The organism is Anaerotardibacter muris, from assembly GCF_943192915.1.
GTDB lineage: Bacteria > Actinomycetota > Coriobacteriia > Coriobacteriales > Eggerthellaceae > Anaerotardibacter > Anaerotardibacter muris.
Genome location: NZ_CALPCD010000009.1, coordinates 1 through 81,827, shown reverse-complemented (window position 1 = coordinate 81,827; position 81,827 = coordinate 1). Strand labels below are relative to the sequence as shown.

Annotated in this window: 67 protein-coding genes; 30 read left to right on the top strand and 37 right to left on the bottom strand. The window is 53.8% G+C overall.

Annotation, left to right across the window (positions count from 1 at the left end; genetic code table 11):
• Nucleotides 1-60 precede the first annotated feature (60 nt).
• The 3 genes from NFR25_RS07345 (at nucleotide 61) to NFR25_RS07335 (ending at nucleotide 2,653) form a co-directional block, all read left to right on the top strand.
• Nucleotides 61-504: a cupin domain-containing protein gene (locus NFR25_RS07345; RefSeq protein WP_251198602.1), complete on the top strand. Its 444-nt coding sequence runs from the start codon at nucleotides 61-63 to the stop codon at nucleotides 502-504.
• A gap of 157 nt (nucleotides 505-661) precedes the next feature.
• Nucleotides 662-1,813, top strand: coding sequence for a cation diffusion facilitator family transporter (locus tag NFR25_RS07340; protein WP_251198601.1), 1,152 nt, complete (start codon nucleotides 662-664; stop codon nucleotides 1,811-1,813).
• 18 nt (nucleotides 1,814-1,831) lie between these two features.
• Nucleotides 1,832-2,653, top strand: coding sequence for an alpha/beta fold hydrolase (locus NFR25_RS07335; protein WP_251198600.1), 822 nt, complete (start codon nucleotides 1,832-1,834; stop codon nucleotides 2,651-2,653).
• Nucleotides 2,654-2,723: 70 nt separating this feature from the next.
• Here NFR25_RS07335 and NFR25_RS07330 read toward each other — a convergent pair whose 3' ends face one another.
• Nucleotides 2,724-3,179, bottom strand: a complete 456-nt coding sequence (locus NFR25_RS07330; protein ID WP_251198599.1) for a MerR family transcriptional regulator — start codon at nucleotides 3,177-3,179, stop codon at nucleotides 2,724-2,726.
• A 446-nt stretch (nucleotides 3,180-3,625) separates the two neighbouring features.
• The gene (locus NFR25_RS07325) at nucleotides 3,626-5,131 is read right to left on the bottom strand and encodes an alanine/glycine:cation symporter family protein (RefSeq protein ID WP_251198598.1); all 1,506 of its coding nucleotides are present in this window, start codon (nucleotides 5,129-5,131) and stop codon (nucleotides 3,626-3,628) included.
• 322 nt (nucleotides 5,132-5,453) lie between these two features.
• Between NFR25_RS07325 and NFR25_RS07320 the strand changes: the two genes are divergently transcribed.
• A complete protein-coding gene (locus NFR25_RS07320; RefSeq protein WP_251198597.1) occupies nucleotides 5,454-6,119 on the top strand; it encodes an HAD family hydrolase in 666 nt (221 codons plus the stop codon).
• A 6-nt stretch (nucleotides 6,120-6,125) separates the two neighbouring features.
• Entirely contained in the window at nucleotides 6,126-7,325 is a 1,200-nt protein-coding gene (locus NFR25_RS07315; protein ID WP_251198596.1) for an MFS transporter, read from the top strand.
• A gap of 40 nt (nucleotides 7,326-7,365) precedes the next feature.
• On the opposite strand, the gene NFR25_RS07310 is transcribed toward NFR25_RS07315, so the two are convergent.
• Together NFR25_RS07310 and NFR25_RS07305 are read right to left on the bottom strand one after the other, a co-directional pair.
• On the bottom strand, nucleotides 7,366-8,508 hold the full coding sequence (locus tag NFR25_RS07310; protein ID WP_251198595.1) for an aldo/keto reductase: 1,143 nt from the start codon (nucleotides 8,506-8,508) through the stop codon (nucleotides 7,366-7,368).
• Nucleotides 8,509-8,556: 48 nt separating this feature from the next.
• Complete coding sequence (locus NFR25_RS07305; protein ID WP_251198594.1) at nucleotides 8,557-9,405, bottom strand: aldo/keto reductase; 849 nt, start codon at nucleotides 9,403-9,405, stop codon at nucleotides 8,557-8,559.
• 107 nt (nucleotides 9,406-9,512) lie between these two features.
• Between NFR25_RS07305 and NFR25_RS07300 the strand changes: the two genes are divergently transcribed.
• On the top strand, nucleotides 9,513-10,355 hold the full coding sequence (locus NFR25_RS07300; RefSeq protein WP_251198593.1) for a LysR family transcriptional regulator: 843 nt from the start codon (nucleotides 9,513-9,515) through the stop codon (nucleotides 10,353-10,355).
• 107 nt (nucleotides 10,356-10,462) lie between these two features.
• Here the strand turns inward: NFR25_RS07300 and NFR25_RS07295 are convergent, their stop codons facing one another.
• The gene (locus NFR25_RS07295) at nucleotides 10,463-11,062 is read right to left on the bottom strand and encodes a DUF6652 family protein (RefSeq protein ID WP_251198592.1); all 600 of its coding nucleotides are present in this window, start codon (nucleotides 11,060-11,062) and stop codon (nucleotides 10,463-10,465) included.
• A 222-nt stretch (nucleotides 11,063-11,284) separates the two neighbouring features.
• Here NFR25_RS07295 and NFR25_RS07290 point away from each other — a divergent pair, with 222 nt between their 5' ends.
• From NFR25_RS07290 to NFR25_RS07275, 4 genes are all read left to right on the top strand, one after another.
• Nucleotides 11,285-12,568 carry an MFS transporter gene (locus NFR25_RS07290; RefSeq protein ID WP_251198591.1) on the top strand — a complete coding sequence of 428 codons (1,284 nt, stop codon included), beginning with the start codon at nucleotides 11,285-11,287 and terminating at the stop codon, nucleotides 12,566-12,568.
• Nucleotides 12,549-13,175 carry a flavodoxin family protein gene (locus tag NFR25_RS07285; RefSeq protein ID WP_251198590.1) on the top strand — a complete coding sequence of 209 codons (627 nt, stop codon included), beginning with the start codon at nucleotides 12,549-12,551 and terminating at the stop codon, nucleotides 13,173-13,175. Before NFR25_RS07290 ends, NFR25_RS07285 begins: the two co-directional genes overlap by 20 nt.
• Before the next feature lie 246 nt (nucleotides 13,176-13,421).
• Nucleotides 13,422-14,438: a helix-turn-helix transcriptional regulator gene (locus tag NFR25_RS07280; RefSeq protein ID WP_251198589.1), complete on the top strand. Its 1,017-nt coding sequence runs from the start codon at nucleotides 13,422-13,424 to the stop codon at nucleotides 14,436-14,438.
• Nucleotides 14,439-14,534: 96 nt separating this feature from the next.
• Nucleotides 14,535-17,273, top strand: a complete 2,739-nt coding sequence (locus NFR25_RS07275; protein WP_251198588.1) for an LTA synthase family protein — start codon at nucleotides 14,535-14,537, stop codon at nucleotides 17,271-17,273.
• 123 nt (nucleotides 17,274-17,396) lie between these two features.
• Here NFR25_RS07275 and NFR25_RS07270 read toward each other — a convergent pair whose 3' ends face one another.
• Nucleotides 17,397-19,328 (bottom strand): MFS transporter, encoded by a 1,932-nt coding sequence (locus tag NFR25_RS07270; protein ID WP_251198587.1) that lies wholly within the window; start codon nucleotides 19,326-19,328, stop codon nucleotides 17,397-17,399.
• Nucleotides 19,329-19,795: 467 nt separating this feature from the next.
• Here NFR25_RS07270 and NFR25_RS07265 point away from each other — a divergent pair, with 467 nt between their 5' ends.
• Together NFR25_RS07265 and NFR25_RS07260 are read left to right on the top strand one after the other, a co-directional pair.
• Complete coding sequence (locus tag NFR25_RS07265; protein ID WP_251198586.1) at nucleotides 19,796-20,353, top strand: YagU family protein; 558 nt, start codon at nucleotides 19,796-19,798, stop codon at nucleotides 20,351-20,353.
• Nucleotides 20,354-20,486: 133 nt separating this feature from the next.
• Nucleotides 20,487-21,290 carry an alpha/beta fold hydrolase gene (locus NFR25_RS07260; RefSeq protein ID WP_251198585.1) on the top strand — a complete coding sequence of 268 codons (804 nt, stop codon included), beginning with the start codon at nucleotides 20,487-20,489 and terminating at the stop codon, nucleotides 21,288-21,290.
• A 28-nt stretch (nucleotides 21,291-21,318) separates the two neighbouring features.
• Here the strand turns inward: NFR25_RS07260 and NFR25_RS07255 are convergent, their stop codons facing one another.
• Genes NFR25_RS07255 through NFR25_RS07245 form a run of 3 tightly spaced genes read right to left on the bottom strand, consistent with a single transcriptional unit; the run spans nucleotide 21,319 to nucleotide 26,503 of the window.
• Nucleotides 21,319-22,320 carry a TIGR00341 family protein gene (locus NFR25_RS07255; protein WP_251198584.1) on the bottom strand — a complete coding sequence of 334 codons (1,002 nt, stop codon included), beginning with the start codon at nucleotides 22,318-22,320 and terminating at the stop codon, nucleotides 21,319-21,321.
• Nucleotides 22,321-22,332: 12 nt separating this feature from the next.
• Nucleotides 22,333-23,583 (bottom strand): ABC transporter substrate-binding protein, encoded by a 1,251-nt coding sequence (locus tag NFR25_RS07250; RefSeq protein ID WP_251198583.1) that lies wholly within the window; start codon nucleotides 23,581-23,583, stop codon nucleotides 22,333-22,335.
• Nucleotides 23,567-26,503: a PAS domain-containing hybrid sensor histidine kinase/response regulator gene (locus NFR25_RS07245; protein WP_251198582.1), complete on the bottom strand. Its 2,937-nt coding sequence runs from the start codon at nucleotides 26,501-26,503 to the stop codon at nucleotides 23,567-23,569. The genes NFR25_RS07250 and NFR25_RS07245 overlap by 17 nt, the downstream gene beginning before the upstream one ends.
• A gap of 291 nt (nucleotides 26,504-26,794) precedes the next feature.
• On the opposite strand from NFR25_RS07245, the gene NFR25_RS07240 reads away from it, so the two are divergent.
• Entirely contained in the window at nucleotides 26,795-27,673 is an 879-nt protein-coding gene (locus tag NFR25_RS07240; RefSeq protein WP_251198581.1) for an EamA family transporter, read from the top strand.
• A 165-nt stretch (nucleotides 27,674-27,838) separates the two neighbouring features.
• Nucleotides 27,839-28,873, top strand: coding sequence for a DNA alkylation repair protein (locus tag NFR25_RS07235; RefSeq protein WP_251198580.1), 1,035 nt, complete (start codon nucleotides 27,839-27,841; stop codon nucleotides 28,871-28,873).
• A 41-nt stretch (nucleotides 28,874-28,914) separates the two neighbouring features.
• On the opposite strand, the gene NFR25_RS07230 is transcribed toward NFR25_RS07235, so the two are convergent.
• From NFR25_RS07230 to NFR25_RS07220, 3 genes are all read right to left on the bottom strand, one after another.
• Nucleotides 28,915-29,631 carry an ABC-2 transporter permease gene (locus NFR25_RS07230; RefSeq protein ID WP_251198579.1) on the bottom strand — a complete coding sequence of 239 codons (717 nt, stop codon included), beginning with the start codon at nucleotides 29,629-29,631 and terminating at the stop codon, nucleotides 28,915-28,917.
• Complete coding sequence (locus NFR25_RS07225; protein WP_251198578.1) at nucleotides 29,628-30,563, bottom strand: ABC transporter ATP-binding protein; 936 nt, start codon at nucleotides 30,561-30,563, stop codon at nucleotides 29,628-29,630. The genes NFR25_RS07230 and NFR25_RS07225 overlap by 4 nt, the downstream gene beginning before the upstream one ends.
• A gap of 149 nt (nucleotides 30,564-30,712) precedes the next feature.
• The gene (locus tag NFR25_RS07220) at nucleotides 30,713-31,081 is read right to left on the bottom strand and encodes a GntR family transcriptional regulator (protein ID WP_251198577.1); all 369 of its coding nucleotides are present in this window, start codon (nucleotides 31,079-31,081) and stop codon (nucleotides 30,713-30,715) included.
• Nucleotides 31,082-31,259: 178 nt separating this feature from the next.
• On the opposite strand from NFR25_RS07220, the gene NFR25_RS07215 reads away from it, so the two are divergent.
• From NFR25_RS07215 to NFR25_RS07195, 5 genes are all read left to right on the top strand, one after another.
• On the top strand, nucleotides 31,260-31,583 hold the full coding sequence (locus tag NFR25_RS07215) for a TfoX/Sxy family protein (RefSeq protein ID WP_251198576.1): 324 nt from the start codon (nucleotides 31,260-31,262) through the stop codon (nucleotides 31,581-31,583).
• A 434-nt stretch (nucleotides 31,584-32,017) separates the two neighbouring features.
• A complete protein-coding gene (locus tag NFR25_RS07210) occupies nucleotides 32,018-32,485 on the top strand; it encodes a type II TA system antitoxin MqsA family protein (RefSeq protein WP_251198575.1) in 468 nt (155 codons plus the stop codon).
• 120 nt (nucleotides 32,486-32,605) lie between these two features.
• Nucleotides 32,606-35,263, top strand: coding sequence for a tetratricopeptide repeat protein (locus NFR25_RS07205; protein ID WP_251198574.1), 2,658 nt, complete (start codon nucleotides 32,606-32,608; stop codon nucleotides 35,261-35,263).
• Nucleotides 35,260-35,862, top strand: coding sequence for an LOG family protein (locus NFR25_RS07200; RefSeq protein ID WP_251198573.1), 603 nt, complete (start codon nucleotides 35,260-35,262; stop codon nucleotides 35,860-35,862). The genes NFR25_RS07205 and NFR25_RS07200 overlap by 4 nt, the downstream gene beginning before the upstream one ends.
• Before the next feature lie 43 nt (nucleotides 35,863-35,905).
• Entirely contained in the window at nucleotides 35,906-36,406 is a 501-nt protein-coding gene (locus NFR25_RS07195) for a pyridoxamine 5'-phosphate oxidase family protein (RefSeq protein WP_251198572.1), read from the top strand.
• A gap of 92 nt (nucleotides 36,407-36,498) precedes the next feature.
• On the opposite strand, the gene cysK is transcribed toward NFR25_RS07195, so the two are convergent.
• Entirely contained in the window at nucleotides 36,499-37,428 is a 930-nt protein-coding gene (gene cysK, locus NFR25_RS07190; protein WP_251198571.1) for a cysteine synthase A, read from the bottom strand.
• 136 nt (nucleotides 37,429-37,564) lie between these two features.
• Nucleotides 37,565-38,515: a gamma-glutamyl-gamma-aminobutyrate hydrolase family protein gene (locus tag NFR25_RS07185; protein WP_251198570.1), complete on the bottom strand. Its 951-nt coding sequence runs from the start codon at nucleotides 38,513-38,515 to the stop codon at nucleotides 37,565-37,567.
• Nucleotides 38,516-38,709: 194 nt separating this feature from the next.
• On the opposite strand from NFR25_RS07185, the gene NFR25_RS07180 reads away from it, so the two are divergent.
• The 3 genes from NFR25_RS07180 (at nucleotide 38,710) to NFR25_RS07170 (ending at nucleotide 42,271) form a co-directional block, all read left to right on the top strand.
• Entirely contained in the window at nucleotides 38,710-39,141 is a 432-nt protein-coding gene (locus NFR25_RS07180) for an RrF2 family transcriptional regulator (protein WP_251198569.1), read from the top strand.
• 237 nt (nucleotides 39,142-39,378) lie between these two features.
• Nucleotides 39,379-40,668, top strand: coding sequence for a dicarboxylate/amino acid:cation symporter (locus NFR25_RS07175; RefSeq protein WP_251198568.1), 1,290 nt, complete (start codon nucleotides 39,379-39,381; stop codon nucleotides 40,666-40,668).
• Nucleotides 40,669-40,813: 145 nt separating this feature from the next.
• Nucleotides 40,814-42,271: an alanine/glycine:cation symporter family protein gene (locus tag NFR25_RS07170; RefSeq protein WP_251198567.1), complete on the top strand. Its 1,458-nt coding sequence runs from the start codon at nucleotides 40,814-40,816 to the stop codon at nucleotides 42,269-42,271.
• Between the two features lie 173 nt (nucleotides 42,272-42,444).
• Here NFR25_RS07170 and NFR25_RS07165 read toward each other — a convergent pair whose 3' ends face one another.
• From NFR25_RS07165 to NFR25_RS07150, 5 genes are all read right to left on the bottom strand, one after another.
• Entirely contained in the window at nucleotides 42,445-44,493 is a 2,049-nt protein-coding gene (locus tag NFR25_RS07165; RefSeq protein WP_251198566.1) for an FtsX-like permease family protein, read from the bottom strand.
• Nucleotides 44,483-45,301, bottom strand: coding sequence for an ABC transporter ATP-binding protein (locus tag NFR25_RS07160; RefSeq protein ID WP_251198565.1), 819 nt, complete (start codon nucleotides 45,299-45,301; stop codon nucleotides 44,483-44,485). Before NFR25_RS07160 ends, NFR25_RS07165 begins: the two co-directional genes overlap by 11 nt.
• Before the next feature lie 4 nt (nucleotides 45,302-45,305).
• A complete protein-coding gene (locus NFR25_RS07420; RefSeq protein WP_275556949.1) occupies nucleotides 45,306-45,431 on the bottom strand; it encodes a hypothetical protein in 126 nt (41 codons plus the stop codon).
• Between the two features lie 86 nt (nucleotides 45,432-45,517).
• Nucleotides 45,518-46,642, bottom strand: a complete 1,125-nt coding sequence (locus tag NFR25_RS07155) for a sensor histidine kinase (RefSeq protein WP_251198603.1) — start codon at nucleotides 46,640-46,642, stop codon at nucleotides 45,518-45,520.
• The gene (locus NFR25_RS07150; protein ID WP_251198564.1) at nucleotides 46,642-47,322 is read right to left on the bottom strand and encodes a response regulator transcription factor; all 681 of its coding nucleotides are present in this window, start codon (nucleotides 47,320-47,322) and stop codon (nucleotides 46,642-46,644) included. Before NFR25_RS07150 ends, NFR25_RS07155 begins: the two co-directional genes overlap by 1 nt.
• A gap of 371 nt (nucleotides 47,323-47,693) precedes the next feature.
• On the opposite strand from NFR25_RS07150, the gene NFR25_RS07145 reads away from it, so the two are divergent.
• Together NFR25_RS07145 and NFR25_RS07140 are read left to right on the top strand one after the other, a co-directional pair.
• Nucleotides 47,694-48,866, top strand: a complete 1,173-nt coding sequence (locus tag NFR25_RS07145) for an ATP-binding protein (RefSeq protein ID WP_251198563.1) — start codon at nucleotides 47,694-47,696, stop codon at nucleotides 48,864-48,866.
• A 34-nt stretch (nucleotides 48,867-48,900) separates the two neighbouring features.
• Nucleotides 48,901-50,388, top strand: a complete 1,488-nt coding sequence (locus NFR25_RS07140; protein WP_251198562.1) for an AlbA family DNA-binding domain-containing protein — start codon at nucleotides 48,901-48,903, stop codon at nucleotides 50,386-50,388.
• A gap of 40 nt (nucleotides 50,389-50,428) precedes the next feature.
• Here NFR25_RS07140 and NFR25_RS07135 read toward each other — a convergent pair whose 3' ends face one another.
• From NFR25_RS07135 to NFR25_RS07125, 3 genes are read right to left on the bottom strand one after another with little or no spacing between them, the layout of a single operon-like run.
• A complete protein-coding gene (locus tag NFR25_RS07135) occupies nucleotides 50,429-51,553 on the bottom strand; it encodes a GmrSD restriction endonuclease domain-containing protein (RefSeq protein WP_251198561.1) in 1,125 nt (374 codons plus the stop codon).
• A gap of 3 nt (nucleotides 51,554-51,556) precedes the next feature.
• The gene (locus NFR25_RS07130) at nucleotides 51,557-52,666 is read right to left on the bottom strand and encodes an adenine-specific methyltransferase EcoRI family protein (protein WP_251198560.1); all 1,110 of its coding nucleotides are present in this window, start codon (nucleotides 52,664-52,666) and stop codon (nucleotides 51,557-51,559) included.
• A 29-nt stretch (nucleotides 52,667-52,695) separates the two neighbouring features.
• Nucleotides 52,696-53,193 (bottom strand): DUF6680 family protein, encoded by a 498-nt coding sequence (locus tag NFR25_RS07125; RefSeq protein ID WP_251198559.1) that lies wholly within the window; start codon nucleotides 53,191-53,193, stop codon nucleotides 52,696-52,698.
• Nucleotides 53,194-53,360: 167 nt separating this feature from the next.
• Between NFR25_RS07125 and fic the strand changes: the two genes are divergently transcribed.
• Together fic and NFR25_RS07115 are read left to right on the top strand one after the other, a co-directional pair.
• The gene (gene fic, locus NFR25_RS07120) at nucleotides 53,361-53,963 is read left to right on the top strand and encodes a protein adenylyltransferase Fic (protein ID WP_251198558.1); all 603 of its coding nucleotides are present in this window, start codon (nucleotides 53,361-53,363) and stop codon (nucleotides 53,961-53,963) included.
• 12 nt (nucleotides 53,964-53,975) lie between these two features.
• The gene (locus tag NFR25_RS07115) at nucleotides 53,976-54,860 is read left to right on the top strand and encodes a methionyl aminopeptidase (RefSeq protein ID WP_251198557.1); all 885 of its coding nucleotides are present in this window, start codon (nucleotides 53,976-53,978) and stop codon (nucleotides 54,858-54,860) included.
• A 203-nt stretch (nucleotides 54,861-55,063) separates the two neighbouring features.
• On the opposite strand, the gene bsh is transcribed toward NFR25_RS07115, so the two are convergent.
• The 7 genes from bsh to NFR25_RS07080 form a co-directional block, all read right to left on the bottom strand.
• Nucleotides 55,064-56,014: a choloylglycine hydrolase gene (bsh, locus tag NFR25_RS07110; protein WP_251198556.1), complete on the bottom strand. Its 951-nt coding sequence runs from the start codon at nucleotides 56,012-56,014 to the stop codon at nucleotides 55,064-55,066.
• Between the two features lie 219 nt (nucleotides 56,015-56,233).
• The gene (locus tag NFR25_RS07105; RefSeq protein WP_251198555.1) at nucleotides 56,234-57,745 is read right to left on the bottom strand and encodes a hypothetical protein; all 1,512 of its coding nucleotides are present in this window, start codon (nucleotides 57,743-57,745) and stop codon (nucleotides 56,234-56,236) included.
• A 47-nt stretch (nucleotides 57,746-57,792) separates the two neighbouring features.
• A complete protein-coding gene (gene menC, locus NFR25_RS07100) occupies nucleotides 57,793-60,510 on the bottom strand; it encodes an o-succinylbenzoate synthase (RefSeq protein WP_251198554.1) in 2,718 nt (905 codons plus the stop codon).
• A 112-nt stretch (nucleotides 60,511-60,622) separates the two neighbouring features.
• The gene (gene menB / locus NFR25_RS07095) at nucleotides 60,623-61,462 is read right to left on the bottom strand and encodes a 1,4-dihydroxy-2-naphthoyl-CoA synthase (protein ID WP_251198553.1); all 840 of its coding nucleotides are present in this window, start codon (nucleotides 61,460-61,462) and stop codon (nucleotides 60,623-60,625) included.
• Nucleotides 61,463-61,518: 56 nt separating this feature from the next.
• Nucleotides 61,519-62,433 (bottom strand): alpha/beta fold hydrolase, encoded by a 915-nt coding sequence (locus tag NFR25_RS07090; RefSeq protein ID WP_251198552.1) that lies wholly within the window; start codon nucleotides 62,431-62,433, stop codon nucleotides 61,519-61,521.
• A 79-nt stretch (nucleotides 62,434-62,512) separates the two neighbouring features.
• The gene (menD, locus tag NFR25_RS07085; protein WP_251198551.1) at nucleotides 62,513-64,417 is read right to left on the bottom strand and encodes a 2-succinyl-5-enolpyruvyl-6-hydroxy-3-cyclohexene-1-carboxylic-acid synthase; all 1,905 of its coding nucleotides are present in this window, start codon (nucleotides 64,415-64,417) and stop codon (nucleotides 62,513-62,515) included.
• A 3-nt stretch (nucleotides 64,418-64,420) separates the two neighbouring features.
• On the bottom strand, nucleotides 64,421-65,671 hold the full coding sequence (locus NFR25_RS07080; protein WP_251198550.1) for an isochorismate synthase: 1,251 nt from the start codon (nucleotides 65,669-65,671) through the stop codon (nucleotides 64,421-64,423).
• Between the two features lie 791 nt (nucleotides 65,672-66,462).
• Between NFR25_RS07080 and NFR25_RS07075 the strand changes: the two genes are divergently transcribed.
• The 3 genes from NFR25_RS07075 (at nucleotide 66,463) to NFR25_RS07065 (ending at nucleotide 70,012) form a co-directional block, all read left to right on the top strand.
• Complete coding sequence (locus NFR25_RS07075) at nucleotides 66,463-67,815, top strand: magnesium transporter MgtE N-terminal domain-containing protein (RefSeq protein WP_251198549.1); 1,353 nt, start codon at nucleotides 66,463-66,465, stop codon at nucleotides 67,813-67,815.
• Nucleotides 67,816-67,824: 9 nt separating this feature from the next.
• Complete coding sequence (locus tag NFR25_RS07070) at nucleotides 67,825-69,138, top strand: NRAMP family divalent metal transporter (protein WP_251198548.1); 1,314 nt, start codon at nucleotides 67,825-67,827, stop codon at nucleotides 69,136-69,138.
• 145 nt (nucleotides 69,139-69,283) lie between these two features.
• The gene (locus NFR25_RS07065) at nucleotides 69,284-70,012 is read left to right on the top strand and encodes a 5-formyltetrahydrofolate cyclo-ligase (RefSeq protein WP_251198547.1); all 729 of its coding nucleotides are present in this window, start codon (nucleotides 69,284-69,286) and stop codon (nucleotides 70,010-70,012) included.
• Nucleotides 70,013-70,256: 244 nt separating this feature from the next.
• Here NFR25_RS07065 and NFR25_RS07060 read toward each other — a convergent pair whose 3' ends face one another.
• Nucleotides 70,257-71,234 (bottom strand): hypothetical protein, encoded by a 978-nt coding sequence (locus NFR25_RS07060; RefSeq protein WP_251198546.1) that lies wholly within the window; start codon nucleotides 71,232-71,234, stop codon nucleotides 70,257-70,259.
• Between the two features lie 482 nt (nucleotides 71,235-71,716).
• Nucleotides 71,717-72,583, bottom strand: a complete 867-nt coding sequence (locus NFR25_RS07055; protein WP_251198545.1) for a ZIP family metal transporter — start codon at nucleotides 72,581-72,583, stop codon at nucleotides 71,717-71,719.
• 173 nt (nucleotides 72,584-72,756) lie between these two features.
• Between NFR25_RS07055 and NFR25_RS07050 the strand changes: the two genes are divergently transcribed.
• Nucleotides 72,757-72,993 (top strand): hypothetical protein, encoded by a 237-nt coding sequence (locus NFR25_RS07050; RefSeq protein ID WP_251198544.1) that lies wholly within the window; start codon nucleotides 72,757-72,759, stop codon nucleotides 72,991-72,993.
• A 385-nt stretch (nucleotides 72,994-73,378) separates the two neighbouring features.
• Here NFR25_RS07050 and NFR25_RS07045 read toward each other — a convergent pair whose 3' ends face one another.
• The 6 genes from NFR25_RS07045 to NFR25_RS07415 form a co-directional block, all read right to left on the bottom strand.
• On the bottom strand, nucleotides 73,379-74,989 hold the full coding sequence (locus NFR25_RS07045; RefSeq protein ID WP_251198543.1) for a sodium:solute symporter family protein: 1,611 nt from the start codon (nucleotides 74,987-74,989) through the stop codon (nucleotides 73,379-73,381).
• Nucleotides 74,990-75,508: 519 nt separating this feature from the next.
• Complete coding sequence (locus NFR25_RS07040) at nucleotides 75,509-76,744, bottom strand: phenylacetate--CoA ligase family protein (RefSeq protein WP_251198542.1); 1,236 nt, start codon at nucleotides 76,742-76,744, stop codon at nucleotides 75,509-75,511.
• An 82-nt stretch (nucleotides 76,745-76,826) separates the two neighbouring features.
• Entirely contained in the window at nucleotides 76,827-77,453 is a 627-nt protein-coding gene (locus NFR25_RS07035) for a 2-oxoacid:acceptor oxidoreductase family protein (protein WP_251198541.1), read from the bottom strand.
• Nucleotides 77,446-79,434, bottom strand: coding sequence for an indolepyruvate ferredoxin oxidoreductase subunit alpha (gene iorA, locus NFR25_RS07030; protein ID WP_251198540.1), 1,989 nt, complete (start codon nucleotides 79,432-79,434; stop codon nucleotides 77,446-77,448). Before iorA ends, NFR25_RS07035 begins: the two co-directional genes overlap by 8 nt.
• Nucleotides 79,435-79,496: 62 nt before the next feature.
• Nucleotides 79,497-79,967 carry a 5-(carboxyamino)imidazole ribonucleotide mutase gene (gene purE, locus NFR25_RS07025; protein WP_251198539.1) on the bottom strand — a complete coding sequence of 157 codons (471 nt, stop codon included), beginning with the start codon at nucleotides 79,965-79,967 and terminating at the stop codon, nucleotides 79,497-79,499.
• A gap of 250 nt (nucleotides 79,968-80,217) precedes the next feature.
• A partial coding sequence (locus NFR25_RS07415; protein ID WP_275556948.1) for an MBG domain-containing protein occupies nucleotides 80,218-81,827 on the bottom strand: 1,610 nt, incomplete at its 5' end.

Genomic DNA, 81,827 nt, shown 5'->3' with positions numbered 1-81,827 from the left:
GGTTCATTTTTGTCCGGGACAAAAATGAACCCGTCCCCAACACTGAGAAGGAGATTCCCCATGGCAGAGACCGTGAACACCAAAGACATGACACTCGATCAATATGCTGAGACCATCATGTTCCCCGTTGGGGACCCGAACGATGGTTTCGCGCAGTACTTCATCGGGCAGAGCTACCTGGCACCAGTCTCTACCGAGCAGATCCCGTTCTTCAACGTTACTTTCGAACCACGCTGTCGCAATAACTGGCACATCCATCACGCCACTGAAGGCGGCGGACAGATGCTCGTGTGCGTAGGCGGTCGTGGTTGGTACCAAGAATGGGGCAAGCCAGCTCAGCAGATGCTCCCAGGCGATGTAGTGCATATTCCAGCCAACACGAAGCACTGGCATGGTGCCGCAGCTGATAGCTGGTTCAGCCACCTGGCCTTCGAGATCCCTGGCACGGATACCTCGAATGAATGGCTCGAACCAGTCGACGATGCCCACTACGATGCCCTCTGATCAGCAGCAGAGCACGCGAGGCAACCTGGATCCAGGCACCTTGCGCACTCGATAACATTTACGACTTGATTGCGAATGCGCCCTGCCACTGTGCGGGCGCATCGTTGGTATTATGATGGGTTTAAACAGCCCTCGATCCTCAAGGAAGAAAGCACCGATGCCCGAAGCTCACAACAAGCCCGCGAAGCAAGACGCCACCGAAAGTCCCGTGAAGGCGCGCGAGCGCAAGATCGTCTTCACCAGCTTCGTTGGTATCGCAGGCAACCTATTGCTCACCGCAATCAAGTTGGTAGCAGGCATCTTAGCGAATTCTATCGCGGTGATCCTTGACGCAGTGAACAGCCTTACGGATGCAGGATCTTCTATCATCACCATCATCGGCACCAAGCTCTCCAACAAGAAACCCAACAAGGAGCATCCTTACGGATACGGGCGCCTAGAATACGTCACATCCATGGCCATAGCGGTGATCATCCTTTATGCTGGCATCGCTTCGCTGGTAGAGTCGGTGAAGAAGATCATCTGGCCTGAAGCGCTTTCCTATTCTACGATCACGGTAGTTGTCATCATCATTGCGGTGGTCACCAAGATAATCATGGGCATCTATTTCAATCGCGCAGGTCACGCGGTGAATTCGCAACCGCTCATCGCCTCGGGCAAGGACAACATGTTCGATGCCATCCTTTCGGGAGGCACGCTGGTATCAGCATTCTTGAGCATGGTGTTCAACCTGAACATCGACGGCATCATCGGCGCTTTCATCTCGCTCTTCATCGTGAAGGCAGGTATCGACATCCTGCGCGAAGCCGTAAGCTCGGTGATCGGCGAGCGCGTCGATACCGACTACGCCCATCAACTTGAAGCGTTCATCAGCAGTTTCGAAGGCGTGCATGGAGTGTACGACCTGTCCGTCGACAACTATGGGCCCAATGAACGCGTTGGTTCTGCTCATATCGAAGTGGATGACAACATGCGCGCGAACCAAATACACGAGCTCACCCGCTCCATCGCGCTGGCGGTCTATCGAAAGTTCAACTGCATCATCACCATCGGCATCTATGCGTCGAACACCACCGGCGAATATGCTGAAGTGAAGACATCACTTGAAAAGCTGATAAAGAAACATCCTGAAGTATTGCAGATGCATGGCTTCTACGTCGATTCGAAGACCAAGACTTGCTACTTCGATCTGGTGGTCGATTTCGATCACGATGCTGAAGCCACTGCCGACGAGGTGATCAGCAAGATGAAGGCCGCTTATCCCTCGCTCACCTTCGCCACGGTCCTCGACCACGACATCAGCGACTAACACCCGAGAGAGCCCACAATGAATGGACTTACACCAAAGACTTACACCACCGACCGCGGTCGCATCGCATATTGGGTGACCGAGCAACCGAATCAGAGGCAACCTTGGCTCGTATTCTTGCCGGGTTTGACCGCAGATCATCGTCTATTCGATAGGCAGGTCGAGTATTTTGCCGCGAAAGCGAACCTGCTGGTTTGGGATGCGCCGAACCACGGCCTGTCACGTCCCTTTGCGCTCGATTGGACGCTCGACGATAAAGCGCGCTGGCTGAAAGGAATCCTCGATGCTGAAAGGATTGAACATCCCGTGCTTGTTGGGCAGTCTATGGGTGGCTACGTCTCGCAAGCATTCATGGATCTGTTTCCTGGCGTTGCGTGTGGTTTCGTTTCGGTTGATTCGTGTCCGTTGCAACGTTCATATTATGCAGCCTGGGAATTAGCTGCGCTCAGACATACGAAGCTCATGTTCCAAGCATTCCCCTGGAACGTACTCGTGAATCTTGGTGCGAAAGGTAATTTAACTACTGAATACGGACAGGCCATCATGCATGTGATGATGCGCAACTATCGCAAATCCGAATATTGCGACCTATCGGCTCACGGGTTCCGCGTTCTTGCCGAAGCGGTAGAGGCTGACCGCCCCTACCAAATCGATTGCCCTTTCTTGATCCTTTGTGGCGAGAAAGACGGCGCTGGTTCTGCTCGACGTTATAACCGCGCGTGGGAAGAACGCACGGGCAATCCCATTCATTGGATTCCCAACGCCGGTCATAATTCAACCTGCGACAACCCCGAATTCGTAAATGCAGCGATCGAAAATTTCCTTGATGACTTAACCTAGTTTTCTGTGCCCAAGCGTTTTACAAGTAGATGCGGCATAATCGAGTGCGTGACCAAGACTGATTAGGAGTTTAGGCGCGCTTCTTTTCGGCCTGGTCTTTTCGGGGGCGACCAGCTTTGGGTCGGTCTTCCAGGCGCGCATCTACAGAGCCCTTGGTGATCCAAAGAGTACCACCTTCTTTGAAGCCTTCGAGTTGGCATGTCTTCATCATTTGAGAGACACGGCCCGGAGTTACTCCTAAACGACGGGCCGCTTCGGATGCAGTCATCTTCTCGACCGTATCTCGTCCTGCCTCAACTGCGACAACCAGACGTTCACCACCATGTTGCAATTCATTACCGAACGTGGGGGTCGGAAACGGGATTTCATGCATGGCACGATGTTCCATGTCGATCTTCAGCCAATCGGCGGCCATTTCGCAAGCCTCTTGAAAAGTCTCGCCCTGAGTTGCGCCCAACATATCAAAGGGCTCTACTATGAAGAAATTCTCATCTTTGAACACTTCGAATTCGTATACGTGCAGCATTTCTTACCTCTTCCCATTTCGGTCAGAGCCTTTAAGCCCTACTTGCTTCTTCATATCCTCGAACGTCCTATTCCTGATCTCTCGATGCCGCCCTAGTACGGTCCATCGGCCATCAGGATGCACGAGTTTATCGTGATTAGCTGCTTTCTCGAGAGAGAATCCTCGAAGCCTAAAGAACCTGATCACGTCTTTGCGCTTGACCATCGCGCCTCTTCCTGTCGATAATTCTAAAAAATTTTATAGAATTTTACAACGGGAATACTAAATAATTTTTTAGGATTTTTTGAACTGAAAGTAAGAAATTTCTCACGTTTTTCTGAAATATAAAGCCTGGACACTAATCGTGAGCAACAAAACCACCAACAAAAATAGCTCGTGTCAAACCCTCTGCGCCCTAAGAAATTGGACGCTTTAAGGTTTGATCCCGCTTTTTCAGAATGTCCTGGCTAACGCTCTTCTTGCTTGGCGACTGCTTGTTCAGCAACGGCTTGCTCGATATGGACATCGAATTCATCGCTCCAGCATTCGCACTTGGGCAGGCCAGGTATCGATGACGCATGAAAGATGGGATCCACGCCCTCTTTGCGCTGGCGCGCGTAATCATCCATGCACTTCAGCGCCCACTTGCCCAGCAGTAAGATAGCGATCAAGTTGATGATGCACATGAAGCCCATCAGGATATCCGCCACATTCCAAGCCAGGTCGAAGCTGCTCAGGCAGCCAATGAACACGATGGCAAGACAAGCCACACGGAACCAGAACACAACGCCCTTACGTTCACCAACGATGAACTTCAAATTCGATTCCGCATAGAAGTAATTGCCGATCAAGCTGGTGTAAGCGAACAAGAACACCGCGATGGTGATGAACCCGATACCGAAGTCTCCCGCAAAATGATGCAGTGCCATCTGCACGAGCGGCATGCCGTTGAGCCCTGCGGCAGTCTGTGGGTCTTGCACCATGAACACCAGCACGATCATAGCCGAACAGGTGCAGATGAACAGCGTGTCGATATAGACCGAAAGCGTTTGGACCAGGCCCTGCTTGGCCGGATGCGAGACCGAAGCCGAAGCAGCAGCGTTCGGCGCAGAACCCATGCCCGCTTCATTCGAGAACAGACCACGCTTGATACCCAGCATCAAAGCCGACCCCGCGAAACCGCCGAAGATCGCCGTGAAGTCGAAGGCCGACTGGAACACCATGCCGAAAGCTTCAGGCAGAAGATAGAGATGTGTTATCGTAACGAACACGCCCAAGCCAATGTATGCCAGTGCCATGATAGGCACGACCCATGAATTGATCACTGAAATGCGATGAGCTCCGCCAAAGATGACCAAACCCGTGAACGCCGTCAGTACGATGCCCATCACCACCGCCGCGCCATTCGTAGCGTAGTCGGGAATGTAGTATTCCAGCGCTGACGCAGCATTATAAGCCTGAAGTTCATTGAATCCGATTGCGAAGCATGCGATCAGCGAAATAGCGAAGAGGATGCCCATCCAGCGCTTACCTAGACCCTGCTGGATGTAGTAAGCCGGGCCGCCACGGAACTGTCCGTCGCCTGCCCTCACCTTCCAAATCTGCGCGAGCGTGGACTCGATGAATGCCGAAGCGGCGCCCACTAGCGCCATCACCCACATCCAGAACAGTGCGCCAGGGCCACCGATAGCAAGCGCCGTAGCGATGCCAGCAATATTGCCCGTACCTACGCGCGAACCAGTGGAGACCATCATCGCCTGGAAGGAGGAAATGGTCTTACCGCCTTTATCCACCTTCTTCTCGAACAATTGCGAGAACATGTCTTTGATGTAGCGGAACTGCACGCCACGCGTACGGATGGTGAAATAGATGCCCGTGAACACGAGCAGCGCTACCAATATATAGGTGTACATGAAGTTATCTATGTCGCTGGTGATGAGCACCAGGAAGCTATTGATGCTAGTGAATTCCATTTCGTCCCCTCCAATTCAAGCACACGGCTGGGTACTTGCCAAAGCAAGTTCTCGGTCTTCGATCGGAGGCCTTAGAGCTGGCAGCCGACCTTATGCTCGCTTCGTGGGGGCGTGCTGCACCACACGTCAAAATGAGCTACTTTGATTTTAGAGTGAAACAAGACCGATCGTGTACAGGATGCAACGAATGGTCGTGATGCGAAAACAAGCTGTTACGCGCTAGAATACAACTCATCACAGATTCTTCGCATGCATGCGCGCGAAATCACCCGCTCGGAAAAGCCCCCAGCATATGCGGAATCGGTCGCGGAGGAAGGCATTTATGGATCACAACATCGACTGCTTGCTGTTCGATTGCGATGGCACCCTGATCGACACCTACGACATCATCCTTGAAGCCATGCGCTACATCGTGAATGGCGAACTGGGCCAAGATCGCAGCGATGAAGAGCTGATGCACGGCGTAGGCACTCCGCTCGAGGACCAGATGCGTACCTTCCTTGACGATGAATCGCAGGTCGATCGAACCGTAGCCGCCTATCGTGCCTACAACGACTCTATCCATGATGAAGGCGTGAACATCTTCCCAGGCGTGAAAGACGGACTCGAAGCACTGAAACGTGCGGGCTATCGCATGGGCGTGGTCACATCGAAGCGTCACTGGCTTGCCGATCGCGGGTTAGAGATCTGCGGCATTCGCGACTATTTCGAAGTGCTCATCGGATCGGATGACTTCCCTGTTCACAAGCCCGAACCTGGCCCCATCCTGGAAGCCTGTCGCCTCATGGGTGTTGATCCCGCGCACTGCGCCTACATCGGCGACAGCCCGTACGACATCAAAGCGGGTAATGCGGCGGGGTGCACTACGATAGCGGCACGCTGGGGCATGTTCTCACCTGAATCACTTACGGCCGAGCATCCTGATCATGAGATCGATACTTTCGCCGATCTGCCTAAACTGATTGAAGCCCTGAACCGCACGGAATAGGAACCAATGGAAACCACCGCAAAGAAAGAGACTATCTGGAGCCTGCCGTTCATCATCTTGATGGCGGTGAATCTGTTCCAATCCATGGCGGCGTTCATGGCAGGCACCACCCTGCCGCTCTACATCGATTCGATGGGCGCAACCACGGGTATGATCGGCATCGTGGTCAGTTCGTTCACGGTAACAGCGCTGCTCATTCGCCCATTCGCGGGGCCGGCGTTCGACAGCTTCTCGCGCAAATGGCTGCTGATCGCGTCGCAGGCTATCACGTGCATGTGCCTGTTCTTGTATGGCGTGGTCGACACGCTCGAGGCGTTGATCGTGGTCAGGCTCTTCCATGGCATCGGTATTGGCTGCGGCGGTCCGCTGGCTATGTCGCTGGTGTCGGAGTTCCTGCCCAAGGCGAAGTTCGCCAGCGGCATTAGCATCTACGCGCTGGCGCAGTCGGTTGCGCAGGTCATCGGCCCGGCGGTGGGTCTGTATCTTATCGACGCGATCGGATTTTCCGTCACGTATGCATCTGCGGCGGCATGCGTGCTCGTTGCGATCATGGGGATCCTATTGATCAAAGAACCGTATCACGAGCGTCTGAAATACGAGCTGAAGCTCGATCGCATGTTCGCGCCGCAAGCCGTGGGCAAAGGCGTGGCACTGATGCTGCTGGCAACATCATTTTCGTGTATGACCTCGTATGTTGTGCTGTACGGCTACTCGGTGGGCGTCGAGCAGATGAGCCTGTTCTTCGTCATCTACGCGCTCTGTCTGTTCGTCACGCGCCCGCTCTTCGGCAGCCTGGCGGACAGGTTCGGCACCCCGCGCTTGCTGGCCGTGGGCATCCTATTCTTCGCCAGTTCTTACATCGCGCTTTCGTTCGCGAACAGCCTGCCCGGCTTCATCCTTGCGGCCGTGTTGGGTTCGGCTGGCTTTGGCTGCTGTGCTCCGTTGCTGCAATCGCTCGCACTGGCGTCGGTGCCCATTTCGCGCCGCGGCGCCGCAAGCAACACCACCTTCACCGGCATGGATCTGGGCACGCTGCTTGGCCCCATCATCGGCGGATTCGTGGTCGAAAGCCTCGAGCCAGCAATGGGAAGCCTGTCGGGCGCGTATTCATCCATGTGGCTGGTTATGCTCATCCCCGCCATCGGCACCCTGCTCATCTCCATCTACTGGCTTGTGAAGCAAAAGATCCAGACCAGCCCCGAATAAGCCTCGAATACTTCGGGGACAGGTCCCAAGGTGCCCACTTTTAGAACGAGTGGGCTTTCAGCCAAGCAACGGCTTCGTCGACCAGCGGAGTGGCATCTTCGCCGTTAGGAAGAACTACCTGCTGATGTGGCAGCTCGCCAGCCATATCCAGATGTGCCAGCTCGGCAAGCGCATTCTTGAAGTAGTTATTGTCATCCGAGAAACCAGGATCGGGCTGGATCTGGCAGATGCTATAGGCCTGCAAGATGGCCGTAACTGGCACGTTGTTCCAAGTGATACCCTCGAACGCTTTCAGCTGCACAGGAGTGATAGGTGCGCTTTCGCGATAGAGAGCCATAGCCTTCCACAACGCGTCAACCTCGACCGCGCTCAACGGTTCGGCTGCCTTCGTGGTAACGATATTGTCCTCGACCTGCTGCAACGTGGACATGCCCGAAAGCACCGCGATAACATCCTGCATCTCGAGCGAAAAACGTAGCGACCACGAAGCGATCGATTCATCAGGACGCAGCGCCTTCAACAATGCTTCCGCGTCCACAGGCAAGCTAGCCAAGCCGCCGCCCTTCACCATTTCCATGATCACGACCCGCTTGCCATGGCGACGAATGACCTCATAACATTGCGCAGCCTGCACGAACTCACTATCCCAATCGATCGGGTTCACCGCAATCTGCACGAAGTCCACTTCGGGGTGTTCCGTCAGCACACGGTCGAGCACTACTGCCGAAGAATGGAATGAGAAGCCAATGTGCTTAGCACGACCCTCCTCCTTCCAGCGCTTCAGGTGGTCGAACAGATGCGTTTCCTGGACGATGCCACCTTTGCCATCGATGCCGCAATACAGCACGGTCTGGATATTGTGCAGCAGATAATAGTCGACATAGTCCACACCCAGGTTGTCGAGCTGCTTCTGGAAAGTAGCTTCGACCTGGTCTTCCGGCAAGTTCATAAAGGTGGGGAATTTCGTTGCGATGGTGAACGAATCGCGCGGATGACGCTCGACCAACGCCTTGCGCATGGCCTGTTCGCTCGTGCCATTGTGATAGACGAAGCTCGTATCGAAATAGGTATAGCCCGCATCCAGGAAGGTATCCACCATCTGGTTGAGCTGTTCGTAGTCGAATGCAGTGGTGTCGTCTCCGAGCACAGGCATGCGCATCGCGCCAAATCCAAGGTTGTTCATCGGGTCCTCTCTTCAGTCAGGTCAAGTTTCAGAAGTCGACGCACAAGGCTATTTCTGCGCGTCATAATCGTTCACGGTCAGCACAAAATCAGGTGCTTCATCAGGAACGATGTAGTAAGGATTCTGTGGCAGGCTGTTGATGCGCGCCATCTCTTCATCGGTCAATTCAAAGTCGAAGATATCGATATTATCCGCCATGTGCGCAGGGTTAAGCGTCTTCGGAAAGATGACGTTTCCCTCTTGCAGGTGCCAGCGCAAGATGATCTGCGCAGGTGTCTTGCTGTATTTCTTGCCAAGCTCAGCGAAAATAGGCTCGGCCAGCAGCTTCTCATCGCCATGGCCCAGCGGATACCATGCCTCAAAGGTCACATCATAAGGTGCCAGGAATTCCTTCATCTCGTGCTGATTCCAATACGGATTGATCTCGATCTGCACTACTGCTGGAGTGATGGTAGCCACATCCAGGATCTCCTGCAGCTTTGCCTGCGGGAAGTTCGACAAGCCGATCGATCGTACCTTACCTTCAGCCACAGCTTCTTCCATTGCCTTCCACGCCTGCACGTATTCGCCATAGGGCTGGTGCAGTAGAAGTAGGTCGATGTAGTCCGTGTTCAGACGCGCAAGAGTGGCATCGATGTCCACCTTGCACTGCTCATAGGGGTAGCTCTGCGGGAACAGCTTCGTGGTGATGAAGAATTCCTCACGCGGAAGATCGCTGGCGTTCACCACGCGACCAACTGCCTTTTCGTTGAAGTAAGCATTTGCAGTATCGATATGACGATAACCCGCATCGATAGCCTCGGGCAGATGCGCTTCTACCTCTTCGGGCGTCATCAGAAAGACACCGTAGCCAACAGCAGGGATCGTATTCCCGTCATTCATAGTGAATTCAAGCATAGAAACCTCGTTTCTTTTTTCTTCCTTATATCTGATTCTTGCAGGTGAACAGCTTGAAGTACAATGCATTATGAAGTGTTGCATATGCAGAAACGGAATAAGCGATCATGAATTTCGATCAACTAAGACAATTTGACGCCATCGCGCGTCTGGGAACTGTCAGCGCTGCTGCCGAATCGCTCAACATTTCGCAGCCTGCGCTCAGTCGCTCTATCGCTCGGCTCGAAGCGGAGCTGGGAGTGAGTCTATTCGAGCGCATTGGACGGCGCGTAGTATTGAGCCGCGTAGGCAACGCGATCCTAGAATATGCACGCGCCATACTACGCGAAGAGCGATTCATGATGAAGGCTATCGACGAATTGACCGATCGCGCAGCAACACTGATGGTGGGCACGGTGGCCCCAGCGCCACTCTGGCGTTTAACAGCCATCACGGTCGAGCACTTTCCCGAACAGTTGCTCACTTCGCGCATGGAAAGTCAGTCAGCAGTCGAGCGAGACATCATCAACGGGGACATCGACCTAGGAATCTCGCTTAAACCCGTCCAATATCCGTCAGTAAACTGCTGTCACCTGATGGACGAGCAGCTGTCCATCTCTCTTTCGCCACAGCATCGCCTGGCGAAGCGCAAGAAGCTTTCCGCAAAAGATCTTGCAGGTGAAACATTCCTGATGGCGCAGCGCGTAGGCTTTTGGGCCGATGCTGTGCGCCAAGCATTGCCTCAATGTGAATTCATCATCCAGGAAGACGAAGCCATGCTGCTTCACCTGGCCGCGAATCAAAACGCGCTCATGTTCGCCTCGGACGCGCGCTATCAGCAACACAACAACTCTGGTCGCGTGCTCGTCCCCTTTGACCACGCCTGCGCTTTCGCGTCCTTCTATCTGCTTGCTCGCTCCGATGCTTCCGCATCCATCCGCGAGATCTTCAACACCGTCTCGTCTCTCTAACGCGGACACTTTGGGAACGGGTCCCAAAGTGTCCAGGACAGTTTTGAACCTGTCCCCTTTTTGTCCAAGACAAGATCGCCCCCAGCCTCAATCGCTAGGCGAGAGCGTTAGGCAGGGATTTGTGGAGTGGTTGGCGGGGTGGTCTTCGGCTCAGAGGAGCGCGCGAAGATGATGATGGCGTCGACCACATCGGCCACGAAGAAGAGCTGCAAGACAATATGCGCAGCCATTTCGCCTGCAGAAATAAGACCGCAGCGGCGAAGCTGAATGGCGGTTGCCATCGCCCACACGCTGCCAGGCAGCATCACGAACCAGCCAGCGACCGCCAACATCAGTCCTATGATCCAACCGATACCAGGCATGATCGGATGAAAGCCCAAAGCAATGCATGCAAGCTCTAGCGTAGCTCCGCCGAAGAAGAATGGAATCATCCCCAATTTGTACGTGAGCATGATAGCACGCGACGTGCGCATGATCTCGGGGCCTTTCCGCACTGCCGCGATGATCGCGAAGACCAGGCAAGCGATCAACAAAAGAGGAACGCCCACCCAAAAGACAGGAATGAGCACATTAGCGAGCACTTCTTCGATCGTACTCCAGACAAGATTCGAGCTTTCTTCGAGGAAGCTCAGCAAGAACATTACTAAGAAGGTGCAGCTACAAAACACCACCGTGGCGATCGTCAACACCCAAGATGCAATTCGCATTCCCTTTGACATCGCAAGTCCATCACTTTCTATACAGTAATTCGGACGCCCAGCGCCCACTCACTATTCTATCCCTTCTCTCCAGACACTTTGGGGCCAGTCCTCAAAGTGTCCAGGACAGTTTTGGACCCGTCCCCATTTTGTCCAGGACGGTTGTGCCCCCGGCCTCGAGGGGGTTCTTGATAGAATGAACGCATGAATGAACGGGGGACAACGGAGGCGATGGCGAAACAGCCGTCGGATACGGACGTGAAGCCGCGGCACGCGAAGGCGGCGCTACTCATAGTAGTGGCGCTCGGCATCGTGTTCACGGCTTCGGTTTTACGCGGACCACTTACTTCGGTAGGTGCACTTGCGGCTCCCATTCAAGACGGGCTTGGGCTCTCATCGGCCATGATGGGCATGGTCACCACCTTACCGCTGCTCGCATTCGCAGCTTCAGCACTCCTGCTCAGTGAATTCGCCAATCGCTTCGGGAAGAGCCGCGTATTAGCGGTTGCCTGCATTTCCATCGCGGTCGGCCTGCTCTGGCGATCTGACGGCACGGTGTTCGGTCTGTTCGCAGGAACCATATTCGCCGGCATCGGCATATCGGCAGGAAACATCTTGCTACCCGCAGTCGTGCGCCAACGATTCCCGCTGCACGTGGGCATCATGACCGCTCTCTACACCACCACCATGAGCTTGTTCGCTGGAGGTGCCGCAGGCGTTAGTTCGATGTTGGCGGAAACATCGCAAGACTGGCAGGCCATCCTTATGATGTTGCTGCCCTTCGCCATCATCGCTGCACTGCTCTGGATCGTCGCTCGACCCTTAGCCCAAAGGAGCGACACGGCAAAACCTTCATCGAATAAGCGATCAGGTGGAGCCGCCCCACTCGCCCCTCACCTCATCAAGAGTCCTGTGACCTGGTGGATCACGGCCCTCTTCGGCGTGCAATCCGTCCTTTTCTATTGCTGCGTGGCGTGGCTTCCTGCTATTCTTGCCAGCTCAGGTGTGAACGCTGAGACCATTACCCTGTGTGTTGCGCTCTTCCCTATCGTGGGAATCCCCTGCACCCTGTTCGTGCCGCCCTTAGCTCAGAGGATGAAACGCCAGCGCGCCCTTGGCGCGATCATCGGCATCATCTGCGTTATTGGCGCAGCTGCATTACTCTTCATCGACTCGGACACGGCCGCCATCGTGGCAACCTCGATCATTGGGTTCGCCTTGGGCGCACCCTTCTGCCTGTGCATGTACTACTTCGGTGTCCGCACCGAAGACCCCAATGATGCAGCAAAGCTCTCAAGCATCTCGCAAACCTTTGGCTACTTGATGGCCGCATTCGGACCTGTCCTCCTTGGCTTTCTGGTGGATGTAACTGGATCGTGGTTAGTCTCGCTGCTGGTGATGCTGGTCCTTTCGCTTATACTGGTGGTGTGCGGATGGAAAGCTGGAACTGGCACCATCCCCGCTGCTCAAGACCACCTTCGCAGGGAGGACCCTCATGAAAGTTCTGCTCATTAACGGAAGTCCGCGCCATAAGGGCAACACTCAGCGCGCCTTGGAAGAAGTCGCGGCCGCTCTCCAGGCTGATGACATTGAAGCCGAGATCGCATGGATCGGTAACAAACCTATTCGTGGCTGCACTGCTTGTGGCTGGTGCGGAAAGACCGGCGAAAATCGCTGCACCTTCGATGATGATCGCTGCAATGAGCTCATTCAAAAAGCTGGCGAGGCCGACGGCTTGATCGTGGGTTCGCCCGTCTACTTTGCAGGAGCGAACGGTTCGGTCATCAGCCTGCTCGACCGCATGTTCTATGCGGGCGGTGCGCTGATGCGCTACAAACCCGCTGCTGGCGTGGGTATCGCACGTCGTGGCGGCACCATCGAAACAGTCGACCAGATCCAAAAGTACTTCCAGATCTATGGCATGCCCGTTGTTTCGAGTGCTTACTGGAACATTGCCTATGGCCGCGACCCTAAAGAGGTCGAGTGCGACGGCGAAGGCATGCACACTATGCGTCAGCTGGGCCATAATATGGCGTGGCTTCTGAAATGCATCGAAGCTGGCCGTGAGGCTGGCGTTGAGCACACCATCGAAGACAAGGTCTCTACCAACTTCATTCGCTAAATCTTACTAAATGCTGCATCTCTATCGGGCGTTCAAACTTGCGAATGTGGCGAATTCCAGCCGCTCAAGCTTCCAGGGTCGAGCGGTTTTCTTTTGTCTGATTTCAAGTAAAATGGCTTTATTGTTCCAGTTCAATTGCCCAGCAACCAATAGTTGCGGCAAATGACAACAGGAATCGGTCGCGCAACCTCTCCTGCTTTTATAGACTCGGAGAAAATCGTACGACCAACACGAAAGGTATTCACTATGAACGTTGAGATCGCACAGCGTCTGGCTATGCGCCGCAAGCATGCGGGGCTTTCTCAAGAGGCTCTCGCTGAAAAGCTCGGGGTGTCGCGACAGGCCGTGTCGAAATGGGAACGTTCTGAATCTTCCCCCGATACCGACAATCTCATCGCGCTGGCACAGCTCTATAATGTTTCGCTCGATGACCTCCTCTATGCAGAGGTTTCTTCAACAACCGAAACCGAAGCAGCGTCCCGCTCTGAAGAGAGCGCGATCGAACCCGACCCCAAGACAACCAATGAAGACGATACTGAATCTGCTGCCGAGCCTAGCGACGAGACCAACGATGAACCAACTTCTGCACCTACCGACCAACCTGCGAGCGAACCCGCAGGCGAACACTCCGTCAAAGGTGAGCCCACAGATGATTCAAGCAGCTCCCGCACCTATGCCCCTGGCTTTAACTTTGGCAAAGAGGGTAAAGGAAATGTTCATATCGGCTTCGACGGCATCCATGTTGAAGACGGACGAGACAGCGTGCATGTTTCCTGGGCCGAAGGCGTTCATGTGGTCGACAGCAGTGGCGAAGAGGTCCATGTCGACTGGGACGGCGTTCGAATCAACTCCGAGCAAGGTCCTACATCTGACCAGGTCTTCAAGCGTGGTCGTCGTCACCATCATCACAACTATGGCTCTGGCCCGCTCACGCCCTTCGCACGAAACTGGCTGCGCTTTCCATTCTGGGCGCTCGTCATCATCGCTTACTTGCTGGCCGGCGTGATAAAAGGATTCTGGCTACCAGGTCTGTTCTTCTTCCTCACCATCCCGCTCTACTACGCACTCGGCCCCGCCATTGAACATAAGCGCATCGCTCCGTTCTTAGGCGTGCTCTATCCCATCCTCACCATAGGGTGGTTCTGCTGGATGGCCTTCATAGAAAACCAGCCACATCCCGCCTGGGCCATCTTCCTTACTATCCCCGTTGTGGAAGTGTGCATCGTGGCGTTCTCGAAATGGTGGCGCCACCGCAAGCGGTAACCCACCAGCCCTCAAGGGGTTTTTGCCCGCCGAACGCACATATATAGAAGTAAACTACTGACTACTTTGATTTTGATCGCGCTGCAAGGAGGGCACGTGGAGCTGGAGCTCGTGGAGTCATACATCACGAACATGCAGTACGCGTGGATCCCGCTCGTGGGCGCGGCGGTCGTAGTGCTGGCGATGATCGCGGCGATCTCGGTCGTGGCAACGGTGAAGCATATCGGCGGCGCACGTAGGATATTCTCCCTGATAGCAGTCATATTATGGGCGTGCATCTTTGCTGGCGGCGAAGTGGTGCTGTTCTTGTTCGCGAATGCTGGAAAAGTAACTGGCGCGAATGCTCTCTTTATATTATGTAGCGCTTGCGTGTGCGCGGGCGGCCTGATCGCGCTAGGTTCGAATGTGTGGCATTTGCTCGAACGAGCACGCGCGAATAAGAAGGCTGCGAAAGCTGAAGAGCTGGCGAATACAGCTGGTGAAGCTGCACATGGAGCCGATCCTGAACATGCGATAAAGGACAAAACCGAGGCCGACACGGAAAGCGAGGCCGAAGCTCCTTCCGAAAAGGCCAAGACGCTTTCACTTGAAACCAGCGATTCCTCTGTCACCGACGCTTTGCCCGATGAAGGCTCTGATGATGACACCAGTGAAGATCCTGAAGTCCCTGGGCCATCTAGCGCCCCTACACAGCAAGCACAACAAGCACCCCAAAAACCCTCGCACCCATTCCGCAAAGCGCGTCGCTTCTTCAATGAAGTGCTCGGTTGGGCGCTCCCTTTGCTTGCCATAGGCATCGTAACGCTGCTATGCTTCGTCTTCCTCGAGCTGCCTTCTAACTGGTGGCTGCTCGGAATCATCGACCCCTATCTGACCTGCGAAATTACCATCATTGCGGGTGTGGTAACGGGCGTGTGGCTCATCTGTCAGCGCCGCCCCATCGGCTTCATCATCCCCATGGCGGTCGCCTTTATCTACGGCCTCGCGGAATTCTTCGTCGAACTGTTCAAAAGCGCTGCCATCATGCCGGGCGACTTACGTTCCGCGAACACGGGCATGGCCGTAGCTGGCGGATACGAATATGAGATAACCACTGCGCTCCTCTTCACCATCGCGCTCTTCGCACTGGCTATTGCGCTGGTCACGTGGCTCAAAGACCCGCTGGCAACCGTGCTCGCACACAAGGATCCACGCGAAACCGACCGCCAGGGCGATCCGCTGCCGTTCGAACAGATCGAGAAACGCCACACGTGGTCGTGGGTGCGTTACTTCATCAAGAATGTAGCCGCAGTAGCGCTCTCCATCTTGCTGGGCTGCTACCTTATCACCACGCCCATCTCTGAAGCGCTCGAGACTGACTGGGAAGAAGAAGGCATCGTCTTCGATTACTGGCGTACTCACGAATCGGTCGATGAATTTGGCATCATCCCTTCATTCGTCGCAGCGCTGCAACTTGAGAACATCAAACCGCCTGCTGGCTACACGCATGAAGAGGCGATCGAGCTGCAGGACGGGCTTGCGGAGCTCTATGATGAAGTAATCGAACCAGCTCCTGCTCGTCAAGCGGCAGCCGCTCAATTTGACCAGGTCAAACCTAATGTTGTGCTGGTAATGAACGAATCGTTCTCCGATCTTTCCTTCATGAGTGGCCTGGGTGTGAACTACGCTGGTCCTGAATTCCTACGTAATATGGATGCCATCGCTAAGGGCAAGACAAGTGTGAGCGTTTATGGCGGCAACACCTGCAACTCTGAATTCGAGTCTCTCTCTGGCATCGGACTGGGCTACATCGCTGGCGGCATCAATCCTTATTCGGTCTACGATCTGTCGCAGATTAACAGCATTCCCAAGCAGTTCAAAGCACTGGGCTACAACACCACCGCCATCCATCCCGAAGCTGCCACCAACTGGGATCGCGACAGCGTCTACCCCGCAATCGGCTTCGACCAGTTCATCGATGGAACCGCTTTCGAAGGCGCAGAGCTGGTGCGTGAGCATGTGAGCGATGCGGCCACTTACGAGATGGTGCTCCAGCAGCTTGCTGCTTCCGATACCCCGCAATTCATCTTCGACTTGACGATGATGGGTCATGGCGGCTATGAAACAGGACTGATCCCTGCGAACGAGCAGGTGAACTATGATTTCACAGGTATCGTGGATGAAGATGCCGCTGCTGAGGCAAACGAATACCTTGCGAGCATCAAGATGAGCGACGAAGACCTGCAGGAATTCATCGCAGCGCTGCAAGATTTCGTCGAGCCTACCGTGGTCGTATTCTTCGGCGATCATCAGCCCGGCTTCTCGTGGTACTTCAAAGAACAGTTCGCGGATGAATCGAGCGAAGTGGTCTATCAAGAATCGATGTATCAGACCGACTATTTCATCTGGTCGAATTACGCGATCGAAGGCAGCAGCTGGACTAACGCGAACGCAACCGCGACTGCTACGGCTACGGCTGGCAGCTATCCAGCACTTGAGAGCAATACCGTAGAATACCGCGGTTCGATGGCACCTGCCATGCTGATGAGCTGGACCATGTCCTATATCGGCGCGCCCCTGACCGACTTCGAGAAAGCAACTTATGTGGGTCGTTCCTGGATCCAATCGAGCAATCTTTATGGTTATATGGATGTGCAAGGCGTCTGGCACCCTGAAAGCGAGCTGGAAGCAGTGGATGACAACACCATCTTCACCCAAGGCGAAGCTATCATCGCCCAGTGCGCCGAAACTGGCACTTTACCAGCACCAACAGATATCTCTGCTGCCACCGATGCCGTAATGGCCAACGTGATGAAGTGGCTCAACTACCTCAACTTCGCCGAAAAGATCAAATAGTCGAACGATCGGGGACGGGTTCAATTCTGTCCGGGACAAAAAGGGGACAGGTCCACGAATCCCATTCGGTCATCTGAACCTGTCCCCAAACTGTCCGGGACGAAATTGAACCCGTCCCCAAAATTAGACGCCGAAGCGTTCGAGGGCGTAGCTCGTGATGTTCGAGCGGTTGATGATGCCCACCATGCGATCGCCTTCGAGCACTGGTGCCTTCTTCAGGTGACCTTCAGCCAGCACACGCGCAACTTCGCCAAGATCATCTTCGATGTTCACCGCTATGACGCGCTTGTTAGCAATATCGCTGACGGGCTGGGCCATAGTGCGGCGCAACGTGGCATCGAAGTCGGCCTTATCGCGTTCCACCACGAACGACCATGCGGTCTTGAACGCTGGCACCTGATCAGCGATGGCCGACATGATGTCGCCATCGGAGATGAAACCTACCACGCGGCGCTCTTCATCCACCACTGGTGCGCCCGAAATGCCCTTGGATGCAAATAACTTCATGGCCTCAGCAACAGAGGTGTGCGGCAGCACCGTATACACATCGGTCTTCATGATGGCAGCCAACGTGTCAACTGGCGCGGCGGCCGTTGCTTCGCCAGCCTCGTTCCAAGCAGGAGCAGCATCAACGATCGGCCGTGCAGCCACGCGACGAATCCAAAGTGCCAGGAAGAATCCAACGAACGCAAAGATGCCAACCAATACGCCAGCGGCAAGCATACCTTCGGTAGCAGCCTGAGCTGCAGCCAACCCACTTGCAGCTGCCGACGCACCCACCAACGCATACACACCCGTGAACACCGAAGAACCGAAACAACCTGCGATCTGAAAGCCGGTCGACATGACCGTAACGCCATGCGGGTTCAGCTCGGGCGGCAACTTCGAGAGCGCAAAGCTCTGAACTGGGCCGATGATAAGCGCTGAACCACAGATAACAGGAATATAGATAAGAGCGAGCACCACAGGTGAAGCAGTCGAGATGAACACTGCAGTGAGCACGGAAAACACCGTGATACAAGCAAAACCAGCAGGCAACAAGATGCCCGGCCCGTGCTTGTCATAGATGCGACCCGCAATAGGTGAAGCTACGCATGAACACAAGATAGCTGGGAACAACGTGAGCGACGCGATCAGCGGCGGCGTGCCCAAGACAGATTGCATGTACGTAGGAACGATGATGTTCATCGCAAAGATGGTAACGAGCGAAAGCATGTTCACCACTACGCCCACCGCAAAAGGCGGGATCTTCAGAGGTCGCAGATCGATAAGAGGCTCGGTCAGCTTACCCTGACGACGCACGAAGAACACGAGCGCGATGATGCCCACTACTGCCGCACCCAGTGCAATGGCGATATTACCAACGAAGATGGTGGACACGCCATAGAGGATGCCAATGAGCGCGATGCCAATGAGCGCGACCGATGCTGCATCAAGACGAGGATGCGTAAGCTTCGCGATATCTCGCAGGATAATAGCGCCTGCGAGCAAGCAAAGCAACGAAAGTCCGCCGAAGACCCACAGCAGCATGTTCCATGGCGCGGCCGCCAGGATAAGACCCGCCAAGATAACGCTCGATGAAGGACCCAAGGTGGTCATGGCACCCATGATGCCCATGTAGGTACCCAGCTTCTCGCGCGGGGCCATTTCTAACGTGATGTTCATGCCAATAGGGATGAGCATGCCGGTGCCCAGCGCCTGGACGATACGACCGATCAACAAGACCGTGAAATTCGGGGCAAGCGCACCGATAATGGAGCCGATGACCAAAAGCGCAGTGGTCATGCAGAATAACGGACGCGTGGGAAACGAGCGATAAGCAAAGGCCGAAACAGGAACCATCACCGCCGCGCCTAACATATAGGCGGTCGCAAGCCACTGAACCGTGGAAACGTCGACGGTGAGCGCCTCCATGATGGGCGCGAAGCCAACGTTCAGGAACGTTTCATTGAAGGTGGCAAGGAACGCCGCGAAGGCCGTGACGAACAGGATCGCAGCGGGTCTTTGCTGCTTGGCGGGGGCGCTTTCGTGCGCATGAGCATTGGTTTGGGACACTGGCTCCTCCTTCTTTCGGACGCGAAGGCGGAAGCGTTGCAGGCATAAGAAAAGGCACGGGGCGTGCGGTCACGGCGAGCTTTTCCTGTGCCGTGATCAGATTTACGCGCCGCCCGGCGCCACATGTGTCGTTTGCAGTACTTAAAGAGTAGCTATTCGATTGTTGGCCAAGGGATGACCTTGACCGCAGAAAAGTCTACCACGGGCCCGCGCCGCCCACGCGCGCACAAATCCGCGAGCGGAATCCTGAGTGTTTCGCCCCTAGCCTCGAGCATGCTATGCCTGTACAAATCTTTCAGAATGGCAACGGAACGGTTCTTGCTCGTTTACCAAAATACCCGTTTCACCTCGTTATTTACATAAATGCTCTACGCTAGGAACAGAACAGAACGTTCACCCATGCGAAACGTTGCCCCCTAAAGGCAAAACGATTCGAACTCAAAACATAGCCGTTGAAGGAGGCAACAATGGAAACAACAAAGAAACCCGCAGCACCGTTCTCCAAGATCTTCTGGAAGTCGGTCTGGTACGGCTTCATCGCCGGTATGATCTCGGGCATGGTGAAGATCGGCTGGGAGAAGATCTTCCCACCACGCACGCTCGCCCGTGATGCAACGAACCCGCCCCAAGAGCTCTTGCAGCAATTAGGTGTTCCTTACGATGTCACCCATTCGTACGTGTATTTTTCCACTGACCAGCAAGTTTTCGTTGTTGCGCTCATCATCCACTTCGCGTTCGCGATCTTCTTCTCGTTCTTATTCATCCTGCTGACGCAGTACAAGCCAAAGATCGCTATCTTCGAGGGCGCCATCTATGGCATCGTGATCTGGATCGCATTCCATATCATCATCATGCCTCTGCTCGGCACAGTTCCCGCTCCTTGGGATCAGCCCTTCGATGAGCACTTCTCGGAATTCTTCGGGCACATTGTGTGGGCCTGGTCGATCGCAGCTTCGGCTTGGTATCTGATCGCTAAGCAGAAGGTGAAGACCCTGACCAACCCCAAGATGAACAACGACGACTAAGGGATCGTTCGTAACATCAACTTAGAGAAGTTTGCTATCTCTCAACGAAGGCGGGTCTCGCACTCGCCTTCGTTGTATGTGAACACCAAGAGCATCTCAAACTCTTGAGAGAGGATAAGAAGGAAGACCAACCATGACAGACGCAGAAAAGGCTAAAGCAGCTGAAGAGCTTATCGAAGTGAATGGGGTGCACCTGTGCGTGAAGCAGGCAGGCACCAATATCGGGAAGAGCCACACAATGATCTTCGTGCATGGTCTGGGCTTCTCTAAAGAGAATATGGACCCACTCTTCAACTACTACAAAGACCTGCACCACGTGGTGAGCTATGACGTGCGCGGCCACGGGCGTTCCGACAAGCCTGAAGCTTGGACGCTTGCTGATGACGTTGAAGATCTGCACGCGCTCATTAACGCGCTTGGTATCGAAAAGCCAGTGATAGTAGGCTTTTCCATGGGCTCTTACATAACGCTGGCTACTGCAGAAGAATACCCTGATCTGTGCGATCGGATCGTCCTTATTGGCACGAAGGGTGGCGGATCTTCATCGATCCAAGCTATCACCGCTCAAGGCAAACCTGGATCAGGAGCTGCAAGCGTTCGCCAGCGCGTATTTTCGCCCACCAACACCGCCGAGCAGATCGAAGCATTCACGGCAAGCATCGCATCACCCGTGCACCTCACGCACGAACAGCATGCTGCGATCTATAGGTCACTTGAAGGATTCGACAATCTAAGCAACGCCAGCAAGGTTTCGATCCCCGTTCTCTGCCTTTCAGGGCAACACGATGGCGTGAACCCTCCTGCCAAGGGAAAGATCGTGGCCGACACGGTTGCCCGCGGGCGCTTCTACGAAGTGAATGGCGCAGGTCACATTACCTTCTTCGAGAACTTCCCCTACACCGTTCATCGTATCGACGAGTTCCTTCAAGATGCCTAGCCGCAAGTCTCCTCAAAATGTGGAACGGCTACAAATGCTTCTCTTCAAGGATGATCACGCCGATATCGTTGAATTCAACATTTTGCTTGGCAAGATCTTCTTTGAAAGCTGCTAAGTCAGGTTCTTTCCCGTCTCCTGCGATGGTGACGGTAAGCTCATTGTTCTTCAGCTTCACATCTTTCAACGCATAGTCGCTGCCCGCCAACCATTCTTGAGCGATCTCGTGCGTCTTGCGCTCATGATCGTTAGCCTTCGCCATATCGACGCTGGTCATTGCCAAAGGAATAGCGATGACGATCACGCCGACCAACACCGAGACATACCAGCCCATGCGTTCGCGCGCGCTCTTCTTGGTGCGGCTCTTCTTAGAGAGCCCCACCGCCCAGAACACCACCAGGCACATCACTTGGATGCCAAAATAGTTCGTAAGGAACAGCAGGAACGCTCCCGCAGCACCCATAAGATCACCGTCTGCGATCGCCACACCTGTAACGCACAAAGGCGGCATGAGCGACACCGCAATTGCAACGCCCGGGATAGCCTCGGGGATGTCGTCACGTACGAAGGCTAGCGCCGCGATGAAGCCCGATGCCACCGCCACGAGCAGATCGAGCAAACCAGGAGCTGTTCGCGTGGTAACTTGTACGTTCGTTGTAAGGTCGATCGGCACGGGGAAGAATGCGGCCACGGGGATGGCGATCAAAAGACCCAGTAGCACGCCAGCCGCCGTCATCAGCAACGTGCGGATGGTTGCACGCCGGTTACCCGTTATGGCCGCCAACGCTGAACCAACGATGGGCGTCATCACGGGCGAGATGAGCATCGCGCCAACCAACACTGCGCCCGAATTCATCGCGATACCCGCCGTTGCGATGATCGATGAGATCACGATGTTCCAAAAGTAGGCGCTGTACGTCTTACCACTGCCTTCAAGAGTCACATAGGTGGAGGCCTCTGCTTCAGCCAGATGCTGATCCGTTATCGGACCACCCGCGAGGACTTTCTGTAAGAGATTCTTCGTCTTGTCCATAGGTCCTCAAAGCTATTGTGCCTGGTCCATAGCCGAATGACGCAACTCATCCATCATAGCGATACATCCATCAACATCAACTTCACCGTTGAAGAGAGCCGTGAATGCCGTGATCATGTCTTCTTGGCTGTATCCGCTGATCTTCGGGTTCGCCGTTGATGCACGTTCGAGCTTCGCGATGGAGCTCGATGCAGCTACCACCATGTCAGACGTAACGATCGTATCTTGGTCGTTGAATACCTTCACCGAAGGCACGCCTTCGAATACTTCGTTATATACCTCAGGCTGAGCACAGAATTCCAGGAACTCGATGGCTTCATCCAAGTGCTTGGCATCCTTGTTCACCAACATCATGTTCAAGTTGCCACCTTCATAGCTGCCTTCAGGGCTCGTTCCCATGAACACTGGCATCACCGCGAAGTCGTCTGGACCATAGGTGCCCGCCTGGAAATCGGTTTCGAACCAGGTATCCCAAATATCCACCATCACGGCATCGCCTGACGCCAAAGGCGCGCTCACGTTGTCATACCCTTTATTCTTCACGTCACCCAGCCAGCCGTTCTTATAAGCGCTGTCGATCCACTGGACCATATCATGGACCTGCGGAATGTCCGCATAATCGATCTGGCCGTCATTCAAGCGCTGCAACAAACTGGGGTCATCGGCGAAGATCGGGTCGAGACCGAACTGGTACATCCAACCGCAATCCTCACCCCAGAATAGCGGATTATAACCAATGTTCTTCAGCGCCTGGCACAACATGTCGAATTCCGCCTGCGTGGATGCTGGCTTCAAACCCAAGCTCGAAAGGATGGTCTTGTTGTAATAGCAGCCCGAGACCGAACTTTCCCAAAACGGCAGACCAACTAGATTGCCGTTGCCATCGTCGCAATAAGCGCGTGCGCCCGCTGTAATGGAGTCAGCCCAAGCCTGGTCATTGAGCGTTAGGAACTTGTCTGCACCGATCGCTGCAAGATTAGAATCGTTATAATGCAGCAGCACATCAGGGCCATTGCCTTCTTTGAATGCCTTGGTGACCTCGGCCGTGAAGGAATCGTCGGGGATGGTCTTCACGTTCAGCTTGTTGCCTGTTTCAGATTCATAGAGCTCGAACACATCTTCGATGTAGTCACGATAGTCGGTCTCTTTCACCCAAACGCTCAGATCATCGCTTTGTTCCGAAGAGCCGCTCTGGCAGCCTGCCAACACGAAAGCGAAGGTGAGCATGGCTGCAGCCATCACCAGGCTAATCAGTTTCTTCATCTGGGTCTTCCTTTCGATTCAACTCGCGCTCGGTAACGCGACGCAATTCATCTAGATCGATGGGTTTCGGAAGGTGAACGTTCATCCCCGCCTCGAGCGCATCACGCACGTCTTCAGCGAACACATTCGCGGTCATAGCGAAGATCGGGATGGTCTGAGCTTCAGGATGCGCACCTGCACGAATGGTACGTGTGGCTTCATAACCGCCCATGATGGGCATCTGCACATCCATCAAGATAAGATCGTATTCGCCAGGAATAGAGGCTTCGAATAGCTCCACGGCTTCTTGGCCATTGCGCGCACGTGTGACCGTGGCTCCCTCCATATCCAAACGTTCGATCAGCATCTCCGCCGACAGATCGTTGTCTTCGGCTGCCAAGATATTCAAACCAGAAAGCGCATCCGCGTTGGCTTCAGCTTCCCCTTCTTCGGCAGCATCAGCTGAGAGCATGGTGAGCTTCTGACTCAACGAAGTAGCGAAGAAGGGCTTGGGCAAGAATCCATTCACGCCCGCATCGAGCGCGTCCTTTTCGATGTCGCTCCAATCGAAGGCGGTCATCACCAAGATGAGCAGGTCGGGATTCGCGAATTCGCGCAGCAAGCGCGTGGTCTCCACGCCATTAGGTGAAGGCATCTTCCAGTCGACCAACACCACATCGTAATCTTCGCCCGCTTCATGCGCGGCACGGATCTGCTCGATTCCCTCGGTGCTGCTGGTGGACCAATCCACCCTTACGCCTTCCGCACCTAGGATGCGCTTAGTGTCTTCGCACACGTACGCTTCGTCATCGATAATGAATACCCGCATGTCTGGATGGCTCTGCCAATAATGATTGCGGTCCGCGAATTCTGAGATGGGCAGCGAGAAATCGACCGAGAACGTAGAGCCTTTGCCTAGTTCGCTCTCCACTTTGATGATGCCACCCATCAGATCGATGAGGTTCTTTGTAATGGCCATGCCAAGGCCCGTGCCCTGGATGGCATTCGTGACCGAATTCGTCTCGCGCGTGAAGGGATCGAAGATGACCTTCAGGTACTCCTCGCTCATGCCCATACCGTTATCTTTAACGATGAAGCGAATGTTGTTGTGCGTAGGATTCTTACTGGGCAGCACCTCGATGATGAATTCGATCGTGCCTCCGACCTGCGTATATTTCACGGCATTCGAAAGCAGGTTGATAAGGATCTGGTTGATGCGGAGCTTGTCGCCCATCAGGAATTCCGCTGGATGGCCTTCTACGCGGATCTCGAACGTCTGGTCCTTAGCATCGGCTTGAGGTGCCATGATGGCGCTGATCTCTTCGAGCATATCGGGGAAGCTGAATTCCTCGATATTCAGTTCGGTCTTGCCGCTTTCGATCTTCGACATGTCCAGCACATCATTGATAAGACTGAGCAGATGGCGGCTTGATGTTGAGATCTTGCGGATGTATTCGCGCACACGATCAGAATCGTCGGCATGTTCCTCCAGCAACGACGTGAAGCCCATGATGGCATTCATCGGCGTGCGGATGTCGTGGCTCATGTTCGATAGGAACTGGCTCTTCGCCTGATTCGCGCTCTTCGCCGTAGCCAGCGCTTCCTCAAGATTCTGGGCCATGATGCGATCTTCGGTGCGATCGGACAAGATGAAGATGTACTTCTCTTCGCCCTGAATATCCATGTGATAGATGGCTTCACGGAACCACCGATGAGTGCCATCCTCTTGATTGATCCATTCTTGCAGCAATTCATGGCGATCGCCCAAGGCGATGGATCGCAACAGGTCAAGGTTCACTGCCGCTTCCTGATCAGCCAAGCCCTTGCGCAAAGCCTCAAGATCTTCCTTCACCGCATCAGGTGTTACCCCTAGCAAGCGTTTCACGTTCGGCGTGATATAGCTCACCTTCAGTTCAGATGCATCGATGACGATGAAGATGTCGTCCAAATTCGCAGAGAGCAACTCGAAGAGCACGTCGCGATATTCGATCTCGGCTTTGTTCTGGCGCGTTCGGCGACGCTGCCACAGATAGATCTGCACCGCTGCTGCTATACCCAGCACCAAGAAGATCTTCACCACCACATCGATGGTCATCTTCTGCACGTTCAAGAGCGATCCGCTCACCGCGCTGGTAGGAACCACGCCTAAGAGCAGGTAGTCGCTATAGCCCAGCGGCTGGTAAGAAACGTAGTATTCCGTATCGTTCAGCGTGCAAACGACCACGCCCTTATCGCCCGCTTCCCATGCACTTTGCAAGTCGGAAAGCTGCTGGTCAGAAAGGTCTGAACCAGCGCCCAAATAAGTAAGATAGTTGGAGAATACGTTGCCACCCTGCTGAGTAGAGAAGGCGATGGTGCCGTCAGGGTAGACCACCAGGCCCAAAGATTCTCCAGAGAATGCCTGTGTGCGAATGGTGTTGGAAAGATCTTCGTTGTTATAAGTGACCGCCACAGCCTGATAGCTGAAACCGCGATAGGTTCCTGGTTCGGTCCAGCTGGCGAACACGGTTTCGGGAGAAGTGCCCTGCAGGCCTTCTTCAGTCATGATGTTGTCGTGGTCGGCGAACAACACGATGTGCTCTTCACCTAGGTCAAGAGAGATCGGCTCCCCGCTTGCATTGATGACCTGGCCATTTTGATTCAAGAAGAGGAAATCCGAAAAGCCCCACACGTTCTGACGGTCATGAATATAATCAAGTGCCGCTGCGTCGTCCAGATCGCGGATGTAGGGGCCCCAGTCATCCAGGTTCTTCCAAGTGTCATCCATGAACGTAAGGAAATTGCCATCGACCTGCTCGTAGACTTCCGAGAAGTTCCTTTTGGCTTCATCGTAGAGCTTGTCGCTGACTGATGAAGTGTAGACCCAGAGCATCGCAACGATAGCCACCACAGCAGCTACCCACACAGAAATGACGACGATGCGCGAACGCGTGATCTTCACTCGATGCTCCCAGTTCGATCCTGCTTGCAACCTACCTGCAACCTGCAACAAAGGCCGGCAACAAGCAGCAGCTCATTCTCCTAGATGTGCTCTTTAGTATAGTTGAAAAGCCGCTGGTTGATGGCATCCATTCGGTAGGAATGGGCAATAGGGAACAGCGGTTTCGAGCAACCCAGCCCCCCGTTCGATCTTGCACGCATATCCCCGATTCTAGATGCCGATGGCGCAATGGGGCAGACCCCGACAACAAAAAGTGGCTATCCTGAATGGACGGACCTCAAAGGCGGTGCAGTGAACAAGACGCTAAAATACTCGATCTTGGTTTTCATAGCTGGCTCGAGCTATGGCTTCATCGTGCCTATCGTGAAGAGCGCGGGTGCGATGGGGATCTATCCGCACACCTTCTTACCGCTTCAGTATTTGACCGCCTTCTTAATCTGCTTGGTTGTAGTGCTGGTGAAACGCGTTCGGTTGCGCTTTCCTAAACAACTTGCTTCGCTTGCGTTGCTCGGCTTCTTCACGGGCGGAACATCTATTTGCTACTACACGGCCGTCGCACTGCTTCCAGCACCAGCTGCGCTCACGCTGCTCTTCCAGTACATCTGGGTGAGCGTGTTGATCGAATGCCTCCATCAACGAAAGCTGCCCGCTCGATCGACCGTGGTGGCTATCATCATCGTGCTTGTCGGAACCGTATTCGCCACGGGCATCCTTGATGGCGGTGCGGAAAATCTCGACCCCGTAGGTGTTGGTTTTGGCTGCTTTTCGGCCATCTTCTACGCGCTGTTCCTCTATTGCTCGGGACGAGTAGCAACCACCCAACCAACCGTGGTGCGAACGATGATGCTGGCTGTTGGTGGCGCCATCATCACCTCGATCTATAGCCCAAGCGCCTATACCACCGCACTTTTCGATGCCTCTACCTGGTCTTATACTATCCTTCTGGCATTCATGGGCATCTTGCTTCCCACCACGCTGATCAATTACGCCAGTCCACGTCTTACTGCTGGCATGGTATCGATCATGGCTTCGAGCGAACTGCCCGTGGGTATTCTTTCTGCATGGATCATCGTAGGCGATCAACCTTCGGCGCTCGTCTTGTTCGGTGCTGCTCTCGTTTTCGTCGGTATGATAGTGAAGCAAGCCCCCTCCCTTGCAAAGAACCATTGACGGGGGACAGGTCCCAAACTGTCCGGGACAGAAAGGGGACAGGCCAGAATTACCAAATGGGATCGCTGACCTGTCCCTAAAGTGTCCGGGACAAAAACGAACCCGTCCCCAAAGTGTCCCGGACGGTTTGGGGCCTGTCCCCAGGATGAGATAGAAAGGTGAGCAGTGGCGCTGTTCGAACATTATCTCTATGTGCTGAACTGCGGAGATGGAAGTCTTTACACCGGCTACACCACCGATGTTGCCGCACGCGTTGCCGCCCACCAAGCAGGCACTGGTGCCAAGTACACCAAGTCCCACGCGCCCGTGAGCTTGGCCGCCCAAGCACGATTCTTCTCGAAGGAACGCGCCATGAGCGCTGAAGCGCGTTTCAAGCAATTGTCGCGTAAAGAAAAAGATGCGTTGCTCCAGCAAGCCGAACACGAGCCTTTCGAAGACGTACTTTGTCGGGAGCTTCCTAGCTTTGGTATAGATTCCGCGATCGAGTTCGTATGCCGCAGCGCAGCCGAGAACATCGATCCTCAATACCAAGAATTCCAAGCGCGCCTGATACCCTCGATCGATAGCCGCTCTATTGCTGGCGTGCGAACTCCTATCTTGCGCAAGATCGCAAAACAGCTGGTCAAGCGTGATGATGCGAAGACCTTCCTTCGGGCGCTTCCTCACCACTCGTTCGAAGAGAACCAGGTCCACGCCTTTGCGCTGGGACTTGAAAAGGACCACAAGAAAGCGCTCAAGCTCTACGACAAATTCCTGCCCTATGTGGACAACTGGGCCACCTGCGACCAACTACCCACAAAACCACTCATGCAGCAGCCTGAAGCAGCGCTGAGCAAGGCTTACAAATGGATTGTATCAGATCATTGTTATACGAAGCGCTTCGGCATTGGCGTGTTAATGCAACACTTCCTCGATGACCTTTTCGAGCCGCGCTTCTTGGCCGACGTTGCCGCAACTGCTTTTTCAGAGAGCACATCGAAACCACCAACGGAAAACGACACCTATTACCTGAACATGATGCGCGCCTGGTATTTTGCTGAGGCACTCGCCCATCAAGAAGCAGCAACGCTTCCTTATCTTGAAACCAAAGGCGAAGCTGCACCCCTTGATGAATGGACACGACGCAAGGCTATCCAAAAAGCTATCGAAAGCCGCCGCATCACGCCCGAGATGAAGGACTATCTGCGTACGTGCAAATAATACTGCCCGTGAAGCTGATCACGCGGTTTCACCAGTTCAAGCTAGAATTGACGCGCTGCATACCACTGCATGGCAATAAGCGAACTAAGAACGAAGAGCACCAGCGCAGCCACGTCTGCTCCGAGCAATGCCAACTGGAGCGAAGGCGTGAAGAAAACAAGCTCGCCTCCGTTCGTCACCAACATCCAAGCAAGCTGATCTTCGATGCCCATTTCGCCAGCAAGATAGATCGCGCCCGCAAGCAACAAGACCAGAACAACAGGGATCACGCGCGTTGCCTTCGTCATACCGAAGCGCAGCATCAAAGGAAGCGTTATGGCAGAGACCACCAACGCAATGAAGAGCGTCATGCCAACCGTAGCAATGATGGTCTCAACAGGATTGTTCGCGAATAACAGCTCTTCAGCCACTGCACCATCTGGGAGCAGCGAACAAACGCCCATGAAAACGAACGCGTAAATGAGCGCGATCAGTGCACAGGCCACGAACACGATGATCGTAGACGCATAACGGCCGGCCACCACCTGACGTCGCGAGAGTGGCAGCGTAAGTCGAAAGCACTGCCAGCCGTTCATGTCGTCATAAGCTGCTATCGATAACACGTACATGAATGGGATCATCACCGCAAGCGCCGCCGTACCAGCCAACACCGAATTCGAGAACACGGTGATGATCACTGCGATCAGCACATTCAAGATGAGCAGTTGCCCAAGGGAGTTCTTCATGGTGATGAAGTCCGAACAGATCATAGCTTTCATAGCTGCTCTCCTTTCAAGGTGAGGGCTAGATAGTCGTCAAGAGACACAGGCTCAACAGGAATTTCGGGAAACGCCTGCGCGAAGGCGAAACGATCGGGAACCAGCAGGTCGGTGGAGTATTTGCCTTCGACCACGCGAAGAGAGCTTGGGTCATCGAGCGCGTCGGTGAGCACTGCGATCACCCGCTCTACCTGATCGCTCTTGCAGCGCGCAACACCTGCGATATTACAGATGGTCTCCTTGTCAGCCTCGAACACCTTACGGCCATCATCGATGCAAACTATCCTGTCGGCGATCTTCTCAAGGTCGGACGTGATATGCGAAGAGAGCAAGATCGCGCGAGGTTCCTGGGCCACTGAAACTACTGCCGCTTCACCAGGTAATTCACCCTCCGCCATGAAGTCGCGCAGCATGTCGAGCACTTCATCGCGCGCTAGCGGATCAAGACCTGCAGTAGCTTCATCAAGAATGAGCAATCGTGGATGATGCGCCAAAGCGAAAGCTAACGAAAGCTTCATGCCCATACCGCGCGAAAGATCCGTTACCTTCTTATCTGCCGCAAGGCCGAATCTATCCATGAGCTGCTGAAAATAGCGAGTGTCCCAGTTCGAGAACACCCAGCGACCGAGCAACGCCACATCCCGCACGCGCGATTCCTGGGTAAAGGCGCTCGTGTCCAAGACAACACCGATCTTGTTCTTCAGATCCGCATCGATGTCGTCGATCTGCTGGATGGGTTTTCCGAGCATCGACATGGTGCCGCTATCTGGGCTTATCATTCCCAAGAGCGACTTGATGAGCGTGGTCTTGCCCGCCCCGTTCGACCCCACAAGTCCCACGATAGTGCCTGCATCGACCTCCAGGTCAACTGGCCCAAGTTGAAACCCTTTATAAGACTTGATCAGGTTATTTATCTTGATCAATGGCTGCATGTTAAACCAGCTTTCATATTGAATAGATCGCGCGAGCTGTCAGCGCACGAGATGCGCTCAGACAGTTTGTGACTGGTGATAGAGCTATCCAAGGCAGCCTCGAAGCCAGCTCCAAAGCACCTTGGAAACATTCACCAGTGCTCCTGTCTTCATTCGGAGAGCGCATCGAGGATGCTATGAAGTTCCGCTACCGAGATGTTCGCCGCCTCGGCCTCGGCCACCGCTTGAGCCATGATCTCTTCCACTCGTTTCAGGCGCCCTTCGCGCAGAAGCTCCTTGTTACCACCCGCAACGAACGACCCTTTGCCCTGGACCGTATCGATGAAACCAGCTTCTTCAAGATCCGCGTAAGCGCGCTTGGTGGTGATCACGCTGATGTGCAGGTCATTCGCAAGCGACCGAATGGACGGTAGCGGTGCGCCTTCGGGCAATTCCCCTGAGAGGATGGCGTCCTGGATCTGCGATGCGATCTGGGCATAGATCGGCTTATTGCTCGCGTTAGATATCAGTATTTCCAAAGTTTTCGTCTTTTCTTCTCTGGCCGATCCGCTGGACGTCTCCATCGTTCGACCTCTTATAGTGTATATACCCTATATGTACACTATAACCAGCGCTCTCTACCCTGTCAAGCCCCGATGGTATGCAGACCACATTCTGATAGAGTTAATGCAAAGAGCAGATTCGAAGGAGCATGCGATGGCATCATCAAAAGAGCACGTCAACTATGTTATCGAGCAGCTGAACATCGCTACTGATGGAAACGTCTCATCACGTGCGATGATGGGAGAATACGTGGTCTATTTTCGCGACAAGGTTGTCGGCGGGATCTACGACGACCGCTTGCTGGTGAAGGTTACGAAAGCATCCGAAGAGCTGCTCTCTGGCGCGCCGCTCGAGCTGCCTTATGAAGGAGCAAAGATGATGCTCAAGATCGAGAACGTAGAGGATCATACGCAAATGCGCGACCTGTTCGAAGCAATGTATCCCGAACTTCCCGCCCGCAAGACCAAGAAAAAATAAAGGGCCCGACTGACAAAAAATTTCAGTTTTACTTTAGCGAGACACAAGAAATAGTTCAAAAATTCCTAAGGTCTGCTCGCTAGGATAGAAGGAAGCAGATTGCCTGACATTTAGCATAATGCTAAATTCGAGAGGGAGCGACAGTGCACGAACAGACCCTGCAAGATATTGGTCCACACACGCTTGACCGTATGGTTAGGTCCAGTTCGTATACCATTTCCCTGCACGATACGAACGCGTTGATCGACCGTGGCCTAGACCCTAAAGAAACCATCGCACGAACATTCTTCATATTACTTAGAGCACGCAATTACACCCGGGATCTTTCATCTCGGATCGCTCAAAACGATACGGGCGCCGATCAAAACAACGCTCTTGGACCACTATGCATTCACCCGCTCGTTCCTTATTCTCTCGAACCGTAAGGGGTATCTATGAATTGCACGCGATGCAACGTCGAACTCATTGAGAGTATCGAGCCGATCGATACATCATTTCGCGGAGAACAGCTTTCTATCGAAGGGATTCGTCATCTTCGATGTCCTCAGTGTGGCGAGATCGAAATTCCTGCCGATGAACTGGCGTCCTATTCCGAAAAGCTCAAGCAGGCCTATCGTGACAAGACCGATATGCTCTTGCCAGAAGATATTCGCGCTCTGCGCACGCGCTATGGACTTCGTCAGAAAGAATTCGAACGGGTCATTGGTGTATCGTTTCCGACTTGTAGCCGTTGGGAAAGTGGCACGAGCATCCCTTCGCTTCCTGCGAACAAGCTGATGCAAGAGGCCATCGAAAACCCTCCTACTATGCGCCGTCTGATGAAGCGAGCTGGCCTTTCTCCCCAAAAGAAGAAGGGTAGCATCGTTGCGTTGCCTCCAAGATCCCACGCTGATCAGTCTTAGCAGACTACAGATTGCCTTGGTCTCTTGCTGCCCAAAGCACATTGATCCCAAGATCCCGTATCTGCTCGCCCACCGTGATAGACTGGGTACCATCGAATCAGGCACCAGGAAGGGAACATCGTGGCTGATTACCTAGGAGATGGAATCTATCGCATAGGCAAAGCTGAACGCATCTGGTCGTGCCGCAAGGACGTAATGGAAGATGCGGTCGCAGAGGTTTCACCAGGCGTTCCTCCTGCTAACGCTCGCTTTGGTTGGTTCAAGGGTGCCATCCCCACTCCTCCGTCGGGTGGCTTTTACGTGGTCGAATTCCCTGAGGATCAGAAAGTACGCGTACTAGCCTACGTCGATCTTTATGGACGGGCGTTCGCCACCGAGGTCGGCTTCGAGCAGCCTCCTGCTCAGCGTCAGGATCTTTTCATCGCTCGATCGGATCATGCCGAAAACCAAGGTGCGATCTTCGCGGTCAATCGTGAAGGTGAAACGGTCAAATGCGCCAACTATATGTGCAGTGGCACAGGCCAAAATGCGAAGTACACCATCGAAGATTCTTGGTACGACTTCAAAGGCCACAGCCAACGTCTACATTATTATGACCTGATGACGCGCGCGTATCTCGCCTTCGTCTATCGCCCTTCACTCGGGCCAGCGCGTCTGCCTTTCGGCATCAGCGACGTGTATCAAACACTCGCCAACAACGACCTGCTCACTGCGCTCAAACGCATAGTCAGCCGTGCTGACCAGGCAAAGGATGACCCCTTGGTCACCTTGCATCCTGCGGTTGCAAAACTACGCGACCGCATCGTAGCTAGCGGCATCACCAAACTGAAAGTGCCTGAAGGCGACGAGCCACCGCTACAGCTGGTGCGCACATCGCGCTATGCCGATACGTTCTACGTTTCAGAAAAGAATCCCGAGCCCACTATCCCGCTGCATACCATCCTGGAGGTAGAAGCAGCACTCAACATGTTCTGGCTCAGCGATGCACTACTAAAAGTGCTCCAACAAAATGGCGATATTGCCACGCTTGCCAGTTGCGAAGCCTACCTCTTCGAAAAAGCGGCCGACCAAACGATCGAATTCGGCTTGGCGACCGAATTCCCTGAAGGAACGCCAGAGGGCGAATGGGAAACGCGTGCTCGTATCTCTGCGGGTATCGAACGCATGGCTTTACCGATCCGTGCAGAAGCACGCTTCTTCGTCGATCTGTCGAAAGGACTTGTCTCCTTTGACATGCGCGTACCTGATGCGCAACTAGTGGACACGCTCCTTGATCAATCGCCTGACTGGGCTGCCGAGCCGGCCAAGCTCTACGCCATGCGCTTGGGTTTGTTGCTGGCTGACATCGCTTTTCGTGCCTCATCACGCATCACTGAAGTTCACGTAAGCGCCACGCCCTTCGAGCGCGACCAGCCTGCTGCCCCTCTCTTCAATGCCTGCTTCGACCGCCCAACCTACGAAACAGCTAACCAGTTCAAAGCCAACCGTGTGGGTAACCCCGAAGCGCTCTATGCACAACATGCACGACCAGCCGAAGAGGACGACTTCGATCAGATCCATCATTCGCTCCCGAACCTCATCTTCGTGCCTGGTGCCCCGCTTTCACCCACCGCTGCAAAGGCGCTCGGCACTCAGACGCTCGATGGCATCCAAATATATTTCAATACGGATATGCGCGCACTTGCTATGCGGTTAGCCGACGATATCGCCGCAAGCGAAACCACGAGCGCGGCTGTTGCTGCAGTACGCTCGATCCAAGAAAGCCTTGCGCCTGAAGCTGCCGAAAGCCCACGCATGAAAGAAGCGTTCACCAGGCTCTTGACCGCTCTTACTGAGGGTACGATCGACCCGCACGAGCAAAATTCCACCGTGAATTGCTTCCTCGGCGACGATGTGTGCGCCCGCGCGTTCCGCTCTGCACAAGCACTTGCCGAAAAGGGCGATGTTGAGCAGGCCATTCAAACACTCTCCGCTGCTATTGCCGAGATCGACAGCTCTAAAGCCTACGCCGACAACGAAACTACCGTCTTTCGTGCGTTCGATTCTTATGCATCGCGCCTGGTCTACAACCTTATGAAGGCAGGCCGCATGCCTGCACCTGCCAACTCTTCGGCATATGCAGATGCTGGCAAAGAAACCAGGCTCATCCCAGATTCGTATGTGCTCTGTCACTTTGAGCTTTCCACCCTTCTCGACCGCATCGGCGCAAAACAAGATGCGCTCCGCGTGGCAAAGCGCGCATTCCAAGCAGCTCCCACCATTGCCCCCAGCTTCCGCGTGCTCGCCCAGGCGCAAGCATCGAATGGTGATCTTTCTGGTGCAAAAGAAACGCTGGAGGGCGCCCTCATCTGCCTCACGCCACCGAACGATCTTGCTGCGGCTTACCAAGGTTTGTGTGATGTGTTGTGGAGCATGAACAACCCTGAAGCAGCACTCGTTAGCTATCTGAAAGCGCTCGAGACCTCACCCGCCGTGGCCGAGACCTGCATTCGTAGCATTCGTGAGCTACAGGAAGAAACTGGGCTGCCCTTCCCTATGAGCGAAGACCTCGATGCGCATCTTGAAATGCATCAGATACCACTTGCTCCTTCCGAAGCGTTAGCCAACGCTATTCGTGCGGCAGCCGTTGCTGCCCTTGATGAAGGGCTGTTCGACGTGGCCCACAGCCTGCTGCTGCTTGCGTTCTTCTATCAAAACGACGATGCACTCATGAACATCATCTTTTCGCTGGAGGGAAGCGGTATCGAACATCGATTTGAAGTATCATTAGTGGTATGAATATCGTGGTTTATTGTGGATCGAATCCAGGCAACAATCCGAAATACGCTGAAGCGGCCGTGAAATTGGGCACGTGGATCGGCGAATCGGGAAACTCTCTTGTTTATGGCGGCAGCTCTGTGGGGCTCATGGGCCTTATCTCGCGCACAGTGCTCGATCATGGTGGCGAAGTTTACGGCGTTGAGCCACAGTTCTTCATCGATGCAGGCGTTGAACAGCACGATCTTACCGAGCTTCATATTGTCGAGACCATGGGCGAACGTAAGGCGAAGATGATCGAGTTGGGCGATATTTTCGTGGCCATGCCAGGAGGCGTTGGCACGCTCGAGGAAATTTCCGAGATCATGTCACGCATACGCCTTCATATGTCAGCGGGCCCGTGCTTCTGCCTGGACATCGATGGGTTTTACCAGCCGCTCGCACAGCTGATCGAGAACATGCATCAGCATGACTTCATCGAAAACTGGGACAAAGATGCCTACCAGTTCCCCGCCACGGCCGATGAACTGATCGAAAGCCTTGCAGCGTGGGAACCCGACCGTAATTTCGACGGCCATCCCATCGTCCCCGAAAAACAGGAGATGCTCCTGTTCGGGTAGAGAAGGTCTCGACGATCATATTTTCACAACAGAAGGATTGGCCATGTTTCCGAAGATGAGGCGCCACAGGCAAGAGATGACTCGCGATGAAGCTGTTGCGCTATTGCGCAAGACTGATTACGGCATCTTGGCTTTACATGGTGAAGATGGCTATCCCTATACCGTACCAATGAATCACGTGTACATCGAAGGCGGACTGGACGGCACAGCTGAACTGGGCGCGATCTACTTTCATTGCGCGCTCGTTGGTCACAAGTTAGATGCTATTGCGCGCGCTCCAAAAGCAAGCTTCTGCGTAGTTGGCAAACACGCTTATCGCCCGCAGAAATTCGCAACCACCTATGAAAGCGTAATCGCATTCGGGCAGGTGGCCATACTAGAAGAGGCTTCCAAAGCGGAAGCCCTCTACAAATTGAGCAAGAAGTTCGACCCAAACGAACACGATCTCATCTTGGACGAAATCGAAAAGGACGGTCCACGGTGCGCGGTGCTCGAGCTGCGGATCGATCGCTTAACGAGCAAGAAGTCGCCCGACCTGATGTAACGCCTGCTTCGCGAGTACGAAGTAGGCAGAAGTCAGAAGAGCTGGAAGAGGAATTCCACCAAGCGAGCGACTTGCTCTCTTGCGAAAGTTGTCTATTCTGCGAACATAGGCGTAGAAAGATAGCGCTCACCCGTATCGGGCATGATCACTACGATGTTCTTGCCCTTGTTTTCGGGGCGTTTTGCCAGTTCAAGCGCTGCCCATGTTGCAGCGCCCGAGGAAATACCCACCAGGATGCCTTCCTTGTGACCGATCTCGCGACCCATTGCGAACGCATCTTCATTCGCAACCGTGATCACTTCATCGTAGAGCGACGTATCGAGCACATCAGGTACAAAACCTGCACCGATGCCTTGGATCTTATGCGAACCCGAACGCCCTTCAGAAAGCACGGGTGAATCCGCGGGCTCCACTGCCACCAGCTTCACGTTGGGGTTCTGCTCCTTCAAGTACTGACCAGCACCCGTGATGGTGCCGCCCGTACCCACGCCCGCGACCAAGATGTCCACTTTGCCATCGGTCGCTTCCCAGATCTCAGGACCGGTGGTTGCCTTATGGATGGCAGGATTGTCAGGGTTGATGAACTGGCCAGGAATGAAACTGCCCGGCGTTGCAGCCGCCAGCTCGTTAGCTTTCTCGATGGCGCCCTTCATGCCCTTCGCGCCGTCGGTCAACACGATCTCGGCACCGTAAGCTTTGATGAGGTTGCGACGCTCGACGCTCATGGTCTCAGGCATGGTAAGGATCACCTTGTAGCCACGTGATGCGCCGATGGACGCTAGGCCAATTCCCGTGTTTCCCGAGGTAGGCTCGATGATGGTAGCTCCTGGCTTCAGCAAGCCCGCAGCCTCTGCGCCATCGATCATGGCCTTGGCCACGCGATCCTTCACTGACCCAGCGGGATTGAAATACTCCAGCTTGCCGATGATGCGCGCAGGAGCATCATGCGCCTCTTCAATATGCTTCAGTTCGAAGAGCGGCGTGTGACCGACCAACTGGTCAACGGATTCGTAGACTGTCATGACATCCATCCTTTTATTAATTCCTAGTATTTCGATAGGTTAATAGGATTATAACCCACACAGAGGTTGTGTCAAGCCAGATTTGGTCGATTGATCTCTGGTAGAGACACCTGTTGATCCCTGTAAGAGATATCTGCTAGAGACAAGAGCTGGTCAAGGATTCATTGACCTCGTCGAATAGGATCTTCGGGAAACGCTCGTCACCTTCTACGCGTTGGATGCGCAGGCTTTCTCCGCAGCGAGATTGTTGAGTGCGGACCTGCTTTGCTTTCTTCACGAATTCGGTAAAAAGAGGCCCCATGGGCCCTTCACCTGCGAAGAATTCAGGATGCCACTGCACCCCCATCATGAAGGAATGATCGGTGGCTTCGATGGCCTCGATGATCCCATCGTCAGCAAAAGCACATGCCTGAAGGCCTTCGCCCAGATCCTTTACGGCCTGATGATGCATGGAGTTTACCGCCACGCGCGCCCGATTGAGCACTGAGGCCAGCTGGCTTCCTTCCACGATGGAAACCTCGTGGGAAGGCACGTGATAATCCTCGGTCTGCCAATGGGTCGACTCGAATTCGCGACCTGAATTGCTCGGCGCTTCATCTTCAGCCTCAGTGTTGCGATCAGGCTTTGCTGGTTCGCTCTGTGCATAAGCAGGGTGCTGCTCGTCCACATCTTGATAGAGCGTGCCGCCGAACGAAACGTTGAGCATCTGCATCCCGCGGCAGATTCCCAGCACTGGAACATCGTATTGCCGCGCAAAGCTCAAGACCAAATATTCCAGCTCTTCGCGGTTGGGCGTAAGGTCGGCAGACAGCTTGTTGAAATCAAGGTCTCCCCCGTAGCGAACCGGGCTTATGTCTTGTCCACCCGAAAGCACGAAGCCATCGAGATGCGGAAGGATGGCCTCATAGACTGAAACATCCGAAGAAAACGGCAGCACCACGGGTGACCCACCAGCCGCAGCAACCGCCAGGGCATAGCGCTCGGGCAACTGGATGACCGCCTGCTCGGAAAAATAAGTGGGGATGATGCCGATCAGCGGGCGAAGCTTCATCTCTTGATAGGTGCTGTTGCTGGTTTGGCTGTTCATCTTCTTCCTCGGGCGTTGTCACTGAAGCTCTACAGGGCATGATGCGATTATAGCGCGCAGACGCTTTTGTCATGAGGGGGCCAGCAGGCCGTGGAAATGAAATAGAGTTTCAGCCTTCAGCCCCCACGCTGCTTTGTCCTGCAGAAAGCTGTATTACAATAATCCTACCAATTTAGAGGGAATAAGGAGAGCACGTGCTCGTCTCAACAAAAGGTCGCTATGCGCTTCGAGCGGTAGTCGATATCGCAGAAAATTCACTTGCGGGTCGCGTTTCACTGCGTTCGGTTGCGCAGCGACAGGGCATTTCAGACAAGTATCTCGAAGCCATCGTAAAACCGCTGGTCTTGGCAGGTGTGCTCACGAGCGTTCGCGGCAAGAATGGCGGCTACCAGCTGGCCAAGCCCGCAAGCGAGATCACAGCAGGAGACGTGATCCGCGCCGTTGAAGGTGAAGTTGCCTCAGCCCCTTGTTGCGAAGCGGACGGTGAATTTTGCGACCGCCTCTCAAGCTGCCGCACCGCTCGATTTTGGAGCGGTCTCGAACAAGCAGTCGATCATTACCTTGACTCGAGGACCATCGCTGAACTGGCCATTCCCGACCTTGCTGGCAACGACTACGTGATCTGATCCGTAGGCAAAAACACGCTCCTGATCCATTCCCATCAGCCCACTCCAGTCCCCAACCGCAACCTCCAACGATGGTAAGAACGAACGTGTCCTAGCCACCTAGCCACCTAGCCACCTGGCCACCAGGGCATGCTGGGGCGCCCTGCGCGAATACGCACCTGAGGGTCCGTCCCCAAAGCGAATAAAGCGGCCGGGACAGTTTCGCCTCCGTCCCCAGAAAACCAATATACTAAGGGTATGGACGAAAAACGTACCCACAAGAAAATCTCGCTGACCACGTGGATCTTGATCTCGCTCATCGCAGGCGTGGTGGTCGGTCTTGTGCTTTCGTTCGTTGCGCCTGAAGGTTCCACGTTCGACGCCTATGTGACCGAAGGTGTGTTCTACGTGCTAGGGCAATGGTTCATCCGCCTGATGCAGATGCTCGTCATACCGCTGGTATTCTGCTCGATCGTTTGCGGCGCGGCTTCCATGTCGGACCCGAAACTGCTGGGCAAAGTGGGAATCGGCACCATCCTCATGTACCTGTGCACTACCGCACTTGCAGTACTCATCGCGCTTGGTCTGGCCCAGGTGGTGCAGCCTGGTGTTGGGCTTGATCTTTCTGCCGTGGTGATGGGCAATGTGTCCACTTCCACTACCGACCAGACCATGGCTGACACGCTCATCAACATCATCCCCACCAACATCATCGCAGCCATGAACGATGGGATCATGTTGCAGATCATCTTCTTCGCGCTCATCCTTGGCTTCGTGCTCGGTGCGATGGGCCGCAAGGTGGAAACGGTGAGCCGCTTCTTCACGCAGTTCAATGCAGTGATGATGCGCATGATCAACCTTGTACTGAAGGTGGCGCCGATCGGCATCTTCTGCCTGATCACGCGCACGTTCGCCAACCTTGGCTTCTCGGGCATGCTGCCCATGGCGAAATTCATCCTGACCGTTTATGGCGGACTATTCCTGCAGCTTTTGGTGGTATACATGCTCTTGTTCGTGCTGTTCACCAGGCTCAATCCGTTGCGCTTTTTGAAGAAGATCCTGCCTGTGATGCTGTTTGCATTCTCCACCAGTTCATCGAACGCTACCATCCCTCTGAACATGGAGACCCTTGAGCGCAAATGTGGCGTTGACGAAAAGGTTGCATCGTTCACCATCCCGCTGGGCGCCACCATCAACATGGATGGCACTGCCATCATGCAAGGCGTGGCCGTCATCTTCGTGGCTCAAGCGTTCGGTATCGACCTTTCGGTTGCAGCGCTGATGACCGTGGTGATAACCGCAGTGACCGCGTCGATCGGAACTGCGGGCGTGCCTGGTGTAGGAACCATCATGCTTGCGATGGTGTTCGAATCAGTGGGTCTGCCTGCCGAAGGTATCGCAATGATCATGGGCGTGGACCGCATCCTGGATATGGGCAGAACTGCGGTGAACGTAACGGGTGACGCCGTGGTTACCATGTGCATGGCCAGTGCTACCAAAACGCTCGACCGCGAAGTGTTCAAGCAAGACAACCCCCAAACAACATAGTCTGCTTAATCCGCCGAGCACTTTATTTGAGCAAAGTACCTAAACTTCCGCGGCACACGCCTCAAGTTCACTAAAATAGCGTCTGTTGTACAAATACGGAACACGCGACGCCCTCCCCTGGCAGCCGCACACGGAGATGTTATCCATGGAAGACGCATTGCTCGACATTGTTGTGACCATCAATTCGTACCTGTCGAATTACGTGTTGATCATCCTGCTCATTGGCGCAGGTCTTTACTTCACCATTCGCACGCGATTCGTACAGATCCGCTGCTTTGGCGAAGGCTGGAAGCGTGTATTCGGCGGATTTTCACTGTTCGGCAAGAAAGAGAAGAGCGGCATGAGCTCGTTCCAGGCGCTGACCACCGCTATTGCGGCTCAGGTAGGTACGGGCAACATCGTGGGTGCGTGCGGCGCGATCCTTATCGGCGGTCCTGGCGCCATCTTCTGGATGTGGCTCATCGCCTTCTTGGGCATGGCTACGAATTACGCCGAGGCGGTGCTGGCGCAGAAGACACGCTTGGTCGACCCCGACGGCATCGTACACGGCGGTCCAGTCTATTACATCAAGACCGCATTCCGCGGCAAGTTCGGTACTTTCTTGGCTGGCTTCTTCGCGGTGGCCATCATCTTGGCGCTGGGCTTCATGGGCTGCATGGTGCAGTCGAACTCCATCGCTTCTACGTGCGAGACCGCCTTCGGCATCCCAGCTTGGGTCTGGGGCCTGGGCGTGGTGTTGATCGCTGGCTACGTGTTCCTTGGCGGCGTTGGTCGCTTGGCCGTGGTCACCGAGAAGATCGTACCGATCATGGCTATCGTTTATTTGGTAGCAGGCCTGATCGTGCTGTTCAGCAACCTGCCAGCTACAGGTGAAGCGTTCGCGCTCATCTTCTCGTGCGCCTTCAACCCACAAGCTGAAGTTGGCGGCGTGACCTTCGGCATCATCGCGGCGCTGGCCCAGGGTGCCAAGCGCGGCTTGTTCTCCAACGAAGCTGGCATGGGCTCTACCCCACACGCTCACGCACAGGCGAACGTGAAGAATCCGCATGAACAGGGCACGGTAGCGCTCATCGGCGTGTTCGTCGATACATTCGTTGTTGTTACCATCACCGCGCTGGTGGTTATCAGCATCCTTTACACAGGTGATGGGGCATTGGCCCAGGGCATGTACGAAGGCATCGACAAGACCAACATGGCGCAGCTCGCGTTCGGCACGGTATTCGGCACCACAGGCGGCAATGTGTTCGTGGCTGTTTGCTTGCTGTTCTTCGCGTTCTCCACCATCATCAGCTGGAATCTGTTCGCGAAGATCAACGTGGAATACCTCTTCGGCAAGAAGGCAGTGCCGGTGTTCACCATCATCGCGCTGGTGTTCATCTTCATGGGCTCGCTGCTGTCGAATGACCTGGTCTGGGAGCTGGCAGACATGTTCAACCAGCTGATGGTCCTGCCCAACGTTATCGGCCTTATCGCGCTTGGCGGCGGCGTGGCTGCATGCGCGAAGACCGCTGGCAAGTCGTGGGGTAAGATCGAAGGCAAGCTCGAGAAGGAGCATGCTGAAGGCACCGACTCCAACGCTGATAGACCGAACTGGCAAGCCTAAAGAGAGCCTAAAGAGGGACGGGGACAAAACTGTCCCGCTACCAGAGAATACCCCGCTGCCTCAAGCAAGCTAACAAAACAAAAGCCCTCAGCTCCAACCGAGCGAGGGCTTTTTGATCTGGCCTGTCCCCAAACTGTCCAGGACACTTTGGGACCTGTCCCCCCCCCTTTTTTTTAAGCGGTTTCCTTCAAGCCTTGGGTCACCGTTGCGCGCGAGGCGAAGTAGGTGATGAGCAGATAGCCGCCGTAGATCAGCAGCACGAAGCCGGCTGACATTGCGATCGACGGGAGCAAGTCGGTCGCAAGCACTTCGAATAACGACCGCGAAATGACCCATATCGCCCACGCCGAATGGCAAACCGCCACCGCCAACGGGAAGATGAAATACAGCACCACCTGCGCGAACAGCGAGCGGCCCAGCATGCGCATATCGCAACCAAGACGCGAGAGCATGCGATAGCGCGAAAGCGAGTCGATGGTGAGCGAGAGCAGCTGGATAGCCAACACCGCTGCAGTTGCCACCAGCAGCACCAAACCAATGTAAAGCGCCAGGTACGTGATGACCATACGCAAGCCCATGGCCTGACCGACCATCTGTGCGCGCGTCAACACATTGGTCACACCCGCAAGCTCCGAATCGATGATGCGATCCATGAACACCTCTTCGGTCTCATCTGAACGATAGACCACATTGAGGAACGCACTCGAACGAGCATCCAGCGCCTCCAATTCTGGCAGCACGCTGTCGGGCACCACGCACGTAGCCGAGTTGCTCAAGATGTCGAAGTCGCCCAGCTGAACATTCAGCACCTCGGGCAACGGCGTAAGCTTACCAGCGGGTGTTTCAAGTTGGTAGCCTTGCTCCGCCATCGCTTTTGCAACGGGTTCCGAAACTTCCATCGAATTCGTAACCAAATATTGATCTTCGCCCAGCTCGACCGGCTCTTTGCCTTGCATCTCCAACTGCTTGTTGAACTGCGAAAGACCGACCACTTCAACATTGACGTACTCAACGCTCGCATTGCTGTTGATGGTCGCCCCGGTGGCGGCTGTCACTTCTCCGAAGTACATCTCGGGCAGGATGTAGTAATCCAGACGCCCCGAATCCGCAACAAGCTCATCCCAGTCAGGAACGTGCGTGCGCAAGTATTCCTCGGTGTCGCGGATGTCGAATGCTGCACGACCGTCTTCTTCGGTCTCAGTATCTGAATAGCTCTGATACGAAATGAGTGTTGCGTCGTATGGATTCGCTTCCTGAATCTTGCCCGTGAATGCCTCGCACAACGCCATGCCCGTTGCGAACGTGGTGATGGCGAAGAACAGCAGCACGCTTACGATCCACATCGAAGCGAACGATGTATTCACCTTGGATGCCACCTGACGCGTGGTGAACGGACGCAGTTTGCGCAGGTAGAAGCTGCGCAGGCGCGTTACGATGGCGATCAGGAAACCCGAAAGCGAAAAGAACAGCAGCAGCGTTCCCACTAACATCAGCACCGTGGCGATCATGAAATGGTCGTCGAACATCATCACCATGCCATTCACATCCAGCTGCCAATAGGCAACCGCCAGAATGGCAATAGATGCAGCGAACAGGAACAAGCACACCCACGGATTGCGGATGGCCACCTTCTGATTGCGCGCGTCGGCATTGATCAAGTCGATCAACTTGCAGCGGCGGATCGAGAACACGTTGAACAGCGCTACCACCACATAGATGGCCAGGAAGCATATCAACGTCATGATGAAAGCGTTCATCGAGAATTCGAACTGATAGTTGGGCATCGGAATGCCGAAGAGCCACGCGGTCACGAATGAGAGCAACTGCGAGACCAGAATGCCCAGACCAAGACCCAGCACCAGCGACACGAAGCCAACCAGCACCGTTTCATACAAGATGATGCGCGATACTTGCCCAGCCTTCATACCCAGCGTGAAATACATGCCGAATTCACGCTTGCGACGGCGAATGAGCAGCGAGTTCGCATAGATCACCAAAAAGCCTAGGACCAGCGCGACCACGGTCGAGAACACGCCCATCATGTAACCGGTGAATTCGACGATATTCGCACGGTTCGATTCGGTGATGTCGTGCATGACCTGCTGGTCAGACACAGAATTGAACGCATAGAACACCGTAATGGCGATCAGCAATGTAACGAAATAGATCGCGTAATCGCGCACCGAACGGCGTATGTTGCGCAGTGCGAGTTTACCCAGCATGGCGCGCCTCCCCTCCCAGGAAGGTGACGACCTCCATGATGCGCGTGAAGTATTCCTCACGGGAAAGCGTGCCGCGATGCACCTCGTTGAAGATGCGGCCGTCGGAAAGGAACAGCACGCGGCTAGTGAACGATGCGGCATACGCATCGTGCGTGACCATGAGGATCGTCGCGCCCATGTTCTGGTTCATGCCTTCGAGCGTTTCGAGCATGACCGTGGCGTTATGAGAATCGAGCGCGCCCGTTGGTTCGTCGGCCAAGATCAGCGATGGATCGCACACGATAGCGCGCGCCGCAGCCACGCGCTGACGCTGGCCACCCGACATCTGGCTGGGATATTTGTTCATCGACTGTTCAACGCCGAGTTTATGCGCGATCTCTTTCACGCGCTCGGGAATTTGCGACGCGCGTTCACCCTTGATGGTAAGCGCGAGCGCGATATTCTCGAAGCCAGTCAGCGTGTCGAGCAGGTTCGAGTCCTGGAAGATGAAGCCCAGTTCCTCGCGACGAAACTTCGCCAGCGAACGATTCGACAGCTTCGTGATGTCCTGACCCTTCACCAAGATGCGTCCGTTCGAAGGGCGATCGATGGTGGAGATGCAGTTCAGCAGCGTGGTCTTGCCCGAGCCCGACGGACCCATGATGGCGATGAATTCGCCCTGCGCGATGTTCAGGCTCACGCCATCGAGCGCATGGGTAAGGTTGCCGCGTCCGCCGAAGACCTTTTCGACATGCTCCACGCTGAGCAGTGCGGAATTCGCCGAGGCAACGCCGGCCTGTTGGGGTGGGATTGCGAATGTTTCAGCCATGACGCTACCTTTCTATACGGGGCAATTCGAGCGAGGTGAACGTGTGAAGCGCGACCATGAGTGCCGAGGTGGCAAGCGTTGCCGCACCCACGACCGTGCACGCTCCTTTCAGAATGCCGAGTGCTTTCATGATGGTTCCTTTCATCGATAGTGAGCCAATACTGCTATCTTGCGCTCTTGTGATGAAGGCTGCCATCGATTTAACTTACAGTGCGCTTACGCATTTGTAAGATTGGGTATTGCTGGATCGTTTTGCGAGGTAGAATGCTGGTTTTGGCGCGGGATGGAATCGCTGTTTTCGGCTAGGCGCATGCGACGACGGTCGTGCGGGAAGCCGATCTGCACGCGCGTACCCACACCTTCTTCGCTGGCTATCATAAGAGAAAGTCCCATGCTCGTACACATGCGCGCCACCAGATAGAGCCCCATACCTGTTGCCGAACCGTGCGCGCGGCCGACCTCACCTGTGAAGCCACGGTCGAACACGCGCGGAACATCGCTGGCAGGAATGCCGCAGCCGTTGTCGCGGATCTCGAGCACGGTGGAGGCTTGCGACGATTCTTGTGCGGGCGGTGTGGCGGTGAACGTGATGGTCTTCGCGTCGTATTTCGCCGCGTTGATGACGATCTGCGTGATGATGAATTCGAGCCATATCTTGTCGGCGAACACCTTCAGGTCGGGGTCAATGCGGAAGTCGAGCGCGATGTCGAGCGAGGTGAGGTAGTGCATGTGAGACTTGCACGCTTCCTTGGCGATGTCGGCCAGGTTCACATCACGGATGAGGTAGTCACGATCGAGCGTTTCCATACGCGCGGAAAAGAGCGCCTGTTCCACCAGGTCGCCCATGCGTTCGAGTTCACGACGCAGCACCAGGGCGTCTTGGCCCTGCATGCGCTTGGTAACGAGCTTCGCAGCAGCCAGCGGGGTCTTCGCTTCATGCACCCACAGCTCGATATATTCAGAATTCGCGCGCAGCGTTTCACGGAGCGCGGAAAGCTCTGCGGCATCGGCGTTCGCAATAGCGACCGTCATTTGATAGGCGATCTTGCTTTGCAGGCTGCGCGGGTCTTCCACCAGGTCGATGAAGTATGCGCTCTTTTCGAGCCCATCGGCCGATTCTGAAAACGTACGCCAAAACGATGCGTCGCGCGCGTATTCCAAGGCCAGATAGACGAACGCACCTACTGCCACCACCAGGTCTACAACAATGATACCGCCAAGCGATACCGTGAGCACCGAAAGCACCACGGTCAGGAATGCGAGCAGCAACACGACGGCCGCCAGGAAGAGCGCCCGGTCCTTTAGGAATGTGCCGAACGAATAGCGCGGGGTGTCTTGCATCACTCGATCACGTATCCCAGCGAGCGACGTGTTTGCAAATAGTCTTCAGGCACGCCGATCTGCGCGAGCGTTTTGCGCAGGCGATTGATGTTCACGGTAAGCGTGTTGTCGTCGATGAATGCATCCGATTCCCACAGGTCGCACATGATCTCTTGGCGCGACACGATGGCACCGGCGTTGCGCATCAGCAGCGTGAGGATGCGCTGTTCGTTGCGGGTGAGCTGGGCTTCTTTGCCCTGGTAGGCCACGGTGCATGCGTTCAGGTCAACCGTGACCCCTTCGTGCTCGATGGTGCTGGTTTGCGCAAGTTGCTGGCCATTGCGCTGAATGAGCGCAGCCATGCGCGCTAAGAGCGCAGCTGGGCGGTAGGGTTTCAGCACGAAGTCGTTCGCGCCCAGGTTAAGCGACATGACTTCGTGAAATTCATCGCCTGCTGAAGTGAGCACGATGATAGGAACTTCGCTTGCTTTGCGAATCTCGCGACAGATGGAGTGGCCGTTGGTGCCGGGAAGCGTAAGGTCGAGCAGCACGCAGGCGAAGTCGCCCTCTATGGCGGTTTGCGCGGCCGTGGCGAAGTCGTTGCAGACCTGCATGTTATAGCCGTTGAGCTCGAGCAGGTTCGCCAGCTCATCGCGCAGCGTGACGTCATCCTCAACGATATAGATAGACAGATCAGGCATGGCAGCTCCCCGCTTGATTTTTCCCTGCCTCCATTCTAAACGCGCGCCCTGCCCCTGTGAACAACCCCACCCAAGGTTACAAACATGTAAGCGGGTTGAAAGCGCGAACCGCGGCATAAATGTAGGTATAGGCGCAGCTTGAAAGTGATGCGTAGGTCTTAAAGCGGACCGCAAGTATCTTCGCCACGCTTCCAGAGCATCCCCGCCACATCATTCAATTCGACGAAGAAATGTGATCGATTTTATTCGCTACTTTACGATTATGGAAACTTCTACTTTACGATTGTGGATGTTTCTACTTTACGATTATGGTAAACTCTACTTGTCGATTATGGAAAATACACGTCCTACACCACGCATCGGGAGGCCTAATGACTAAGCTCATACAGAGATCTCTTGAGCCCTCTCTCAAAGAAACGGCAACATGGTTCCCAGTTGTGTCGTTGAGCGGTCCAAGACAAAGCGGCAAATCAACGTTATCTAGGGAAGCGTTTCCAGATTATGAATATGTGAACCTCGAGGACCCACAAATCCGGAGAGCAGCGATCGAAGACCCTGTCAGTTTCATTCGAAACCGAGCTTCGAAGTTAATCATCGATGAGGCACAATATGCGCCGGATCTCTTTTCAATGATTCAGGTTGTTTCAGATGAACGAGGAGAGCCTGGTCAATATGTATTAACAGGTTCGCAGAACTTCCTGATGATGAAGAGTATTGGACAATCGCTAGCCGGACGCGTAGGCCTTCTTACTCTTCTTCCTCTATCATTTCGCGAACTTCAAAACGAGAACGAACAGGCAATTGATGTAGATAAGTTCACCCTTGTTGGGGGCTATCCTCGACTACACGATGCTAACATTCCGCCTTCCGCGTATTTTCGAGGGTATGTACAGACTTATGTCGAACGCGATGTTGCTGAATTGCTCGACGTGCGCGGAAAGACGGCGTTTCACAAGCTGCTAACCATTTGCGCCCAGAATACAGGAGGATTATTCAACGCTGCCTCTCTGGCACGAGACACAGGCGTATCCGTTCCTACGATCAGGAATTGGCTTTCTATTCTTGAAACGAGCTATCTGATCTTTTCGCTGCAGCCCTACCATGCAAACACAAAGAAACGTCTGACCAAGACTCCGAAATTGTATTTCTATGATACGGGATTGCTTTGCTACCTCTTGAATATAACAACGGTGTCTCAGCTAGTTGAAAGCCCGTTCTTTGGTGCAGTCTTCGAGAATCTTATTATTGCGGAAACCTTGAAACGGCACCTAAATGCAAACGAAAACCCTGAGCTTTACTTTTATCGCGACGACACCAAGCGCGAGATAGACCTACTAGATTTCACGGACCCGCAAAACAAGCAAGCCATCGAAATAAAATCCTCTCGCACCTATCACGACAAATACACGAGACATCTCAATACCGTATGTAACGAAATCGGCATCGAACCAAAAGATAGATATGTTGTAGCCCGAGTCGAATCGAGTTTTGAAACAAACACATGCAAAGTGACATCCGCAAGAGACTGGCTAATGAAAAGATAATCTTACTAGGCAGAAACTAGAAGGGATAGAAACGTTGATCATAGTTGACGGCCGAACAAATGAAGAAAAATTACTCGAGCTTTTAGCTCACGGCTGCGAGTGTACTGAACTTGATTTTAAAGAAACACTTGATCTTAGCAAAAAGAAAGATGAACTTGACCTCGTAAAAGATATCGTCGCAATGCACAACCACTATCCTGGTGGCTATTTAATTATTGGTGTTAAAAACGACGGACAACCTTCCGACCGAAGCCAAGGAACAGACTGGGATCAATTCGACGGTAGCAAACTAACAGATAAAGTCCGTAAGTATGTCGAAGCTCCTATTGAAGTGACTTCACAAATTCATATCTTGAACGGTAACACGTATTGCCTGATTTGCGTAATGACTTTACCTGACGGATTGCCAATACCGTTCGAAAAAGAAGGACAATACGACAACAGCCAGCCACTAGTTTTTCGACGCGGAGACATTGTCATAAGAGACGGGGCTTCGAACGGTATCATCAGATACTCTCAGTGGGGCAAGGTTTTAAAGAAATACGAACAGAACATTCGCGACAATGAACGTGAACATATTGATGTCTTGATCGATCGAATTAGCGATGCTCTTACCGTGCAAGGTCAAACCCCTCCATTATTTGTAGGCATGGAAGACGATGCTTTATGCGAGTCACTTAGTCGTTGCTGCGAAGCGTCTGATTTCCGAAAGTTAAACGCCTTTGTTTCCAAGCTCGATGGCTTGCTCAATACAGAAGATAATTCCCTTTCTACGCTTACAGCTGTTGGCGTATTTGCTGTTATGTACGATGAGAAGAGTCTTTGCGAACGCGTTATAGAAACTTTATACGAACACTATTTGGCAATAGATACCGTGGGCAAAACTGCCGCGGAAATGAAGCTTGAGCTTGCTGCAATGGCATACGCTATTGGCGCAATGATGGTACGAATGAGGAAATGGGATTGGATCCTGTCTTTAGTAAACAGACCAGGCAATCAAAGAGGTAGCTACGCCTATGCCTCGTGGCTAAGAGACTGTCAGGTTCAGGCTTCAAGAAACGAGCTATTTCGACAAGAAGAAAGCGGACTGATGATCTCACGCGCAAACCAGATCATAAAAACAAAGAATTCTCTCAAGCCCGATATCGCACCAGGAGCAAATAACACAATTGCTTCGGAATCCGTAAGCAATCGGATTCTAGACTCTCTATGCCAATTTGACATGCTTTTTTGTATCTGCATCAATGCTGTAGGCGAGGGTCATGGCGGAGCCTACCCGTCTTGTGCCTTTTTCAAAGAAACTCGTCTTGGGGCCGCAATTCGTGCGTTGTTGGGAAATAGCAGCATAAATAGGAGGAAGTTACTGCCAGACTGTTCAGACGAACAATTTGCTGTAGCTTTTCAAACATTCTGGAACGAAGGAACGCAACAAGCACACCAATATGGAAATTGGTATTGGGGAATAGACGAAACAGGACAAGTCTCTCGTTTCCTTGAAAGCCATCTGAACTGTCCGGAATAAAAGCATAGATTATGTTTTATTAAGCGCTTTCTTGTCGAGCTTAGTTATTGCTTTTTTTCAAGTTGCACTCTATGCAAACCATTTGACAATTGTCAGGAACGGTCTTCCCGCCCTTGCTCCAAGGAATGATATGGTCACCATGCATTTCGTTAAACTCGAAATGTTCCTTGCAATACGGACAGATGCCCTTCTGTTCTTCGTATTTCTCGCGCTTAGTTCTATCATCAAACGCACGAATACTTAATGCTTTCTCATTGTCCGTCAAAACATATTCGTAAATACCTTTTTTGTTTGTCACATCAGGGTCAGCCATAAGCTCGGATATGCGCTCTTCGAGCACTTGTGGATCTAGGTCTGTGCGCTCATGGTGAGCATTGTAATACAGACCCCAGGGAAGACCCTTCATCTGAGAACGATACTTCGGGAATGTTGCTTCAGCCCACTCAATTGCGCTCCTGAAGTAGCTCCATAGCTCTTGCGCATTATGATAGTTCTTTCGAGCAGACATGTATTCTTCGATAGTGTCGTCGCCAGTTACGTCCATGTGCCATTTGATAGCCGTTTCCATGTAGTCCTGACGATTGGCCTCTCCCTTCATGTAGTCGCTAGCAAGACCAACCGCAGCACCATTTGACTTAGAGAAATGTTTCTTTGCGTCAGATACCCACGTGCCGCTGTAAATTGCATTACGAAGCTCTTGTGCGGTGAGTGGCTCACCTGCGATATTGATGGTTTCAAACCACTTTAGTTTTTCGCTATCATCGCCAACACAAACATAGACTAGCAACTTATAATCAAGAATCTTGTCTCTAATATCACTAGGCAGAGATTCGAAAAAATGACCGTCAACGGAGAAGTCTCCTTCTATATAGTCACAAATCGAAATGGTTCGCTGTTGACCGTCAAGAACTTCAAAGCGCGGTGAATCCTGGTCTTCGCGGTCTTCACCTAAGTCAACCCAGTAAAAGATTGAGAGTGGATATCCGTTCTTAACGGTTCTGATAACCTCATCACGCTGATTGTCTTTGTATACATAGTTGCGCTGATAGCGCGGGCGAATGCACAGTTCGTCATCGTAGCCAGTGACACCCATCTCGGTTTCGCCATCGTTAATATAACCCTCGTAAACCTCTCTGATGGGAACTTCTCTTAACGTAATTTCCATTATTTATTTCCTCGGCTCTTCTGGGTGTTTGTTCTTGATAATGACTCTAGCATACGGAACAACGCCCTTTCCGTCTTTCACATAATAGACTGTGCCATCACGAGAAGCTGGAGTCTTGTATTTCCTGTCATAATCTCCAACACCAATTGATTTTCCAAGATCTGTTATAGCTAAACCAATAATTTCAAACTGGTCAGGTGAATACTTGTCTATAAACGTAATGGGGACACCCATCAAGCCATCATAGTCACAAGGAATCTCCCTCGTAACATCAACATTAATTGCATCAAAATTGTCATATCTAGGATACAACTCAGGGTCATATCTCTTGTACAAGTCTAGACCTTCGTGCCTTTGCCTATGGTCAAGTGTTGTAAACCACCTAACCCCTTTAACACGAATAAACTTTCTACCAGTCTCCTCATCTATTCCGCATCCTGCCGCCTCAAGCGGATAATCATCAGGAACATAGAATGCCCTATCTCCCGAGTGAATACTTGCGCCAAGCCATACTTTGTTGTCTTTAATCAATGGAAATACTTCCTTGTATGCAACAGCGTTCATATTTCCGATAATGATGAAATCCTTGCCATATTCCATGAGCAAAGCAACATAATCTCTGAATTTCGAGAACGGTGGATTCGTGACCACGATATCTGCTTCCTTAAGAAGCTCGATGCACTCAGTTGAACGATAATCGCCATTTCCCTCAAGTTCCGTTAACTCATTTTCGCCTGACTTGAAAAGCTCTTTAATGTCAAGCATGTCAATATAACCATCGCCGGTTTTGTCGTAAACCTTGGTGACCACTGCCTTGTACGGCGTTCCAGGAGTGGTTTCTGGATTTATGTCAAACAAGGAAAGCTGGTCTCCCATGATAGGCGAACCTGCATAACAGGTAGCTATAAGCTTCTTTAGACCAAACGAATTAAACTTCTTTACAAAATACTCGAAAAATTTACTCTCAAATGGATCATCGCAATTGAGGAAAACGGTCTTGCCCCTGAAATGCTTCTTGTAATATCGCATTTCCTTTTCAATGTCAGAGAGTTGCGTATAAAACTCGTCTTTTTTTTGCTTTTTTGCGGACGCTAAATCTCTATCTTCTGCCATGTTTTAGCTCCTACCCCATTTTGTTCGCTTTATTGCATATCGGTTCTTTGCAGCTTCTGACCAGCTGAGCACTCTATAGACTTTGCGATGGCAAGCTGAGCATCAAAAAGTTCTTGCTGTTTAAGGTTGTTGTTTGATAGCCACTGCGGAACATAAGAATGTTGGATTGTGTCCCAGTCAATATGATCGGAATAGCCTAGACATTTAGCCATTGCCTCTAAAAGCTTATGTTGAGCTGTAGCAATTTTCAACTGATCAGATTGGTCGAGCTGATCTTTGCAGTATTTCTCGAAAAGATCTTTCCATTTATCTACTACGTCTTGGTTGTCATAAAACACAACTTCAATCATATTAAGACAGTTTACACATTCGTAATTTGACCAACCCTGACCTCGATAGGTCATTAGAGTACGAAATATCTCACTCTTTTCTTTGCGCCGCTCAGATCTCACCTGAACATATCGCGTAATTAATACGGCAGCAATAGGGCCTAAAACGATTGCAATTATATTTATTATCTCAATCATGTTTTCACCAATCTTGGATATGTTAATTTCGCTGGTCATATTGTAGCAGGCACAGCAAGGATTCTCTTTCTATAACTCCTAGTCAGCACTTTGATAAAATGAGCTGACTAGCCCTGTTTAGTCTGAAGGAATTTGCGCTCATAAGCTACAGCCAAAACACAATCAACTTGCCCAATATACTCACAGCAATCGACTCTGGTAAGTTCGCTCATAAAGAGGAGCGTATCTCGAAGTGCAAGGCACTCGAGCTGTTCGATACTGGTGAGATTGATAAAGGTGAACCAGGGTCGTTCTCAAGCCTCGCGCATATTCATGAAAAGCTTTTCGAAGACATCTACGACTTTGCAGGGAAGATGCGTACAGAAGATATTTCGAAAGGTGATTTCAGATTCGCCTCTGCTCTTTATCTTGAAGAGTCTGTATCTGAAGTTGAAGCTCTGTCGCAGTCGACGTTTGATGAGATCATCAAGAAGTACGTTGAAATGAATATCGTTCACCCCTTCCGCGAAGGCAACGGTCGCAGTATGCGTTTGTGGCTCGATCAGATACTCAAAGCAGAACTTGGGCTTGTTGTTGATTGTGATAGGGTGAGTAAGGATGACTATCTTCATGCGATGGAACATAGCCCAATAAGCGAAGTTGAGATTAGCTGTCTTCTTAAAGAATCGCTAACAGGCAAGATCGATGACCGCGATGTTTACATGGACGGCATCGATGCCAGTTTTGCTTTTGAGGGTTACAATACTTTCAAAACTAAAGAGCTAGATTAGAGCCGAGGATTTATGTACGACAATCAACCGCAACCGGAGCGCAATGATCCCTGCTGGTGTGGCAGTGGGAAGAAATATAAGAAGTGTCATCTTTCGATCGACAACCAGCTGCAAAGCTTCTATGAGCAGGGTCTCGAGGTCCCAGCGCGCGCGATGCTGAAGAACGCTGACGACATCGAAGCGGTACGCAAGAGCGCGGCGGTGAACACGGGGTTGCTCGACTATATTGGCGAGCGTATTGGGCCGGGCGTTTCGACCGCGCAGATCAATGACTGGGTGAACGAATACACCGAATCGCATGGCGGAATTCCTGCTGACCTGGACTTTCAGGGCTATCCGTTCAGCGTGTGCACATCCATCAACGAAGTGGTTTGTCACGGCATGCCTTCTGAAGACGACATCCTGAAAGAGGGCGATATAGTGAACGTGGACTGCTCGACCATCGTTGATGGCTACTTCTCGGATTCGTCGCGCATGTTCTGCATCGGCGAGGTTTCAGACGAACGCAAGAAGCTGGTCGAGGTTACCCGCGAAGCGATGCTGAAGGGTCTTGAACAGGTGAAACCGTGGGGTCGCTTGGGCGATGTGGGTGCGGCCGTAAAGGCGCACGCCGAAGCCAACGGCTTTTCGGTGGTGCGTGAATTCGGTGGCCACGGCATTGGCTGGGACTTCCACGAAGATCCGTTCGTCAGCCATGTGACCGAGCCGAACACCGGCGTGGTGCTGGCGCCGGGCATGATGTTCACCATCGAGCCGATGATCAACGCAGGTGGCGCGGACATCGACATGACCGACCCGAATGGATGGACCGTGCGCACGGCCGATGGATCGGATTCGGCGCAGTGGGAGATTCAGGTTGTTGTGACCGAGGACGGATACGAGCTGCTTTCTTGGTAGCTGGTTAAACAACCTGGCGAATCATACCTAACAAAATGAAACGCTCCGACTGATGCCGGAGCGTTTTTGTTGAGTGCTGTTTGGACGGGACACGTCTTCGGGTCAGGCACAAACAGTCCCGCTTCGCGTGACAGATTTGAGCCAGACCCGCGAGTGTCCCTGCTGTCGCTCGGCTAACTCGAGCCAACGCGCGAGCCCCCTAATTACTTGGGGAAGCTGTAGATGTCGGTGCTGTCCAGGTCGGTGGCGCTCATCGGGTACGACTTGATGGCCGGGTCTTCGTAGAGCGACATGTAATAGGTGTTGGTCGCTGCCGAAAAGCCATCGGTAAAAACGGTGTATTCCGATTTGCCGTCTTCCATGAACGCACCGCCGATGGTCTGCTGCACGGTAAGCAGCGTGCGGAACAGACGCACGATATTATCATCTTCACCAGTCTGCACGGGATAGTGCGTGTTGTAATAAGCCACGCGCACGAAGCGATCGGGTGAGTAAGTAGAACCCGGCATACCCGTTACCTGTCCGGCGCTGCCATACGGCGTCAGCTCGGCATTGCCCCACTTCACCGTGGGAACGAATTCGGGGCTGAGGTTCAGATAGCTGCGCAGATGCTCCATCTGCCAATCGAAGGTGGGCTGATTGGTGAGCACGTCAACATCGTCATGATGAATATGGATGCCGTCAGCCATGTATTCCACAACGATCGAACGCTTCGCATCCGAGATCATGAAATGCAGAAGTGATGACGGGAACTGCTCGTTGATTGGCTTGTCCACAATAGCCACGTTCTGCAGCGCTGCTTCAGCTTCGTCTACTGTTGCGAAGTTGCTGGCAACCCACAGCGGGAATTCATACGCAGCAACGTTGGTCTTGCCTTCAACGGCGGCCTTTTCCCACTGCGCATAGCCGGGGAAATTCAAGCCTGCAACGTAAAGTCCCTTTTCGTTGCCGCAGTCGAAATATAACGGGGTGTTCTCGATAACGATGCACGTGCCGATGACCGCATGACCTGTGGCCTCGCCCTCGAACACATAGTGACGCTTATAGTTGCGCGGCGTGATGCTAACGCCCTGGCCATAGCCGCATTCCCAGTCCAGGTTGCGGCCTGCATACATATTGCCTTTATCGTCGGCGAAACGGATACCGGTGCACATAACATGCTCCTTTCAAACTGCTCGCCTAACGCGAGGCATTGCTTCAGCCACTGAGCCGAGTGTGGCTGCTCCTGTCATTATATGAGGGCGCCCGTACGAATCCTGTACCAAACCTACTCTGTTGCTTTCCCGTTGCCCACTGTTAAGACCAGCTTCAGCAGAAATAGAGCGAGCGCCTGATCGGGAAAGATCAGACGCTCGCTGTAATGGTTATTGGTTTTACGAATCCTGCGAACCAGAGGCTTGCGCATCAGATGAAACATCAGATGGAGCAGTCGCTGAAGCATCGGCTCCTGGCGAACCTTGCGGAGGGGCTGGCTGCGCAGGAGCTTCAGGGGTGCTGGGTTGTGTAGGTTGCCCTGGCTGCGGCGTCTGCACAGGCGGAGTTGTTGGAACCACTGGATCACCTGTTGGTGCAGGTGGCGCAGGGGTTTGCTGCGGTGCAGGAGCTGGAGGAACTGGTGCGCTCGGCGCAGGGGAAACTGGCGCTTGCGGAGGCACCTGGGCTTGAGGGGCTTGGGGCTGGGCTTGCGTTTGTCCTTGAGTTTGCGCTTGCCCTTGAGCCTGTGCTGCGAATGCGGCCTGGCGTGCAGCCAGTCGCTCCTGCTTACGTTGCTGATGAATTTCCCAATAACGCATCCACAGATAACCCGCCGTGAAGACGATGCTGAAGATCACTGCCAACGCCGAAACGATGGGAATGTATGCCAAGATGGTCAGCGCGACCGTGCCGATGATGGCTGCAAGCACAGGGTTCATCTTCTTACCCAGCAGTGCCATGCCCAACGCCGAACCCGCAAACGGGATAGAGAACAGTGCGATGATCACCATCACCAGTATCAAGAGCACCACCACCGGTATGGTGACCAGCGGGAACAGCAACAGCAAGCACACAATGGGTGCCACCAGGAACGCGATCAAACCTGCAAGGAGCATCTTCCACAGATTCGGCATCACCATGTTCGCGGCCTGAACCAGCGACTTACGGATGATCACGAAGAACAAGCCCACCAGCACCACATGCGCCATGCAAGCGTACAGGATGGAGAGTAGGTTATCGAACAGCGTCGGTTCGCTGGTTTGGATCGGCTCGCTGTATTCAACATTGGAAGCGCTCGCATTGTCAGCGATCGATATGTTCGCTCCCGCAGGCATCGTGAGGGTGCCCTTCACCTGCGCGTTCTTGCCGATCTCGATGGTTTGCGCGCTGATGGTAAGGTCGCCTTCCACCACACCGTCGAACTTAACGGTCTCACCCGAAAGCGCACCGCCCTTATATTCACCAGCAATAGAGAGCGTTTGTGCAGCAGCATAGATACCATTGGCTTTCATCTCATTGCCAATATTGATGGTGCGCGCCGCAATGGTAACGTTGTTGCCAACTTCAACATGCGAGATATCGATATCCTGAGCTGCCACGCGAAGACTGTCTGCAATCTGAGAATTCTTTATCGTTACGCTCTGACCAGCAGCAATAAGGCTGCCGTGGCCTGAAGTACCCACATTCAGCTTGTTCGAGTCGAGCGTAGCGCCGAACCAATACGCATCATTTTCCACGTCCATACTGGAAACACCTGCGCCGAACGCAAACAAGTTGCCAGCGTTGTATTCCTTTTCTGATGGAGTGACCGCGGTACTACCGCTATCGAATGCGCTCGCTGCGAAGGCGGTCATGGGCAGGCACACCACCAAGGCAGCTGCCGCAAGCAAAGCTCCTATTCGTTTTCTCATATCTTTTCCCCTTATCGGTTCGTATCGCCCAGCCCAAAATTCAGGCGCTATTTCGTGATGCGGATCTCTTCGATCGTGATCTTCTTCAGATATTCCTTGTTCAGCACGCAACCAATGCCAGCTTCATGCCCAGGATTGTTCAACGTTAATACCCCGTTCTTCAACATCAGCGGTGGAATCGCCACGTCTTCGCGGAAATAGCAGGTGGCGTCAGAAACATCGCCGGGCAGATCAACGAAAGGAAGCGTCTCGAACGCGGCATAAGTGCGCTTGGAAACGCCCGTATCGAACATGCCCGCCATCCAGATCTGTTTGCCATTTTCGGCGGCCCACCTGCAGAAATCAAGCGCAGGCTGAACTCCGCCGAACTTTGCGATCTTGATGGCATAGACCTTCAGATTGTCTATCTCCATAGCGTGATGCATCTCGCGTGCCGAAACCACCGATTCGTCCAAGCAGATAGGGGTCTGCAGCGATTCCTGCAAAAGCGACAAACGCTCGAGCAGATCATCGGTGCCTACCGAAGGCTTGTAGCTCGGATCGAGCGGTTCTTCCAAGCAAGTGATGTTCAGCGGATCGAGCTTGGCCAATATATCCATGTTCTCTTCCGTGAAACTCTGGTTCGCGTCCAAGAACAGCATCAGGTCGGGATATTTCTCGCGCACCGCGCGTACCTTCTCCAGGCATGAATCGGGATTGATCTTGATCTTCACGCGCTGATAACCTGCAGCAACGGCACGATCAACTTCGGCCAGGGTTTCCTCGGTGCTCATGATCCCTACCGTGGTTCCGCCAAGTACTTGTTTGCCGCGAACGCCACCGATCAACTCCCAAAGCGGTGCAGCAACCACCTTGCCGTACAGGTCCCATGTTGCCGACTCCACCGCAGCCTTTGCCATGGGATAATAAGCCAGCGCAGGGAAGGTGGCCAGTGACCTGCTCACTTCACTGGGATGCAGGTAGCGTTCATTCATCACAACGCTGGAGATGATGTCCTTGGTCACGGCGTAATCATCGCCGAGTGTTTCGGGCAGATACCAGTTCGTGGTGAATGAAACGCATTCGCCGATGCCCGTTCGTCCCGCCCAGTCCTCTATCTCTACATAGAACGATTCGCGCTGGTCAAGTTCACGTTTTGCGGTCTTGATAGGTTCGTTGTACGCTTGGCGCGTGCGGTAGAGCGTCATGGATTTGATGTCGATACGACGGTCGTACATGCGCTTGAGCGCGATGCGGTCCACCTTGCCCACCGACGTACGCGGGAATTCTGAGAGCACCAAGATGTGCTTGGGATGATGCAGATGCGACATATGCGGCTCAAGGTATTCGTGGATGTTGCGCGCGAATTCCTGAGGACACGACGCAGGACGGATGCCCGTCTCAGCCGGATCAAGGCCCAGTTCAGCATGGTCTTTCGCAATGGTCTCGGGCGAATAATCAGCTTCGATGAATGCAACGGGCCTGTACCCCCAGAGCTCATCAGCCGTGCCGAACACGTAAGCATCCTTCACGCCAGGAATGCGCAGCAGTGCTTCACGGATCTCTTCAGGATAGATGTTCTCTCCACCTGAGATGATCAGATCTTCCAGGCGCTCATAGACGAATAGCTTGCCATCCTTGCCCATGCGCGCACGGTCGCCCGTAACGAAATAACCGTCCATGCTCATGGCCGCGCGTGCGTTCAGGTAACCCGAAAAAACGCCTGGGCCCTTCACCTGCAACTGGCCAACACCCTGTTTATCAGGCTGAACGATGTGAACCAGGTATCCTGGCAGCATGCGCAAGCCGCCATCGAAGCCGCGCGTGATAGGCGCGCACGCGATCATGCTGGATGTTTCGGTCATGCCATAGCTTGCGTACACCGTGGCCTTCGCACGGAGCGCTTGCTTCACGGTCTTCTTGTTCAGCGCCGCGCCACCAAGCAGGATGCAACGGTACTGAGCGATGATGCGATCATGGTCATAGGCAAGCAGGTCTTGCAGGATCTTATCCACCACAGAGATATGCGTGACCTTGAAACTGAGCGCGTCGTTGAGCAGGCGCGCAGGCTGGTAGCGCAGGTAGAGCAAAAACGGGCTTTCGTTCACGAGCGAGCGGACCATCACTTCGAAGCCGCCAATATGGCACATGGGAAGCACCAGCTGCCAAATGCCCTTGCCAGGTTTGCAGAGCGCCTTCGTGGCTGCCACCGCGGCGCCATGCAGCGATCGCCACGAAAGCTGCGTGGCCTTCGGCGTACCAGAAGACCCCGAGGTGAACATGATAAGCCCGATATGGTCGGGGTCGAATTGCTTTTCCTTCTGCTCCGCATAAGAAAGGATCTCCATGGTGCGCGGATTCACGGGGATCTGGCCGTTAGGCTGATGGGCCAGGTCCATGATGCCCATACCTAACCCCTCCATGACCAGGCGCTGGATCTGCTCTTCGTTCAAGATAGCGATGTTGGGTTGGTTCGATGCGTTCTCCAGTTCTACCTTACGCAGCAGACGCTCTTCATCAGAAAGGCGCGGATTCATCACCGCAAGCGTGGCTCCTAAATAGGCCACCGCGAAGGATAGGAACACGAATTCAGGACCATTGTATAGGTTGCACGCAATGTAGCGTTCCTTGGTACCAAGACCATGTTTTTCCAGTTCACGAGCGAGCGCAGCCGCCGCCAAACGCGTTTGTCGATAAGAGAACACCTCTGATCCCGATTCAAGCTGCGTATAGAAGAACGCTTTCGAACCTTTTTGTTGGGCGAGTTGCGCAAGCTTTATGATCATGGTTGTTTCCTTTGTTGCGTTCGTCGGATTTCGTTCATCGGATTCATGGCTGTTATGGCTGCATATGATCGCGGCCTTCCCGAAGGAAAGCCGCTGGAATCTTAAAGCTGGATCACGGGAACTTGGGAAATTGTCCGAAGTCAGGATCGCGATGTTCCTTGAATGCGTCGCGACCTTCCATAGCTTCCGCCGTGGTGTAATAGAGCAACGTTGCATCGCCGCCAAGCTGCTGAATGCCCGCCAGTCCATCGGTTGCCGCATTGAAGGACGCCTTCATGAAGCGCAGTGCAGTGGGCGAATGCTTCAAGATCTCGCGAGACCATTCTACGCACTCTTTCTCCAGGTCATCAAAGGGAACTACTTTGTTCACCAGGCCCATCTCAAGCGCTTCTTGCGCCGTGTACTGACGACAGAGATACCAGATCTCGCGCGCTTTCTTCTGTCCGACGATGGCAGCCAAATACCCTGCACCATAGCCAGCGTCGAAGCTGCCCACGCGCGGACCAGTCTGACCGAACTTCGCAGTATCAGCCGCAATGGTAAGATCGCACAACATATTTAGAACGTTGCCGCCGCCAATGGAATAGCCATTCACCATGGCGATAACAGGCTTGGGGATAACGCGAATAAGACGCTGAACGTCCAGGATATTCAGACGAGGAATGTTGTCTTCGCCCACATAACCGCCAGTACCGCGCTTCTTTTGGTCGCCGCCAGAACAAAACGCCTCGTCTTCATGACGGCCACCGTGATTCGCACCGGTCAACAGCACCACGCCGATAGCCGCATCGTCGCGCGCCTGCGTGAATGCATCGTAGAGCTCGACCGCGGTGAGCGGAGTGAAAGCGTTGCGGCGTTCAGGTCGATTGATGGTGATCTTGGCAATACCGTCGAGCGTTTCATAGATGATCTCTTGGTATTCCTTGCCCTTTACCCAGGCAAATTCGCTCATGCGATCTCCTTTTCGTCGGTGGACGCGGCACCACATTGCGCTTTACGCGCGGTTGCTTACTGCGTCCGCTGCAAGAACTTAGAAATAAGCAGGGAATATTCTTCGGGGCGTTCCAGATGAATATTGTGACCCGCCTGCGGAATTACGCTGACCTGGACGAATCCCTTGTTAAGAAGGCGCATTTCGTCATGACTTTCCGCCCAAGCGCGCATAAGACTTCGTGCGATTTTAGTATACCCTGCATCCTTCTCTCCCACGAGATAAAGTACGGGTTTATTGAGATTTGCAAGCGCAGGTCGTACGTCGGGCATCTTGTCCTGACCTGCATCGCTCAGGTTGGCGCGTAACGCTTCGGGACAGTTGGCAAGACGCTCGGCGCGGATGCGCTCTTGGGTCTCTTCCGGGAGTTCTCGCTGGCTGGCGAAAAGCGGAAGATTCTCCCAATAGTCGATGAATGCCGCAAGCGGTGCTTCGGGGTCGCGCGCAACCGATTCATCAAGGCGCGCAACCATGGTCTGAGCCTTTTCGATGCGCGCCTGTCGCTCTTCTTCGGTTTGCGGACCAAGCCCTGCCGACTCCAACACCAATAGGTCGATCTTGTCGGGAAATTGGGTGGCAAAGAGCGCCGCGATACGGCCACCAAGCGAATAACCCACGAGCGAAACTGGGTGTGTTACACCTGATGAACGCTGATTTTCTGCCCACTCGAACAGACGGCGAAGTTGGTCGACATAAGCCTCCAGCGAAAGGTCATCGCCAGGCGAAAATGGGGTGGATCCATGTCCCAACAGGTCTGGTGCTAGCACCCAATGATCAGTTTTCAACACTTCAGCGATGGTTCGCCAGGAATCTCCCGTTTGCATGAAACCATGCAAAAGAACTACCAGCGGATTCTCTGGTTTTCCACACGCGTGAACATGACCGATATCATCAAGATCGAAATGTTCAAAAGTGGCTGTTTCGTCTAGCATCTTCGTCCTTGCGTTGGATATCTTGTGGCTATTTTCTGATAGCGTTTGGGCTGATGAGTGCTAATTTCTTGTGCCACGCTCACTGGAAGCGCTGGTATCGATCGGAAAGATCTTCAAGGGTGAACACAACCTCCAACAGGTGAATCCCAGGCTGTCCATTCCACGCCTTCAGCGTGTCACAAAACGCTTGCAGGCTAGTAGCGCGCTGGTATAGCACGCTGAAAGCAGCTGATGCGGCCTGAAAATCGACCGATTGAGGGGTGAGGAACAGTCGCTCGAAGTATGGCGCGTCCGATCTTTGAGGCAACATATCGAAGATCCCGCCCCCGCCGTTATTGAAGAGGATCACGATCACGTTCGGAATGCGGGCACCTTCTTTGGCGCGAAGACCGAATTCGTTCTGGAGCGCCAGCGCATTCAGGTCATGCAACAGCGTAAGATCACCAGTAAGGAAATAAGTCTGATCATAGGCCTGAGCTGCACCAAGAGCAGATGAGAGCGTACCGTCGATACCGTTCAGACCTCGGTTTGCAAGCACGGTCAGCGGTTTACCATCGGCGCTGTTTCGCGAAGCGCCAAGCTGAACAACACCCTCATCAGGGGTGGGATGTTTCACGTAAAACGTATCGAGCGCGCGAATGGCCATGCTGTTCGCACTGAACAAGAGCGATCTTTCAGGAATGCAGTCCAGGAGCGCCCGAACATAAGCGCCCTCGAGCGGCACTTCTTCGGTATGACAACCCTCAGCGGTGCACACCTGCACGAAGCTGGCCTCTTCAACGGATGCAGCCAGGGCTCGCTCGCGATCATTCGCTGCGACCCACTGAGCTATTGCTGACGGAAGTTCTACATCTTGAACTGCGGTTCTATCTTCGTATTCGCCGAAGCTCGCTATGAAATCGGTCGGTGCGATCTTCACCAAGGTAGTAGTGGCGGAATTGAAATCGCGCGTTTCAAGCGGATCGACCACTATCTGCGTATGGGGCTTGGTCTCGAGCAACTTGAAGGCCCGCTTCGAAACAGGATAGCGTCCGAAACGAATCACCACATCGAAACAGGGGTGATCTTCGCGACGAAGCAGATTATCGTAGCCATCGATGATGGTCGCATCGTCAAAACTGCGCAGCTGGGAAAGCGGATCGGCCAGCAACGGAATGTCGAAGTGGCGAGCCCACGCACACAATGCTCGTGCGCGATGATCGCGAATCGCCCAACTATCAGGGTATTCCCCATCAAAAAGTCCGAGCGTACCTTCGCCACAGAGCGCAATAGCCCGCTTATCCTTGAAAAGCTGTGCGAATCGATCGACCATCGAAGCATCGAGCCGCGCATCGGCTTCTACTAATAAAGGAAGCGTTTCATGTTCGGGGCTGCGCGCTATGGTGAACGCATCAGCCCAGTCCCATGCGGGCAGCAATGGCTCATCGAAGGGGAAGTTCACGTGCACAGGCGCACTTGTGAGCCGATGGGGCTCAGCAGCTGCCAGTGCCTCGCGCGCGATCTGACGTGCATATTTCACCTGTTCAAGCGCCCCATCGCATTCAGGCATGTTCCAAAAGCGGCGCACATGGCTGCCGAAGATCTTCAACTGATCGCACGTTTGAGGCGCACCAAGCTGCTGCAAACGTGCGGGCCTGTCGCCCGTGAGCACTATCAGCGGCACGCGCGAAGTCTCGGCTTCAAGCACCGCAGGAAAGTAGTTCGCCACCGCCGTGCCCGATGTGCAGATCAGCGCCACCGCGCGACCCGTAGCCTTCGCTAGACCCAACGCAAAGAATGCAGCGCCGCGTTCGTCCACGTCAACGTACACATTCATCGATGAAGCATGTGCCATCATCGAAAGCGGTGTAGAGCGAGAGCCAGGGCTCACCACCACATCGCGCACACCGCCGCGCGCCAGTTCATCAATGAACGCACCGACGTATGCGGCCAATTCATGAGCTCGATCGGCTGGCACACCTTCATTCATCTGGTCATTGGTCATGGGCTAATCCCCTTGGAAAGCACTTAGAATGGTCTGGAATTTCATATCGATCTCGGCGAATTCAACGTCCACCTCGCTGCCAGCCACAATACCGCAGCCCGCGTAGATCCAGCCAGCTTCGCCATCAAAAACGCCTGAACGAATGGCAACCGAAAATTCACCATTATCTTCGGCGTCCACATAGCCGATCGCACCGCCATAGAATCCGCGGTTGTAAGGCTCTATCTCGCGCAACGACATGAGCGCCTCGCCCACAGGCAAACCTGCGAGCGCTGGCGTTGGGTGCAACTGCTCGACCAGCGAATAGAGCGAAACGCCCTCCATCACGTTCGCACGTGCAGGGGTGAACAGATGCTGAACATGCTTCAGCTCCAAGATCGAAGGCGTTGCGGGAATATCGACGTTGTAACAATTGCGATCGAAGACCTCGCGGATGAAGCGCACCACATAATCATGCTCGGTACGATTCTTTTCATCGTTCATCAGGAAGTTCGCGATCTGAGCGCGTTCCTCATCAGTGGCACCCAGAGCTGCGGTGCCAGCCAAGCACATGCTCTCAACATCGTGTCCTTGTTTGCGAATGAGCAGTTCAGGGGTGCATCCGCAAAAGAATACATCGCCATAGCGATAAAGGAACACCGTGCCGATAGCTTGACCATCGATCAAGTTCAACAGCACATCCTTGGACGAGAACGGACTATCAGCCACCACCGCCTGACGACGCGAAGGAACCAATTTCTTCACGCGACCTGCATCGATACAGGCAAGGCTGGCGCCCATCTCTTCCGCCCACGCCTCGAAGCTATCGGGCATCACGCGATATGAGATGGAACGACGCTGACGACGCGGCGCTTCAGCAGCATGACGAAGGAAGCGATCGACGCGCCCTTGATACACAGGCCCCAAGCTGTTCACCTGCAGGAATCGACCCTGCTCGTTTTCGATCAGCACCAGTTCGGGAACCATGAAGCGTAGACGGGGGAACGCCTGCATCATCTCATCTGCTGATTTGGGATTAAGCGCATCGAAGCGGTTGAACGAGAACATGACCGCAGGAACATCGCTGGGTCCCTGGTTCACGAAGTCGGTATCTTCGAGCGACGAAAGCGCGATGCAACGCCCCAAACCCATATAGCGGCGCGGCGCATCCTTGCGGTAATAGACGAACTGGTCGGTGAAGCCCTTCTGCAAAACACAATACGCATCCACCAGATCCGAATCGAGCGGAACCGTATATGAATAGAGTCTTGCCACCCGCGCTCCCTTCAAGACCAGCGTCACTTTCGTGGTTCGTCTCTATTCTATCATGAGCGATCTATGGCGATCTTATGATGGCCGCACAGAACTGAACACGACATAACACCAGGTGAACACGCTCATCCCACGAAATCATCCACTCACCCTTGCATTCTTTCAATAGGGTATTGAAAACGCAATAATGCAGTTGTGGCTAATCCCCTCCAAGCCACCCTTTTTCCTTGAGAAGATGATCATCTCCCCCTTCGAATCATCTTCGCTTTAGGAACTCGCGACCCTTGAGTTCCAACATACTTCGTGGCCCGGCTCCCTACCGGGTCTCACGAAGGCCCCTTCCTTTTCAATGAGCCTCCCTGGGCTCATTGGTCTTTTATGGGGGATTTTCCCTTTCTTTACTTGGGGACGGGTTCATTTCTGTCCGGGACGCTTTGGGGACAGGTTCGAATTCTCGATCGGGGCTTGAGCCTGTCCTTTTTTGTCCCGGACAGAAATGAACCCGTCCCCCAAAGCCACTCATCAAGTTCATGTGCACGCTTCTGCGGTTTCGCGTAGAATAGAAAAGCTGATAGTCCGCGGCGCGCCGCAGCTATCACCAGAACTATCACCTATGGAAAGGACATTACGTGAAGGTTCGAAAACCGAAGCCTCACAGTAATTAGTCTTTAACCTCCTCCTCGAGGGTCTCCTTCGTCGCGGTGGTTAAAGGCAACTGCGATGAACAAGATCCGCCTTCTTTCGTCCGCGTCTGTTCGCGGCCGCCTTGAAGCGCGAATCATCAAAGGAGATCTATGCTCTATTTGTCACAAATGCTGGGCGAACCGGTCATTGACGCCAACGGCGAAAAGATCGGCTCTATCTCTGACCTGGCTATTCAAACGGGCGAGGTATTCCCTCGCATCACATCCCTTGCGTTCCTTGGACCTGGCAAAACGCCGTTCATGATCTCGTGGCGCAAATACGTAAAAGAAGCCACGGATGAAGGCATCGTGCTGAAGATGGACAAGAACGCCATTCGTTTCAGCTACCTTCAGCCTGACGAAGTACTGCTTGCGCGCGACCTGCTCGATCGCCAGATCGTCGATACCCAAGGCATGAAGGTGGTCCGCGTAAACGACCTGAAGCTCTCAACTTCAGGTTCACAACTGCGTTTGCTTGGCGCTGAAGTGGGCATTCGCGGTATCCTGCGCGGTCTTGCTCCATGGGTCGAGCGCGTGGTGCTGAAGATCGCGCGCCTCTTTCACAAGCCCATGGATGAACGCATCATCGCGTGGAATTACATGGACCTGCTCGACCGCAACCTCTCCGATGTGCAGCTTTCCGTTACGCACACGCGTCTTGACGAGCTGCACCCCGCAGACGTTGCGGACATCCTGGAACAGCTTGACCCGCAGCAGCGCGCCAATGTGTTCAAGCATCTTGACGACGCGCGCGCTGGCGATGCTATTTCGGAAATGGAAGACGAATTTCAGGCTGATGTTATCGATGACCTCGACGAAAAGCGTGCTTCTCGCCTGCTCGAGGACATGGATCCCGATGACGCAGCCGACATCGTAGGCGACCTGCCCTACGAAAAAGCGGAGACCCTCTTGCGCCTGATGGGCGTGGAGAATGCTGCGGGCATTCGAAAGCTCTTGGGCTACAAGGACGACACCGCCGGCGGCCTGATGACCACCCAATATGTGGCCATGCATGAAGACGACACGGTCGACCAGACCATCGAAGCTTTGCGTGCGCTCGACGAAGACCACCCCACGGTCAGCTACGTGTACGTGCTCAACGAATACGAGAAGTTGGTGGGTGTGCTTTCGCTGAAGACTTTGGTGTTGGCAACCAAGAATACCCAGCTCAAAGACATCATGTTCGATGAGATCATCACCGCGCTTCCCGAAGAGACCGAAGAAGACGTTGCGGCCGACATCTCGAAATACGACCTTATCGCCATGCCTGTGATCGACGAAAGCGGTCGCATGCTGGGCATCGTCACGGTTGACGACGCAATGGAGGTTATCGAGGACAACGCGGAAGAGAACGAGACCAAGCGCACCTGGCTGGCGGTGATCGTTGCTGTTATGTGTTTCGCGGTATTCTTGGTGCCCTATACCGCCATCGTATTGCATTTCTTCGGCGGCACCGCGGGATAGAGGCTGGCCATGAAGAACGACCAGGTCACAAAACCCGCCGCTTCCATCAAAGCGCACGAAGATGCCGTGCTCTCTGAAGAGATCGCTGAATCTCGCAAGCGCTCGCGTCTGCTTTTGGTGCTGATGGCTATGGGTCCTGGCATCGTAACCGCCATGGCGGGCAACGATGCAGGCGGCATCTCCACTTATTCCACGGTGGGCGCGAAATTCGGCTTCTTGACGCTGTGGATCATCCCTATCATGTGCGTTCTGTTGGTGATCGTGCAGACCACCGCCACGCGCATGGGTGCGGTCACTGGTAAAGGTTTCGCAGCGCTCATTCGTGAACGCTTCGGCATCCGTCTTACTTCGCTGGCTATGTTGGCGCTGCTCATCGGCAATGTTGCCACTACGTTTTCAGAATTCGCGGGCATAGCTTCAGGTATGGAGATGTTCGGTGTGCCGCGCTGGGTCTCAGTGCCCATCGCTGCTGCTGGTGTGTGGGCTTTGATCGTCGGTGGCAGCTATAAACGCGTGCAGCGCGTATTCATGGTGATGTCGTTCGTGTTCGTTACCTACATCATCGCGGCGGTCATTGCGCAGCCGAATTGGAATCTTGCGCTCATGCACACACTGATCCCTGAAGTTTCCTCCGATTTTTCGTTCCTCTCGCTTACCGTTGCGATGGTCGGTACCACCATCGCGCCCTGGATGATGTTCTTCGCGCAGAGCAACGTGGTGGAAAAGGGCGTGACCGTGAAAGACCTGTTCTACCAGCGCATCGATGCCATCACAGGCGCAGTGGTCGCATGCATCATCGCCTGGTTCATCATCGTTACCACGGGTGCCGTGCTGTTCCCTCAAGGTATCGAGATCGAAAGCGCGGCCGATGCGGCCATGGCGCTTGCCCCCTTTGCTGGCCCTTATGCTGAGGCGCTCTTCGCGGTGGGCCTGGTCGCAGCCAGCCTGCTTGCGGCATGTGTTCTGCCGCTGACCACGTCCTTCGTCATCTGCGAAGCGTTCGGCTGGGAGGCAGGCGTTTCCTTCAAGTGGAAAGAAGCACCGCTGTTCAAAGGCATCTTCACCTTCACCATCGTGTTCTCTGCGCTGGTCATCTTGGTGCCCGGACTGAACCTGATGGGCATCATGCTCACTGCGCAGTTCGTCAACGGCGTTATCCTTCCCATTTTGTTGGTGTTCATGGCCATCATCGCCACCGACAAGCACATCATGAAAGAACACACGGTCGGACCCGTAACGCGCGTGTTGTTGATACTTACCATTGCGGTAGTGGGCGTTCTGTCCGTTGTCTGTTTGGCGCTTCAGGTACTTGGACTTGCCTAGGCTGATCAAAGGCTAGCCTAGGGGGCACCTCGAGCTTTGAGCGCCTTGGTGTTGGGTTGTGAATATCAAGTTCTAGCCTTGATCCCTGTTTTGGTCCCTATCTTGGGTTTGAACGAACAAGAGTCGAACAAGAAAGGTTCTGGCAATGAGCACAGCTGATTTCGAGAATGCAGAGGCAAAGGCCTCCGATGAGCCTGTGGTCGAACTTCACGATGAAACACCTGAGGAATATCACGTACACATGCACGATGACGAACGTCGCGAAGAGATCCGTCGTGGTGTGCTGGCCGAACGCGCTCAGCTGCCTAAGCCTTATCGCCTACATAAGAGCTCTGCTATTTGTGACGAGCTTGAGGCGTCGTTGGACCTAACATGCGCGCTCACTGGTCGCGCACCCGAAGACTGCATCGTCGCTGTCTATTCTGCTTTCGATGAAGAGGTTCAGCTTGATCAATTCATCCGTGCTGCCTACGCTCGTGGTGCGAAGGTCGCCTTCCCTTGCTTGATGACCAATGCGTGGGGTGTTGAAGGCGCGCCCGAGCAGACCATGGAGATGCGCGTGGTTTCTCAAGAAGCTTACGAAAGCGCTACGGTACCCTTCCTGTCCAAGCAACTGAAGAAGTACGCGCACGATGACGAAGCGCTGCAAGCTTTTCCTTATGTTCCTGGAAATGAACTGACGATGATCGTCATTCCGTTGGTAGCCTTCGACGCTCACAAGAATCGCTTGGGCTACGGTGGCGGAAACTACGATCGCTACCTTCCTCAACTAAACGATAGTTGTCGTCAGATTGCCGTGGCGTTCACAGAACAAGAAGTCCCTTTCATCCCCACCGAAGAGCACGACATCCCCGTGAACGTCCTCGCTCGCTAACCCCTAGTGCGCGCGGTGCTGCGGATGTGAGGTAAGGGCGCAGAATTTACTTCGCATAGCCATACTGAAAAGAAAGAACCCAGCCTAAGCTGGGTTCGCGTAAACAAAAACTGGAGAGCGACCGCATGAGCTCGAAGGGCGGACAGGGTAGCGGGTAAGTTATGCAGCCTTGCCTTGCGACCGCAGCACCCCAAAAGACTTCCACAAAAGTGGACAGTTTGGGACCTGGTCCGGAGAGGACAGATTAAGCGACGTGGATCTTCAGGTAGCGTCGACGCTCGAAGAAGCCCATGTTCGCCACACGAGCGCGCTCTTCCTTAGCACCCGATTCACGAGCAGTAGTAACGCGGTCATCCAGGTAGGTCATCGCATCGCGATAGCCGTCGTTGCGGGCCTTGTTGATAACGTCTTCGAATTCATGCTGAATAGCCTTGCGGCCCTCTTGTTCGCCCAAGATGCGCGCATCTTTCACTTGCTGCTTGAATGCAGCCATAACGCTGTTGAGCATATTGAGCATGGAGATAGCGCCCACGGGAGATTCCTCCGAGAACGTAGACGCGTCGAACGTGGTGGCATTGAGCGGCACAGGGGATGCGTTGGAAAGCTGGATGCGAGCATTCGCTTCGCCCAACTGATCGCGCAGCGACGAGATCTGACGATCGCGGTCGGCGATGATGGCATCCTTGGAGGAAAGCTCTGCTTCCTTGGCAGCAAGCTGACGAACACTCTCATCCGAAGAAACTTCCTTGTTCGCAAGCTGACGGATCTTCTCTTCCAACGTTGCAGCCTGCTTAGCAACCAACGTACGCAGACGTTCGATCTCTTCTTCGGCAGCCGCATTCACACCACTCTGGGAAGCGATGTTCTGAGACTGAGCAGAAGCAAGATCGGAGACCGCGTTGTTGGCGCGAGCCTCAGCCGCATCCGCGCGACGGTTCGCGTCTTGGAGCTGACGCTCAACATCGGCAACGCGATCCTGGGCACGCTTGAGTTCAGCGCGAAGATCATTGAGCTCTTGCTCGGATGCTCCGCCGCCACCGCCAGCGCCGCCACCAGTGACCGGCATTCCGCCATGGCCGCTGTCGTAAGACGCTTGCATGCAGTCGAGCGCTCGGGTGATGACCGTTGCTTTGGTGATGTCCTCTCGACGAGCAAAGTCGTCGATCAAAGCCATGTACTCGAGAGGGAGACGGAAGTTCGCCTGTTTTACTTTTGAGCTCAACTCAAACCCACCTAACAGATGTTTCGACCGATGTTCCTAGGAGGTCTTGAGCGTTTCGGATGACCAGATTCGCCCAAAATGCACCCGCAGGTCCGACCCTGCCAGATATACACCTCTCTAGGTGATTTCAAATCTACAGCTAGAATTTTAGCGTATATCTAGGTGCTGGCTAGGCAAAAACACACAACATTTTGTGGTTGCTGCCCCTGTTTTGCCGTGATTATCTGCGATAGAACACAGTGTTACAAACCCCGTGCTAGCGCCTTTTTTCCTGTATCACAGCCATGTTCCACGAAGAAATTAACCAGTTCGAATAGCGTTTTTTTGAAGTTGTATAGCAGCTTTGATGTGTTCGTGCTATCACCCTGCTAGCAGGGGTTTTAGCGCATTTTGAGCACACTTTTGAGGCAAAATGTGGAAAAAATTTTTTTGAGATCAGGCCGTCAGCGGTCGTGCAACCAGTGAAGCACAGGCTCCAGATCTTAGAAATAGATGATGCAAAGTCCAATGAGCATACCAAGGATGACGAAGAACGCCGGCAATTTGGAGCGATACATCAGTACCGCCTGAGGGATGATCTCACCAAAAACGACGTAGAGCATCGCGCCGGAAGCAAAGCCGAGCGAGCATGCCAGACCCATGGCGCCGATGTCGCCAAGCCAAAAACCAACCCAGGCTCCAAGGACGATCGGGAAGCCCGATGCAGCAGTCAGGAGCGCAGCCTTCACGCGACCCATGCCACCCGCAACCAAGGGCACCGAAACCGCCATGCCCTCCGGGATGTTGTGGATACCAATGAGGACGGCAAGCACCAATGCCATGGACACTTCGCCCGCGGTATCGATGTTATAACTCGCTCCGATGGACATGCCTTCGGGAATATTATGGAGCGCGATGGCGCACGCGATCACCACTCCAGCAACCCACAATTCACGTTTGGGAGCATGCTCTTTCAGATGCTGATTGTAATGATCGACATGGCTCAACTCATCGATGTTGTCATGCGTTTTGGGGTGAAGACTGTTAGCCGTGTGGGGCACTTCATCGATGGTGCGCCTATCGATGATCCAATTCAGGAGCGCGACTACAGCCATACCAACAAGGATGGCCGCGCAAACCAGAAAGACTGCGCCGTTAGCGAAGACTTGTTCGGAAGCCTCGAAGCATTCGACCACCAGCTCGAAACAGACGATGGAAATCATCACGCCGCTTGTTGCCGCCAAGAGCAAACTGACCAAACGATTCGACTCAGTTCGCACGAGCGAGCCGATAGCACCACCAAGTCCTGTTCCGCCAACGCCAGCGATCAAGGTCATGATGGTGATAGTGATGACAGATTCGATGTTCATTCCGCTACTCCTGAATCTTGCCGACCTCTGCCCGAAGCGCTTCGATCGATGATTCTTCTAATGATCTAAGGTGTATAAAGTAAACTGATTATAAGCCTGCACCCACAAGGCGCGATGGTGCTCAGGGGTTTTGCAGACGAACCGTAGAGAAAACAGCCGCTAAGGAGCCAGTGATGAAGGATTTCGAAGATTTCGCTCGTATGGTCGAACAGACGACCGAACAGGATATGAATCGCATCTTCGCGAACGTGATCGAGCACATGAACCTGCCTGCAGACGAGAATGGGAACATCTCCTTCACGATAGAAGACTTGATGCCCTTCTCTACCGCCGTCTCGAACGCGCGAACCATGGCGTTGCTGCGTAAATATCACGAATGGGCCAATTCGGAAGAGCGAAACCTGCTCTAAAGCAAGTTTTAGGCGCTTCTGCTCGGCAATTTGCGCTGAGATGCGTTTTAAGCCCTTTATTTCGATTCTTTGGTACAGATACTGGGGCGATATTCTGATCGTCTCTTAAACGGCGTCTCAGGGCGCCGTTTTTCTTGCGACCTGAACAAAAATCGCGGCTGGAGCATAATTCCATTTTGGGGACGGGTTCAATCCTGCCCGGGACAAAATGGGGACAGGTTCAATCTTCCAACTAAAATTCTGAACCTACCCCCAAAATGTCCGGGACAGAAATGAACTCGTCCCCGATAAAGAACAAAAAGAAGGCGGGCGAACTTGGTGCTCGACCGCCTTTTGAGGTTGGGTCCGTCCCCTGGTGTCCGGGACAGTTTTGCCTCCGTCCCTGTTATTCCTTTTGAGGGGAGCCAGATTCGGATGTGGAGGCTGAGGCGCCAGCGGTTTGAGCTCGAAGCTGCTGCTGGGTCTCGATCACATTCTGCTCCTTCGCACCGTAGACCAATTCGCGGTCAATCGCGCCAGACATCGAAGGTGGCTTCACCGTGAACGGAACAGGCTTCGTAAAGAAGCTGACTATTGGAACCAGGATAAGCGATGCAACCATGCAGATCGCGCCGCAGTTGATCGGCGAATCGATGTAGCCGAAGATCATGTTCGTAACCGTCATGCCAACACCCAGCGCAAAGCTGCACCAAACAGCCGGCTTCGAAACGCGACCCGAGAACAAGCCCCAGAAGAAGGGACCGAGGAACGAGCCCGAAAGCGCACCCCAGGAATAACCCATCAACTGCGCGATGAACACGACCGTTGAGTGATACTGGAACAGTGCGATGCCAGCAGAGATGGCAACAAAGACCACGATGAAGACGCGCATGTAAGCGACCTGCTTCTTCTCGGTCATCTTCTTCACGATATTACCCTTGATCAGGTCAAGCGTGAGCGTCGAAGACGAGGTGAGGACCAGACCAGCCAGCGTGGACATAGATGCCGAAAGAACCAGCACCACAACGATGCCCAGCAAGATGTCAGGCAAACCTGCCAACATGGTGGGGATGATCGAGTCGTAGATAGGCGTGCCGTTGGCAGCGTAGGCAATGTCGTCGCCGAACAAACGACCAAAGCCACCAAGGAAATAGCAGCCACCAGATACGACCAGCGCGAAGATAGTCGAGATGATGGCACCCTGCTTGATAGCGGGACCAGTCTTGATGGCGTAGAACTTCTGGACCATCTGCGGCAATGCCCAAGTACCCAGCGATGTTAGTATGATAACGCCCAATAGATTCAATAAGTCAGGCCCGAACATCGCAACGAATGGGCCGTTCATCTCGCTGCCTTCAAGCGCAACATGCGAAAGGTCGATGACCGCCTGAGCGAAACCGCCCTGACCATTCAGCACCGCAACGATGACCGCAACGATGCCAATGAGCATGATGGTTCCCTGGATGAAGTCGTTCCAGACCGAAGCAACATAACCACCAAGCACCACATATATGCACGTGATGACCGCCATACCGATGACGCACCACTCGTAAGGCAAGCCGAATGCCATGCCGAACAGGCGTGATAGGCCGTTATAGACCGAAGCGGTATACGGAATGAGGAAGACGAAGATGATCGCTGCCGCTGCAATGCGCAATGCTTTCGAATTGTAGCGCTTGCCAAAGAATTCCGGCATGGTAGTAGCTTTGAGGCGCTGGGTCATCTCGCGCGTACGCGGACCGAGCACCCACCATGCCAACAGCGAACCAATGACCGCATTGCCAATGCCAACCCAGAAGACTGACATGCCGTACTTCCAGCCGAACTGACCTGCATAACCAACGAACACGACCGCTGAAAAATAGCTGGTGCCGAACGCGAACGCAGAAAGCCAGGGACCAACGTTACGGCCGCCCAACACGAAACCGTCAACGCTCTTGGAATGCTTGCGGGCGAAGATGCCTACCGCAACCGTGACCGCAGCGAAGATCACTACGATAAGGACTTTCAGGATCATTGCTTCTCTTTCTTCTTCCTAACTTACTATCTACCAGGTCTTTCGTTACCCGCTTCGTTCAAAGTGCACGCTGTTCGACCCGTTTTCACGCATAAAAAAAGCACCGGGTCGAATACCCCTGTGCTATTGATATCAATTGAACGATGGAGGTGTGGTGAGAATACAGCTCGAGCCCTGAGCAAGATGCTCGGACATAACAGCGCGCTCGTCGAAGGAACCCTGTGCCCAGTGTTCCGACATGATCGCGCACTTATTGGTGGACCCTTGCGCCCAATGCTGGGTGCGGATCGCACAGCTCGTAGTATGTACTCCCGAAAGAACCATGCAAGCACTTTAACACAAGCGCATATATGCACTACCCCGCGAAAGATATATTTCGGAAAGCGGAAAATCAGTGATTTCCCGTATTGGGGACGGGTTCATTTCTGTCCGGGACAAAAAAGGGGCAGGCTCAAGACTCCGACTGGAATCCTGAACCTGTCCCCAAAGTGTCCGGGCCAGAAATGAACCCGTCCCCGATTAGTAGCGATTGTCGAAGATGCGCTGGGTCTTCTTCTCAGAACGAGGGAGTTCGCCGATCGACACCGCTTTTGCATGCGGGGTCATGCCGAGCTTGCCCTTGAAGATCGATTCCATGTTACGCTCGATCTGATCGCGTGCATCACCTTCAGCTTCGGTCTCGAAGAAGACCGTCATGATATCCTTGCCATCCAAATGATCGATCATCACCTGGTATTCCGAAGACGCGCCATCCGTGAACTTGATGATCTCTTCGATCTGCGCGGGGAAGATATTCACTCCCTTCACCTTCACCATGTCATCAGTGCGCCCGATGAGCGTATCGATGCGAGGATAAGGCGATCCACAAGGGCATTCACCTGGGATAATGCGCGTAAGGTCATGGGTGCGATAGCGCACCAACGGCGCGCCTTGCTTGCGCAGCGTAGTGATGACAAGCTCGCCGATCTCGCCATCGGGCAGCACTTCGCCCGTCTTTGGATCGACCACTTCGAAGTAGCAGTAGTCATCCCACACGTGCATGCCGCATTCGTGATCGCAGGAAATACCAATGCCAGGGCCATAGACTTCCGTAAGACCATAGATGTCGTAGATCTTCACGCCCAGTTCGTTAGCGATGCGTTCGCGCATCTTGTGGCCCCAGCGTTCGGAACCAATGACCGCACGCTTCAGGTTCAGCTCATCGCGCACGCCGCGCTTGGCAATCTCTTCAGCAAGCAAAAGGGCATATGAGCTGGTGGCGCACAGAACGCTAGACTGCATATCCTTCATGAACTTGATCTGCTTGTCGGTGTTGCCAGGCCCCATTGGAACTGCCATCGCGCCCAAGCGTTCGGCACCCAACTGAAAGCCAATGCCAGCGGTCCATAAACCATAACCGGGGGTTATCTGGATGCGATCTTCGTTGGTGATGCCAGCCATTTCGTAACAGCGTGCAAACTGAACAGCCCAGTCGATCACGTCTTGTTGGGTGTAGGGGATGATAACGGGCGTACCTGTTGTGCCTGATGAAGAATGGATTCGGACGATCTCGCTTTCGGGAACTGCAGCCAATCCCAAAGGATAAGCTTCGCGCAGATCGGCCTTCTCAGAAAAAGGGAGCGCTTCGAAATCTTCCTGGGTCTGCACGGCAGCCAAATCCACATCCGCGAACTTCTTCGCGTAGAAAGGGGAGCGATCTTTTAGCGTCTTGAACTGATCTTTTAAGATTGCGAACTGTTCGTCGTTAAGTTTCATCTTCTCTCCCTTGGTGATGGTTGGTGCCGTAGACAAAAAAGGGGCTGCCCCCAATTTGTCTACATGTTGAACCCGTTCCCAGCTAGATACGGGCTACTTGTTGGACCACCTTGATGGCCTTTTCGTTGGTGGAGACCAGCTTGCGCTTCACGCACGCGGGAATTGCCTGCTCGATATCTTCAAGCGATATCGCGCCACGCAGGGCGTTGTCCACGCAATCAGGGCGCTTGTTCACGGCAATGATGGCGTAGGCCAGCATCATCACGTTCAGCGCCTTGGGCTCTCCAAGTCGACGCACCAATTCGGTGTCGTCCACCACTACCATCTTCACGCCCGCGGCCTTCATATCCTCGATCAACACCATTGGCTCATACATGCGTCGCTTGAAGCTTGCATTCACAGGCGCGATACCCGAAGAAGCTACAACCAACAGGCCTTTCTCTTTCAAATATGGCAGGCTCCGTGCTGCTTCACCTGGCTCCAGCGCAATGAGCACATCAACGCTGCCCTTCGAAGGAAGTGGCGAAAACACCGCTTCACCCTCATTGCCCATGCGCACGTGCGACATAACATCGCCACCGCGCTGTGCCATGCCGATGGTCTCTGCGCTGCGCACCTGCCAGCCTTTATTCTCTGCAGCTTGAGCCAGGATGCGCGCAGCCAACACGCTTCCCTGTCCGCCAATACCAGCGATAGAAACATTAATCATCGTTGCCTCCCTCTTGTGCAGCAAGTTCTTGAGGCGTGGGGAATCGACTGAGCGATCCGTCTTCTGAGTGCAAGCGCGTAGAACGCGGAGGCAGTACGGGACGCACGCGTTTGCGCGTAGGACACGAGATCGCGCCGTATTCGCAAATATCGGTGCATAGACCGCAGCCCACGCACATATCGCGATCGATGGTGACGTGATGACTCAGTTCGCTCCAACCAAGAGCTGGGCATCCAATAGTGGTAACGCACTTGCGGCAACCTGCACATGCATTCGCGATGAAGTAAACTGGCGGCTTCGGCCTGGTCAGCTTCGTGCATGGTGATTCATAGATGACCGCAGAAGGCCCATCGTATTCGATGGCTTCGCGCGCAGCTTCGATAGCTTTATCCGCGAACAGCGGGTTCGCCTTGGTGATCTTCTTCACTCCCAGCGAGCTGAGCACCGCTTCGATCGAGATAGGCGCCGTGAATCCGCCCATCAATGTTGCACCCGTGCCAGGGTGAGGCTGCGAACCAGTCATTGCCGTGGTGGCGTTGTCCAGCACCACGATGGTGATGTCGTGGCGATTGTAGACCGCATTCGCAACGCCGGTCATGCCTGAGGCGAAGAACGTGGAATCGCCCACGAAGGCAATTGCCTTCTTATCAGGCTCGATAACGTTGAAACCTTGAGCCATGGTGATGCCCGCGCCCATATCCAAGCACGTGTCCACCGCATTGAGCGGCTCGGCGTTGCCCAAAGTGTAGCAACCGATATCACCGCACATCACCGCCTGCTGCTTGCGGCCGAGTGCTTTCTTCACGGCATAGAATGCACCACGATGGGGGCAGCCTGCACACAACGTAGCAGGTCGTTCAGGAATAGGCTCGTTGAATTCAACAACGCGGGGCTTTTCTTCAGGAAGATTCAAGCCGAAGAACGCTTCGATCTGTTGCTGGATAACATCGACCGAGTTCTCGCCGCGGTCGAGCGTGGTACCCGTGAGCTTGCCAAACACTTCGTAGCTGGCGTGCAGTTTACCGCACAGCTTCAGCATCTCGTCCTCGATCACATGATCGAGCTCTTCCAACACCAATACCTTATCCAGGTCAGAGACGAATTCCTTAACCGCTGCCTCAGGGAACGGGTAGGGTGTGCCCACCTGCATCAAGCGATAGCTCGGCGAAAGCGCGCCAGCTTCAGAAACCTTCGTTTCGATCTGACGAAGCGCCTCTTGCGCATAGGCATATGAGATTCCACCTGCGATGATGCCGATCTTCGCGCCTTCATCGGTGCCCGCAACTTCTTCCCAAGGGTTGAACGGCGAATTGCTGAAATCTGCTGCGATCTGCGGCAATCGTTCGTTGATCTGGCCATGCGCACGATAAGAACGACCAGGGAAGATCACCCACCTGCTAGGATCCTTCTCGAAACCTTCGGGTTCGCGCGCATGCGTTTCATCCGCAACATCCATGAAGGTGGACGCATGACAGATGCGCGTAGTAGGACGGAAGATGACCGGCGTGTGATAGCGCTCGGACAGGTCGTATGCTGCCGCGATCATCGCACAACCCTGTTCGGGCGTAGCTGGGTCGAATACAGGAACCTTCGCGAAAGATGCAAAGCGACGCGTGTCCTGCTCGGTCTGAGAAGAGATAGGACCAGGGTCGTCGGCCACCAACAGCACGGTGCCGCCTTCAACGCCAATATAGTTCAGCGACATGAGCGCATCGCTGGCCACGTTCAAGCCAACCTGCTTCGCCGTGAATAGCGTGCGTGCGCCCGAAAGCGAAGCGCCTGCCAGCATTTCAAGCGCGGCCTTTTCGTTGGTAGACCACTCAACGTAAACATCGTGAGCAGAACCGTTTTCGCGAAGCGCGGCAACCGTCTCGATGACCTCAGAAGATGGAGTGCCCGGATAGCCAGCGCAAACGCGCACGCCAGCCTCGAGCGCAGCATGGGCGAATGCCTGGTTTCCCATAAGGAATGATTTGGTCACGTATACCTCGTTTTCGTAGATTGGAACAAGGATGGCCCGCGAAGCGAGCCATGAGCAAGAGCTTAAGCGTTTGCCATGTCTTCTTTCATCTTGACGATCTTCTGACGAGCACCTTCACAGCCAGTACCCATCATCTGAACAGCCAAGATAGCTGCATTCTTTGCACCGTTGATGGCAACACAAGCAACGGGAACGCCGCTGGGCATCTGCACCATGGAAAGGAGTGAATCGAGTCCGCCCAGATCGCTGGTCTTGATCGGAACCGCGATGACGGGCGCTGGAGTGTACGCAGCAACAACGCCACCAAGATGTGCAGCCTTGCCAGCCGCAGCGATGATCACGCGAATGCCGCGTTCGGTAGCAGTAGAAGCCCATTCGTGAACCTCTGCAGGTTTGCGATGAGCGCTGGCTACCTTCACTTCGTACGGCACGCCGAATTCGTCAAGCTGCTTCATGCATGCTTCCATCACGGGCATGTCGGATTCAGAACCCATGATGATGCCGATAACAGGATTTTTCGCACTACACGTCATACACGATCCAATCTCGTTCGTATTAGTGAAACAAAACTAGATTTTATCATGCCTGCGCAGGTAGAGCGGCAGTGCGCTGGCAGACAACAACGAGTCTTCTTCCAATGGTGAAGTGCGTGCGTTCTGCTTGAAGAATGACTCGCCGAGCATATTGTGAACACACCTGCGAACACCACCCAAAAATGCGAAAGCGGCCGAGTTTCCTCGACCGCTTCCTAGGAGAATAAGCTGCTGAACTAATCAGCTCTGCTTATGCAGTGTGAGCAGCTCCTTGAGAACGCGATGCGCTCTGGGAGGTGCTTGCCGTACCCGTCATGTCCTTATCGATCTTGTTGATCTTACGAGCATAACCAAGGCGGCGGGATACTACCGCGAAGCCATAGACTGCGGTTGCCACGATACCCAGATACATAAGGAAGTGTACCCAGCACTGAGGAGTGTCGAATGCCGCAAGCGGATTCTCGTCATCGAGGATCTCCTCATCAGGAGCAGCCAGCGGGTTCTCGTCATCAGCGATCTCTACGCCATCATCAGCAGCGGGAGCTGCAGGGGCAGGACCAGCTGCAGGGGCTGCAGCAGGTGCACCAGCTGGGAAGGCGGGGCCAGCAGGAGTAACTGGGGTGTTTGCAGGAATTGCAGGACCAGGAACTGGGGTGGGGTTATCATCCACAGGAGTGGTCGGCGTAGGCGTAGGTGTAGGTGCAGGAGCATCCGTAATGGTGAAAGTACCATTGATAACGGTAACTTCATAGTTAGCGTTTGCGGTGTAGTTTGCAGTGATAGCACCCGCATAGACACCTGCATCCTGTGCTGCATTGGTGCGGGTATAAGTTACCTCACCAAGATCGTCGCCATTGACCAAGCCTTCAACAGAACCCGTGAATACGGGGTCGTTGTCGCCAGCAGTCTTTGCTGCATTGTTCACCGTAATAGTAACGGGACGAGGAGCGATCGCAACGGTGCCGGTTACAACATCAGTTACCGAGTAGTTGTCAGCCAAGGCACGAACATAAACGGTATAGGTGCCAGCATCGGCAAAGACAGGATTCTCGGTAGTCCAATTCTGACCATCAAGAGAGTATTCGATGGTAGAGCCTTCTACAAGAGCAGATGCGTCTACCGAGTAGCCATTGCCGTCATAGACTACGGATGTGTCAGTAACGTTCACGCCATTCTGATCAGAAGGAAGAACGGTAAGCGTACCTGGCTGGACTGCAACAACGTAATTCTTGTTCGGGGTATACGTTGCTGTGATGGCATCGTAGTAAACACCCTCTTCAAGTGATGAAGGTTCGATATTCTCTACCATACCAAAGGAGATCTGACCAAGATCATTTCGATCGATAAGACCAGTACCAGGGGAATACTTACCATCAAAAGCTGGAATGTCGCCCTGATAGTTCATGACCTTATCGTATGCAACAAGCGTTACTGGTCGAGGCGTAATGGTGACGTAAACATCTTCGGGAGCTTCCCAAATCAGCTTGCCATCCAGGGTAGAAACAACACCCAGCTTAACGGGATAGCCAACAACGTTTCCGTTCTCGTCAACATTGACATCTTTGTAAGCAGGCATTTCGTTTTGGTCGATCGGAAGCCACCTAAGGCCATCATAATATGCGACTACTTCGTCTGTGCGCTGAGGATTGTCGGCGCTAAAGGTGACAGTTGGAGCAAAGTACTGACCGTTGTAAACATGCTCTACACCTTGAGCAGTAAAGTCAGAGGTGTCACGAGTGTAGGTCAGAGTAATGACCGTGCCAGCGACTACCTGGGTAGCGTTCTGAGCCGCACCTTCGATGCCAGCAAACTTATAACCGGTGTAGGTGTTCTCGGCAAGGGAGCCTGCGACCACATCGA

What these genes read in the sequence shown, in the direction of transcription:
- NFR25_RS07230 (WP_251198579.1), bottom strand. Translation starts at nt 29,631, where the DNA reads ATGAAAGCTATGATCTGTTCGGACTTCATCACCATGAAGAACTCCCTT.
- NFR25_RS07345 (WP_251198602.1), top strand. Translation starts at nt 61, where the DNA reads ATGGCAGAGACCGTGAACACCAAAGACATGACACTCGATCAATATGCT.
- NFR25_RS07260 (WP_251198585.1), top strand. Translation starts at nt 20,487, where the DNA reads ATGACAGACGCAGAAAAGGCTAAAGCAGCTGAAGAGCTTATCGAAGTG.
- NFR25_RS07255 (WP_251198584.1), bottom strand. Translation starts at nt 22,320, where the DNA reads ATGGACAAGACGAAGAATCTCTTACAGAAAGTCCTCGCGGGTGGTCCG.
- NFR25_RS07125 (WP_251198559.1), bottom strand. Translation starts at nt 53,193, where the DNA reads ATGATTGAGATAATAAATATAATTGCAATCGTTTTAGGCCCTATTGCT.
- NFR25_RS07420 (WP_275556949.1), bottom strand. Translation starts at nt 45,431, where the DNA reads ATGAAAGCACTCGGCATTCTGAAAGGAGCGTGCACGGTCGTGGGTGCG.
- NFR25_RS07090 (WP_251198552.1), bottom strand. Translation starts at nt 62,433, where the DNA reads ATGCTAGACGAAACAGCCACTTTTGAACATTTCGATCTTGATGATATC.
- NFR25_RS07040 (WP_251198542.1), bottom strand. Translation starts at nt 76,744, where the DNA reads ATGAAACTTAACGACGAACAGTTCGCAATCTTAAAAGATCAGTTCAAG.
- NFR25_RS07160 (WP_251198565.1), bottom strand. Translation starts at nt 45,301, where the DNA reads ATGGCTGAAACATTCGCAATCCCACCCCAACAGGCCGGCGTTGCCTCG.
- NFR25_RS07145 (WP_251198563.1), top strand. Translation starts at nt 47,694, where the DNA reads ATGACTAAGCTCATACAGAGATCTCTTGAGCCCTCTCTCAAAGAAACG.
- NFR25_RS07290 (WP_251198591.1), top strand. Translation starts at nt 11,285, where the DNA reads ATGGCGAAACAGCCGTCGGATACGGACGTGAAGCCGCGGCACGCGAAG.
- NFR25_RS07170 (WP_251198567.1), top strand. Translation starts at nt 40,814, where the DNA reads ATGGAAGACGCATTGCTCGACATTGTTGTGACCATCAATTCGTACCTG.
- NFR25_RS07305 (WP_251198594.1), bottom strand. Translation starts at nt 9,405, where the DNA reads ATGCTTGAATTCACTATGAATGACGGGAATACGATCCCTGCTGTTGGC.
- NFR25_RS07280 (WP_251198589.1), top strand. Translation starts at nt 13,422, where the DNA reads ATGAACGTTGAGATCGCACAGCGTCTGGCTATGCGCCGCAAGCATGCG.
- NFR25_RS07155 (WP_251198603.1), bottom strand. Translation starts at nt 46,642, where the DNA reads ATGCAAGACACCCCGCGCTATTCGTTCGGCACATTCCTAAAGGACCGG.
- menC (WP_251198554.1), bottom strand. Translation starts at nt 60,510, where the DNA reads ATGATCATAAAGCTTGCGCAACTCGCCCAACAAAAAGGTTCGAAAGCG.
- NFR25_RS07115 (WP_251198557.1), top strand. Translation starts at nt 53,976, where the DNA reads ATGTACGACAATCAACCGCAACCGGAGCGCAATGATCCCTGCTGGTGT.
- NFR25_RS07300 (WP_251198593.1), top strand. Translation starts at nt 9,513, where the DNA reads ATGAATTTCGATCAACTAAGACAATTTGACGCCATCGCGCGTCTGGGA.
- NFR25_RS07200 (WP_251198573.1), top strand. Translation starts at nt 35,260, where the DNA reads ATGAATATCGTGGTTTATTGTGGATCGAATCCAGGCAACAATCCGAAA.
- purE (WP_251198539.1), bottom strand. Translation starts at nt 79,967, where the DNA reads ATGACGTGTAGTGCGAAAAATCCTGTTATCGGCATCATCATGGGTTCT.
- menB (WP_251198553.1), bottom strand. Translation starts at nt 61,462, where the DNA reads ATGAGCGAATTTGCCTGGGTAAAGGGCAAGGAATACCAAGAGATCATC.
- NFR25_RS07150 (WP_251198564.1), bottom strand. Translation starts at nt 47,322, where the DNA reads ATGCCTGATCTGTCTATCTATATCGTTGAGGATGACGTCACGCTGCGC.
- NFR25_RS07250 (WP_251198583.1), bottom strand. Translation starts at nt 23,583, where the DNA reads ATGAAGAAACTGATTAGCCTGGTGATGGCTGCAGCCATGCTCACCTTC.
- NFR25_RS07050 (WP_251198544.1), top strand. Translation starts at nt 72,757, where the DNA reads ATGAAGGATTTCGAAGATTTCGCTCGTATGGTCGAACAGACGACCGAA.
- NFR25_RS07335 (WP_251198600.1), top strand. Translation starts at nt 1,832, where the DNA reads ATGAATGGACTTACACCAAAGACTTACACCACCGACCGCGGTCGCATC.
- NFR25_RS07045 (WP_251198543.1), bottom strand. Translation starts at nt 74,989, where the DNA reads ATGATCCTGAAAGTCCTTATCGTAGTGATCTTCGCTGCGGTCACGGTT.
- NFR25_RS07320 (WP_251198597.1), top strand. Translation starts at nt 5,454, where the DNA reads ATGGATCACAACATCGACTGCTTGCTGTTCGATTGCGATGGCACCCTG.
- cysK (WP_251198571.1), bottom strand. Translation starts at nt 37,428, where the DNA reads ATGACAGTCTACGAATCCGTTGACCAGTTGGTCGGTCACACGCCGCTC.
- NFR25_RS07330 (WP_251198599.1), bottom strand. Translation starts at nt 3,179, where the DNA reads ATGCTGCACGTATACGAATTCGAAGTGTTCAAAGATGAGAATTTCTTC.
- NFR25_RS07210 (WP_251198575.1), top strand. Translation starts at nt 32,018, where the DNA reads ATGAATTGCACGCGATGCAACGTCGAACTCATTGAGAGTATCGAGCCG.
- NFR25_RS07035 (WP_251198541.1), bottom strand. Translation starts at nt 77,453, where the DNA reads ATGATTAATGTTTCTATCGCTGGTATTGGCGGACAGGGAAGCGTGTTG.
- NFR25_RS07105 (WP_251198555.1), bottom strand. Translation starts at nt 57,745, where the DNA reads ATGAGAAAACGAATAGGAGCTTTGCTTGCGGCAGCTGCCTTGGTGGTG.
- NFR25_RS07130 (WP_251198560.1), bottom strand. Translation starts at nt 52,666, where the DNA reads ATGGCAGAAGATAGAGATTTAGCGTCCGCAAAAAAGCAAAAAAAAGAC.
- NFR25_RS07055 (WP_251198545.1), bottom strand. Translation starts at nt 72,583, where the DNA reads ATGAACATCGAATCTGTCATCACTATCACCATCATGACCTTGATCGCT.
- NFR25_RS07295 (WP_251198592.1), bottom strand. Translation starts at nt 11,062, where the DNA reads ATGCGAATTGCATCTTGGGTGTTGACGATCGCCACGGTGGTGTTTTGT.
- NFR25_RS07175 (WP_251198568.1), top strand. Translation starts at nt 39,379, where the DNA reads ATGGACGAAAAACGTACCCACAAGAAAATCTCGCTGACCACGTGGATC.
- NFR25_RS07185 (WP_251198570.1), bottom strand. Translation starts at nt 38,515, where the DNA reads ATGAACAGCCAAACCAGCAACAGCACCTATCAAGAGATGAAGCTTCGC.
- NFR25_RS07065 (WP_251198547.1), top strand. Translation starts at nt 69,284, where the DNA reads ATGAGCACAGCTGATTTCGAGAATGCAGAGGCAAAGGCCTCCGATGAG.
- menD (WP_251198551.1), bottom strand. Translation starts at nt 64,417, where the DNA reads ATGACCAATGACCAGATGAATGAAGGTGTGCCAGCCGATCGAGCTCAT.
- NFR25_RS07070 (WP_251198548.1), top strand. Translation starts at nt 67,825, where the DNA reads ATGAAGAACGACCAGGTCACAAAACCCGCCGCTTCCATCAAAGCGCAC.
- bsh (WP_251198556.1), bottom strand. Translation starts at nt 56,014, where the DNA reads ATGTGCACCGGTATCCGTTTCGCCGACGATAAAGGCAATATGTATGCA.
- NFR25_RS07325 (WP_251198598.1), bottom strand. Translation starts at nt 5,131, where the DNA reads ATGGAATTCACTAGCATCAATAGCTTCCTGGTGCTCATCACCAGCGAC.
- NFR25_RS07340 (WP_251198601.1), top strand. Translation starts at nt 662, where the DNA reads ATGCCCGAAGCTCACAACAAGCCCGCGAAGCAAGACGCCACCGAAAGT.
- NFR25_RS07285 (WP_251198590.1), top strand. Translation starts at nt 12,549, where the DNA reads ATGAAAGTTCTGCTCATTAACGGAAGTCCGCGCCATAAGGGCAACACT.
- NFR25_RS07265 (WP_251198586.1), top strand. Translation starts at nt 19,796, where the DNA reads ATGGAAACAACAAAGAAACCCGCAGCACCGTTCTCCAAGATCTTCTGG.
- NFR25_RS07195 (WP_251198572.1), top strand. Translation starts at nt 35,906, where the DNA reads ATGTTTCCGAAGATGAGGCGCCACAGGCAAGAGATGACTCGCGATGAA.
- NFR25_RS07165 (WP_251198566.1), bottom strand. Translation starts at nt 44,493, where the DNA reads ATGCTGGGTAAACTCGCACTGCGCAACATACGCCGTTCGGTGCGCGAT.
- NFR25_RS07135 (WP_251198561.1), bottom strand. Translation starts at nt 51,553, where the DNA reads ATGGAAATTACGTTAAGAGAAGTTCCCATCAGAGAGGTTTACGAGGGT.
- NFR25_RS07075 (WP_251198549.1), top strand. Translation starts at nt 66,463, where the DNA reads ATGCTCTATTTGTCACAAATGCTGGGCGAACCGGTCATTGACGCCAAC.
- NFR25_RS07310 (WP_251198595.1), bottom strand. Translation starts at nt 8,508, where the DNA reads ATGAACAACCTTGGATTTGGCGCGATGCGCATGCCTGTGCTCGGAGAC.
- NFR25_RS07225 (WP_251198578.1), bottom strand. Translation starts at nt 30,563, where the DNA reads ATGCAGCCATTGATCAAGATAAATAACCTGATCAAGTCTTATAAAGGG.
- NFR25_RS07315 (WP_251198596.1), top strand. Translation starts at nt 6,126, where the DNA reads ATGGAAACCACCGCAAAGAAAGAGACTATCTGGAGCCTGCCGTTCATC.
- NFR25_RS07215 (WP_251198576.1), top strand. Translation starts at nt 31,260, where the DNA reads ATGGCATCATCAAAAGAGCACGTCAACTATGTTATCGAGCAGCTGAAC.